We start from the raw sequence: 104,242 nt of genomic DNA on the forward strand, positions 1-104,242 counted from the left end.
CCACAAGCCTTGCAGCGCCTAGCAGATCGAGCGCCGCGCGGGCGGCGCTCGATCTCATAGGCGCTGAATGCCTAACGGCGGACACCTCTCACCGTAAACACAACCTCCAGCCAGACACCTCCAAACACCAACATCCCCTCACCACTATCTATATAGCCATAGCCATTGCATCCCCCACCCCCAATTGCGCACTATATTGCGCACCCCGCCCGCCCAACCACGGACTCCTCCCAAGCATGAACACCCCCCAACGCAGCCTGGTCGCCACGCTGTTCCCCATCGGCCTGCTACTGATCGCCATGGCCTCCATCCAGTCCGGCGCATCGCTGGCCAAAAGCATGTTCCCCATCGTCGGCGCACAAGGCACCACCACCCTGCGCCTGATCTTCGCCAGCATCATCATGGTGCTGTTGCTGCGCCCCTGGCGCGCACGGCTGGATGCCAGCACCCTGCGCAGCGTGATCATCTACGGCATGGCCCTGGGTGGGATGAACTTCCTTTTCTATATGTCCTTGCGCAGCGTCCCACTCGGCATCGCCGTCGCCCTGGAATTCACCGGCCCGCTCACCGTGGCGTTGCTGGCCTCGCGACGAGCATTGGACTTCGTCTGGATCGCCCTGGCCGTCATCGGCCTGTTGCTGCTGATACCCGTCGGCCAGACCGGCAGCGGCATCGACCCGCTTGGTGCCGGCTACGCGCTGGGGGCCGGCGTGTGCTGGGCGCTGTACATTCTATATGGGCAACGCGCCGGAGCCGAAAACGGTATCCAGACCGCGGCTCTGGGGGTGGTGATCGCCGCGCTGTTCGTCGCCCCCATCGGTATTGTCCATGCCGGCAGCGCCCTGCTGACACCCGCCCTGCTCCCGGTGGCCCTGGCCGTGGCGGTACTCTCCACAGCCCTGCCCTACAGCCTGGAAATGGTCGCCCTGACCCGCATGCCTGCCCGCACCTTCGGCACCCTTATGAGCATCGAGCCGGCCTTCGGCGCGCTGTCCGGGCTGCTGTTCCTCGGTGAGCAGCTCACGCTCTGGCAGTGGCTGGCCATTCTTGCGATTATCACCGCGTCAGTAGGGGCGACCCTGTCAATGAAGCGCGAGAGCAACCCACCGGTGGCCGCCGACTGAATTGAGAAATATTTTCATTTGAATGGTTATTCATCCTTGTACCGCTCAGCTTCGCTGATTAAGCTGTCATAAAATCATAATCATGACGCTATCTACTGGGCGGCAAAGGGAAGCCAGGGAACATCAAGGAAGACACGAAGCGCTGACGACTGGCCCGTAAAGTAGTCGGGCCGCATAAGGACAGGAATGAAACGTATTTTGCTCATCCTGGCCATTCTGGCCATGGCCGGATGCGCCGCAACCGCCAACACCGAGGTGAAGCGGGGGAAAAAAGGCCTGCATATCAACTGCTCGGGGCTCTCCTCGTCGTGGGAGAAGTGCTACAACAAGGCGGCCAGCTCCTGCAGCAGCAAAGGCTACAAGGTTATCGCCCGCTCAGGCGACACGGACGAAGAGCCTGGGGACTATGTTTTTGGCATCAACCCCGCTGGCTACACCAGCCGCAGCATGATCGTGATCTGCAAATAACGAAAAGGGCAGCCAAGGGCTGCCCTTTCAGTTTCAGGTTGGTCTCTTTCAGATCGGCGCAGTACGCCGCTCCAACCATGCCAACGCGTCCCCGGCCAGCAACGGGGCCAGTCGTTCGCGCACCCTCTGGTGATAGCGATTCAACCAGGCGATGTCCTCGCCACCAAGCGCCTCGAGCAGCAGGCAGCGCGTGTCGATCGGGCACAGGGTCAGCGTTTCGAACTCGAGGAAGTCACCAAACTCGCTGCTACCCACCTCGCGATTGACCACCAGGTTCTCGATGCGCACGCCCCACTCCCCCGGCCGGTAGGTGCCCGGCTCGATCGAGCTGATCATCCCCGGTTGCATCGCCGTCTGCGGCGCTGGAGCGGCCTGGTAGGCAATCACCTGCGGCCCCTCATGCACATTCATGAAGTAGCCGACACCATGGCCGGTGCCGTGTCCATAGTCGACCCGGTCCGCCCAGATCGGCGCTCGAGCAATGGCATCGAGCAGCGGCGAAAGGATGCCCCGGGGGAAACGCGCCCGCGACAAGGCGATCATGCCCTTGAGTACTCTCGAGCAGTCAGCCTTTTGCGCCTGGCTCGGCTCGCCGACCGGCACCATGCGGGTAATGTCGGTGGTACCACCGAGATATTGGCCACCTGAATCGATCAGCAACAGGCCATTGCCCTCGATCACGGCGTGGGATTCTTCCGTGGCGCGGTAATGCGGCATCGCGCCATTGGCGTTGTAGGCGGCAATCGTGGAGAAGCTCAGCGACACATAGCCAGGGCGACGCGCTCGCGCCGCGCTCAGTTGCTCGTCGATGGTCAGCTCGGTGATCCGCCCCTGCCCTTGATGCGCTTCGAACCAGGCGAAGAACTCGCACAGCGCCGCGCCGTCCTGCTCCATGGCCTGACGGATATGGGCGAGATCCCCTTCCCCCTTGCGCGACTTGCTCAAGGTCGTCGGATTGATGCCCTCGACCAGCCGCACCTGCTCGTGCAGATGGTCCAGCAGCCCACGGGTGACCCGTGCCGGATCCACTAGCAGGCTGGCCGTGGCCGGGATTGCCGCCAGCGCCTCGCCGACCGCTACGTAGTCACGAACCTCGATACCATCGGCCGCCAATACCTGGCGCAGGTGCCCATCGACCTTGTCGCGCCCGACGAACAGGTACGCCTTGTCCTGGCTGAGCAACGCGAAAGAGACGAACACGGGGTTGTAGGAAACATCGCTGCCACGCAGGTTGAACAGCCAGGCGATATCGTCCAGCGTGGCAATGAAATGCCAGTCGGCGCGTTTTTCCTGCAGGGTGCCCCGCAACTCGGCGAGCTTTTGCGCACGATTGACCGTGGCATGGGGTGGCAGGTGCTGGTAGACCGGATTGCCCGGCAACGATGGGCGGTCGCTCCAGACCTCGGCCAGCAGATCGATATCCGTACGCAGCTTTGCGCCCCGCGCCTGCAGACGCTCGCTCAACTGGCGGGCAGCGGCCACTGCCATGACCGCACCATCCACCGCCACGGTACCGTCGACCTGCGCACCCAACCACTCCAACGCGCCTGGCTGCCCGGGCCGCAGCTTCATCAGCTCGATGCCACTGCCGGCCAGCTCCTTGTTCGCCTGCTCCCAATAGCGACTGTCAGCCCAGAGCCCAGCGAAATCAGCCGTGACCACCAGCGTGCCCACCGACCCCTCGAAACCGGACAACCATTGCCGCCCCTGCCAATAGCCAGGCAGGTACTCGGACAGATGCGGGTCGGCCGAGGGCACCAGCAGGGCAGCAACACCCTCCCGGGCCATGGCCTCGCGCACGCGGGCCAGGCGCGCTGGTACGGATTCGTGAAGCGGGGACTGACTGTTCATGCGCACTCCTGCGGATAGGTGTCGACGGGTCCAGGCCGTCGATAATGAAACAGCTGGCGGGCGCCCGCAATCACCACGACCGTAACAAGGCATGCATTGCCCCAAGTGCCCTGCCGACCGTCGATCCTTCCTCCTGAACTAAACAGCCTGCGCGCCTTCAGACCCCTTACACCCCCTGCGAACGCGAGGCTGGCCATGCCCCACTCCCGCGAACCGAAAAGCGCTGTCGTACTGCTCGATACCCGCGAGCACATACCCGGACACGAGCGGGCGACCCAACTGAGGATCGCCGAGTACCTGGCACGCCTGTTGGGCATCGAGCGCGTCGAGCCAGCGCCTATGCCCGACGCCGAAGCATGCTGTTACTACGTGCCGAGCGAAACCTTGGTCGATCCGGCGCGTCAGGCGGTGCTCGGCATCCAGGACGAGAACGACCTTTTTGGCGGAGCCGTCAGTCATCCGCACCTCGCTACCAAGGCCATCTCCCACCCAGTGCCTGCCGACGCCAGCTTTCCGCCCGGCTGGACCGATGCGTTTGCACAGCAAGCCTGCGATGCCCTGCTCCGTGGCTATACGGTGTTTTCCAAGGGCGACACCCGCCGGGCGGCCGAGTTGCTGTTGCGCGAGGGGCCGGTACGCATCAAACCGGTGCTGGCCTGCGCCGGTCGGGGCCAGCAGGTCATCGCTGACGCCCAGGCCCTGGAACCGTTGCTGGAGGGCATGGACGAACAGACGTTGGCACTGTGGGGCCTGGTCCTGGAAGAAGACCTCGACGACGTCGAGACCTTCAGCGTCGGCCAGGTCCGCGTGGCAGGGCTGACCCTCAGCTACCACGGCATCCAGCACCTGACCCGCGATCACGCTGGCAGCGAGGTGTACGGTGGCTCCGATCTGGTGTTCGTGCGTGGCGACTATCAGCAATTGCTGCAATTACCGCTCGCGGATCACCTACGCCTGGCCATCACCCAGGCCATGGCCTACGAACAAGCCGCCGAACGTTACTTCCCCGGATTTATCGCTTCACGCCGTAACTATGACATCGCCCGCGGCCGTGACAGCCACGGCCATCTGCGCAGTGGCGTGCTCGAACAATCCTGGCGCCTGGGTGGCGCCAGCCCGGCCGAGGTCCTGGCATTGACGGCCTTCGCCGAGGATCCGGCGCTGCAGCGGCTATGCGCATCGACCCACGAGGTGTTCGGCCGGGCGCGACTGCCCGCCGACGCCACACTGTTCTATCAGGGGCACGACAGTGAACTCGGACAACTCAGCAAATATGCACGGATACGCGACCATGACCATCGAGAGTGAAACAGTGGAACTGCACGTCGAAGGGGAAACCATCGCCGGCACCCTGGTCAGCCCCGGCAGCCGCATGCCGGGCATCCTTTTCGTCCATGGCTGGGGTGGCAGCCAGCAACGCGACCTTGCCCGCGCCCGGCAGATCACCGGGCTGGGTTGTGTGTGCATGACCTTCGACCTGCGCGGTCACGAAAAAACCGAAAGCCAGCGTCTGACCGTCACCCGCGAACAGAACCTCGACGACTTGCTGGCCGCCTACGACCGCCTGGTCGGTCACCCCGCGGTAGACCCCAGCGCCGTCGCCGTGATCGGCAGCAGCTACGGCGGTTACCTGGCGACACTGCTGAGCACCCGCAGGGCCGTGAAGTGGCTGGCCCTGCGGGTGCCGGCGCTGTATTGGGACGATGAATGGAACACGCCCAAGCAGGGCCTCGACCGCCAACGCCTGAGCGCTTATCGCCTGCGCAGCCTGGGCCCGGCCGACAACCGCGCCCTGGCGGCCTGCGCCGAATTCGGCGGCGACGTGCTGCTGGTGGAGTCGGAGCAGGACGACTACGTGCCACACAGCACACTAATGAGCTACCGCGCGGCTTTCGTCAGCGCCCATTCGATGACTCATCGCCTGGTCGATGGCGCCGACCATGCACTGTCGAGCGAGCAGAGCCAGAAGGCCTACAGCGCGATCCTCACCGCCTGGATCGGCGAGATGGTCATCGGCGCGCGCCTCGACCGCTACCCGCACTACGCGCCTTGGTACGCCTGAGCCACGCCAACTTGGCAATGCAAGCCGCCATCCGCGCCGCGCACCAGGCTGCGCAATGTCTGGTAGGCGGCGAAGTTCACCCCGCGGGCCTGGTACTGGCACAACAGGTCGAGGAACGGCTCCTCGACAAAATAGCCCGCTGCCGCCGCCCAGGCCTGGCGTGACTGCCACTGCAGGTGCTGCAGCACCCGCTGGCCGTCGTCACTGACCTGGATACTGACGTTAAGCAACCCGGCGCAGCGTTGCGCCAACTGCTCGCTACGGGTGACCAGGGCCTCGGCCAGCGCCTCCTGGCGCAGCGCGGGCACGTTGTACTCGATCATCTGGGTGAACCACAGGGAATGGGTGTTGGCCGCCATCGCGGATCTCCTCGTTTCGGACACTTGCAGCAGATGGTCGAGGAGGGTAAAACCTCCAGTTAACTCAAGGTCAAGGATTTTCTTGCCGATGAAATCGCCTTCCTCCCAGGACCGCCTGCTCAGCGTCGGTCAACTAGCGGCACGCAGCGGCGTGGCTGTGACCGCCCTGCACTTCTATGAAACCAAAGGGCTGATCCACAGTACCCGCAATGCCGGCAACCAGCGCCGTTACCCGCGGGCGGTGCTACGCCGGGTGGCGGTGATCAAGATGGCCCAGCGCCTGGGTATTCCCCTGGGCGACATCGCCAGGGCCCTGGATACCCTGCCCTGCGACCACACCCCCACCGCCGGTGACTGGCAGCGCCTGTCGGCGCAATGGCGCGAGGACCTGACCCGGCGCATCGACGAAATGCTCATGCTGCGTGACCAGCTCGATGGCTGTATTGGCTGTGGCTGCATGTCGCTGAAAGAGTGCCCGCTGCGCAATCACCATGACCGCCTGGCCGACGAAGGCCCAGGGCCGCATCCGCCCAGCCAGGCCTGAGGCTCAGCCGCAGATCACCGCGAACCGTCGCCGGTAGTCGCTGGGGGTCATCCCGGTCAGGCGCTGGAACACCTTGCGAAAGGCGCCGGGGTCCTGGTAGCCGACGCCCCAGGCGATCTGTTCGACGCTGCGCCGGGTGAACTCCAGCAAGCGGCAAGCGCGCCCCACCCGGACCTGCTGGGCATACTCGGTGGGGCGCAGGCCGGTGGCGGCGCGAAAACGGCGCAGGAAGGTGCGAGGCTCCAGGCCCGCGCAATGCGCCATGTCCGCCAGGCTGGCAGTTCGGGCTTCATCGCCTTGCAACCAGTGCTGAACCTTCAGCACCGCCTCATCGCCATGCTCCAGCCGGGGCTGGAACAGCGCCCCGGGCAACGGCGCGGGCGCGGGCTCGACCGACAGGTAGCGCGCGGTTTCGCGGGCCAGGCCATGGCCGACGAAACGTTCGATAAGGTGCAAGCCCAGATCAGTCCAGGCCATCAGCCCGGCTGAGGTGATGATATCGCCATCATCGAGCAGCGGCTGACTCCCCTGCACCCGCACCCGGGGGAAGCGCTCGCTCAAGGCCTGCGCGTAGTTCCAGTGAGTGCATGCCGGGCGCCCGTCGAGCAGGCCGCTGCCGGCGATGAGGAATACGCCGATGCACACCGAGGCCAACACCGCGCCCTGGGCATGCAACGCACACAGCGCCGCGCGATGCGCCTGCAGTAACTCGGCCGATGGCGTGGCCGCCAGGCTCGGCGGGATCATCAGCGCGCGCAGGGCATGCCCAGGGCCAGGGTGAGTATCCTCGATCACTTGCAACTGCCCACTGGCATCGAGCTGCCAATGGCTGACCCGAAGCGCCGGCAGGTCGTGATCACCCAACTGCCCGGCCACCCGATTGGCCACCGCGAACAGGTCGGTCATGCCGTGCACGGCCGCACTTTGCGCGCCGGGGTAGCACAGCACGCCGATTTCCAGGCTGTCAGTTTTTGCCGTCATTGTGTCGCTCGCGCCAATCCTCAAACAGATCGGTCAAGCCTATAACTATCGGCAGTTCATCACTACTGCCGCAGGAGGCACCATGAGCAAGCAGGCCCTGATCATCATCGATATCCAGAACGACTACTTCCCCGGTGGCAAATGGACCCTGGACGGTGCCGACGCCGCCGCCGACAACGCAGCGCGCCTGCTGGCCACAGCGCGTGAACGGGGCGATCTGGTGGTGCATGTGCGACATGAGTTCACCAACAGCGATGCGCCATTCTTCGCCCCGGGTTCGGCGGGGGCGCGGATCCACCCCAAGGTGGCGCCGGCGTCGGGTGAGCCGGTGGTACTCAAGCAGCAGGTGAACGCCTTTCGCGACACCGAGCTGAAGGCGGTACTTGATCAGCACGGCGTTACCGCCCTGAGCATCGTTGGCAGCATGAGCCATATGTGTATCGATGCAGCCGTACGCGCCGCGGCGGACTTCGGTTACCCCGTCAAGGTGGCCCACGACGCCTGCGCTACCCTGGCCTTGGACTTCGCTGGCAAGCAGGTAGCCGCAGCGGATGTACAGGCCGCGTCGATGGCGGCGCTGGCGTTTGCCTATGCCGAGGTGGTGAGCACCGACGAGCTGCTGCGCGCCTGAGAGCCTCGCCAGCGCAATACCGGCACGGCCGGTGCCCACAGTTGGCCGTTGGCCAAGCGTTCAGATCACCACGTTGCGGACAAAGCGCACGCTCACCTCGCCGTCATTGCGGTAGGCGTAGCGGCAATCGCTGGGGAAGACAAAGAACTCGCCCCGGGCCAACTGCCGCTCGCCGCCCTCAATGATCAGGGTCAGGCAGCCTTCGGCCACATAGATCTGCTCGCTCCAGCCGGCCGCGTCGGCTTCGCTGGCGTAGCATTCGCCAGGCGCCAGGGTCCACTCCCACAGCTCCACCTCGCGCCGTGCCGGGCTGCTGCCCAGCAATACGGCTCGGCTGGCGGGGTGCTCGCCAGCCCAGGCCAGCTCGTCGATACGGCTGGGATCTCGGTGCTCTGGCGCCTGGATCAACGTACTGAATGCCACCCCCAGCGCTTCGGCGATCAGGTCAAGGGTGGTCAGGCTGACATTCTTCTCGCCCGCCTCGATGGCCACCAGCATTCGCCGGCTGACCCCGGAACGCTCGGCCAGGACGCTCTGGCTCAGACCAGCATCGCTACGCAGGCGGCGAACGTTCTGGCTGACATGCTGCAGCACCGAAGCACGGTGCTCGGAATTTTTGTGCACTATATTGCTCACTGGTAGGGGCTGCGCAGTATACTGCCCACTTTGCGGCGAATTGTGCGCCGCCCCTTCCGAGCACGCAAGACCATGAGCCAGACCGCCCCCAGCACAGCCGCCATCACCTTCCGCCTGAGCAAGGCCGAACTGGTGCTGGTGTTCATCACCATGCTCTGGGGCGGCACCTTCCTCATCGTGCACAACGTCATGACCGTCAGCGGGCCGATGTTCTTCGTCGGCCTGCGCTTCGCCGCCGCCGCCCTGTTCGTCGGGCTGGTTTCGGCGCGCTCGTTGCCGGGGCTGACCTTCACCGAGCTCAAGGCCGGGTTGCTCATCGGCGTGTCGATCATGCTCGGCTACGGCCTGCAGACCATGGGCCTGCAAACCATCAGCAGCAGCCAGTCGGCCTTTATTACCGCGCTGTACGTGCCGTTCGTGCCGCTGCTGCAATGGCTGGTGCTGGGGCGTCGCCCGGGATTGATGCCGAGCATCGGCATCTGCCTGGCGTTCGTCGGCCTGATGCTGCTGGCCGGCCCCGAGGGCGGCTCGCTGCATTTCAGCGAGGGTGAACTGGTGACCCTGGTCAGCGCCGTGGCGATCGCCGGCGAGATCATCCTGATCAGCCGCTACGCCGGCAAGGTGGACGTGCGTCGGGTCACCGTGGTGCAACTGGCCACCGCCTCGGCGCTGGCATTCCTGATGATCGTACCGACCCAGGAGCGCATTGCCGATTTTTCCTGGTTGCTGGTGGCCAGCGCCGTGGGCCTGGGGGCGATGAGCGCGGTGATCCAGGTGGCGATGAATTGGGCGCAGAAGTCGGTTTCGCCGACCCGCGCCACGCTGATCTATGCCGGCGAACCGGTATGGGCCGGGATTGTCGGGCGTATTGCCGGCGAACGCCTGCCTGGCGTGGCCCTGATCGGCGGCCTGCTGATCGTGCTGGCGGTGGTGGTGAGCGAGTTGAAGATTCGCCGTCAGGATCAAGCCGACGCCTTGCAGGACGATGAGCCGCGTCAGCGCGAGGCGGGACTGTAGCCCACACGACGACCCCAGCAGCCTCATGCCTTGAACCAGACCTGTGGCAGCCGGCTTGCTGGCGATGGGCTGCAAAGCAGCCCCACGGGCGCGCGCTCAGCCGCTATGCTCTGTAAAAAACTGTTATAAAAAAACAGCGTGTCACAGCACATTTGTAGGATCCTGCAACCGCTTGCGTGTTGGTGATCAACCGACCGGCACGTATGATCCTTGGCAAACTTCTCCAGAATAAAACGCTATGTCATTGATTGTGCTATTGCTTCTGCCCTTCGTGGGCAGTTGCCTGGCGGCTGTACTGCCGCACAACGCACGTAACGCCGAGTCCATCCTCGCTGGGCTCGTGGCCCTGGTCGGCACCGTCCAGGTAGCGTTGCTGTACCCGCAAGTCGCCCACGGCGGGGTCATTCGCGAGGAGCTGCTGTGGCTGCCCAGCCTGGGCATGAACCTGGTCCTGCGCATGGATGGCTTCGCCTGGCTGTTCAGCCTGCTGGTGCTGGGCATTGGCACCCTGGTGTCGCTGTACGCCCGCTACTACATGTCGCCACAAGACCCGGTGCCGCGGTTCTTCGCGTTCTTCCTGGCGTTCATGGGCGCCATGCTCGGCCTGGTGATCTCCGGCAACCTGATCCAGCTGGTGTTCTTCTGGGAGTTGACCAGCCTGTTCTCGTTCCTGCTGATCGGCTACTGGCACCACCGCGCCGACGCCCGCCGCGGTGCCTACATGGCCCTGATGGTCACCGGGGCCGGCGGCTTGTGCCTGCTGGTCGGAGCCCTGCTGCTCGGCCATGTGGTCGGCAGCTATGACCTGGACAAGGTCCTGGCTGCCGGCGACACCATCCGCCAGCATGCGCTGTACCCGGTGCTGCTGCCCCTGATCCTGCTCGGTGCGTTGAGTAAAAGCGCGCAATTCCCCTTCCAGTTCTGGCTGCCCCATGCCATGGCGGCGCCCACCCCCGTCTCGGCTTACCTGCACTCGGCGACCATGGTCAAGGCCGGGGTGTTCCTGCTCGCGCGCCTGTGGCCGGTGCTCTCGGGCAGCGAGGAATGGTTCTGGATCGTCGGCGGCGCCGGCGCCGCCACCTTGCTGCTCGGTGCCTTCGCCGCGATGTTCCAGAACGACCTCAAGGGTCTTCTGGCCTACTCGACCATCAGCCACCTGGGCCTGATCACCCTGCTGCTGGGCCTGAACAGCCCGCTGGCCGCCGTGGCCGCGGTGTTCCACATCCTCAACCACGCCACCTTCAAGGCCTCGCTGTTCATGGCCGCGGGGATCATCGACCACGAGAGCGGCACCCGCGACATCCGCCGCCTCAGCGGCCTGTTCCGGCTGGTGCCGTTCACCGCCACCCTGGCCATGGTCGCCAGTGCCTCGATGGCCGGCGTGCCATTGATGAACGGCTTCCTGTCCAAGGAGATGTTCTTCGCCGAGACCGTGTTCATCAGCTCCACCGCCTGGGTCGAGGCCGCGCTGCCGGTGATCGCCACCCTGGCCGGGACCTTCAGCGTGGCCTACGCGCTGCGCTTCACGGTCGATGTGTTCTTCGGCCCGCCAGCCCAGGACTTGCCACACACCCCCCACGAACCGCCGCGCTGGATGCGCGCGCCGGTCGAGCTGCTGGTGCTCACCTGCCTGGTGGTCGGCATCTTCCCGGCACAATCGGTCGGCCCGCTGCTGGCCGCCGCCGCGCTGCCGGTGGTCGGCGGTACCCTGCCCGAGTACAGCCTGGCCATCTGGCACGGCTGGAACGCCCCGCTGATCATGAGCCTGATCGCCATGTGCGGCGGCATCGTCCTCTACCTGCTGCTGCGCAAGCAGTTGCAACGCGGCCGCTTCCCCTACCCGCCGCTGATCGAGCGGTTCAACGGCAAGCGCCTGTTCGAACACGGCCTGGTCCGCCTGATGCTGCTGGCCCGCCACCTCGAACGGCTGCTGACCACCCGCCGTCTGCAGACCCAGCTGTTCATGCTGGTGCTGGCGGCCTTCATCGCCGGCCTGGTGCCGCTGCTATACAGTGGCCTGAGCTGGGGCGACCGGCCGAAGATCCCCGGTTCCGGCGTGTTCGTCGCGCTGTGGTTGATCGCCATTGCCTGCGCCATTGGCGCCGCCTACCAGGCCAAGTACCACCGCCTGGCGGCGCTGATCATGGTCGGCGTCTGCGGCCTGATGACCTGCATTACCTTCGTCTGGTTCTCCGCCCCCGACCTGGCCCTGACCCAGTTGGCGGTCGAGGTGGTGACCACCGTGCTGATCCTGCTTGGCCTGCGCTGGCTGCCCCGGCGTATCGAAGGCGTCTCGCCACTGCCCGGCAGCCAGGAGCGCGCGCGCCTGCGGCGCCTGCGCGACCTGGTGCTGGCGGTGCTGGTGGGAGGCGGCATGGCGCTGTTGTCCTACGCCATGCTCACCCGCCCAACGCCAAACGACATCTCCTCGTTCTACCTCAGCCGCGCCCTGCCGCAAGGTGGCGGCACCAATGTGGTGAACGTGATGCTGGTGGACTTCCGCGGCTTCGACACCCTCGGCGAGATCACCGTGCTGGTGGCGGTGGCACTGACCGTGTTCGCCCTGCTGCGCCGCTTCCGCCCACCCAAGGAGAGTATGCAGTTGCCAGCCCAGCAGCGTCAGCTGGCACCGGACGTGGTCACCGACCTGGTCAACCCCCGCCATGCCACCGATACCGCGCTGGGCTTCATGATGGTGCCGGCCGCGCTGGTGCGGCTGCTGCTGCCGATCGCCCTGCTGGTTTCGATGTACCTGTTCATGCGCGGCCACAACCAACCGGGCGGCGGCTTCGTCGCCGGCTTGGTGATGTCGGTGGCGTTCATCCTCCAGTACATGGTCGCCGGCACCCAGTGGGTCGAGGCGCAGATGAGCCTGCGCCCGCTGCGCTGGATGGGTACTGGCCTGCTCTGCGCCACCCTCACTGGCGCCGGGGCGATGCTGCTCGGCTACCCGTTCCTGACCACCCACACCGCCCACCTGCACCTGCCGCTGCTGGGTGACGTGCACGTGGCCAGCGCACTGTTCTTCGACATCGGCGTGTACACCGTGGTGGTCGGTTCGACCCTGCTAATCCTCACCGCCCTGGCGCACCAGTCGGTGCGCGCCTACCGCCCGGGCAATCCCGGCAAATCCAGCCAAGCAGGAGCCGCCTGATGGAAGAAGTCATTGCAGTCGCCATCGGCGTGCTGGCCGCCTCCGGGGTATGGCTGGTACTGCGCCCACGTACCTACCAGGTGATCATGGGCCTGTGCCTGCTGTCCTACGGCGTCAACCTGTTCATCTTCAGCATGGGCAGCCTGTTCATCGGCCGTGAGCCGATCATCAAGGACGGCGTGCCGCAAGATCTGCTGCACTACACCGACCCTTTGCCCCAGGCGTTGGTGCTGACCGCCATCGTCATCAGCTTTGCCATGACCGCGCTGTTCCTGGTGGTGCTGCTGGCATCGCGCGGGCTGACCGGCACCGACCACGTCGACGGCCGGGAGCGTGAAGAATGAGCGGGATGAGCCAACTGATCATTGCCCCGATCCTGCTGCCGCTGATCACCGCGGCGCTAATGCTGCTGATCGGCGAAAAACACCGCTGGCTCAAGGCACGGCTGAACCTGCTGTCCACCTTCGCCGGGCTCGGCATCGCCATCACCCTGCTGACCTGGGTGCGCACCCAGGGCCAGGCCGAGTCCATCGGTGTCTACCTGCCGGGCAACTGGCCGGCGCCGTTCGGCATCGTGCTGGTGGTCGACCACCTTTCAGCGCTGCTGCTGGTGCTGACCGGCATCGTCGGCAGCAGCGCGCTGCTGTTCGCCCGCGCCCGCTGGGATGGTGCCGGGGCCAGCTTCCACGCGCTGTTCCAGATCCAGCTCATGGGCCTGTACGGCGCGTTCCTCACCGCCGACCTGTTCAACCTGTTCGTGTTCTTCGAAGTGCTGCTGGCAGCCTCCTACGGCTTGCTGTTGCACGGCTCGGGGCGCGCACGGGTCAAGGCCGGCCTGCACTACATTGCCATCAACCTGTTCGCCTCATCGCTGTTCCTGGTGGGCGCAGCCATGCTCTATGGCGTGACCGGCACCCTGAACATGGCTGACCTGGCACTGAAGGTGCCACTGGTCCCCGAGGCCGACCGCGGCCTGCTGCACGCCGGCGCGGCGATCCTGGCCATCGCCTTCCTGGCCAAGGCCGGGATCTGGCCGCTGAACTTCTGGTTGGTGCCGGCCTACTCCTCGGCCAGCGCACCGGTGGCCGCGCTGTTCGCGATCATGACCAAGGTTGGCCTGTACGCCGTGCTGCGCCTGTGGAGCTTGCTGTTCTCCAGCCAAGCCGGGGCCTCGGCGCAGTTCGGTGGCGAATGGTTGGTGTACGGTGGCCTGGCGACCCTGGCCGTGGCCGCGGCGTCGATCCTCGCCGCCCAGCGCCTGGAGCGTCTGGCGGCCCTGAGCATCCTGGTCTCGGCCGGCACCCTGATGGCCGCCATCGGCTTCGGCCAAGCGGTACTGACCGGCGCCGCGCTGTTCTACCTGGCCAGCTCCACCCTGGCGCTGTGCGCGCTGTTCCTGCTGGCCGAGCTGGTCGAGCGCTCGCGCTCGGCCAACGAGGCGCCGCTGGATGACGAAGAAGATGTGATGCCCTCACCGCTCGAGTCGCTGCACCCACCCAAGGGCATCAACCTCGACGACGAGCAGAAGGCGGTGATCGGCCAGATCATTCCCTGGACCATGGCCTTCCTCGGCCTGAGCTTCATTGCCTGCGCCCTGTTGATCATCGGCATGCCGCCGCTGTCGGGCTTCATCGGCAAGCTCAACCTGATCAGCGCGCTGTTCAATCCCAACGGCCTGGGTATCGCCCCCGAGCAACCGTTGGGCGCAGCGGGCTGGGCCTTGGTCAGCCTGCTGATTCTCTCGGGCATGGCTTCGCTGATCGCCTTTGGCCGCGTCGGCATCCAACGCTTCTGGAAGCCCGAGGAGCGTCCTTCGCCAGCGTTGCGCCGCTACGAGTGCCTGCCCATCGTCATGCTCCTGGGCCTGTGCATCTTCCTCAGTCTCAAGGCCGAGCCGCTGCTGCGCTATACCCAGGACACCGCCGCCAACCTGCAGGCGCCTGACCGCTACATCGAAGCAGTAATGGCGACCCGGCCGCAGCCCGGCCCGACCACCGCCAGCGCCGAGGTGACGCCATGAACCGCCTGTTCCCCGCGCCGCTGCTGTCGCTGGCGCTGTTCGCCCTGTGGCTGCTACTGAACCTGTCGATGAGCCCGGGCAACCTGCTGTTGGCTGCCGCGCTGGGGGTGCTGGCGCCCATCCTGATGGCGCCACTGCGCCCGCAGCATGCCCACGTCCGCCGGCCACTGACGATCGCCCGGCTGATCTGCCGGGTCGGTACCGATGTGATCCTCTCCAACCTGCAGGTGGCCCGTGGCGTGCTGCGCGCCGGTAGTACGCCGCCGCGCTCGGCGTTCGTGCACATTCCGCTGACGCTGCGCGATGCCCATGGGCTGGCAGCCTTGTCGATGATCACTACAGTGGTACCGGGCACGGTCTGGTCGGAACTGGCGCTGGACCGCAGCGTACTGCTCCTGCATGTGTTCGACCTGGAGGACGAGGCGGCTTTCATCGCGCACTTCAAGCACACCTACGAACGCCCGCTGATGGAGATCTTCGAATGAGCGGCCTGCTTGCCAATGCCGTCCTCGCCAGCCTGTTCATCTTCGCCCTGGCCATGGGCCTGGCGCTAATCCGGCTGTTCCGCGGGCCTTCCGCCCAGGACCGGGTGCTGGCGCTGGACTACCTGTACATCCTGGGCATGTTGATGATGCTGGTGCTGGGCATTCGCTACGCCAGTGATACCTACTTCGAGGGCGCGCTGCTGATCGCCCTGTTCGGCTTTGTCGGCTCGTTCGCCCTGGCCAAGTTCCTGCTGCGTGGCGAGGTGATCGAATGAGTGAAACCGTCGAACTGCCGTTCTGGCTGGAGTTGCTGGTGTCTGCCCTGCTATTGCTGGGCAGCCTGTTCGCCCTGATCGGCGCCATCGGCATGCTACGCCTGAAGGATTTCTTCCAACGCATGCATCCGCCCGCGCTGGCCTCGACCATCGGCGCCTGGTGCGTGGCGCTGGCCTCGATCCTGTACTTTTCGCTGCTCAAGCAAAGCCCGGTGCTGCACGCCTGGCTGATTCCGATCCTGCTGTCGATCACCGTGCCGGTCACCACACTGTTGCTGGCGCGAGCGGCACTGTTTCGCAAGCGCACCTCGGGCGAAGCAGTGCCCGAGGAAGTCAGCAGTGGCCGGGATCGGGGTAATTGACCAGGTGCTCACAGCCTTTGTGGCAGCGCCGAGGCTTGGAGAACAGGCATATCCCGCGTCATTCAGGATGAGCGGGCCTGGCTCAAACGCTGCAGCTCACGCCGCACCATCGCCGCATAGGGCGCAGGCTTGAGCCGATACAACTCACCCGCCACCCAGTCGAGCCAGGCGCCCTGCAGTGCATCACGCCGCGCCAGCAGCCGCTCGGCCTCCTGGTTCGCCTGGGCCTGATACTGTCGGTGAAAGTCCGCCCGGGACTCGCTCACTCGCTGGCCTTAAAGGTGGTCAGCTCGCCTTTGCGCCACTTGGCGACCTTGCCGGTCACCGCCTTGAGCAACTTGCCCAGGCCTTCCTGTACCTGTTGCTGCGCGGCGAATACCAGCATCACGCCGTGACCGTCGCGAAACACGATCCCATCGCCCTCCGGCACCGAGACAAAGGCGTAATCGCCCTGGCCGTAGACGTTCAACTTGATCTCGCGAAAACGCAGCTCCAGCTTGCCGCCTTCGCGGCTGGGCAGCACGGCGGCGCGAAAGTGGTCACCCACTTTCAGCTCCAGGCGTTGCTTGTCATCGACCACCATCGCGTCATCGGTGTCGATCTCGGCCATGTACAGACCTTCCGGGTTCTGCTCGGTGACATAGATGAAACGCCCATGGAACAGCTTGACCAACTTGGCGCGCAAGTCGCCCAAGGCGAACAGGGCATGGGTATCCAGAGTACTGACTGCCAATGAAAGGCTCCTCACATCGATTGCAATCGGCCACGCCACATACGCCTGTCGCGTCAGGTGGCTGCCACTTAAAAGTCAGGCCCGCAGGGCCGTGAAACCAGGCCGCGAAGCATCCACCCGGCAAACCTTGCGAGCAATCGGGAAAGGATTCACCCAGCCACTGCAAGGCGGCGCGAAGTAAGCTTCGGCATGATTCCGTAATAGGAAACGTAATGTCTGACAGTAAAAAGGCCAGAAAGGATGCGACAAACAGTGTCACCGCTTTCGCCAGAAAGGGCCGCTGAGCTTCAGTCGCGCATTACAGGGGAACGAATATGCACGAAAACACTGAAATCCGTCGAGAGGCACGCAACAATTCGTGTCTGGGAATACCTCGTTACATCGTCATTCCCGCCGGTATTGCCTTTTATCATATCGCCGAACGCGACACAGGCCGAGTGAGAGGGTTTCGCCAGCGCCACAAGGATGCCTGCGAGCTGGCTCGCCACTTCGAACGCCGAATTCAGGCCGCCTGACACCTGGCCAGTTGCGCCTGCCAGGCCGCCTGGCACTCCAGCGCCTCGTCGCGGCTGGCGAACGCCGTGCCGCGGCGTTCGCCATCGACCAGCACCACCCAGCACAGCCGCCAGCCCAGCGCCTGGAACGACCGCGGTACACCACTACCGATCATCACCGCCACATCGACTCGGCTATTCATCATCCCCTCCGGAATTTAATTAGCAACCTAACGATGTGCACATGATACGGCCTGCCGGGAGCAAAGAACAGCACCTGCCAGTACAGCTGTATTGCAGCCAAGGCAACAAAGGTACGTCAATCCAGCCCCGGTTCCGGACGATAACCCAGGCGCAGCCCACCCCAGTGCCGCCCCAGGACAAAGATCGGTACCGACAGGTCGTGCATCAGCTCACCCGTATCGCGGGTATAGGTTTGCAACAACAGCCGCTGTTGGTGGCTACCGCAGCGAATGCCAGTGCGATCGTCGAAGGTGCGTTTGCTGCGGTTGTGCGCGGTGTCGTGCTGCGTATCACCGGTCAACGACTGGTTGAACGCATTGTTATGGGTGGGGACATAGCCCTGCTGGGTACAGGCGATGGCATAAACCACCCCCTCATGCTGCAACAGCGGCTCCTGGATCTGCGGCAACACCTTGTCGGTGTACTGATCGAAACGCGTGGTGTAGCGCGGCGGCTGCATACCGGGGATCGGCCGATAGTGGCGATCGAACAAATCGTCGAGACTGATCCGCCCCTGCTCGATATCGGCCTCGAAGCGCTCGCCGATTTGCCGCACGCCCTCCTGGGCCAGCTCGAAAACCCGCTGGTGGTAGGCGTCCAGCCCGACTTCGGCCAGGCGCTCGCTGAGGTTTTCGACCTGCCCCTCCATTTGCACCGCGGCCTTGGCCAGGCGCCGAGTCTGCTGGTCGCTGACTTCAAGGTCGCTGCGCACTTGGGCCACGGCCTGGAACAAGGTATCGAGCTGGGCCTGGTTGGTCTGCGTACCTTCGGCGATCTCACCCACCTGCCCTTCGACACTGGCCGCCAACTCGGCGATCTGCGTCAACTGCCCGCCGGTGTGCTCGACTTGCTCGACGCCAAGGCCAAGGTCATCGGCCAGCCCACGGATCTGCGCCACCACCTGGGCTGTACGCGCCTGGATGTCCGCCACCATCTGCCCGACCTCCTCGGTGGCACTGGCAGTGCGTCCGGCCAGGCCACGCACTTCGTCGGCGACCACCGCGAAGCCACGCCCGTGCTCGCCGGCACGCGCCGCTTCGATGGCAGCGTTAAGGGCCAGCAGGTTGGTCTGGCTGGCAATGGCCTGGATCACTAAGGTGACCCGGGCGATGTCCTCGCTGCGCTGGTGCAATGCTTCTATCAGCTCGCGGCTGGCGCTGGCCCGTGCGCTCAGGTCTCGCATGCTCTGGATCGACTCGGCGAGCACCAGGCTGCCCGCCACACTGCTGCGATGGGCCGAACGCGCGGCATCCAGGGCTTGTTGGCTGAGCTGGGCGGTGGCCTGTTCGGTGCTGATCATGATCTCGGCGCTGCCGACGATCTCTTGGGCGGCGCCCAGTTGCGATTGCACCCGAGCCGCCAATTGCTGCACAGAGTGGGCCACCGCCGCCGCCGACAGGGCGTTGTGGCTGGTACCGCGCGCCAGTTCCTGTAGCAAGTCACTGCTCTTGCCATCCGCAGGGGTTGCCTGCACTGGCGCCGGGCGCCACCCCTGGGGAAGCCATAGCACCAACAGCCCCAGGGGTATGGCCAGGTACAAGGCCAGCCCAGCGTAGGCCATGGCTGTCAGCAACGCGCACACAGCCACCCCCTGCACCAGGGCGATACCGGTAAGGGTTCGCGCAGGCACTGGCTGCACGGGCTCTACCGTCGACAGAGATCCTTCTCGCATCATCTTCGTGGTCCATCCGCATGTCGTTTTTGTGACGTCATTAAACGCCACTATAACGCCATTATCCAAGCGCCCTCAGGCACAAGACAGCCACGCTTGATGCAAGACAAGAAAACACGAAGGCCCCAGGGATCGCTCCGTGGGGCCTTGCGCAAGGCGCTGGATCAGATCTGCCGCTGGTGGCGGTCGAGCTGTTCGTGACGCTCCTGGGCTTCGATGCAGTACTTGGTGGTCGGGCTGATCAGCAGGCGCTTCAAGCCAATCGGCTCGCCGCTGTCGTCACACCAGCCAAAGCTTTCGTCGCTGATGCGGTCCAGGGCCATCTCCAACTGCGGCAGCAGGCGCTGGTCGCGGTCGATGGCGTTTACCAGCCAAGTGCGTTCCTCTTCCACCGACGCCACGTCGGCAGGGTCCGACGGGCTGTCCAGGCTTTCGATGGAAGTACGGCTAAGTTCGATGCGCTCGTGGGTTTCGACTTTCATCGCCTGCAGCAGCGCGGTGAAGAACGCGAGCTGTTCGGCGTTCATGTAGTCATCGGCCGACATGGCCAGCAACTGTTCCTTGGTCATCGATTTCTCTATGAAAAAATGTGCATATGGGCGATTCGGGTGCCGCCGACGCTGCTGCGTCAGCGGCGGAATTCTTCAAGCGCCAAGTGGCACTCTTTTACAGGGGGCGGAAGTCTAAGGTGCCAAGCGGCGGTGGGCAACAGAAATGACTGTCGATTTGAGCGAAACCGCCAGGAATCCGCCCACTGGTGCCGTACTTTCCAGCGACGAAGCACTGGAAAAGCACAACCAGCAATACGCCGCAACAAATGTCGTAATACCCGTAAGGATGCGAGCCGACCTCAACAGCCAAATTCGTGCGGGTAGTAGCCCATTAGTGTCTGCCTGCGCGCCTGACGGGGCTTCATGAACCTTTCCCATCAGGCCCATCACCATGACCGACAACCTGCATCAGCGCCTGGCGCAATTCAGCAACCTCGAGTGCGAAGTCGCCAAACGCTTCATTGACCGCCCCACCCTCATGGAAAGCGCCGACACCCTTTTGCTCGATCAGTGGCGACAGCGCTTGCCACTGAGCCAGCACGACCCACGCCAGCTATATCTGGATAGCCGCCACCCGAGCACCGACCAGGCCTGGATCCGCCCCCTTGGCCAGGTACTGATCGAACGCTATTGCCAACGCGAAACCCTCAACCTCAATGACGATGCTGACTTTCTCACCACCCGCCTGGACAGCGACCCGGCCGCCAGGCTCGCCATCGACCTGCATGAGGTCGAATTGCTGATCAACGAAGCGGGACCGCTGCTACTGAACGCCTATCAACAACAGCTGGTGGGCTACTGGCACCGCTTCGACGACAAGGGCCAAACGCCCTGGCGCTGGTACGCCGACTATCTGAGCAAGCACATGCTGGAGGCCATCGATAACAAGGCCAAGACCGGCGAGTGGCCCAGCTTTGCCTTGGCCGCCGCCAGGTTGGTGCATACCTATCCTGAGGCGGCGACCCGCAGCAAGTGGCAGAATACCCAGGCGCTCAACGTGGCCGGCCTGGCCGCCGACTTTTCCGCCGACGGCGACCTGGATATCGACCTGGCCAGCACCCTGCTGATCGAACACGTCGATACCGATCCCACACGCAACCTGACACTGCTCTATACCCTGAGCGGCAAGTTGCTCAGATTCGAGTCACGACAAACCATCCTGGCGGGGATCCGCGACTACCGTAACAGCCTGCAATTCGACAGCCCCTATCGCGTCGAGATCGACTACCAATTCCCTTCAGTCTTCGAAAACCAGGCGCTGGGGTTACTACGCCAGCAACTGCGGGTTATCGAACAGATCGCCAGCACCTACCAGGGTACGTTCGGCGCCATCACGATGAGTATGGACATGGATCGCCTCACCTCGTTGATCGACATGTGCAGCGAGACCGAGGCCGCCCAGCGCCGGGCGCTCGACGCGCAGTTGCCCGACTGGCTACAGAACGCCAAGAGCCGCCCGTTGATGCGCTACAGCACGCTGCTGGTCAATGTTGCGCAAACCTACCAACAGGCCGACGGCCAATCCTGGCTGAAGGATGTACCGGACGCTGAAACATTCGCCAACCAGCAATTGAACGCGCGCTTCGTCGCGGACCACCCGGGTACGACCTGTACCGCCGAACAGGTTCGAATCACCAATTATCAGGTCATTGCCGCGGCACTCCCCGTCCAAGGCTCTATCGTATCCTCCAACGACGAGCCCCCCGTCACGTTCACCTGCGCTCAGTTGGCCATCGGCAACCTGGGCCAACTCCAAGCTGGGCGCGTCACCCTGACGTCCACCACCGCGACGCCACTGCCGGCCTGGATGAGCGAGCGCTATCTGCGAAAATTGGTCACCGAATTGGATATTGGCACCGCGTATCCCGCCTTGTTGCGCCGCAAGCTGCTGGAGGATACCGAGCAACATGCCGAACGCCAGCGCCTACTGCTGGCACAGTTACGCGCACAACTGCCGGCATTGGCCATGGAGTTGCACCTGCAAGGCCAGATACCCGATCCAGACGTTGCCGAGCGCATCGCCGAGGCGCTTGCCCAGGCCTCGGCGCCCGATAGCACTCGATGGGTGATACGACGCCTGGGCTTCATCAAGGCGCCTGGTCGCGCGGTGGACTCACCGCGCAATACCTGGTTGATCGAGGCGCAGGTGCCCGCCGGCGCGGCGTGCCTGTTGTATCGACCGCTACACAAGGACTCGCTGCTGTACTTCAAGGATCGGCTGGCGCTGTTTGTCGCCATCAGTACGCCAGGCCAATTGCAGGACGACCTGCTGGAGCGCTTGCCTGCCGAGGATCGCAGGCCCTATGCCCATGGTGGTTTCCTCGAGCCTCATCTCTTCCTGCCCATGGATGACACCAGCGCCATACCGTTCGGCAAACCAGCTGCAGTCACCCTCGCCGTCGAGCCACCACCGGCCAATCTGGGCGAGGCGCTCTACCTGGCCTGTGTCAATGAGTCAATCGCACGCTTCGAAGAAGCCTCCGTCAGTAGCGCGCAAGCACGCTGGAACCGATGGGTAAACCTTGGCTGGTTGCTGTTCAATACCTTGCTGCCCCTGGCTGGCAGCACCTTGGGTAAGGTGGCCTGGCTTGCGCAAATGGAAGTTGCGCTCGCCCAGTTCGTGGACACCGACGCCGAGCGCGAGCCGACCCACCATCGATTGGCCATGGTCAACCTGCTGGTGAACATCGCCATGTTGTTATTTTCTCATTCGCTGTTTCGTCGACGGCTGGAGGAGGAAGCCATGCTTCCTGCCTTGACGCCTCCGCTCGCCGATCCTGATCCTGCAGCACCTGAGCTTCCTGTCACCGCTCAATTGGTCACGGCCCTGGAGCCATTGGACTTCAGTTGGTCCACCCCCGACAGAAGCCTCAGCAACAGCCAGCAAGGGCAACTGGACCTGTTGCAGGCCGATGTCAAGGAATCCGGGTTGGGTACACCTACCCCAACCGGCGAACTGCAAGGGCTCTACCTTCACAACAACCGACTCTACACGGTACTCACCCATACCCAGCTCCAGACCCGAGACGGCAAGCCCTACCGCCAACCGATACGTCAGGTGTACGAAGTACAGCGGGACCCGGACCGATTGCAGATGCGGATCGTGGGTCCGGACCTCAAACCTGGCCCCTGGGTGCAGCGCGATGAACTAGGGCGCTGGAGGCTGGATCTCTCCGTGTACTTCAAAGGCAAGGGCGGCATGCCGATTACCGAGCAACTGAACCAGATGCGCCTGGGTACAGAAGATGCGCTGACGGCCGCAGATGCCTTGATCATTGCGGACAAAGCCCTTTACGAGGCGAAAGCGCGGGAGATGGTCACCATCAAAGGACTGATCTCCGCCACCCAGGATGACACCGTACTCAGCTCATGCCAGGCCAAGCTCAGCGCCATTGTCACGTTCTGGGCCGATCACCTGGAGCACATCAAAACACGCAACGCCCTGGAGCCTGTAAAAAACTACAGGATGGCTCACGCCGCCGCGCTGCGTCAGGAAAATTTTTGTCAGTTGGTACTGCATAAGATCCTCGAGCAACGCTTCACGCCCGGTCGCACACAGCTGTTGGCGCTTGTCGAGCAACAACAATGGGGGCAAACGCTTACCGAGGCAGACGTGCGTATTGCCACCCAGCGCTTGAACCAACAGTCCCTGTTGATCGAACAGATGCTCAATAACAATGCGAGCCTGCGTTACGGCCATACGGAGCTCAGTAAACTGGCAGGGCCTCGCTTCGAACAGATCATCACATGGCGCAACCTGGCTGCCAGTGTGCCCGCCAACGCACAAACGGAACTCACGCTGCGTTTCCGGCAGATGGAGAATCATGTCAGTCGCTTGAAGTTACTGCATCCACTGTCCTCCATGGCCGCCTCCTGGCGTGACCGGTTCTGGAACAATCTCCAACTGGGTATCACCCAACTCAAGACCGTCCTTGGTTTGTCCGGCGAAAATGACGAGGCCAAGATCCGGTTGCTGTACAGCATCAAGGAACAGTTGCAGACCGCCAAGCGTCAGTTGGCCAACCTGCGCAAGGAGGTGACAGACGCTGCAACCCTGGAAACGCTCCAACACCTGCAAGGCGGGCTGGAGCACGTCCAACAAGAGACCTCGCGCGAGCTCTCCGAGCTACCCGACTATCCACCGACCAGCACCTTTGAACAGTTGCGTCACCGACTACCTGGGCTGATCGATACCAATGAACATGGCGTGTTGCTGACCCGCCCTCGCCCAGGGCAGGCCACAACAGTGGACCTGGTTGGACCAGACGGTGAGGAGACCAACCGAACCTTTCACCTCGAAGACGACAGGTGGGTGGAGCACCAACCTGTCAGGGCCGCACCAGGTCCATCCCTCCCCAGCCTCAAGCGCTTGCTGAGGCAAGGCGCCACGCTGTTGAACGAAGTGCGGGAACAGGTGGATAAAGTGCGTCGCGCCAGCAGTGCTTACCTGCCGATCGAAATCGAAGAGTCCATACTCCATCAGCGTGACCGACTGACTGCGCAAGCCGATGCCATCGAGACCCGGCTGACCCGAGACAATGCTACCGACGAGGGCATCGAAGGTACGGATGCCGAAGGCACCGCCAAGGCGCTACGCACCCTGGCCGAGGCCGTGCAAGGACAGGCCACGGAGCTGCGCATCGAAACTGCCCTGGCGCAGGCGCCGCGTATGCCCGAAGTACTGTTTCTGCTCGAACAGGGCCAGATACAGTTGGCTCGCGTGGGTGTCCGCGTGCGTCTGAACAGGGTCAAAGGACGCCCCGCCGACTTTCTCGACGAATACAGCATCAGCCATGACGGCAAGGTATTGTGGTACGCCCACTTCCACTATCCGGCCATGGACACCAACAGGGCCGACTTCACCGCAGGCCACTTGAAAACCCGCGCCCAACGTCACGCGGCGGGATCGCGGGTGACCGAGGCCAACGGTAAGGTCACCGAAGTCTATCGCGCGCCGATCACCACCACGGCGGCCAGCGCGCACTTCTTCAACCTTTGACCCCAATGGGCGCTGGCCGGCCAGCGCCCCATCGGCCTCAACGGTCCTTGAACTGCGCCTCGCGCTTGGCGATGAACGCCGCCATGCCTTCCTTCTGGTCTTCGGTGGCGAACGCGGCATGGAACACCCGGCGCTCGAAGCGCACGCCTTCGCTCAAGGTCACTTCGAAGGCACGGTTGACGCTTTCCTTGACCATCATGCTCACCGGGACCGACTTGCCAGCGATGGTCGCGGCCACCTTCAGCGCCTCTTCCAGCAGCTCGGCCTGCGGCACGATCCGCGCCACCAAACCTGCACGCTCTGCCTCCTCGGCGCCCATCAGGCGACCAGTCAGGCACAGTTCCATGGCCTTGGCCTTGCCCACCGCGCGGGTCAAACGTTGGGTACCGCCCATGCCCGGCAGCACGCCGAGGTTGATTTCCGGCTGACCGAACCTGGCATTGTCGGCGGCGAGGATGAAATCGCACATCATAGCCAGCTCGCAACCGCCGCCCAGGGCGAAGCCGGACACTGCGGCGATGATCGGCTTGCGTCGGTTGGCAATGCGGTCGGCGTCGCTGAACAGGTCATCGACGTAGATCTGCGGGTACTGCAGCTCGGCCATTTCCTTGATGTCGGCGCCAGCCGCGAAGGCCTTGGCAGAACCGGTCAGCACCACGCAACCGATGTTCGGGTCCTTTTCCAGTTGATCCAGCGCCTGGTTGATCTCGCCGACGATCTGCGCGTTCAAGGCATTGAGCGCCTGCGGGCGGTTGAGGGTGATCAAGCCGACCTTGCCATGGATGTCCAACAGGATGGTTTCGAATGCCATGCAGACTGCTCCTTCAAAGATTACGCGCAATGACCATGCGCTGAATGTCGCTGGTGCCTTCGTAGATCTGGCAGACCCGCACATCGCGATAGATGCGCTCCAGCGGGAAGTCGCTCAGATAGCCATAACCACCAAGCGTCTGCAAGGCATCCGAACAGACCTTTTCGGCCATTTCCGAGGCGAAAAGCTTGGCCATCGAAGCCTCCACCAGCGCCGGGCGCCCAGCATCGCGCAACGCGGCGGCGTGCAGCACCATCTGCCGGGCCACGGCGATCTTGGTTGCCATGTCGGCCAGGCGGAAAGCCACGGCCTGATGTTCGATCAGCGGTTTGCCGAAGGTCTGGCGTTCGTTGGCGTAGTCACGGGCCACTTCGAAGGCGGCACGGGCCATGCCCACCGACTGCGAGGCGATACCGATCCGTCCGCCTTCGAGGTTGGCCAAGGCGATCTTGTAGCCCTGCCCTTGCTCACCGAGGCGGTTGGCCACCGGCACGCGCACGTTGTCGAAGACGATCTGGCAGGTGTCGGAGGCATGCTGGCCGAGTTTGTCCTCGACCCGCGCCACCTGGTACCCCGGTGAATCGGTGGGCACGATGAAGGCCGTGATGCCGCGCTTGCCGGCGTCCGGGTCGGTGACGGCGAAGACGATCACCACCCCGGCGTTCTGCCCGGAAGTAATGAATTGCTTGCTGCCGTTGAGCACATAGTGGTCGCCATCCAGGCGGGCGCGGGTCTTCAGGCTGCTGGCGTCGGAGCCGGCCTGCGGTTCGGTCAGGGCGAACGCGCCGAGCATCGCGCCGCTGGCCAGCGGCGCGAGGAATTGCTGCTTCTGCGCCTCGCTGCCGAACTTGAGGATCGGCACGCAGCCCACCGAGTTGTGCACGCTCATGATGGTCGAGCAGGCACCGTCGCCGGCGGCGATCTCTTCCAGGGCCATGGCATAGGCAACGTAGCCGGTGTCGCTACCACCGTATTGCTCCGGCACCAGCATGCCGAACAGGCCCAGCCCGGCCATCTCCTCGATGGCCTCCTTAGGGAAGCGGTGTTCCTTGTCCCACTGCTCGGCGAACGGCTTCAGCCGCTCCTGGGCGAACGCCCGCACCGCATCGGCGATCTGTTGTTGCTCGTCAGTTACCAGCATGCTTCACCTCAGTACAGGCATTCGACGGCCATGGCCGTGGCCTCGCCACCGCCAATGCAGATGGCCGCCACGCCACGGCGCAGGTTGTTCTGGCGCAAGGCCGACAGCAGGGTCACCAGGATACGCGCGCCCGAGGCGCCGATCGGGTGGCCCAGGGCGCAGGCGCCGCCATGGATGTTGACCTTGTCATGGGGCAGGTCGAGGTGCTTCATGGCCGCCAGGGTGACCACGGCGAACGCTTCGTTGATCTCGAACAGGTCCACCTCGGCCAGGTTCCAGCCGGTGCGCTTGAGCAGCTTGTCGATGGCGCCAATCGGCGCGGTGGGGAACAGCGCCGGAGTGTCGGCGAAGGCGGCGTGACCATGGATCAACGCCAGCGGCTTGAGGCCGCGCTTCTGGGCCTCGGAGCGGCGCATCAGCACCAGCGCCGCGGCGCCGTCGGAGATGGAGCTGGAATTGGCGGCGGTGACGGTGCCGCCTTCGCGGAAGGCCGGTTTAAGCTGAGGGATCTTGTCCAGGCGCGCCTTGGGCGGCTGCTCGTCATCCTTGATGACGCGCTTCTCCTTGCCCTCGGTGACTTCCACCGGGACGATCTCGGCTGCGAAACGGCCGCTCTTGATCGCATCCTGCGCCCGGGTCAGCGAGGCGATGGCAAAGGCATCCTGGGCTTGGCGGCTGAAATCGCCTTTCTGCGCGCAGTCTTCGGCGAAGGTTCCCATCAGCCGCCCTTTGTCGTAGGCGTCCTCGAGGCCGTCCATGAACATGTGGTCGATGATCTTGCCATGGCCCATGCGATAGCCACCACGGGCTTTATCAAGCAGATACGGGGCGTTGGTCATGCTCTCCATGCCACCGGCGACGATCACCTCGGCGCTGCCGGCCAGCAACTGGTCGTGGGCCAGAATAGCGGCCTGCATGCCCGAGCCGCACATCTTGTTCAGCGTGGTGCAGGTGGTGTGCTTGTCCAGCCCGGCGCCGAGTGCCGCCTGGCGTGCCGGAGCTTGGCCCTGACCCGCAGGCAGCACGCAGCCGAACAATACTTCCTGGACGCTGGCGGCATCGATACCGGCGCGCTCGACGGCGGCACGAATCGCCGCGCTGCCCAGCTGCGCGGCGGTCAGGCTCTTGAGGTCGCCCTGCAGGCCGCCCATGGGCGTGCGCACGGCGCTGACGATAACGATCGGATCATTGGCGAGGGTCATGTGCATTTCTCCTTACTTGGCAGCCATGCGCAGCGCGCCGTCGAGGCGGATCACCTCGCCGTTGAGCATGCTGTTCTCGATGATGTGGCGGGCCAGCGCGGCGTACTCCTGCGGACGGCCCAGGCGTGGTGGGAACGGCACCCCGGCGGCCAGCGAGGCACGCACCTCCTCGGTCATGCCGGCCATCATCGGGGTTTCGAAGATGCCAGGGGCGATGGTCATCACGCGGATGCCAAAGCGTGCCAGCTCGCGGGCGGCTGGCAGCGTGAGGCTGGCGATGGCGCCCTTGGAGGCGGCGTAGGCGGCCTGACCGATCTGGCCATCGTAGGCGGCGATGGAGGCCGTGTTGATGATCACGCCACGCTCACCACCCTCGTCCGCCTGCCCCTCGGCCATGGCCGCGGCAGCCAGGCGCAGCAGATTGAAGCTACCGATCAGGTTGACATTGATGACCTTGGCGAAGCTGCCCAAGGCGTGCGGACCGTTCTTGCCCAGGACCTTCTCGGCACCGACGATGCCAGCGCAGTTGACCAGACCATGCAGGCTGCCGAAGGCGCTGACGGCGGCATCGACGGCCGCCTTGGCCGCCTGTTCGTCGCTGATGTCGGCCACCGCGAATCGGGCATTTGTGCCCAGCTCGGCGGCCTTGGCCTCAACTGCCTCTGCGTTCAGGTCGACCAGCATGACCTTGGCGCCGGCCTCGATGAGCATCTGCGCGGTGGCGGCACCCAGGCCCGAGGCCGCGCCGCTGACGATGAAGTGTCTGTTCTGGATTTGCATGGTGATTTTCCTTCAGGCGCCGGCAGCGATCGGCTGCGCGGCTTGTTGTCGGGCGATTTCCTGGTTGCGCAGGATGAAGCGTTGCAGCTTGCCGCTCGGGGTCTTGGGCAGGTCGCCGACGAATTCGATTTCACGCGGGTAGGCGTGGGCGTACAGGCGCTGGCGCACGTGTTGGCGCAGGGCTTCCTCCAGCTCGGCACTCCCTTGATAGCCCTGGCCGAGCACCACGAAGGCCTTGATCAGTTCGGTGCGCTGCGGGTCAGGCTTGCCGATCACCGCCGCCTCGACCACCGCCGGGTGCTCGATCAGCGCGCTCTCCACGTCGAATGGACCGACGCGATAGCCGGAAGTGGTGATCACATCATCGCTGCGACCGACGAAACTGATACTGCCGTCCGGGTTCAGCTCGACGGTGTCGCCACTGAGGTAGTACTTGCCCTTGAACGCCTTGGTCGGCAGGCCGTGGTACCCCGCGAACCAGCACAGCGGCGACTGTTCACGGTCCACCGCGAGGATCCCCGGCTGGCCGGCAGGCAGTTCGTTGCCCTGCTCGTCCACCACCACGATGCGGTGGCCGGGAATGGCGAAGCCAGCCGAACCCTGCAACACCGGGTGCTGCAGGGCGTGGTGGTTGCACAGCACCATGCCCAGCTCGGTCTGGCCGTAGTGATCGTGGATGGTCACGCCGAGCTCGTCGGCGAACCAGCGAATCACTTCGGGGTTCAGGGGTTCACCGGCGCTGCTGACCACCCGCAAGCGGCCCTTGACCGGTGTCGAGAAGGCATCGCCAGCGGCAATCAGCAGACGATAGGCCGTGGGTGACCCAGCCAGGTTGGTGATGCCCAGCTTGGCGATGACCCGCGCGCAGCTCTCCACGTTGAAGGGGCCGTCGTAAAAGGTGGTGGCATGGCCCAGCGACAGCGGTCCGGTAACCGCGTAATACAAGCCATAGGCCCACCCCGGGTCGGCCAGGTTCCAGAAGTTGTCGTCCGGACGCAGGCCTACCGCATCGCGCAGGTAGCCCTGGAAGGCGACGATGGCCCGCAGCGGCACCTCCAGCGGCTTGGCAGGACCAGTGGTGCCGGAAGTGGACATCAGCAAGAACGGATCGTCACCACGGCGCATGACCGGCGCGCAAACTGCCTGCGCCGCCTCCAGCGCCCGCTGGAAGTCCAGCTCACCAGCGTCGGCGCCGACCGTGACGAGAATGGGGCAGCCAGCCACCTGATCCAGCTTGGGCCGGTTGTTACGGTCGCTGACCACCACCTTGGCCCGAGACTGCTGCAGGCGGTGCTCGATGGCCTTGGGGCCAAAGGCCGTGAACAGTGGCTGATACACCGCACCCAGGCGCCAGGTGGCAAGAATGGTGACCAACAGTTCGGGCGTGCGCGGCATCAGCCCGGCAACCCGATCACCGGCCTGAACACCTTGGTTTTTGAGGACATTGGCAAACCGGGCAGACAGGGCCTGAAGCTGCTCGAAGGTGTAGCGATCACCCTGGCCGTCCTGGCCCTCCCAGATCAAGGCGGGCCGGTTACTGCCGATGTGCCGGTCACAGCACTCGACACAGGCGTTGAGGGACTCGAGGTTGCCATGCAGCGCCGCCGCGGCGGCCTGGGCAGGGTCGAACGCACGAGCGGCCTCGGCGTAATCACGCATCGTCGGACTCCTGGTTTCTTGTTTTTGGAGTGGAACCATCGGTCCGACGATGTTCGCGCCGCGTCTACGTCGCGGCAATGGCCAAAGCTGTCAATCTGGATGACCGGTTTGGCCGCTACCCGCTAGCGCCCCACGCCACGCTCGCTATCGTCTTCGATACGCGCCATGCGCTGCATGAACTCCAGGGTCAGACGCTCGCGCAGGGGCTGGCGATCGGCTGCCGGGGCAAGGGCGGCGAACGCCGCCGAGTCGTATCGCTCGACGAAGCGCTGCCAGAACAGATAGCGGCACAGGTGCGGGGCCAGGACCTGTGGTGTGATCGCGGCCTCCACGGCATTACGAGCCGCGTCCAACTGTGCCTGCTCGACGCTCGGCACGCCGACCTCATAGAGGCGATAAGGCTGAAACGGCAAGGCCAACGCGCGACGCAGCCGGACCCGGTAGCGCAGGGCCAACATCCCCTGCACGTCCTGCGCGAGGTTCACACCACGCGCCTGGATATCTGCCCGCACAAAGGACTCCAGCCGTGCCAGGCGGAACAACCCTTTGCCGAGCGCCAGCAACTGCGCGCCGGACAGCGAGGTATTGGGAGCCTCTGCCTGGCTCTCGGCGTGCCGCTGCAACAACCGGCTGAACTGCTCGATGACGCGGTTGTTACCCACCGGTTCAGGCTGCAGCAAACCATGAACCGTCTGCGCAAACCCGGCGTCCGCGTGCATCAGCGCGAGGATGCGCCAGACATGTTCGTCGAGGAAGGCTTTCGGCCAGCTATGCTCTGCAACCTGCTCCAAGCCTTCGAGCAAGTTGAACACAGGAACATTTCCCGCCTGTGCTTGCAATGCGTCCCAAATTTTCCCGCGAGCCACCCCGCGCGACCCCGTCCCGACCCATCCAGCACGACCTTGCTCGTACTCCGGTGCCTCGCGGATAGGATCGAATGCAGCCAGGTTGGCAAGCTCGGTCATGCTCATGCGGTTGCCCTCGACAAGGAACCCCTCGCGAAACGCCTGAGGCATGTTCAGGATCTCCCGTGGCGCGCCCCGCAATGCGTTATTGCGCAAATCCACCAAGGTAAGCTGATCGCACAGCGCGATATCCTTGGGCCAGGAGCTCAATCCGCAGCGACGCATGCGCAGTTCGATCAAGTGCGACAGGTGCTGAAAAGGCAGGGCGAATGCGCCGACCGCGTGATTGTCGCTCAGGTCGAGATGACTCAACATGGGCAGGCGGCTCAGGGCCTCCACCGCATTGGCATCGAGGTGGATCTGGTTGTTTACCAGCCGCAAGCGGCGCAGATTGATCAGATAGCCCAACCCACCCGGACACCGCAGCAGGTGATTGTGACTCAGGTCAAGCCGCTGTACGTCGGTGAAGGCGCGGATGAACCCCGCGTGCACATGGCTAAGTGGAGCGTCGGTAATCACCAGTGCTTTCACATGGAAGAAATCGACTTGCAGGGGCAGCTCCGGCAAAGTGGCAACCGGTAGGTCGGAGAACGACAGCCGCAAACCCAACCGTTGCTCCACCGCGCCGTGCATGGGCATATCGCCGACGCCTCGCCATGCCCGCAGCAGACGCTCGGCGAACATCTGGCGGGTATGCCGGGAAACGTCATCGAGGGCAAAGCCGACCCAATCATTGACGCTCCGGGTCAACTGCGCCAGGTCATCCTCCAGCGCCCCCAGCACCGCTTCTACCCGCACGCCTCGACGCCACCTGATCTGCAATTCCAGCTCCAGCTGGGCATCGTTGAGCCCAGGGAAATACTGGCGCAGACCATCACGCAATATCGCTCGCTGCGACAATCGCCCCGCCCCCCGCCCACTGAGCGGGTAACCGACACGCCCATCAGCCAAGCGCCGCCCGGGATTGAACCAGGTGTGCTGCCCGGGCCAGCCGAGCAAGCTGGCAACCCCCTGTCGCGTCTCGGGCAACTGCGCCAGGAGCTTGTCACGTAACCGAGCCGCGGCCTGCTCGCCCTCAAGCTGCAGGGTGCTCGACAACTTGCGTGCATCGAGCACGCCCACCAGGGCCTCGAAAATGTCGTCGCTCGCCGCCACCTCGCGCTGTGCCCCCGTGTCGTCGAACACCTTGAACACCCCCTGGTCGCGCACCAACAACCAGTGACCGGCACTCTCGTCCTCGGCCCCAATGGCTGCCAGCGCTGCGGACTGCTCGATATCCTTGCTCAAGGTCAACCGCAGGCCAGCAACCTGCAGCTTGTCGAGCAACGTCATGACCAACACGCCAGTATCATCGGTATAGGCGCTGGGCGCATACAGGCCTGTCATGGCCCGATTGAAACGGGCCATGCGCGCCAGAGCCAGCGCCCGGGTCTGCGTCTTGAGGGATAGACGCTCCTGGGCCAAGGCCTGCTCACGCTGTGAAGCGCTGAGTTCGCCGGCCAATGCCTGGGCATGGGCCTCGGGCAGGCCAGCAATCGTCTTGCGCAACAGCTGGGCCAGTTCATCATCCCCGGCAGGCGCTTGCGTCAAATGCTCGAACAGTGCGCCCCGCAACTCAGACTGCCTGGCCAGGATCTGCGTCGCATCGGCAACCTCGGGGCGCGCCAGGCACTCACGCAGCAGCGCTTGATCACTCACGCTAGCCGGTAGCTGCCGCAAACTCTGGAAGAAGGCCTCGATGCGGGCATCGGCGGCGAAACGCTCCAGCGTGTCGCGCAAGTTGATCGGGGTGCGCCGGTTCTCGACCAGCAGGCCGCGCAACGCGTCTTCATCGACATCCGCCGCGCGCATGATCCAGCGCGCCTGCGCGGCACTGCGCAACTGCGCTTCTGGCCACAAGGTATCGAGCATCCGCGCCGCGCCTGTCTCGGCCTGCGCACGGTGGTACAACAGCTGCCAGCAACGCTCGCCATTGTGCAGCACCACAGGCTCGTAGGCCCCAGGACGTGACGGGTGGCGCAAACGGTACACGCCGTTGGGCTCGGCCTGGTATAGCTCGTGCAGACGCTGACCAACGCGTATCCAATGGCGCTGACCATCGCTGAAACGCCCGTCGGCCTGCAACGTGACATGCTCAGGGGACACGGCGAAGGCTTCCAGGTCGTTCGGCCACAGCCGCAGCGTTTCGCCATCGCTGCTGACCCATTCCATGGCCTCCAGATAGGCACAGCGCACGAAGGCTACCGCCGCGACCGTGCCAGCCGTGGCGACCAGCGTGGCCGCCACCCCGAGCAGATGCTCCAGCGCCTCGTGCTGGTGGCCAAGGGACCACTCCGACACGCCTTCGAATACCGCGCCCAGGGTTTGCGTCACGACGCCGGCCAAGAGCAGCGCGCCAACCGCTGGCAGGAACAGCCCGCTCAGGTTCAGCAGATCCAGGCCGGCCGCTTTCCAGGCATCGCGGCGCGCCTTGGCGGCCACCGCATCGGCATTGGCGGTGGGCACCAGCAGCAGCCGGGCATCGTCCTGCAAGCGTTGTACCTGCTCGGAGGCCATGGCCTGGAACACATCGCCGGTTTGCACCCGGCCCTCCAGTTGCAAGTCCGCAACGTTATCCTGCAAGCGCTTGGCCAAGGTGTCGACGAATTCGGCCCGTCGTTCGAGGCTGATCAGCCGCGTGAAGTGAGCCCGATAGCCTGGCGCTTTCAGCTCGACGGCCAGCGCCGCGTTCATCGCCGCGCTGGAGGCATAGCGCCGCAACGGCTGGATAGGATCGCTGGGCAGGTAGGCCAGCACGCCCCGCTCGGCGCCATGACGGTCACGCAGGTGGATCAGCACGCCATCGACAACCGGTTGCCCGAGCATCTGCATCAAGCCCGGGTACCCCTTGAGCTCGTATTGGGTATGGACCTGCTCGGTATCGAGCAATTCCCGCAGGGCGAGTTGCTCGGCGGCGCTGATCTGGCCATTGAGGGCGGCCATTTCCGTTGCCAGGCGAAGCCCGGAGCGTTTGTCCTGCGCCAACAACTCCTGGGTCGCCGCATCGTAGGTTCGCGCAAGTTCGAGCTGATACAGGCGGCCCACGTCCAGCTGGCGGCATGCCTGAACCAGCTCGTTGCCGGGCTTGGACAGCACCTCGCTCTGGCCCGCCGCTACCAACCCAGAGCCGTCGTAGAAAGTGGTACCGTCCGCGAAGTTGTGCATCAACCGCAGCAGACCGCTTTCGCGCGTTTCGCGCGGCCCATACGCAGGCACGCCCTGGAGCGGGAGATCAGTGAACTCGGGCAGCACCGTCAGCCACTCGAGTTGCTCGAAAGCCACGCCGTCAGGCAAGGGTTTGGCCAACAGCGTGGCGAAGTGCTGTTTGGCGAAGCGCTGCAACGGCGGCAGTTGGAGGGTGCGCCCGCGCAGGCGTGCCTGACTGGCCTGGTGTGCGCTCAACGCTTCGCGCAGGCGCCTGATCTGGTTGCTGGAGGCACGCTTGAGCCAGTCTGGCAAGCGTGTCCCGATGAAATCATCGAGGGCATTGTCCGTTTCAGGGGGCGGTGTTTGCGGGGACGGGGAGTCCAACAGGTGCATGGCATGATCCTTGGCCAATGGTCGGTCCACCATGCTGCTGCTTTTGGACGTGACATATCAGCGGGAAACCCACCAGCCGACACCCTACCTTCAACGCCCGCCATCGCGCGCCTGAATCAGCGCGCGGTAGTGCCCCGGATTACAGCCGAACCACTTGCGAAAGGCCTTGTAGAACGAACTGCTATCGGCAAAGCCCAAGCGCTCGGCGATCTCGCCCATGGCCAGGTGGTCCTGGCTCAGCCAGGCGATTGCCAACTCCCGCCGCACGCTATCCTTAAGGCCCTGGTAATTTTGCCCTTCCTCGGCCAGGCGCCGACGCAGGGTCGAAGGCGACAGGCATAGCTGGCGCGCCAGCTCATCGGCATCCGGCCAACTGCCTGGGTCCAGGCGCAGCAGGTCGGTACGGATGCGCCGGCCCAGGCTGGCGGGGTCGCGGTACTTGACCAGGATGTTACCCGGCGCCTCGGCGAGAAAACGCTGCAGTTCTTCCTCACTGCGACGCAGCGGCAAGTCCAGGCAATCGGCGGCGATGATCATCCGCGTGCGCGGGCGCTCGAACTGCAGGTTTTCCGAAAACATCACCCGGTAGTCGTCGCAGAACGGCGGCTCGGCGCAGCGCAGGTCGATGGCCAGGATCGGGATGCGCCGCCCTGCCAGCCAGCAGGCCACGCCATGCACGATCATCCAGAAGGTGAAGTATGTGAAAGCGCGGCGCGGTTCATCGCGCGGCTCATTGATGACGATCTCGGCCAGCCCCTCCTGGCGCAGCAGGCCAGGCTGCAGGTCGTCGAGCATCAGCGACAGGAACGCCAACGCCGTTTCCAGCCCCGCGCCCAGGGTTGGCTGGGCCATGCTCGCCCGACACAGGAATGCCAGGCTGCCTCCGCGCAGGCCGCGCGGGTCCATGGCGAAGAACTCGTCGTTGCAGCGCCGCGCCAGCAAGCGCCAGAGTCGGGCATAGGACTCGGCGCTGACCCGCGCCGCGGGCAGGTGCAACTGCTCGACGGCAATGCCGGCGCGGGCCAACAAGCCGGCATCGGGCTCGCCGTGCGGGCAGGTCTGCAACAGGGCTTCACGCACCAGCTGCATGGAAATGGTGTCTTTCTCGCTCATCGATGGTCCTGTCGTTGCAGTGCCGGCCATCTTAGGCCAGGCCTTTATAAACAACCATCACAGGCCTGTCGCCAAACCCAGGAAGGCCTGGATCAGCCGCAGCTCCCGACGTCGCTCCAGGCATCCGACCAGGTGCTGGTTGACCAGGCCGGCCCCAGCCAAGGGGCGCGCTACCACCCGCGGGTCATGGGCCACCTCGGTGGACGACACCACCCCGATGCCCAGTTGCGCCGCCACCGCCTCGGTGACGGCTTCGCGGCTGTCCAACTCCAGTAGCACCCGCGGCTGCACGCAGGCATCGGCGCAGGCCTTGTCGAAAGTGCGCCGGGTAGTGGAGCTGGGCTCGCGCAACACCATGATCTGCTTGTCCAGCGCCATCAAGGGTAAGTCGCCAGTGGCGCTGGCCCAAGGGTGCCCCACCGGCAGCAAGGCACACAGGCGCGACTCGCACAGGCTTTGCAAATGCAGGCCCTTGCGCGGCTCGATCTCGGTCAGCACCGCCACGTCGGCATGTTCCGACAATAGTGCGGCAAGGGTTTCCTGGGCGTTGCCCAAACGCAGGTTGACGGTGATACCAGGGTAACGCTCACGCAACTGCGCCAGCATCGGCATGACCCGGTGCGGTCCGTCGGCGGCGACCTCCAGGCGCCCGGTGAGCAACTGGCGGTTGGCCTCGAGCATCGCCTGGGCTTCCTCGGCCAGGCTGAACATCGCCCGGGTGATAGCCGCCAGGCGCGTGCCCTCCGCGGTCAGCTCGACCCGCCGCGCGGTGCGCCGCAGCAGGGTGATCTGGTAGTGCTCCTCCAGTGCCTTGACGTGCCCGGTGACCGCCGGCTGGCTGATGAACAGGCGCTCGGCGGCGCGGGTAAAGCTGCCCTCGCGGGCAACGGCATCGAAGGCACGGAGCTGGAACAGGTTCATATCTATCGGCCCTGCTTATGACTGGCATATCTACAAACAATTTGATTGATGATTCAGCGAATTGCAACCTAGCCCCACTAGTTTCCAGCCCACCGCAAGTGAGGAACCACGGAATGAGCAACGCCCCGATCCTGCTGACCCCCGGTCCATTGACCACTTCTCTGCGCACCCGCCAGGCCATGCTCATGGACTGGGGCTCCTGGGACCGCGACTTCAACCAGTTGACCGCCAGCCTGTGCGAGCAATTGCTGGCAATCGTCGACGGCGCCGCCAGCCATCACTGCGTGCCCCTGCAAGGCAGCGGCACCTTCGCCGTGGAAGCGGCCATCGGCACCCTGGTGCCGCGCGACGGCAAGGTGCTGGTGCTGATCAACGGCGCCTACGGCCAGCGCCTGGCGAAGATCTGCAAGGTCCTGGGCCGCACCTACAGCACCTTCGAGACCGCCGAGGACCAACCAACCACCGCCGAGGATGTCGAGCGTCTGCTAGCCGCCGACCCGACCGTGACCCACGTCGCGCTGATCCACTGCGAAACCAGTACCGGCATCCTCAACCCGCTACCGGCAATTGCCCAGGTGATCAAGGCCCATGGCAAGCGCCTGATCATCGACGCCATGAGTTCGTTCGGCGCACTGCCGATCGATGCCCGCGAGGTGCCATTCGAGGCGCTGATCGCCGCCTCCGGCAAGTGCCTGGAAGGCGTGCCGGGCATGGGTTTTGTCTTCGCCGAGAAAACCGCCCTGGCCGCCGCCGAAGGCAACGCCCACTCGCTGGCCATGGACCTGCACGACCAGCACGCCTACATGGCCAAGACCGGCCAATGGCGCTTCACCCCACCGACCCACGTGGTCGCCGCCCTGCACGAAGCATTGCTGCAGTACAACGAGGAAGGCGGCCTGCCCGCCCGCCACCAACGTTATGCCGACAACTGCAAGACCTTGCTCGACGGCATGGCCAGGATCGGCCTGCGCAGTTTCCTGCCCACCGCGATCCAGGCACCGATCATCGTCACCTTCCATGCCCCGAAAGCCCCCCGCTATCAGTTCAAGGACTTCTACGAGCGGGTCAAGGCCAAGGGCTTCATCCTCTACCCGGGCAAGCTGACCCAAGTCGAGACCTTCCGCGTCGGCTGCATCGGCGTGGTCGGCGCCGCCGGCATGCAAGCCGCCGTGGACGCCGTGGCCGACGTGCTGCGGGAAATGGAAGTGTTGGATATCTGACCCCTGCCTAGCCAATTCAAGGAAACTGCGCCCGTGAACTACAACAACCCCACCCAGCTACAAGCCGCCATCCTCGACTGGGCCGGCACCGTGGTCGACTTCGGCTCATTCGCCCCCACGCAGATCTTCGTCGAGGCCTTCGCCGAGTTCGACGTGCAGGTGTCCATCGAAGAAGCCCGCGGCCCCATGGGCATGGGCAAGTGGGACCACATCCGCACCCTGTGCGACGTGCCGGCAATCGCCGAGCGCTACCGCCAGGTGTTCGGCCGCACGCCGACCGACGACGACGTCACCGCCATCTATGAACGCTTCATGCCACTGCAGATCGAGAAAATCGCCCTGCATTCGGCGCTGATCCCCGGCGCCCTGGAGACCCTGACCGGGCTGCGCCAGGACGGCTTGAAGATCGGCTCGTGCTCGGGCTACCCCAAGGTGGTGATGGACAAGGTGGTGGAACTGGCGGCGCGAAACGGTTATGTGGCCGACCACGTGGTGGCCACCGACGAGACTCCGAACGGCCGCCCATGGCCGGCCCAGGCCCTGGCCAACGTGATTGCCCTGGGGATAGACGATGTGGCGGCCTGCGTGAAGGTCGACGACACCGTGCCGGGTATTCTCGAAGGCCGCCGTGCCGGGATGTGGACCGTGGCCTTGGTGTGCTCGGGCAATGCCCTGGGGCTGACCTGGGAAGGTTACCGCGCCTTGAGCGCGGAAAAGCTGGAGAGCGAGCGCAAGCGTATTCACGCGATGTTTGCAGGGTCGCGCCCGCACTACCTGATTGACACCATCAACGAGCTACCCGAGGTGATCGCCGATATCAACCGGCGGCTGGCCAAGGGGGAGATGCCGCAGGGCGCCTGATCCTGATGTCGAGAATCAGCGCGGGGCAAGTCGCGGCGGCGGTTCGCCGCTGCGACTTGACCCGCGATGCCTGGCGGCTCAGACCGCCCGGTTCAGCTTCACCCACGAGGCAAACTTGTCGATGAACCCCTGCAGGAACGGCCGGGTCTTGTCATTCAGCTTGCCACTGTCATCGAACAGCGTCGCGGCCCCGCCGATATACGCCTCGGGCATTTGCATGCACGGCATGTCGAGAAACACCAGCGATTGGCGCAGCGCATGGTTGGCGCCAAAGCCGCCGATCGCCCCCGGCGAGACGCTGGCCACCGCCGCCGGCTTGCCGCTCCATACGCTCTGGCCATAGGGCCGCGAGCCGACGTCAATGGCGTTCTTCAGCCCGCCCGGCACCGAACGGTTGTATTCCGGAGTCACGAACAACACCGCGTCACTGCGACGGATCTCGTCGCGAAAACGCTTCCACGCCTCGGGGGCGCCCTCGGCCTCGACATCCTCGTTGTACAACGGCAGATCGCCAATCTCGACGATCCTCAGGGCCAGGCTGGACGGCGCCAGCTCGGCCAACGCGCGGGCCACCTTGCGGTTGTAGGAGTCCTTGCGCAGGCTGCCGACGACAACCGCTACCGAATAGACCTGGCTCATGGCGTTTTGCAACCTCTACTGGGGGATTGGGACCTAGTAGTTATAGATGACCGTTCCTCGGCCCCAGGTTTTTTTTCCGCCCGGCGGAAAACTTCCCGGGCGTTTCGCTGGTCTATGGGTACAGACATTTCCTACACGTTTCAGAGGTTTCCACCTAAATGGCAGCAGTAATGGTCGGCCAGTTCCACGCCCGCGACGCCGAAGGCCGCATCTATCCCGTGCATGAGTTTCAGGAGTCGACCCTGCAGGCCGATGGCAGCACCTTGGGCGCGCCGATCACCAGTTACCGGCTGGCCATCGGCGACCGCGTCAACCACTTGGGCGAGGATCGCTTCGAACTGGCCCAGACCGGCGTCGAGATCATTCGTATTCCTTGACGCAGTCCACCGTATACAGCTGCCCCTCGCGTTGCAGGCCGTGCACGTCGGCGACGAAGCCTGGGAAGCCCTGGTCGAAAGCCCGGGCACAGGCCAGGTAGTCGAGAATCGTCCGGCTTGCCTCGGTGAAACGCTCACCCGGCATGATCAGCGCAATGCCCGGTGGATACGGCACCAGCATCACCGCTGAAACACGCCCCAGCAGTTGCTCGATCGGCACCGCCTCCACCTCCCCGCGCACCAGCTGGTCGTAAGCCCTGGCCGGGGTCATCGCCACCTCAGGCAGCGCCGTGAACACAGGCTTGAGCTGCCGGGCCGTGGCATTGCCCTGGTAAAAACCGTGCAACTGCGCGCACAGGTCGCGCAACCCCAGGCCCTGGTAGCGCGCTGGCTGCTGCGCCACCACACTGGGCAGGCTTTCGCTCAATGGGGTATTGCCGTCGTAGTGGCGCTTGAACTCCAACAGTTCGGTGAGCAGGGTGCTCCACTTGCCCTTGGTGATACCCATCGAGAACAGCACAAGGAAGCTGTACAGCCCGGTCTTCTCCACCACCAACCCACGCTCCCAGAGAAACTTGCTGACCACCGCCGCCGGGATGCCATGCTCGCCCTGCGCGGGCATCACCAGGGTGACCTTGAGCGGGTCGAGCAGTACATAGTCGTCGCTGACCTCGGCAAAGCCATGCCACGGCGCGCCCGGATGCAGCAGCCAATCCGCCGCATCCATGCCTTGCATCGCCGGTGGCTGCCAGATACTGAACCACCAGTCATCGCCAGCGAGGTGCTCACGCAGGTTGGCCAGGGCGCGGCGAAAGCTCAGGGCCTCGTCGAACATCTCTTGCAGCAGCGAACGGCCCGCCGGCCCTTCCATCATTGCCGAAGCCACATCCAGCGAAGCAAGGATGCTGTACTGCGGCGAAGTCGAGATATGCATCATGAATGCTTCGTTGAAGCGGTCGCGATCCAGCTGCCGGGCCGCGCCGTCCTGCACATGAATCATCGACGCCTGGCTGAAGGCGGCCAGCAGCTTGTGGGTGGAATGGGTGCTGAACAGCAGTGGGTCGCCTGCCGCCCGTGCCGTGCCCATGGCATAGCGGTCGGCGAAGAATTCGTGAAAGGCGGCGTAGGCGAACCAGGCCTCATCGAAGTGCAGCACTTCGACACTGGCGCCAAGCAGTTGCTTGATCAGCCCGGCGTGGTAGCACAACCCGTCGTAGGTGGAGTTGGTCACCACCGCCAGGCGGATCTTCGCCGTACGTCCTCGAGCCAACGGATGGGCCTGGATTTTCGCCTGGATCGATGCCGGGCTGAACTCGCTGAGCGGGATCGGCCCAATGATGCCCAGTTCGTTGCGCTCAGGACACAGGTAGATCGGAATGGCGCCGGTCATGATGATCGCGTGCACCACCGACTTGTGGCAGTTGCGGTCCACCAGCACCAGCTCGTCGCGGCCGACCATGGCGTGCCAGACGATCTTGTTGGCGGTGGAGGTGCCGTTGATGACGAAAAACGTGTGGTCGGCGCCGAAGTTGCGTGCCGCCCGGGCTTCGGCGGCGGCCAGGGGGCCGGTGTGATCGAGCAGGGAGCCCAGCTCCGGCACCGACACCGAAAGGTCCGAGCGCAGGGTGTTCTCGCCGAAAAACTGGTGAAACGCCTGCCCTACCGGGCTCTTGCGATAGGCCACGCCACCGCCGTGGCCCGGGGTATGCCAGGAATAATTGGACTGCGCGGTATGCTGCACCAGGGCCTTGAAGAACGGCGGCAGCAGGCCGTCGAGGTAGTTGTGCGCAGCCCGCGCCACCTGGCGGGCGAGAAACGGCACGGTGTCTTCGAACAGGTAGAGAATGCCGCGCAACTGGTTGAGCTCGCCCATGGCTTCGGCCGGGGCGTTCTCCAGGGTGACCTGCTCACCAAGGGCGAAGATCGGCAGGTTGGGCGCGCGCAGGCGGGCCAGGCGGATCAGCTCGGCCATGTTCTGCAGCAGGCGGCTGTTGTCGCCGGCGCCCTCGGCGGCGATCAGCATGCAGGCCAGGCCGTGGTGGGTGGCGGCCACCAGGCGCGCTTCGGCCTGGTCGGCGGCGGCGAGGATGGTGAAGCCGTCCTGGGCGAGTTCCTCGGCGATGCCGCGCACTCGCTCGCCAGCAACGCTGTCGGCCTTGATCGCCCGGTGGACTATAAGAATTGGGAACTTGAGGTCCTTGTACATCGGGCGGCTACCTCTGCGGGTAATTTCCCTCAGGGTAGTCGATGCAGTCGCGGGGCAAGTCGCAGCGGCGCACCGCCGCTCCCACAAGCCCTGGACTGTCACCAAGGGCTGGGGGGGGACCCGCGATAAGGCCGGTACTGTTCAGTGCATCAGCTGGCGGCTGGCTCGGTCAGCACCTGCCACATCGCCGGCCCACCGGCCGACTTGGCAATGGCCGCCAAGCGCTCGGCATGGGCTGCGAGCTCTTCCTCGCTGGCCACGATCACCCGCCCCGGCGCACGCCCGCTGATGCGGCGGATCTCGCTGCCGGTACTGCCCTGGCCATCCTCGCCGCCGGCCCCCTCGCCGGCCAGCGACAAGCTGGTCTGGCCACCGGTCATCGCCAGGTAGACGTCGGCCAGCAGTTCCGAGTCGAGCAGCGCGCCGTGCAGTTCACGGCCAGAGTTGTCGATGCCGTAGCGTTTACACAACGCATCGAGGCTGTTGCGCTGCCCTGGGTGGCGCGAGCGCGCCATCATCAGGGTATCGAGAATGGTGCAGTGCTGGGTGATGTCGGCCCGGTCGTGCTGGCCCTGCAGGGCGAACTCGTTGTTGAGGAAGCCGACGTCGAACGCTGCGTTGTGGATGACCAGGGTGGCGCCCTGGATGAATTCGAAGAACTCGTCCGCCACATCGCCGAAGCGCGGCTTGCCAACCAGGAAGGCGTCGGTGATACCGTGAACGCCGATGGCGCCCTCGTCACTTTCGCGATCCGGTTGCAGGTAGACGTGGAAATGCCGCCCAGTCAGGCGCCGGCCCATGACCTCGACGCAGCCGATCTCGACGATGCGGTGGCCTTCGCCCACCGGCATGCCGGTGGTTTCGGTATCGAGGATGACCAGGCGCTGGTCTTGCTGCTGTTCCACGGGTGACTCCAACTGGCGGGGCTTGAATTCGGAGCGGGAGTATAACTCAAGCGGCAAGCTTCAAGCTTCAAGCCACAAGAAAGAGCAGCCGCACATCAGACCCGCTGTTACTTGTGGCTTGAAGCTTGTAACTGCTTTCAGCGCTGGGCCCGAACCTCGTCGACGCCACGGTTGGCCAACTGGTCGGCGCGCTCGTTGCCGGGGTGGCCGATATGCCCGCGCACCCACTTCCAGGTCACCTTGTGCCGGTTGACCTGTTCATCGAGCTGCACCCACAGGTCGGCGTTTTTCACCGGTTCCTTGGCCGCGGTTTTCCAGCCGCGCTTTTTCCAGTTGGCCATCCATTCGTTGATGCCCTTCATGACGTACTGCGAGTCGGTGGTCAGCACCACCTCGCACTCGCGCTTGAGTGCCTTCAGGCCCTCGATCGCCGCCATCAGCTCCATGCGGTTGTTGGTGGTCTCGCGCTCGCCGCCCCACAGCTCCTTCTCGACGCCCTTGAAAACCATCAGCACGCCCCAGCCGCCCGGGCCAGGGTTGCCCTTGCAGGCACCATCGGTGTAGATCTCGACGCTATCGCTCATGTACCACTCGTGTTCAGTGCTTTTCGGAATCGGGATGGGTGGCGCTGCGGTTGACCTTGGCCAGCGGCAGCGGCAGCAGCTTGCCCATCGGTTCACGGCGCTCCGGGCGCAGCGGCCGCAGGCCCACCACCATCTTGCGCGCCACCAGCAGGTAAACCCCGCCACCGGCAGTCTGCCAACCTCCGGCCACGCGCTCCCAGCCAGCCAGGCGCTGCTGCCAGGCCGGCGAGGCAAGCGGCGGACGATAACACCCGAAGCGGCGTTTCTCCAGCGCGAAGCCCAGCAGGTTGAGCCAGTCGCCGACCCGCGACGGCGAGATGCAACGGGCCTTGCGCAAGGCCCCATGGCTGAAGAAATGGCGCACGCCCCAACTGCTCCAGGGGTTGATCCCGATGATCAGCAGATGGCCACCCGGGCGCACGGAACTGGCGGCCTCACGCAACAGCCCGTGGGGGGACAGGCTGAAGTCCAGGCCATGCTGCAGCACCACCACGTCGGCGGCGTGCTCCGACAGCGGCCAGGCCTGCTCCTCGCAGACGATCTCCACCCCCGGCAACGGCGCGCCCAGGCGCACGTTGCGCTGCACCTGCGGGGCGCTGGGCGGGGTTTCGGCGCAGGGTCCGTAGTGCACCAGGTAACCACCGAAGAAGCGTCGCAGTTCTTCTTCGAGCAACTTTTCCTCTTCCTTGAGCATCAACTGCCCAAGAGGCCCCTCGAACCAGTCGCGGGCCAGGCGGATCAGCTCGACCCAGTCGGGGTCGGCCTGGGCGAAGGCTTGGTCGGTCATTGCGTTCTCCCTCGAAGGTTCTCCGCGCGCGCCATCGCGGCTAAGATGCCTTCAATGTCCAGGCTTGGCGATACGGATCCGCACATGATACAGATCGATGCCCTACCCGCTTTCTCCGACAACTACATCTGGTTGTTACAGGATACTGCCAATCGCCGCTGCGCGGTGGTCGATCCCGGTGATGCCGGGCCGGTGCTGAGCTGGCTCGGCCAGCATCGCGACTGGGTGCTGGAGGCTATCCTCGTCACCCACCACCACCATGACCACGTCGGCGGCGTCGAAGCCTTGAAACAGGCCACCGGCGCCCAGGTGTACGGCCCGGCCAGCGAACGTATTCCGGGTCGCGACATCGCCCTGGAAGACGACGCCCGCATCGAGGTGCTGGGCCTGGCCTTCGAGGTCATGGCCATGCCCGGCCACACCCTGGGGCACATCGCCTATTACACTGCGCAATCGACCACGCCGCTACTGTTCAGTGGCGACACCCTGTTCGCCGCCGGTTGCGGGCGCCTGTTCGAAGGCACGCCCGAGCAAATGCACCAATCGCTGCAACGCCTGGCCGCGCTGCCCGCCGCCACCGAAGTGTACTGCGCCCACGAATACACCCTGAGCAACCTGCGCTTCGCCCGCGCCGTGGAACCCGATAGCGAACACGTTCGCCAACGCTTCGAGGACGTTACCCGGTTGCGCGCCGACAATCGCACCACCTTGCCATCAACCATCGGCATGGAGCGCCTGACCAACCCCTTCCTGCGCACTGCCGAAACATCCGTTAAACAAAAAGCAGACGAATGGAAGGGACATTCCAACCCTAGCCAAGCCACTGTTTTTGCTGCCTTGAGGTCTTGGAAAGACGTGTTCTGATAACCTCACGATATATCGCAATGTGACCCTAAAGGTTGACCCGGCCGGGGCCGGTTTCTAGAATCGCCCAACTTTTTTGCCCGGATAACCGTTCCCGCCGATGTCTTCACGTAGCCGCAGAACCGCTCATTCGGTCGCCCTGACGCGACTGGCACAGATCAGTGCATTGGCGCTGGCCGCCACCCTGGTCGGCTGCCAGAGCACCCGTCAGCTCGACGAATCCGACAGCGTTCGCGCGCACAGTTACCAGGCGCGGATCAAGCACAAGCCCGCCCCGCTGGTGGTCAAGGCCAAGGAGCAGGCACCGCCCCAGGACGTCTGGGAGCGCATGCGCCAGGGCTTCGCCCTGCAGGACGGCATGGACGTCAACCCACGTATCGAGCAACAGCGCCTGTGGTTCGCCAGCAACCCGTCGTTCCTCGAGAACGCCGGCGAGCGCGGTAGCCTCTACCTGCACTACATCGTCGAGCGCCTCGAAGAACGCGACATGCCACTGGAGCTGGCCCTGCTGCCGGCCATCGAGAGCGCCTACAACCCCATGGCCTACTCGCGCGCGCATGCCGCCGGCATGTGGCAGTTCATTCCGTCCACCGGGCGCCACTTCAACCTGCGCCAGACCAACTTCTACGACGGTCGGCGCGACGTCACCGCCTCGACCAACGCCGCGCTGGACTACCTGAACCGCCTGCACGACATGTTCAACGGCGACTGGCTGCTGGCCCTGGCGGCCTACAACGCCGGTGAAGGCACGGTCAGCCGGGCCATCGAGCGCAACGAGCGCCTGGGCCTGCCGACCGACTACTGGAACCTGCCGCTGCCACAGGAAACCCGCGACTACGTGCCCAAGCTGCTGGCCCTGTCGCAAGTGGTCAACACCCCCGACGCCTACGGCGTCAACCTCAACCCGATCGCCAACGAACCGTACTTCGAAGCCGTCGCCATCAACGATCGCCTCGACCTGTCCCGCGTGGCCGCCTTCGCCGACATCGACGAAGACGAACTGATCCAGCTCAATCCCGCGTTCAAGAAGCGCATGACCGTGGACGGTCCACAGCAACTGCTGGTGCCCACCGCCAAGGCGCAACTGCTCAGCGACCGCATGTCCAACCTCAAGCCCGAGGAACTGGTCAGCCTGCAACCGAACAAGGCCGTGTTCCAGGCCGCCCTGGCCGAGGCCAAGGCACCGGCGGCGCGCAGCTACCGGGTCAAGCGTGGCGACAACCTGGGCAGCATCGCCAAGGCCAACCGGGTGTCGGTCAAGCAGCTGCAAAGCTGGAACCGCATCCGTGGCAACAACCTCAAGGTCGGCCAGGTGCTGGCGCTGCGCGGCGGCAGCGCGCCGAGCACGGCGGCCAACCGCGTGGCTGACTCGAAGCAGCGCTCCACCCAGTACAAAGTGCGCAAGGGCGACTCGTACTACCTGGTGGCCAAGCGCTTCAACGTCGAGATGAAGCACCTCAAGCGCTGGAACCCGCGCACCGGACATGCGCTCAAGCCAGGCCAGACCCTGACCGTCTACCTGTCGCGTTGATGTGAATCCTGGGGGGCGCTTCGCGCCCCTTTCGCGGCACAAGGCCGCTCCTACAGGGAATCGCTATTCTCTGTAGGAGCGGCCTTGTGTCGCGAAAGGGCTGCAAAGCAGCCCCAATCAGCCAATTCCCTCAGCCTGCCTCACACCCTTTTTCCATTCCAGACAAGCTGTTACTGTACCCCGAACCAAGCCCAACGCCCTCTGGATCGGATGCCGACTTGATACGTCCCCTCCTGCTGTCACTCAGCCTGGCCTTGAGCTTCCCCGCCGTCGCGATGGTGAGCGAAAGCCACGGATACGCGCAGTTCGGCACGCTCAAGTACCCGGCCAGCTTCACCCATTTCGACTGGGTCAACCCGCAAGCCCCCAAAGGCGGCACCTTGCGGGCCATGGCCTTCGGCACCTTCGACACGCTCAACCCTTACACCTTCAAGGGCTCGAGCCCAGTCACCACGCCTAATTTCCTGCAGTACGGCATCAACGAGCTCAACGAGCCGCTGATGGTCGGCACCGGCATGTACGACCCCTCGGGCGACGAACCCACCTCCAGCTACGGCCTGATCGCCCGCTCGGTCGAGTACAGCGAGGACCGCAGCTGGGTGGTGTTCAACCTGCGCCCCGAGGCGCGCTTCCACGACGGCGTGCCGATCACCGCGCAGGATGTGGCGTTTTCCTACCGCACCCTGCTCAAGGACGGCCACCCGATCTACCGCACCAACCTGCAGGAGGTAGCCCGAGTCGATATCCTCGGCCCGCTGCGCATTCGCTTCGTGTTCAAGCGCGCCGGCAACCCGCTGTTGATCCTGCGCCTGGGCGAGATGCCGGTGCTGCCCAAGCACTACTGGGCCAAGCGCGACTTCAAGGCCACCACCTTCGAGCCACCGCTGGGCAGCGGCCCCTACCGCGTCACCGAGGTGCAGCCGGGCCGGCGGCTGGTGTTCGAGCGGGTGAAGAACTACTGGGGCAAGGACTTGGCGGTGAACCGCGGCAAGTACAACTTCAACCGCGTCGAGTACGAGTTCTACCGTGACGCCACCGTGGCCTTCGAGGCGTTCAAGGCCGGTGAATTCGACATCTACATCGAGCACCAGGCCAAGAACTGGGCCAACGGCTACCAGTTCCCCGCCGTGCGTCGGGGCGAGGTGATCAAGGCGCAGATCCCGCACCAGATCCCCACGCAAACCCAAGGCCTGTTCATGAACAGCCGCCGCGCCGCGTTCAGCGACCCACGGGTGCGCCAGGCCCTGGGCCTGATGCTCGACTTCGAGTGGACCAACCGCGCCCTGTTCAACGGCGCCTACCGCCGCGCCACCAGCTACTACCCCAACAGTGAGTTCAGCGCCAGCGGCCTGCCTACCGGCAAGGAGTGGCTGCTGCTCAAGCCGTTTCGCGACCAGTTGCCCGAGAAACTGTTCACCCAGCCCTACCAGGTCAGCCATACCAACGGTAGCGGCATCAGCCGCCAGGCCCTGCGCCAGGCCCTGGACCTGTTCGCCCAAGCCGGCTGGAAGCTCAACGGCCAACGCCTGGCCGACAGCAAGGGCCAATCGTTCAGGATGGAGCTGCTGCTGGTCAACCCGAACCTCGAACGCATCCTGCAACCTTATGTCGAAAATCTGGCCAGCATCGGCATCGATGCGCGCTTGCGCACCGTGGATCGGGCCCAGTACAAACAACGGCTCGACCAGTTCGATTTCGACATGATCCTGATGACCCTCAACCAGACCCTGAGCCCGGGCCTCGAGCAGTGGCTGTATTTCCACTCCAGCCAAGCCGCCACCAAGGGCAGCAAGAACTATGCTGGCGTGAAGGACCCGGTGGTCGACCACCTGCTCGACACCCTGCTCGCCGCCCGCAGCCGCGATGACCAGGTGGCCGCCGCCCGCGCCCTGGACCGCGTGCTCTCATGGCAGTACTACATGATCCCCAACTGGTACCTCGACAATCACCGCCTGGCCTACCGCAACCGGTTCGCCTTCGTCGCCACCCCGCCCTACACGCTGGGGCTGAACAGTTGGTGGATCAAGAAGACTTCGGAGAAAGCCAAATGACGCCCACCCTGCGCCACCTGGCCGCCAGCCTGCTGCTGGCTTGCCTCACGCTCCCGGCCGTGGCCGCCCCGCAACACGCCCTGACCCTGTACGACGAGCCGCCGAAGTACCCGGCCAACTTCAAGCACTTCGAGTATGTGAACCCCGACGCGCCCAAGGGCGGCACCTTCCGCCAGTCCAGCTTCGGCGGTTTCGACAGCCTCAACCCGTTCATCAACAAGGGCGTGCCCGCCGAAAACATCGGCAGCATCTACGACACCCTGATGCGCCAGAGCCTGGACGAGCCGTTCACCGAGTACGGCCTGGTGGCCGGCAAGATCGAAAAGGCCCCGGACAACAGCTGGGTGCGTTTCTACCTGCGCCCCGAGGCCCGCTTCCACGACGGCCACCCCATGCGCGCCGAAGACGTGGTATTCACCTTCAACGCCCTGATCAAGGACGGCGCGCCGCTATACCGCCAGTACTACGGCGATGTCGCCGAAGTGGTCGCCGAAGACCCGCTCAGGGTGCTGTTCAAGTTCAAGCACGGCAACAACCGCGAGCTGCCGCTGATCCTCGGCCAACTGCCGGTACTGCCCAAGCACTGGTACGAAGGCCGCGATTTCAACCGCGGCAACCTGGAAATCCCGCTGGGCAGCGGTCCCTACCAGGTCACCGAAGTGAAGGCCGGTCGCTCGATCCGCTATGAACGGGTCAAGGACTACTGGGCCAAGGACCTGCCGATCAACCGCGGCCTGTTCAACTTCGACGTGATGACCTTCGATTCGTACCGCGACAACACCGTCGCCCTCGAAGCGCTCAAGGCCGGGCAGTTCGACTACGCCCTGGAGGTGAGCGCGAAGAACTGGGCCACCGCCTACGACGTGCCTGCCGTGCGCGACGGCCGCCTGATCAAGGAAGAGATCCCCAATGGCAACCCGGTGGGCATGCAGGGTTTCATCTTCAACCTGCGCAAGCCGCTGTTCCAGGACGTGCGTGTGCGCCACGCCATCAGCCTGCTGATGGACTTCGAATGGACCAACAAGCAGCTGTTCAACGGCGCCTACACCCGCACGGACAGCTACTTCGAGAACTCCGAGATGGCCGCCAGCGGCCTGCCCACCCCGGCCGAGCTGAAGATCCTCGAGCCACTGCGCGGCAAGGTGCCCGACGAGGTGTTCAACGGCGCCTTCCACAACCCGGTCACCGACGGCAGCGGCATGATCCGCGAACAGCAGCGCCAGGCCTACAAGCTGCTGCAGGAGGCCGGCTGGAAGATCGTCGACGACAAGATGGTCGACCAGAACGGCAAGCCGGTAACCATCGAATTCCTGCTTGCCCAGACCCAGTTCGAGCGCGTGCTGCTGCCATTCAAGCGCAACCTCGCCGACCTGGGGATCAACTTCGAGCTCCGCCGGGTGGACGTGTCGCAGTACATCACCCGCCTGCGCTCGCGCGATTACGACATGATCGTCGGCGGTTTCGCCCAGTCCAACTCCCCCGGCAACGAGCAACGCGAGTTCTGGTCCAGCGCCGCCGCCGACAACCCCGGCAGCCGCAACTTCATCGGCCTGCGCGACCCGGCCATCGACCAGTTGGTGGAGCAGTTGATCAACGCCGACTCGCGCCAGAGCCTGATCGACCACTGCCGCGCCCTGGATCGCGTGCTGCTGTGGGGCTACTACGTGATCCCCAACTGGCATATCAAGACCTCCCGCGTGGCCTACTGGAACCACATCGGCCACCCGGCCAAGTCGCCCAAGTACGACGTCGGTATCGACACCTGGTGGATCAAGCCCGATGTCACCCCCGCGGTAAGCGAAGCCGCCGCAGCGGACGAGGCCCACTGACATGCTGGCCTATATCCTGCGGCGCCTGCTGCTGATCATCCCCACCCTGTTCGGCATCCTGATCATCAACTTCATCATCGTCCAGGCCGCCCCCGGCGGCCCGGTGGAGCAGATGATCGCCAAGCTCGAAGGCTTCGACGGCGCCACCAGCCGCATCGCCGGCGGCGGCGCCGAGGTGTCGGTGGCCGGCTCCAACTACCGTGGCGCGCAAGGGCTGGACCCAGCGCTGATCGCCGAGATCGAGCGCATGTACGGCTTCGACAAGTCGGCGCCCGAGCGGCTGTGGATCATGGTCAAGAACTACGCCCAGCTGGACTTTGGCAACAGTTTCTTCCGCGACGCCAAGGTCATCGACCTGATCGCCGAGAAGATGCCCGTGTCCATCTCGCTGGGGCTGTGGAGCACGCTGATCATGTACCTGGTGTCGATCCCCCTGGGGATCGCCAAGGCCGTGCGCCACGGCAGCCACTTCGACGTGTGGACCAGCTCGGCGATCATCGTCGGCTACGCCATCCCCGCGTTCCTGTTCGCCATCCTGCTGATCGTGCTGTTCGCCGGTGGCAGCTACTTCGACTGGTTCCCGCTGCGTGGGCTCACCTCCAACAACTTCGACGAGCTGAGCACCACCGGCAAGGTGCTCGACTACTTCTGGCACCTGGTGCTGCCCATCACCGCCCTGGTGATCGGCAACTTCGCCACCATGACCCTGCTGACCAAGAACAGCTTCCTCGACGAGATCAACAAGCAGTACGTGGTCACCGCCAAGGCCAAGGGCCTGAGCCGCACCCGCGTGCTCTATGGCCATGTGTTCCGCAACGCCATGCTGCTGGTGATTGCCGGCTTCCCCTCGGCGTTCATCGGCATCTTCTTCACCGGCTCCCTGCTGATCGAGGTGATCTTCAGCCTCGACGGCCTGGGCCTGATGAGTTTCGAAGCGGCGATCAACCGCGACTACCCGGTGGTGTTCGGCACCTTGTTCATCTTCACCCTGCTCGGGCTGGTGGTGAAGCTGATCGGCGACCTCACCTACACCCTGGTCGATCCGCGCATCGACTTCGCCAGCCGGGAGCACTGACATGGCCCTCTCTCCCCTCAATCGCCGGCGCTTCGAGCGCTTCAAGGCCAACCGCCGCGGCTGGTGGTCGCTGTGGATCTTCCTGGTGCTGTTCGTGCTCAGCCTGGGCGCCGAGTTCATCGCCAACGACAAACCCATCGCCGTGCGCTACGACGGCGAGTGGTACTTCCCGGCCTTCAAGCGCTACCCCGAGACCACCTTCGGCGGTGAGTTCCCGCTGGAGGCCAACTACAAAAGCCCGTACATCCGCGAATTGCTGGCCAAGAAAGACGCCTTCGTGCTGTGGGCGCCGATCCCCTACAGCTACCAGAGCATCAACTACGACCTGAAGGTGCCCGCCCCCGCGCCGCCCTCCACCGACAACCTGCTGGGCACCGACGACCAGGGCCGCGATGTGCTGGCCCGGGTGATCTACGGCTTCCGTATCTCGGTGCTGTTCGCCCTGACGCTGACCATCGCCAGCTCGATCATCGGCGTGATCGCCGGCGCCTTGCAGGGCTTCTATGGCGGCTGGGTCGACCTGGCCGGGCAGCGCTTCCTGGAGATCTGGTCCGGCCTGCCGGTGCTGTACCTGCTGATCATCCTCGCCAGCTTCGTGCAGCCCAACTTCTGGTGGTTGCTGGGCATCATGCTGCTGTTCTCGTGGATGAGTCTGGTGGACGTGGTGCGCGCCGAGTTCCTCCGTGGGCGCAACCTTGAGTACGTGCGCGCCGCCCGCGCGCTGGGCATGCGCAACGGCCCGATCATGTTCCGGCATATCCTGCCCAACGCCATGATCTCGACCATGACCTTCATGCCATTCATCCTCACCGGCGCCATCGGCACCCTCACCGCCCTGGACTTCCTCGGCTTCGGCCTGCCCGCAGGCTCCCCCTCGCTGGGCGAACTGGTGGCCCAGGGCAAGTCCAACCTGCAAGCCCCGTGGCTGGGCATCAGCGCCTTCGCCGTGCTGGCGGTGATGCTGAGCCTGCTGGTATTCATCGGCGAATCCGCCCGCGACGCCTTCGACCCGAGGAAATGACATGAGCCAAGACACCCTGATCGAAGTCCGCGACCTGGCGGTGGAGTTCGTCACCGGCGAGCAGGTCAACCGCGTGGTCGACGGCATCAGCTTCGACATCCGCAAGGGCGAGACCCTGGCCCTGGTCGGCGAAAGCGGCTCGGGCAAGTCGGTGACCGCCCACTCGATCCTGCGCCTGCTGCCCTACCCGCTGGCGCGGCATCCTTCTGGCACCATTCATTACGAAGGCAAGGACCTGCTGCACCTGGGCGAAAAGCCCATGCAGCGCATTCGCGGCAACCGCATCGCGATGATCTTCCAGGAGCCGATGACCTCGCTGAACCCGCTGCACAGCATCGAGAAGCAGATCAACGAGATCCTCTTGCTGCACAAGGGCCTCACCGGCAAGGCCGCCACGGCGCGCACCCTGGAGCTGCTGGAACTGGTCGGCATTCCCGAGCCGCACAAGCGCCTGAAAGCCCTGCCCCACGAGCTGTCCGGTGGCCAGCGCCAGCGGGTGATGATCGCCATGGCCCTGGCCAACGAACCCGAACTGCTGATCGCCGACGAGCCCACCACGGCGCTCGACGTGACCGTGCAGTTGAAGATCCTCGACCTGCTCAAGGAGCTGCAGGCGCGCCTCGGCATGGCCCTGCTGCTGATCAGCCACGACCTCAACCTGGTACGCCGCATCGCCCACCGCGTGTGCGTGATGCAGTGCGGCAAGATCGTCGAGCAGGCCGATTGCGCCACGCTGTTCAGCAAGCCGCAGCATCCGTATACGCAGATGCTGATCAACGCCGAGCCCAGCGGCGCACCGGCTGCGAATGCCGAAGGCGCGCCGTTGCTGGAGGTGAAGGACCTGAAGGTGTGGTTCCCGATCAAGAAGGGGCTGCTGCGCCGCACCGTGGACCATGTGAAGGCCGTGGACGGGGTGAACTTCAGCCTGCCCCAGGGGCAGACGCTGGGCATCGTTGGCGAGAGTGGCTCGGGCAAGTCCACCTTGGGGCTGGCCATCTTGCGGTTGATATCCAGCCAGGGTGGGATTCGCTTCCATGGGCAGAATCTTGAGGGGCTGAACCAGAAGGAAGTGCGGCCTCTGCGGCGGGAAATGCAGGTGGTGTTCCAGGACCCCTTTGGCAGCCTGAGCCCGCGCATGTGCGTGGCGGATATCGTTGGCGAGGGGTTACGGATTCACAAGATCGGCACGCCGGCCGAGCAGGAAGCGGCGATTATCGCGGCGTTGGAGGAAGTGGGGTTGGATCCGCGGACGCGGCATCGGTATCCCCATGAGTTTTCCGGCGGGCAGCGGCAGCGGATTGCGATTGCGCGGGCGTTGGTATTGAAGCCGGCGTTGATTCTGCTGGATGAGCCGACCTCGGCGCTGGATCGGACGGTGCAGCGGCAGGTGGTTGAGCTGCTGCGGAATTTGCAGGTTAAGTACAACCTGACTTATCTGTTTATCAGCCATGACCTGGCAGTGGTCAAGGCGTTGAGTCATCAGTTGATGGTGATCAAGCATGGGCAGGTCGTTGAGCAGGGGGATGCGCAGGCGATCTTTCATGAGCCGCGGCATGGGTATACGCGGCAATTGCTGGAGGCAGCGTTTTTGGGCACGAGCTCGGTTGCCTGAAGCAGCATGGGCTGCGACCTGCCAGGGAGCGGGCGGTACATCACCGGTTTATAGACATGCACCAAGGCGGACAGTAGAGACCTCACAGGCATAACTGGCCCGAAACAGATGTAGGAGCCGGCTTGCCGGCGAAGCGCCGCGCGGGCGGCGCTCGATCTCAAGAGCGCTGCAAAAACACCGGCAAGCACCTGGTGGCCATCACCCGATATCCCGACATGCACCCGAAGGCCACCGCGTAATTCTGCTTATCCAAATCCAGCGGTGTGGCGCCCAGGAGCCTGTCTTGGGACCGCATGACGGCCACCAAGTGCCTGCCGACAGGTTTGCAGCGCCCATGAGATCGAGCGCCGCCCGCGCGGCGCTTCGCCGGCAAGCCGGCTCCTACGTTAGTTTCGGGCCAGTTATGTCTGCGCCGCCGCGGCTGTGCGCCTTGTTCGCATTACGCGGATCGGCGTTGATTCAGGTGCAGATACCGCCGGTAGAGCCTCGGACGTTGCACTAGGGCTTTAGTCATTTGTTGGCAGGGCTGACGCAATCGCGGGGCAAGCCCCACACCACAGTGGGCAAGACCCGGTTCTACCAGGGCCAAGGGCAGACCAACCCGCTGTTCTGCATCGAGCCCGGCATCCCGTGCCAGCATGCGCGGGACCAGGCCTCGGAATTGATGGGCTGCGTGCGCGACCTGACGATCACCGGGATCATGGAGGAATGACCGTAAATGCTGTGGGCGGCGTATTACCTGAGTGCATTGGCCAAGGCGTTGATGGATGATGCGGAGTTGGGGATGAAGCACTGACTTCACAAGTAACGCGGGTCCTGTGTAGGTGCGGCCTTGTGTCGCGAAAGGGGTGCGAAGCAGCCCCAGCACTCTTCGCAACACACCAGAAACCAGGGGCCGCCTTGCGGCCCTTTCGCGACACAAGGCCGCTCCTACACGGGCTAGGCTTGGCGGCATAAATTCGGGATATCTCCATGGCATGTCATATCCGCCGCGCTCAGCGCGAAGACGCAGAAGCCATCAGTCGCCTCGTGATCGCGGCGCTGCGCGAATCCAACTCGCAGGATTATCCGGCAGAGGTGATAGCCCAGGTAGAACAGAGCTTTTCACCAGCGGCGGTCAGTGTATTGCTCGATAGCCGAGTGGTATTCGTGGCGGTCAAGCAGAACCATCTGCTGGGGACGGCAAGCCTCGATGGCGAGGTTGTCAGGACAGTGTTTGTCGCGCCCACCCACCATGGGACAGGTATCGGCAGACTACTGATGGAGACCATCCATACAGCGGCGATCAAGGCAGGCGTCACGGCGTTGCGCGTGCCTTCGTCCATTACTGCCGAGGGGTTCTACGCACGCTTGGGTTATCAGAAGCTACGCGACGAATTCCACGGTGGGGAGCGCACCATCATCATGGAAAAGCCCGATCTATCCCAGCAGGGCGCACCCACCTAGTACTCCGGGGGCATTACCGTATGCCGCAACCCCCAAATCGCCCGCCTCGATGCAGACCATAGCCCCAAGGCCGTCAACCACAACACAAACACCCCGTCACCAATGGCTGATCCGGATCATTATCGACAAAGGTAACCACCACCCCCATGCCCACCTGCAACTGCGGGGTTGCGCACTGCCAATCGGTCGCCACTGGCAGCCAGCAACTGCTCTTGTCATCGAACCAGCCATCGGGGTCCCAGGGCAACTGCACCTTGACCCTTGCCAGGCCCCTCTCCCTGCGGGCCACTTCATCCTCCAACGCCAGCACCACGGCGGTCTGCCCATCCGGCACCTGGGGCTTGCTGTGCACCACCGGCGGGCGGTAAAGCACGCCCCACGGCAACACCGCCTGGCCATCGGCCAACACCAGCACATGGCCCTGGGGGCTGTGCTGGAAATAAAAACGGATACCTGCTTGCTCGCACAAGCGCTGCATGAAATGCAGATCGGTCTCGTCATACTGGGTGCAGTAGTCCAGCTCGGGGTAGCACGCGCCGAGCTCGAAGCGATAAGCATCACCGACGATACCGTGCTCCTCCAGGATCAAGGCGACGATCTTCGGCACCGACAGCCGTTGATAGATCCTGCGGTTGATACGGTGGCGCAAATAGGACAAGTGCGGCACGAGGGCCAAGTGGTAGCGTGTCGAACGCGCCCCCCGAGGACGTTGCGCGATATGGTAGATCCGTCCGTGAATGCCCTGGCCACGCGGGTCAAAGCTGAAATACGCCGCGCGGTCGACATAGCCTTGCAGCTTCGCCTCTGGCCACTCGCTGGCCAGCTCCAGGTTGAAGAAGTACGGCCTGTTGGCCACCTCTTCCCCGGTGTAGCCAAGCACCTGGAAAGCATGCGCCACACCTTCGATGGTCAAACTCAAGTGGGTCTTATGGGCTGGGCTGAACATCCGCTGTTCTCCTCCTGCATAAGATGGGTGAAGCACGCGAAACCAGCACCCCGCCGCGCAGGACAGCCGGGCGCCGAGGGGCGATGCTTCACGGAATGCTTGAATCAACAGGCCGCGCACGCGCTGCCCGGGCCATACCGGCCTCGAGCAGCTGCTGGCACCTGGGCTCAGCTCAAACGCCGCTCTTGACCTTGGTCCAGACCCGGGTACGGATCCGCTCCAGCTTCAACGGCAGCGGCTCGAGCGGAATCAGCGTGGCGACCGTCTTCTTGTCGGGGTAGATCCACGGGTTGTCCCGCAGCACCTGCTCGACGAACTGGGTGGCGTCCTTGTTGGCGTTGGGGTACAGCGTGTGGTTGGAGGTCTTGGCGATCACTTCCGGGCGCATCATGTAGTTGATGAACGCCATGCCTTCCTTGGGATGCGGCGCATCCTTGAGCAACACCAGGTTTTCCGACCACACCAGCGCGCCTTCGCGCGGCAGGCTGTAGCTGATCCTGCGCCCGGTGTTGTTCTTCTCGTTGAGCGCCTGCGCGGCCAGCGCGCCGTTGGCCCAACCCACCACCGCGCAGATATTGCCGTCGGCCATGTCGGTGTCGATGCGCGATGAGTCGAAATACAGCACGTAGGGGCGGATTTTCAGCAGCAGCGCTTGGGCCTTCTGGTAATCCTCCGGGTTAGTGCTGTTGCTGGGCAGGCCGAGGTAGTTCAGGGCAATCGAGATGATCTCGCTGGGCGAGTCGAGCATGGCCACGCCGCACGACTTCAGCTTGCTGATGTTCTCTTCCTTGAAGATCAGGTCCCAGCTATCCACCGGCGCCTGGTCGCCCAGGGCCGACTTGACCTTGTCGACGTCGTAGCCGATGCCGGTGGTGCCCCACAGGTAAGGCACCGCGTAGCGGTTGCCGGGGTCGTTGACCGCCAGCTGGGCGAGGATATCGGGGTCGATATGCGCGAGGTTGCCCAGTTGCTCGCGGTCCAGCGGTTGCAGCACGCCGGCCTGGATCAGGCTGGGCAGCACATTGGAGGTGGCCACCACCACGTCATAGCCGGTGCGCCCGGCCATCACCTTGCTCTGCATGATGTCGGCACTGTCGAAGGCATCCATGTGCACGCGGGTGCCGGTTTCCTGCTCGAAGGCCTTGGGGGTCTCTGGCGCGAGCAGCCCGAACCAGTTGTACAGGTGCATCGCCGGCTGCGCGGCGGCGGCCGTGGTGCTGATGGCCGTACCGAGCAGCGAAGCCGCAAAAAGGGTTCGCAAACGTGATCTTCTCATGCAACATCCTTATCCAAAGCATGTATCTTCTGGCCCTTCCTGGGCCCAGACAGCGACTATACCGGGCATGCTCGCAGAGTAAATACCCAAGAATACTTAGCCCTGACCCACGACTCCCTAACCCAAAAGGGGTAGAAAATGCCGTTCGACCTACATGGACTGGCCTGGCACCGATCGATCGGCAAACTCATCCTGCAACTGGACCGCCCCGCATTCTGGAGTTCACTGGTGCGGGTCTTGAACGAGTACGTGCAGATCGACAACTGGGTGGTGCTGATCTTCAGCCACCAGCAAGTGGAAGTGGTGAGCTTTCCCGAAGTGGCGGATGCGCAAGAGGTCGATGCGCTCATTCATCGCTACGTGAAGGGGCTGTACCTGCTCGACCCGTTCTACATCGCCAACCGCGAGCAGCCGCAGAGCGGCTTTTTCCACCTGCTGGATATCGCCCCGGAATACTTTCTCGACACCGAGTACTACCACCAGTATTTCGCCCAATATATTTCCACCGACGAAGCGCAGTACAACGTCCAGCTCGACGCGGACAGAACCCTGTGCCTGTCCATTGGCAGCAAGACCCGCTTCAGCCAGGAGCAGATCACCGTGCTCGACCTGATCAAGCCCTGGGTGACCGCGCTCATGCGCCAGCGCATGAACTTTGAAGTCGATGGCGAGAAGAACCTCGGTGAACCGCCGCCCTGGCAAGCAACACTCGCCCAGCTCGGCACCCAGATCACCACCCGCGAAAGCGATGTGTTGCGCTTGTTGCTCAGTGGTTTTTCCAACAAGGAAATCGCCGGCAAGCTGTCATTGTCGACGGAAACCATCAAGGTCCACCGGCGCAACCTCTACGCGAAGTTGAACATCAAGTCGCAGTCGGAGCTGTTTGCCCGCTTCTTCATGGCCAGGCAGGAAACGCACCCGGCCAGTTGACCTCAGCGCTTGCCCAGCAGGGCCTGGCGCTCGCGCCAGATCTCCTGCACGAACGGATCGGTGACGCCGTACAGGCCATGCCCGCGGCGGATGATCAGGTTGGCGGCCAGCAGGTCATTGGCCACCGGCTGCACCTCCTCCACGCGCACCTCGCGCCCGACGAACCTCGAATACTCCGCCGCCGCCTCGCTGGAAAACACCCCGCGGGTCTCGCCATCTACCGAGGCGATGCGGGCGAAGATGGCCTGGGCCAGCACACCCAGCTCCTCGACCTTCATCAGCTCCAGGTCCGCCGCCGCCGAACGCAGGGTGGCCGCGATCACTGGCAGCACCAGATCCGCGCCGGAGCTCAGGCTTGGCGAATGAATCAACTGGCGCAAGGCACGGATGAATTCCTCGGGCCGGCTGCCCAGGGTGGCGAACGCCTCGCTCGCCACCGCCAGCGACGGTAGGTTATCCAGGCCATCGGCCGCAAGCCGTTCGAGCCAGAACGCGACATAGTCCTCGCCCAGCACCGGGTAGGCCACGTTGGTCGCGCCGGCGAACGCCTGGTTACGCCGAGCAGTCAGTTCGTTGACCATCGCCCGGTGCGAGCCGGTGCCGATGAACAGGAAATGCCCCGCCGGGGCTGGCCGCGGGTTGATGGCGTCACGCGCGGCCTTGAGCGCCAGCATCATCTGCTGGCCGTCCTCGGTGGTGATGGCGTGCTGCACTTCGTCGACGATCAACACCACATTGGCCTTGGCCTGGTCCACCACCTCGCCCAACGCCTGGGCCAGCGTCACGCCGCCCGCTTCGCCCAGGGTGTCGAGGTTGAAACCGAACTTGAAGCCGGCCAGTTCCACCTCGGCGCCGCGCAGGGCCCGTAGCCGCTGCATGAACGACGAGGCAGGGGTCTGCAGTTCGTGCAGGGCCTTGCGCACGGCGGCCAGCACCAACTTGACCGGGCTGGTCTGGGTATCGCTCCACAGGTCGACGTAGATCACCAGCGCGCCCCTGGTCTCCAGCGCGGGGATCAGGTCGTTCTTGAGGAAAGTGGTCTTGCCCGTGCGCCGTAGGCCAGACAGGAATAACCCGGAGCGCAGGCCGATATCCAACGCGGACGGCTCGAGCAGCTGTCGCGCCATGTCGGCGGCCAGTTCAGGGCGCAGGAAGATGTCAGCCATTGGATTACCCCAAATTATTCGTTGCCAATAATTATTGGCGTGGAATAATTCCATGTAAAGTCACGGTTGCCACACCTGCACGGTGATCCAACCCGCCAACCCGAGCAACCACCGGGCAACCACGCCATGACTCATGGGTACGCCACCGCTGCCGTTGCGCCAGGCAGGTCGATGCATGCAGCACCCTGGCCAGGGTGAACAGCCCGCCCAACCCTGTAATCAACGCCGCCAGCGTCTCGAGCGACACCAGGCCGGCATAGACCGCCAGGCCCGCGCGCATGCTGTGGACCTTGCAGCTCTTGATCACGATGCACTACAGCCGCCCCATCGACACGAATACCAGCGTGACTTGCGCTAGAGCGCCCGGAGCCAGTACGCCAAGCCTCTGCCTTGCATGGACAGGGCCTGTTCATCAGCGATATTGTTCCCCCGCAACTGCCCTCTCATTGCCGGGCGGAACGTACAGGGAGCAGAACGCATGTGGGTACTGGGCAAAGGACAAAAACCCTTCCTTGAGCTTTTACGAAACCTGTCCATACAGTTCATCATCACCAGTTTCATTGCCTTGCTGGCATACAAAGCCGGACACGCCTTCGATACCCACAGAAGTGCCGATGGATGGGTGTTGATCTTTGTGCTGTCGGTGTTGAGCGCGATCCTGGGGCTGGCCGTCATCGCCAACTTGAAGCCGTTCTTCGCCGCCTTCATCCACGATGAAGCCGCCGGTTTTCACGCGCACAAGGCAAGTTTGCCGGACATGCCGCGCGGAGCACGGTTCAAAAGTTGCGCCCTGTTCCTCGTCAGGCAGTGCAAACTCGCCCTTTTCGAATCTGTACTACTCGTGCTGGGCATTTATCTTGCTTCGATCATTGGGCTTTTTGTTGCCATCAACAGTGCGGCCAGCGCCTTTGGCAAATGACCCCATCCTGATCCGGGCGCTCATGCGCGCAGGCCTGCATGGTTTTACCGTACAGACTAGGTTAACGTGGCGCCCCCTTTGCAGACCACCCAAGGAGAGCCCGTGTCTGACACCTTCTACAACGCGCCGCAAACAGAGCGCACCTTCCCCACGCAAGAAGCCGAACAAGCGCCTTTCTACGTGGTTTCTCGCGGCAAGTTCCTCACCCTGTTCATTCTCACCTTCAGCCTTTACCAGTTGTACTGGGCCTACAAGAACTGGAAGCAGTACAAGCTCAGCAGCGGTGAAAACCTGTGGCCGGTCGCCCGGGCGATCTTCGCCATTTTCTTCACCCATGCGCTGTACCGCGCGGCCGATGCCCGTCTCAAGCGCGATGGCCGCGACATTCACTGGCCGCACCGCAGCCTGGCGACCCTGTTCGTGGTGATGCTGATCATCAGCAATATCATCGACAGCCTGGTGCGCAAGAATATCGGCTACCCGATGCTGGATGCCGTCAGCCTGGCAATGCTTCCGGTCATGGGCTGGATCACCTGGCTCGGCCAGCAGGGCCTGAACGCCGCCGCAGGTGACCCGCAGGGCCAAAGCAACGCCCGTTTCACGGCGCTCAACTATGTATTCATCGTGCTGGGGGCCGCGCTGCTGGCGCTGGCATGCTTTGGCTTGACGCTACCGCCGGAGTGATTGGCGGCTTTCAATCCGCTCGCGGCTGTTCTCAGAACAGCCCGCCCACGGTCAATGTGGCCCCGCCGCCGGCCTGCACCCCAGCGTTGAACCCCAGCGAAAAGATCACGCCCTTGGCCGAGCGCAACAGGCGCGGATAGATTTCCAAGGGCGGGATTGCCCCGCTGGTACCCAGCGCCGCAGTCCCCAGGATCAGCAGCTTGGGGTCGAGGCCGAACAAGACGCCTGAGCCAGCACCACCGCCGACCAGGCCCAAGCCGGCCTCGAAGAACACACAGCCGCCCTTGAAGTCGTCACGCGTCAAGCCTCCGCGCGCAGCGACCGAGTCCGCCACCAGCACCGCACCGATCGCCGGGAAGTCTTCGTTCGCCCCCGCCACGCCAACGCTGCGCCCCCGCACCTGCAAGTTGATCTTGCCGATACGCGGCAGACGCGCGCCAGCGCCCGCGCCAAGGCCAAGCGAGCCGTAGCGGAACTGCTGCTCGACCTTGCTGGGATCGGTCAGGGTCAGCAAACCCGCGGTGCCAGCGGCGCACATCACGGTCAGCCCGCCACCGCTGGCCGTCTTGTATCTCCAGTCGCTGACACTCAAGGGTAATGTGATCTGCATGTGAACCTCCTTGTATTGGCAGCGCTTGCCAGCGCTGGGGCATCCCCGTGCCCAGACCCAATGCAGCATAGCAACCCACCCAGCGCCGCTCCCATAGCCACTATCAGCTATTGCCCGGAGCCAGAAACCGTGCTTTACAGCCCCTGCGAGGCGCTGGATGGGCCGGTGCTAGAACGCGTAGACCAAGGTGGCCGTGGCGCTGCGCGGGGTGCCGTACCAGCCACGCGCGCCGATCGCGGTGTAGTACTTCTCGTCGAACAGGTTGTTGAGGTTCAGCGACACGCTGGTTTGCGGCGTGAACGCATACTGCGCCATCGCATCGACCACGCTGTAGGCGCCCTGGCTGAAGGTTTCGCCATGCGGCCCAGCGTCCTTCTTGTACTCCATGCCCTGCCAGCGCACCCCACCGCCAATTTTCAGTTGCGGCAAGGATTGCAGGCGATAGCTGGTGAACAGCTTGAAGGTATCGCGCGGCACTTCGGTGAGCAGGCGCTTGCCGTCGGAGTCTTCGGCCTGGGCATAGGTGTAGCTGGCGGAGACCTGCCAATCGGGCAGGATCTGCCCGGCCATTTCCATCTCGAAACCACGGGTCGTGGTGCCAGACTCGGCGCGGAAGGCTTGGTTGCCGTCTGGCGCCAGCTTGTCACCGTCAGCCACCGCGAGATTGTCCTGTTGCACTTCGAAGACACTCAGCCCGGTGGTCAGGCGCTTGTCCCAGAACTCGCCCTTGACCCCCAACTCATAGTTCACGCCCTCCAGCGGCTCAAGATAGCCCCCCGTGGCATCCTGCTTGCTTTGTGGCTTGAAGATGGTGGTGTAGCTGGCATAGGCCGACCAGTGCTCGTCGATGTCATAGACCAGCCCCAGGTACGGCGTGACCACCCCGCTCTCGCTACGCGAGGTGCGCGTGGTGGCGCCTGTGGCCAGGGTGGTATGGCTCTCGTCGCGCTTCCAGTCGATCACCCGCGCGCCGGTGATCAGCGACAGGTCGTCGGTCAGGCTCCAGCGCACCGAGGCCACCAGGCCGTCCTGGGTTTCATCCAGGGCATCTTCGGTGGTCTTGTTGTAGATGGCATCCGGGATCGCCAGCGAGCCGTCCCAGGTATGGATATTGTCGATAGCCTGGCTCGTCCACAGGTGGTAACCGGGGTTACGGTAGTACGCCTGATAGTGGCTGGCCCCAAGATAGCCCTGGTGTTCCCGGGAAAACAGCTCGAACGGGCCGGCAGCCGACAGATCGAACGAGGTCTGCCGCGGGTCGCCAGCCCAGCGTCCACTCCAGGTCTTCAGGCCACTGCCGTCGGGGTTGACGGTACCGGCGGCGGCAGTGGCGAAGGTGTCGTCATAGTGGCGGCGACTGTGTTCGGCGTTCAGCTTCAGCTGCCAGCCGTTGTCCAGCTGGTGCTCCAGGGTGGTGAACAGGGTTTTGCTGCGGCGCTTGTGGTAGCTCCAGTCCGCCGCCGAGTTGAACGAGCGCGACGGCTTGAAGTGGCTGCCATCGGTATTGAACAGCGGGAAGCCATGGTTGCCGGCCCCGTCGTTGTCCATCTCGGAATATTCCGCGCCCACGGTCAGCATCGTGCTGTCGCTGAGGTCCCATTCAACCACCCCATAGGCCACCTGCTTTTCCAGCGACTGGCGATCGATGTGGCTCTTGTTGTCGGTGGTCGAGGCGACGAAACGCCCGCGCACATGGCCGCTCTGCGACAACTTGCCAGACACATCCAGTTCGGTGCGGTAGCTGTCCCAGGAGCCGGCCTTGAGGGTCAGCTTGCGCTGGGTGTCGAAGGTCGGTTTCTTGCGGATCAGGTTGATGGTCGCGCCCGGGTCGCCGGTGCCCGACATCAGGCCCGTGGCCCCACGGACGACCTCCACCCGGTCATAGGACACCATGTCGGCCAGGTCGTCGCGAAAGCCGAAGGAGTCGGGACGGTTGAGGCCATCGACCTGGATGCTGCTGACCTCGAAACCGCGCACATAGATGTGGTTGGCATCGCTACCCGCCGGCCCCATACTGTCGACCACCACGCCCGGCGTCTGCTCCAGGACCTGGGTCACATCCGTGAGGTTCTGGTCTTCGATCTGCTGGCGAGTGACCACGCTGACCGACTGCGGCGTTTCGCGGGCAGAGAGGCGCAAGCCGGTGGCGGTGTTGGCAGCGCCGGTGGTGTAGCTGCCAGTGCCTTCACTGGTACTGCCCAGGCCTGTGGCATCGATGCTGGTCGCACCCAGCTCGATGGCATCGCCGCTTTGCACCTTGTCCAGCACATAGCGCTTCTCCCCCACCTGCAGCACGCGCAAGCCACTGCCCCGCAACAAGGCAGCGAAGCCTTGCTCGAGCTCGAAGCTGCCTTGCAACCCGGACGACTGCAACCCGCTGGTTTCGCTGTGGCTGAAGCTGATGGTGACGCCACTGGCGGCGGCGAACTGGCTGACCGCGGCGGCCAGGCTACCGGCCGGAATATCGTAGCGCTGCGCGGCGGCCCAGGCAGTGGTGGTCGCCAGCGCGGTACCGCAAAGGCTCAGCGCGAGGGTCGCCTGGCGAATGCAGCAGGCTAGCGAAGTACGGCGTGCGGACATGAAAAGGGGTTCCTGTACTGGGTGGGCTTGGGCACGGCTGATGCGCGCGCCCTGAAGAGCCGAAGCAGGACAGAAAATCTGCTACCCCAAATGCGAAAAATTCTCGAAAAGTTGAATCAGTGGCGAGCGCGGTTTGCCGTGGCAGCGGGCTTGCCTTCGATGCAATGGCGGTTTCAACCGACCTCGACAGACTCCAACCGCACCCAATAACGGGTCAGCCGCCGCGCACGCACCGGCAAGGCATCTTCCAGGCTGGCCAGGGCAATATCGGTATCGTCAAGGTTGAAGGCGCCAGACAGCCGCAGCCCAGCCACCTCCCGCGCGCAGCCGAGGTAACCGGGGCGGTAACGCGCCAGCGCCTCGACCACATCGCCCAGGCGCCAGTCGACGCTGACCAGCATGCCCTGCGCCCAGGCCTGTGCTCCCGGCGCCAAGGGCAGCAGCGGGCCCACAGCGTCAGCACTGAATTGCAAGCCGTAGCCACTATCGATGCGCACCACCTGCGAGGTGCCACTGGGCCGCACTTGCACGGCATGGGCGGCCACCGCGACCTGGCTCACCCCGGCGCCCTGGCGCACGCTGAAGCGCGTGCCCAGGGCAAGGACCTCGCCTTCGCCAGTGCGCACGCTAAGAGGGCGCGGATCCTTGGCGGTTTCCACCAGGATCTCGCCCCGGCGCAGGTGGATCAGGCGCTGGCTCGCGTCATAGTGGATATCCACACGGCTGTCGGTGTTGAGGTCCAGGCGCGTGCCATCGGCCAGGGTGAGTTGCCGGCGCTCGCCGATACGCGTCGCGTAATCGGCACTCCAGGGCGAAACCCGGTAGCCCTGCCACCCCACCACCCCGACCCCAAGCAACAGGGCCAAGGCCTTGACCGCGTGGCGGCGATCGCGTCGGGCGCTCGCCAATGTGTGCGCGGCGCCACTGGGGGCATTGTCCAGCCGACCCTGCAACTGCTCCAGCCGCGCCCAGGCCGCGGCATGGCGCGGGTCGGCGCCATGCCAGGCCTGCCAGGCGGCGTGGGTAGCGACGTCGACGTGGCTGTCGTGCAAGCGCACGTACCAGTCCACGGCATCGCTGAGAATCGCCTTCATGCGTCCTCGAACAACAGGCAGTGCATCAGCCCGCGCGCCAAGTGCTTGCGCACCGTGCTCACCGACACGCCCAGACGCTCAGCGGCTTTCTCGTAGCTCAGACCATCGAGCTGCACCGCCAGGAAAATCGCTCGCGTACGCGGGCCGAGGCCATCGAGCATGCGGTCGATGGCCATCAAGGTATCGAGAATGGCCGTGCGGGCTTCGGCGGAAGGCGCGTAGTGCTCCGGCTGCAGGGCCAGGGTGTCGAGGTAGGCGGTTTCCAGGCTGCGCCGGCGGTAAAGATCGATAACCAGGCCCCGGGCGATGGTGGCCAGGTAGTGACGGGGTTGGTTGAGGGTGGCGGCAGTGCGGGCCAGCAGTACCCGGATAAAGGTGTCCTGGGCCAGGTCGGCGGCATCGGCAGCGTTGTTCAGGCGTTGCCGCAGCCAGCCATGAAGCCAGCTGTTGTGCTCCCGGTAGAGCGTTTCCAGGCCTTTGTGCGCAGCGCCGTCGGTAGCAACGGTGGACATCGTGCCGCTTCCCCTCGAAAGATTTACAGATGCAAATAAGAATGTATCGCAAGTGTACTCAGAGAGGAGCAAATTGGGAATGCCGCAATTCGTGCGTGAACTGATTTGTAACCCATGTGGGTGAGCCATACCCCTACAGGCCAGGGTTTCGACAATCAGAGGCAGCATGAACACCGCTATCGAGCGCCGCAGCCGCCAGCCTGGCTACCTCAAGCCTGCTGCCCGGCTCGAGGCCATCCTCGATCATCCAGGTTGCCGATAACCCAGCCCATGCCAGCACCCATTGCAAGAGCCTGTGACGATCAAGGTCGGCAGCGTCCGAGATGATCGCTATCCGCCGCGCAAAGCTCCCCGGTACCAGCGCGCTTGCATCGTCCGGGTTGCAGAGGATATTGGCGTAGTCGAAACCTCGCTCGCCGCATAGCCCCTTGGGATCGATGGCAAGCCAACCGCACGCCCCGAAATCCAGGACATTGCCGTGATGCATGTCACCGTGCAACACCACCACATCGCGCGGAGCAGCCAAAAGCGCCCTCGCCGCCCTTGCGCTGTATTCAAGCACCCCACCGTGAGCCGCCGCCGCGCCCCACAGTGCTTCGAACCATTGTGCCAGCGGCACCAGCACCGGCGGCGATGCCGGGCGTGGCGCGTGAAGACGGGCCAGCACCGCGCAGAGGATGCGAGTGGCTTCGTCATCCCGGCCACCTGCGACCTTCTGTGCAAGCGATGCCGAGCCTTGCGCGCGCACCATCAACAACGCTTCGTCATCGTGAGCCAGCACGGGCGCCGCACCCTCGCCTGCCCACCAGGCCATCAACTGGTTACCGGCCCTCTCTTCCGGAGATTGGGCGATTTTCAGCATGGCGGGCGTGTCGCCCTGGCGTACGGGGAGAAGATTGCCGTTCAACGAAACGAACGCTTCCCCATCGACGGTCAGCCGCCATCGTTTCAGGTATTGCTCAAACATGGCTGCTATTACTCACTTATGCCCAACGACTGTTCGCTACCGAAGCATTGCAGCACAGATCGAACCACATGCCGAGCGCAGGACGCCATTCCACGCGGGCCAGTAACCTGGCATTTCGGGGCAGTAGTCGAACGCCGCATGGCAATTGGCCCCTGGTGCCGATGCATGACAACGCCTTATCGTCGATCGGTTCGGACGAATCCTGCCACGCTTGGTAAACTGGCGACCATTCACTCTTCCCATCGCCTGCCAGCGCCCCGCCGCCTGGCTTCGCTGAGTTCGTCCCGCACACTTATGCATTCTCAAGCCGTTACACCCACAGCCCCGCGCCCCGAGCCCTCCCGCCGCTTCTCCGTGGCGCCGATGATGGATGGGATCGACACAATCCTCTAGAGGCCTTGATTTTACTGGGCCACAGCCTTCCTCCACGCTACCTCGTGTGCACTCAGTGTGCAATTTCAGAACCACTCATCGCATCCCTCACGTCCCCCTCACCACTCCCTTTCGCTCCCTCAGCTCAGCATCAGTCCAGTCGCTGGATATGCCAATGCCCCCAAAAGTCTGTCCAATCCCTGGCACTGCCGACTGACACTACCCATATAAGTTACTGCTAAAGCACCAAGCTCCTCTCAGCATGAGTGCAACCCAGCTTTGGGTCACTGCGGTCGACTGCGACACCCAGGTATCTCGCACTCACGATTAGTGACATGAGGGCATTTCGCTCTCCCTGACTGCGACTATTCATGATTTCGCACACTAGCAAAGCGACATCTGACACGCCTCGCACTCACGCACAGTAACAGCCATGATATATCGCATTGACACATCGCGAAGTCAGAAGTATATCGAGCCATTTAAGGCACTTCTGATGCCAGGCCTGGCACTTGAGTTGCCTTTTTAGGCACTTTTAGCGACATTTAAGTCAGATTTTTTTCATAAAACACTTCCAACACCCCCTGCTCCATTTGCATAATAAAACTAGATCTTGTGAGTGGCCAGTTGTGTCTATGATAGACATTTAAGCTGCTCACTCTCCTTCGGAGGTTGCGCTGATGGACAATAACAATAAAAAAGGCAGGCCAACTCTTGATGCTTCAAAACGTCGGGGCAAACCACTCATCATTCGCTTGAGCGAGAAAGAGCGGGCAATTATCAAAGCCAGGTGCGAAGAAGCAGGTTATCAAGCTGCAGGGGCCTTCGTGCGTGACTTCTTGATCAACTCGAAGGTGGCAGGCAAGGTGCGCATTCCACTGTCGCACATCCAGCTCTCACTAGAACTACAGCGTATTGTCGGCCTTATTAACAAAGGCGAAGACAGCGAGATTGTTGTTCAGAGGCTTGTAGATATTAATAACCGCCTAATGGGCATCGGGGAATAATAAGATGATTGGTAAAATCACAGACAAGGGCATTGGCTCATTTCGTAATCGAATCGAGTATATATTCGGCTTGAGAAAACATGAGCACGCACTCACCACAATCCGAACGGTCGGCAGGAACTGCTTTTCTCCCGATCCGCTTCGCAATGGTCATGATAAAGACAAAATTGACGTCGAGGGAATGATTGCAGAGTTCGATGTTGTTGAGAAGCTCCGTAACAACGCCATCGACAGCGATCGAATTGTGAAGCCCGTTTGGCACGCAATCCTGTCACTCCCTCCAGGCGAGGAGCTCACAGATGCCCAGTGGCAGGAAACCGTCGAGATGTACCTCCGTGATCTTGGGTTCGGAGATGACAACAAATGGGTGGCTGTCCTGCACGGCGATACTGACCACCAACATGTGCATATTGTGGCCAACAGGATCTGCATGGATGAAGAGTTCTCAATGGTCAAGGACAGCAACGAGCGCTCCCGCAGCTGCGACAGCACATCCAGGATCGAGGATCACTTCGGCCTTAGCAAAGCCCCAGCGCCCTCAGAGACATGGGGAACAGCCATCTCCCGCAATGCCCTGGAAGCCGCTGAACGCGAAGGCACGATTCCCCTAAAGCACCGGATGATCGCAAAAATCGCTGGTGCCGTAGAAGCCTGCCAGGCCCAGGGCGGCGACATGTTCTTGCTCATCCAGCTCTTGCGCCGGCAAAGGGTCTTCGTCCACTTCACAAAAAATGCCGAGGGCCAACCAACCGGCATCGCCTATGAATACAACGGCACGATCATCAGCGGTCGCAAGCTGAAGCGATCAAGGCTCACTTTCCAAAAACTCACACAACAAGAAGGAATCAGATATGACCCCGAAACCTTTCCAGCTCTTGAGACAGAGGCTGCTCGAAGAGACGCAGAAAGCCAGAAGCGAGTCCGAATTTTCTATCTCGTGCTCAGAGCCCGTAATCGTCGACCCCTGCGTCTCAGCATCAAGGCGCGTCAGCAGCAAGAGCTCGAAGCGACCATCAAGCTGATCATCGCCGCGATCCTGGCCCTGTTCGGCATCCAGGCAAATTGGGAGATTGAAGACAAAAAGCCTGGCGAGCCCTACTACCAACTGCGTTCAGGATGGGCTTCCTTATCCCAGGTCGAGCAGGAACAGGAGTTGATGGAGGCCTGGGAAAACGACCCAGCACTCACCTTGCATCGGTAGCAGTCAACTGGCCATCACCCGGTGTAGAATCGGCTTTCGACACAGGGAGATGTGCCATGCCTACCATATTTTTGAGTCATAACTACCTAGACAAGCCAGTTGTAGAGCCTGTTGCTGTAGAGCTGAAGAGAATCTACGGCCAGGACTCAGTTTTCTATGACGACTGGTCTATCCAGCCGGGCGATAGCATCATCGGCAAGATGAATGAGGGCCTTGCGTTCCCGGACTTCTTTCTTTTCTTCGTGACCGAAAACAGCTTGAAAAGCGGCATGGTCGAGATGGAATGGCAGAGCGCTCTATACCAAGCGGCCAAAGGTAACATCACTTTTGTCCCAGTCCGTGTTGATGACGCGCCCATGCCACCGATCGCTGTACATAGGCTATTCATTGATATGTACACGAATGGAATCGAGTCAACAATTCAGCAGATCAAGGATCGGATCGCAGGCAAGACTGATTTCACACCGAAGCATTCAGACTTTTCAAATCTGACATACACGGTTGCCGGCGATCCGAGCAAAGAACTCAAGGTCACAGTGAAAGCAGCATTACTGCAAGAGTCCAACCCCAAATTCATGTTTTTGGTCAAAAATGAGATGGATGACGCCTTCGTTTGGATTGACGGCGCCGCTGCCATTCACTCGGGCCCACACCAGAATGTTGAGATTGAGGGAATCGGCAGAACCACGGGTTTGATAGCAGCGCCATTCACTGGAACTATTCGCCCAAACTTCCCAATCACATTCATCATCAAACCGAAGCCAGGATGCCCGCCTGTGGAGCTGCTGGATGTCCTTCACGAGACCAAGGCTGCGTTCTTCTCGCCAATACCTCGCACAACCCTCCAGTAAACAAAAATCCCCGCGCTGCGGGGATTCTAATTATTTCTCCTCAACGATAATCAATCCGTCACAGACCTGGTTACGCTGACGACGATCGGATCTGAGCTGACGCCAGCATGGTACGTGCTAACCCTGAACTCCAGTTCGCCGCGCAACACCCCGCCATTGCTACTGGCCTCCCCATCGAACCGCCAGGTATTCCCGACCAGATTATCCACCTGCTCAACCTTCACGCATTCCGAATACACCGCAATCGACACAGTGCCTGCAAACGCCTGGTCTCGATCATCAGTGTAAAAAGCGACCTCCTGCGCAGCCCCACTCCTGAACCTCCAGGACACTTCAGCAACCCCGGAAATCTCACCCCCACCAACCCCATTCACAAGCACTCGCGCAGGCGGGAAAACCTGGTCATTCACGGCTTTGACGACAAAGCTTTTTTCAGCTGCTTCGGGCTCGGTTTGACGTCGAGTTTGAGTTTTGACCAGGGTTTTCAGGTACACCGCACTGCCGGCATTGAACTGGCCGAGGGTGATGCCATGGCCTTCGGAGACGGCCCAGACTTTCGTGCCGGCTGCGGTAGCTTTTGCGGTGCTGCCAAAGAGTGCGCGGCGGACGTTTTTGAGCTGAGCAGTCGTCGCCGTAAGGATTGTGAACGTCTCGTAAGACAGCCACTCGCCGTTGATGCACAGGATGCCCAGAGCTTCGCGATTCTCGTTCTGGCTGTAGTTGTCGAGCAAGCTGATGTCGCCGCTGACGATGGGGCCTGTGGCGAGGGTTTCTGGTGTTGCCGGCAGGGCTTCGGCGAGTTGGAAAACAGGCGTGAATGGATAGACGCCCTGATCACGCCAAGACTCTGTGCCATGGCGGGTAATAAGCTTGTAATCCTGGCCAGCAGCTGGTTGCTCAGCGAGCACCATGACCGTTTTTGTGAGCCCTGCCGTCTCGTTGAAGATTGTCGGGGCCTCAACGATTTGGATGCTCACTGGGTCAGTCGGCTCGAACACTGGCTTTGTCCAGGTGCGCTCTCCGCCATCCGCGTAGACGGTATTTTGAACACCGAAAACGTCCTGTGTGAGGGTCAATTTTATGGAGCTGTCATTGAGACTGCCGACATCGACAGACATCACGCGCATGACCAAACCCTGGACGTTCAGTGGAGGCCAGTCGAGGGTGACAACGTCGAGCATTTCGATGTCGTACATCGAGCGATTGCACTCGACTACGCAACTGGCCAGAGGGACTGACAAAGGCCTGAGTTCTCGCTGCGCGACCTTGGCAGCAAGTGAACCGGTGGAGATGGACATGTAGTCGTAACTCACGCCATCGCTGTCGCCCTTATGAATGCGCAGGCCCAAGTTTTGAGCGGTGGCCGTACGTTCAGTGAATGCGTTTGGTATCAGCGAAGTCACGCTCGATCTCAAGCAAATCAGCTTTGTAGTCCGAGCCGCGAATGCGGAGAAGATCGACCTCCAGCTGATCTTTGATCGCCTGGACTTGAGCCTGCGAGTCGGCCAGGGCCGAAGCACGATCTGCTCGCAAAATGGCTTCCTGGTTAGCCAGAGCAGAGGTGAGATTCAGCTGCTCTTGTCGCTTCAGCGTGATCTGCGCTTCAAGATCAGCAATCGCACCCAGTGCCGTGCCGCGCTCCGAATCAGTAGTCGACTGACCCAACACCTTTTTCTGAGCAGCCAGCTGCGCCTGGAGCACCTTCAGGTCTTCACCAATGCTGGCTTTACGCTGGTCGCTGATTTCCCTGTTTGCTTTCAAATCTATGTTGAGCCTGACGCTGTCGAGGCTTGACGACATGGAGCTTGCAAGGCTGCCGGGGATTTTGTTCAGCAGTGCTTGGATACCTGGCACAAACGAGTTACCGACTAGGCTCAGCACATCCGCAAACGCTTTGCGATAGAACGAGACAAAACTGCTCACGAACTTGCCCAAGTACGTCAGTATCTGGTCGAAGCCCAGGGCGAAGACCCCGGCAGTATCTGAAGCCCCTTTTGCTATAGCGAAAAAGATCGCATACAAGGCATCCCCGACACGCCCAAACGCCGCGAATGCCTGGCCCGCTGCACTCACGATCCCGCGAAACTGTTGACGGCCAGAGGTGCCAAGCTCGTCAACACCAGTCCTAACGTCAGTCGTGCCCTGCAGCATCATCTGGATCAGCGCAGTGAACTCTGGGGCAGCATCCGCCACAGCCTTTTTGAAGCCCGTGGAGACTGAGGTAGAGAGCTCGTTGAACGTGCGGCTGAGCTGCTCGACGTTCTTCGTGTCCAAGCTGTTGAGCGTGTATCCAGCAGCCTTAGCATGTGCCATCAGCTCCTTGAATTTCCCAGATCCGTCTTCCAGGAGCGGAAGAAGATTGCGGAGGTTGTCAGAGCCAATCTGATCCAGGAAAGTAAATTGAGCGCTCGAAGACATGCCCTTCATGACATCCGAGATCTTCTGCAACTGCTCCAGGGGATTCAGCTTCATAAACTCGGCGCTAGATGTCTTCATAATCTGGAAGAAATCAATGGCACCGCCCGATTGGATTGAGTTCATCTCCTCAATTTTGATTCGAACTTCTTCAAGCGCGTCAACGAACTGCTCAGCGCCTACACCAGATGTTTTGAATGCCGCATACTGCGCAGCAGTCAAATCTTCAACACTGACCTGCAGGCGCTTGGCAGCAACATCAAGCTCAGTAAGCTGCCCAACCGTCTCCTTAATCGCGCTAGCGCCCGCAAATGCCGCAATCAGCGCAGTGATCTTGGCAGTAGCACTACCAAGGCCTTTAGACATATCGTCACGGGCTCGCAGAACGAGCTGAATAATTGTGCTTCCAGCCATTGTTATTCTTCTTTTTGGCTAAGTTGGTCGATTAGATTTTTGAACTCTTTGCCATCACCTGTGGCAATAGCGATGCGACTCATGTGGTCAGCAATGATCCTTGTCATCAGCTGATCGCGCAGGCGTTCTTTGTGAATGGACACAAGATGTAAAAGTCGCTTGATCGAATACTGGTAAGGATTGAGGCCAGCATGACCATTCGCAATCAACAGTTCGCAACACTCGATCAGAACTAGCGCAAACTGCTCAGGGTCTTGTTCTTCAGTAGGCTTGGATTTTTTCCTCGCCGCTTCGAACTGAGCTACTTTTTGAGCAGGGGTAAGATCGTCGGAAGCAGCTTTTCCAGACTTTTTTTAGCCCGTCAGGGAATGTCAGCGCAAAGACTGTTGCCAGCAACTCAAGCTGAATGGGGAATGGTAAATTTCGAACATACTCTTCGGCACTACGCTGTTTGCAAGCACATGCAACACAAGCAGCCGCAAACCCCGGAAAGCTCATCAAAATCTCTTTCGACACATCTGGATCAGCAAGCGACTCTTTTACGTTGCGTAAGAAAATCGCAGCCAGGGCGTCCTTATAGCCGTCAACCAGGTAAATGAAATCTTCAGTATTCAGGCCGAAAACATCGATAGTGACTTCCGGCTTGTCAGCGGATGCCTGGGTAATTGTGATAGGCCGCGAGGGAATCACGAGATCTGAGAGTGCCATAGGTTCTTCTTATTATTATGTGGCTTTCCTCCATTATACCCGCCCCAGCAACTCCCGTGGGCCAAACCCAGTTTGACAACAAAGAAAATCGAGGTAGAACTATTTTCGATGTATACCTCAATTGCCGGCGCTGTCTACTAGCGAGATGTGGTACACGCCAGTAATATTGAAGATGTAAGCAATACACAACAAGAGAGAGATTTGAAATGAACGATATCGAATATGACCCTGAGCTGATTGCAACGAAGGATGAGATCCGCGCAGCGGTGCGGAATATTGCCTTGAATTCAGAAGCCTATAATTTCGTCGAATTCCGGAAGGAAGTGGAGTCTATCGGCTCTGACCTGATTATTCCGGCTGAGAACGACTGGATGATTGAAGAGGCTCTTCAGGCGTACAAGTCGCTGGCTCTGGACGAGGAGAATGGCCATGTTTGATGCTCGCACTGATATCCCGCCGCTGCTTACTGATTCGCAAATGATGTCGATGTCTCTGCGGGAAGTCACAGAGTACATGTGCAAGCGCAAGGTCGCTGAGCGCAATGACCCGGCTTACAAGCGGGAAAGGATTGATGAGCTTGCGGAGTTCATCGAAACTCATCTGCTGGATGAGTTAGCTGACCAGGGTTGTGTTGAGGGTTTCTGTCTGAATGCCAGGGCTGGGCTTGCGAGGGAATTCCCCAAATTAGAGGGGTTCAAGGAATCGTGGTGTACTGCAGCAGCCCGCCAGGTCTGGTACAAGTACAACCACTGACACGCAGAAAACCGGATCAGGCATCCGGTTCGGCACCTTGATTGTCGACGCCAATACCGATCACGTTACTGTTGCGATCGTTTCCAACCCTAATTATAGCAAGCGGAGATCTTACAAAGTCGGCACCGAGACTAATGTGAGATTCATCGATTTGTCCTGCTGCGCGCAACTGAGGAATCACCCCTTTAATATTTTCAATCTTTGTGAGAATGTCGTGAAGCTGAGTGGCGTACTTCAACCTACCATCAGCGTTACTTCTGAATGTATCTACAGCATTGCTTTTGTACACTTCAGCACCACCTAGATACTTCTTCTCAATGCAGTGCTCACTGAAACTTTCAAAAAAATCCAAGGCGGTATTGCAACGCGAGTCGTGCTGCACAAGATCGTTTATTATCTTGACATCAACCTTTTCGTCAAGGTAAGCATACGCGTACACAGAGTTTATCAGCGCATTTTCGCCCAATTCCTCCCCTGCCTCCCACTTAATCAGGAGCTGCTGATAGATATGCCTAACACCATTTTCAAGGTGCTCCAGCTTTGAAATACTTGTAGAGTCCTCCGAGAACTTGCAGCCATGTAACCAATATCCACTCATGATATATATAAATAATATATTTGCATATGCATCAACAGTTCGCACAGCCTCATCTGGATTAACCCAAAAGCTTTCTAGGCTCCCGAAGCTTTTCTTACATTGAAATTCGAAGGGCGAAATCGCATCTAGGCTCTTTGAGTTTAGCGGGTCGAGCCTGCTCCCATGATCTCTGTAATAAGCCAAATTATTCAGGATGGAGTCATACTGAATGGTTAAGCCATCAGAGATAGATCTATTTCGATCATTCGCTATAGCACGTACAACGCCATCCAGGTTTACTTCTTGAATGGTTTGATTGTAAATGTTATAGGTCAACACCGATGATGGCACCGGGCTGATTTCCGTTGCTTCAAGATGCCGAACAATAGTTCCATTGTCTCTTACTAGCTCAATCGTCTCTACAGTGTATACACCGTTGTTGACGAGACGACGAACGTCTTCTTCTGTTAAATCTGAATATTTTGAGCTCATGAAGCCTCCCTGAAGCGTCTATCCCGGCCCTGTGAAGCCTTATCCGGTAAAATATCTTCTTCTGAAAGGTAAGTCATGCGAAAAACACCAGCCCGCCTAGGTTGGTGTTTTGAAGCAGGTATGGCTTAAGCGTACTCTTCCCTGAACAGCTTCGACAGACCGCTGCCGCTGACGGCTTTGGACGCAAGCAGTGTACCCTTGATCTCCTGCTCACCGTAGTCGGATGTGATGAGCTGACGCTGAGCTGCCGGGCTCAGGCTCACTTTGTGATACGTCACTTTCACCTCCTTGTCGTCCTCGGCCAGGTTGAAGCCATCGAAAACGATTTGGACGTTAATGCCGCTGTTCACCAGGCCTTCGAGGCGGGTTGTGGCCTTGCTGGCATACCTATGCCAAATCGATGGCGACAGCATGCTTGATTACGGCATTCAGCCTGGCGACGTGGCCGTCATTAGCCGCAAGGAGCCAGCAAGACCGGGCAAGATTGTGGTCATCAGCATCGACGGTCAGAACACGCTTAAGCTGCTGTCTGAAGATGACCAGGGCCCAGTGCTACTCGCCGGCAACAGCGCTTACAAGCCAATCAGGCCAGGTGATGGCGAAGAATGGGTGTTCCACGGAGTGCTGATCGCATGCACGCGCCTGTTCTGAAGCCTGAGTGGTGTTTGAGCGCAAATCAAAAGCGTGTGTACGCCCTGGTCGACTGCAATTCGTTCTACGCAAGCTGTGAGCGGCACCCCCTTTGGCGCCCTGATCTTGCTGGGCTGCCGATCGTGGTGCTGTCGAACTCGGATGGTTGCGTGATTGCTCGCTCAAAAGAGGCCAAGACGCTTGGATACAAGATGGGTGATCCCTACTTCAAGATCCGCGACCAGCTAGCCGACCAGGGCGTACACGTGTTCAGTTCGAACTACACGCTGTATGACGATCTCAGCAACCGCGTGATGCTCACCCTGGCCGATTTCGCGAGCGAGCTGGAGGTGTATTCCATTGACGAAATGTTCCTGGATCTCACGGGCATGCGGGGCTATCAGTCCATGGCTGAAGAAATGAAAGATCGTGTGTTTAGGTGGACGGGCATTCCTGTTGGCGTGGGCATTTCGACGACGAAGACGCTGGCGAAGCTCTCGAACTGGGCTGCGAAAAACTGGAAAGGCCTTCCAGGTGTTGCGGTAGTGCTGGACGATCAGCGGCACGAGCTGCTGCTCAAGCGCGCACCAATTGGAGAGGTTTGGGGTATCGGGAGGCGATGGGCTGAGAAGCTGGAAGCCAAGGGCATCGTCACAGCCTGGCATCTGGCATGCGCAGACAACGAGACTGTCGGTAGAGAGTTCAACGTCGTACTACAGCGGACTGCTCTAGAGCTCCGGGGTATCCCTTGCAATGATCTGGAGCTCCAGGCTCCGAAGAAAAAGCAAATCATTAGCTCACGTGCGTTCGGAAGCCGGCAACAAGGGTGGAAACCAATTGAGCAGTCGATTGCTAGCTACGTTGCCCGCGCAGCTGAGAAACTGAGGGCTCAAGGGTCGGTTTGTCGGAAGATTGATGTTGGACTCATTGTGAGGAAAGCTACGGCGGAGAGCTTCAGTGACGCGTACTCTTCAGCGGCAGCCAGACTTCAGCAGCACACCGACGACACTCTCACGCTTCAAGGGGCGGCTGTTTCTTTGGCTAAGAAAATCTTCGACGACAATGCAGTTTATGCAAAGTCCTCCGTGTCATTGAGCGAGATCTGTCAGCCAGAAAACCTGACTACGGACATGTTCGCTGCTGCCAACTCCCAAAGCCCCAGGGCCAAGGTGCTCGACGAGATTAATGCCAAGTTTGGCAAAGGGTCTCTGCGCTCAGCGATCACAATCGGGGAGATGCCCTGGAGCATGCAGCGAGGACATCTGAGCCCTTACTACACGACTCGCCTGGCCGACCTCCCCAAACTTCGGTAAAGCGTTTCTCTTAACCAAATCACTTGCCCAGATCAGCCCCAGTCAGATAGTCGATCGACTCAAACTTCCCGACATCCATTAGCCGCTGACGAAGAACTTTCATAAACTCTTTATCATTACGCAAGAACTTATCACACTCGGACTCTGTCTTGCATTCGTCAAGAATATTTGCACGCTCCGGATTAACGAGACGATAACGACGAATAAACTCCTCCCGTTTTTTATCATGAAAGCTTTGGATAAGTGACTTCATACTCCCTCCATAAACCATATCTGCAAACTTGCCCATGTACTTCAGTGCAAATTTCATGAGGGCTAGGTCATTCTTAGCCGACAGCCCCCAGTAATACTCATCTGCTGCATTTTCTTTGACAATGAGAATTTTGTCTAGTCTTTCCACAAACCCCTGACACCAGGCAATGCCAGCAATCTCATTCCCCAGCTTATGAAACAGCAGGTCTTCGTCAGCAATCGAGTCAACCAGAGACCATACTTGATCAAACCCTCGCTCGCGATAATAGTTAAGCAACACAATATCAAACCCAGGCTCACGACAATAGCTTTCCGGCAAATCCAAGAAGTTTGAGTACAAAACACTAATCAGATCTCGCTCAGATCTGTATTTCTGGCGACCATATCGAACGTAGCCATCATAAACTCTGAGTGATGCCGGGAATACCCATTGCAAGTATTTAACTACTGAGGGTCTCATTCTCGGCTCCTTTAGCTTGTTGAGCATAAGCAGTCAGGGCACTGCAGGCCGCGTCAACGTTGCTGCTGCTGAGAGACCAGTAAACTTTGGCTATGATTGCATCTAGGGCTTCATTACGACCTAGGTCTTCAAAGAACACTGTGTGTAGCAGATGCCACAGGAATTCAACATCATCAATATTGGTCTGCTCATCTGAAATGCTATGAGCGATGCTACTGAGGCATTCAAACTCCCAGTCCACATGGGTTGTCGTCTCAGAGAACGAGTAGACTTGAGAAACATAATCAAAGAACTCAATGAAAGCACCAAACTCGCATTCATCGAAATAGTATTTGCCACCATTAAACCGGATCGCTGCTGGAGAACAGAATCTGATGATGTTTTGTAGGTACATCATAAGCCTAGCTCCGAGCCAAACATGTATTCCCGCTGCTCAGCGCTCATCATTGCCATTCTGCCGCGAAGAAAACCCATATCCCCGCTTAAGAGTCGACGTAGCTCATCCTCACTTTCACAAATCGAATACAAGTGATAAGCATGGGGCCTGTCCAATTGCAGCTCTTTTAAAATTAGAGGGTGCATCAAATCGAAGATATCGTCGTATGCCTGTTTCTTGTCGATTCCTAGACTTACCAAGTCAGCAGAATATTTCTCGCCGACATCTACTTCTGAGTGTACTGCCGCATAATTACCAGACAGAATACCCGCAATGCACTTGACCTGCGAAAGCCTAGATGCATCGCCATCTCGCTCAGTAGTTAGATATACGAGCCAGAGGCGACGAAGCTTATCTAGCCGTTCTTCTCTCAGCAGCCCTAGGAGTCTCGAAATAAAGTCACTGGGGCTCGTGGCATTAAGCGCTGCTGTAGAAAACGGCGGAGTGAAACTGAGAACAGGCCCTTTCCACACTTTGAACTTGAAACACACAATCACTGCAACTTCTAGCAGCGACGAGCAATAGCGATTTACAATGCCATCCGCTGTTTGCAGCTTAAGCAAACATTGGCCATCTTGGAACTTGAACCCACCAATCATCGAGTAACTGTCGTAGTTCTCGATTTGCTCGTTCATAGCGCGCTCTAGGAACTCGTGACTTTCAGCCGAAATCCCCACTAGCCCCTTGGCCTTCGCAAACCACCTCCAGGCAGCCACTTTTGGCTTCAAAAAACGGAGTAGCAGGCGGTCGCGAGGTGTGATGAAGGTAAGCATGACCAGCTCCGCAATATCATGGCAGTTATTGACAGATTGGCAATTAAGGGTAGGTATGTCAAGGCCCTGCGGGGCTACAGGGCCTGGTGCAGCTAGGGTGCTGTGCGCTCAAGGGCACGATAGAACTCGTTTTCGCAAGCCAGTGCGCAGATGTACTGCCAGAGCGGGAGCTCGTGCAACGATGGGTTCTTGGAGGCCTTCGTCGACCCCAGGCGAAGCGCTTCTTCGACCAGCCTAATGCACTCGGCCTGACAAAACGCCTCGACCTCGGGCTGCATTTTTAGGATTGCGTGGCTGCCAGACTGAATGATGTTGATGGTATTGGCTTCGACGATCGCTGCTCGGATGTCCATGATTGCGCTCTCTTATTGTTCTCATCTCTATAATGCAGATGGAGCAAAAGAGAGCGCAACACTTAGTATGAACCTTGTGCACGCCAATTGAGGAAGCGACAAACCCCTTCGATATCAGGGTAAATGGACTTGGAGGTAACCCCGCAACGCTCCAGCGTCATGAGAAAGTCTACTTTATCCTTGCCAGAAATAACGTACTCAGTCAGACGCTCCTTGACCTCAGGGTTTCTTTCTAGAGCCACGAATTTTCCAGACTTCTCAGAGAAGCGATGAGCAGTGAAATAACCAGACTGCGCAATAATCCTGTCGTTGCTCAGACTGGGATTAATCACCTTGGTTTTCTTTTGGCTGAACGGACTGCCCTTAAGAGAAGCAAGCATGAGCGAGTCCGCTTCCAATGTGTAGACATAGCAATCATCAGTGCCTTTGCTGCTGCAGGCGAACCACATCGCAGCCAGGGCATTTGAAGTCCAATCCAACAGCCGTGTTTTCATGCCGAAATGCTGAGCAAGCACCAGCATATCCCAGTCATTTTCGATATCGACATAGCTGGGAATCATTGTCAGGCCGTGCTTCCTCAAATCTGCCAGCATCGACTTTTCAACATTAGTGGTGTTCGATTTTGGATCTTTCCTAGCAATCCCAGGCAGCAAATTTCCGCGTTTTGACTGCCCCCGAAAAAGAAGCGTCCCTCCCACCAGGTCATAGATGCTGATGCGTTCTAGGAATTCCGGCACATTCTTGATCGGAATAGTGTCCATGATTACGCCTGCAGCCAGCTTTCGACTTCCGAAGCGCCATGCTCGCTCTTCCAGGCCTTCAACGTCGCGTGATTACCACCTTTGGTCTCCACTACTTCCTGAGTGTGCGGGTTCACATAGCGTTTAACAGCACGAGGCGCACGCGGCCCCTTACGCCCGTCGACCTTACCAGCCCCGACAACACCAGAACCCGCAGCAGCCTTAGGATCGAGGATGGCAATGACATTGCGCAGGGACATGTTGTACTCGCCGAGCAGTTTGCGCAGTTTGTCTTCAAATTCGAGCTCCCGCTGCAGGGCTTCGCTGCCTTTCAGGGCTTCCAAGGCTTGGAGTTGCTCTGCGATCTGGCGTTCTAGGGCCCGGTACTCTGCTGCTTTTGACATAGGTGATGCTCCTCTAGTAAGTGCCATGAAATCTAATGGCAGCAAAGTCAAAATGCCAGCTTTATGTAGTCCAGTTGTTGTACGAGTCGAGAATATTTTCTGACAGGGCTTGCGGCACTGGATATGCGTACAGTACATTTTAGGTATGGGGCTGACCCAGAACAATAAGAGAGATTACAAAAATGCTACGCAACTCATTCATGATCAACGATGACTTCAGAGCTGACCCAAAAGAAGAATGGATGGTTAATGGCAAGCTGAAGGACGTATACATCGTTAAGGAGATTCTACCCGAATACGATCAGCAGTACCTTGAGCTTGTAGTGCCTGGTCGCTCAACTCGAAACAGAATCAGAGAGATTTTCTTTGAGCGCAAAGCAAAGATCGACGAATCCAAGCTGTATAACTGACCACACCCGCCATTCGGCCCGTGCTTCGGGCCTTTTGTTTTAAAATCCATCTGCAGCACATAATAATAAGAGAGAAAAGTATGAAAGACGAGCCCACTATCTTAGGCAATGGCCTTGAGATCCACTACATCCAAGATCTTTACGGGAACAACGACGAAATCCTGGACATCTACGAGTTAAGGAAGAACTTTGGGCGTGGCCGGATTAAGACTCTAAAGCGTATTGATGTGCCCCAGGACTCAGATCTTGAAGCAGTGCGAGAGAAGATCCGGATTTCAAAGACTTAAGGGGATACAGTTCATGAATGGCGAGCTCATTTGGAATAAGCCGGCTATAGAATCAGAGCACAAGATACAACTGCTTGAAGACCCACTAATTCAGCAATCCATAGCCGAGTTTAGCGAAGACACAGTTCGAAGTATCTCCTTTGCCCATCGGCCTGCCCGCTACATAGGTCAGATCAAAGATGAATACATGAATGCTCTTAGAGAGTTGCTGGCTAATAGATACCTGGCCAACAGCTCAAAATCCCATCTAAGGGAGTATGTAGATCACAAATTCGGCGCCGACCTCGGACTATGAGCATGCCCCCGCCAGGGGGCTTTTTGTTTACAAGCAGTTTTTCTTAGCCAAGGTATATTGAACCACGGTCTTCTCAATGCAAGAATACAAATAAGGCCCTCTTCATGCCCTTGCAGATGATGGAGATTGGCCTGTTCCTTTGGTTAAGAAGGACTCTTGTATGCAAAAAATCATTGATGCTGACGACGAACTGAAATTAATCGTTGCAGATGATGGCTCGTACAACATCTTCTACATTGGCCCTTGGGGGCGCGAGCAGGTCACTGCTGATATGAGTGATATCGGACTGCAAGGCGCAATCTCGTCTGCAAAGCGCCTGGCGAGATACACAGGCACGATGTCCACGCTCCGCAAGAACCAGCACCTGGCTCGTCTCTTCCACAACCTTGTTCAAAACCTCGGCCTATCTCGTACAATCTGCGAGCTCGCAAGCCTCGGACTTCTCGTACGCGCTACACACGCCGGCAACACAAGCCAAGCCGACCCATCAGACCTGCCATTCCCATACGACCAGCTAGCAGCGCCGCTGAACGAGCTCAAATACTCAGCTGCAGGCAACCGGTACCTCTTTCAGCTCACCACCACCGGCGACGAGATTGCCTTCTTTCACAAGGCATCGATCGGCAGCGGATTCAGGCATCACGACATCGAGCCAGATATCCGTGATTTTGCAGTCAAACGCCTTCTTGAGATCTACCGAGCAGATCAGACCAGGGAGCACCTGGCCTGGGTTTCGGAGCTCGGGCTGGCGGGGGATCTGGGGCTTTAGGATTCCCTGCGGCTGAGGTGCTCCAAGCGAATTCCTTCAAGCTTGTAATGAAAAGCAGGGAATCCGATTTCAAATACGCCAATGCCATTCTGAGACGTGATAGCGCTTGCAAGATAATCGTAGAGCGCGGGGCCTGTGCTGCGACCAGTTGCTACGGCATTAGCAAAGGCATCATTGGCGTCTTGCTCGTGAAGCTTCCTCATGCCAATGACAGCCACTTTTCCTTCTGGTATCTCTTCCATAGCCACAGTTGCACCCTGTGTGGCGCAGGGCAGGATTTCATAGCGGTAAATATGGTACTTCTTGGTGTCAGGGCAGCAGACCCCAAGGATAAATTCTGCCTGGTAAGCTGAGAACATGCTCTCCATGCTTTTATGCTTTTTGGCCTGGATCAGGACTGATTGCACTGAGTGTTCGACGACACTGGCAATAAATTCGGCTGTCAGCAGATAGTTGGAGCCCAGATGACGCTTCTGGAACATATCCATATCATAATCCCCTTGAAGAAACTTCCTTCCTTCGCAGGGCATTGCAAGCTGATACTTACCGGCCAAATAGGTGGGCTTCAGATCCGAAAGGTGGTTTCGAATAGAGTTCATGATGTGCTGGGCGACTAAGGTGCTGCCGGCAAAGGCTATACCGCACCCACCCTCGTAGTTATATCCCAGATACCCATTAAACCACTCATCCAGGAAATTCATGCCAGCGACTCGAATAGGAGTTTCTACAACCTTCTTGAACCCACTTATGAGCAGCTGACCCCTTTGAGTGATACTGCTATCCGCAACGAAGAAAATTCCATCAGTGAATGTACTTTTAGACGCCCCGAAGCTCATATCGATCAGCGAATGCCCAGCAATAACCAATGTCACGGATGCCACCTCCATTTGGGTAAGCACCAATAATATCAGAGCGCTGTTTGACAGCAAACTACTTTCAGGTATATCCGGGCTTGAGGTATTGCACCACCCATTGCTCCAATGCGTTAATATAGATACACCCAATCAGAGATAATAAAAATGAAACTTCTGAGCTTCCTGGCCGGCCTTATCGCATTCATCCTCATCACGCGCTCTTACAGCTATGCACTCAAGAGCGAGTTTGTTTCCGCCAGGCCCTGGCTAAACAAGATAATGAGGAAAACAGGAAAAGCCTTTAAGTTCACTGGCTATGCAGCAATCTCAATTCTATTCGTGAAGTTCCTGCTTGAGCCTTTTTTCAGCATGACCAATGTTGAGTTTGCGGTTCTGGGCGTAGCAGCTTTGCTAACAGCTATCTACTTCGTAAAATCTGAACACAATAAGTTCGTGGAGTCCGATCTCGGAAAGAAGACCGCGAAGGAGATGAAGGAGATGAAGGAGTCTGGTGCAGCTCAGCAATAACCATCACAGACTTGATCAATCTGAAAGCCCCGTAAGGTTCGGGGCTTTTTTCGCTCCAATGCTTTGGATACACGAGTCAGGGCATTACTCGGCAGGTGCGGTTTGGGCGGTCTTCTTCTCTAGGCTGCACAACATGACGATAGCCGAAGCAGTCATGTGCAGAACGTATGCAGCAATCTCTGGCTCGACTTCGGAGACCTCCGAGCCTTGACCGTGCCCACCCTCCTTATTCCTGATGGTTGGAACACTGCTTTCCAACAAGGTTGAGAGAGCATTCAGGTGGTTCTGGTGATACGACGGCAGGAAGTTATTAGCCAGGAGTACAGCCAGAAGCCTTTTCGCTGGCGAGGTCTTATCGTACTCCCACCCTCGCAGCTCCAGCACAACTTTTATGGTGCTTTCAAATGCCTTCAGCCCGTCGTTCAGGGCCTCTTTAAGGTCGCCGTGCCGATAGTGCTCGTATGCACCAAAGAATTCATCCCTTGGGCCAGCGTACTCAGACTGATTCAGGAAGCTTATGGCGGGCTTTACCGCTTCTGCATGCAGAAATTCGGAATCAATACGCAACACCATGCCGCCACTTACTTCATAGCCTTTTCCATGCTCCTTGAAGCGAGTATTTATCTCCGATATACAAGCATCGATCCACGACCCACTGTCCTCTCTTGGATAACCATATGCATATGCTTTTTCACGATAGTTCTCGGAGATTGCAAAGCATAACTCAACAGCATCCAGAACCCGATCAACATCCTTTTCTACTTTTATGAACTGGACTAATTCTTCAACTACCGATGAGCGGTCATAAAGATCCCGCACAAGCCTCTGAACTCCATACTCACGGCGTAATAGCTCACAAATGCCACCGAAATTTCGTTCCTGCTCATTACGATCTTGAATCCCGAGGACGTCACCGATCACATAGCATATCTGAGCACGAAGGTTGGCATTGAAGTCGTCGTAGGTATAGACATCAGGCTCCAGGCCGAGCTCACGCTTCCTACGTTTGGAGTACAAATCGATGACTGGCATAGGCCCTCCCGGCGCTGTGAATGGGCATCATAGCGGGCGGTGGGCCATTTGACATCAACCCGTCAGGCAGCGACGTACTCAGTTGCCAGGCGATCGGCGTTGTCCTCGATCGAGAAGTCATTGCCCATAATGCCCCGGCGCTTCAGCTCGCGCAGATACTCGTACTGACTGAGATCACCGTTGGCTCGGGCCGTGGCCAGTGCAGTCAATTCTTGGGCATTGGCGTTGATGCCGTAGTCAGTGTTGATGTCCACCTGGAAATCAGCGTTCGACACACGACTGAAACGGGCAAGCATGCCGAACACAGCGTTGAGCGCAGATGCAGTAGCTGTGACCATGGACGCGATCTGGTTGTTATTGTCACTGGCATTGAGTGAGCGGCCAGTCGCGGTTTCGACAACACCTGTGTTCTGCAGCATCTCGTTACCGTGGGAGGCCATCAGCACCTCCAAGTCTTGCAGGCTGTCGCGCCCGGCAGTGATCGCAGCGCCCGTATGCTCCACGAACTTCAAATCGGCCCCCTCGGCACTGCACATGATCGCGCTATCGACGCCAATCTTGACGACCGTGCCCTCAGGAATCCCCTTGCCAAACAGAATGGGCACCCGCGCAACGTGCAGGATGTTGTCCTGATCGCTCTGGGACTGCCAGTGCTTGATATTCATGTGTGCCAGATCCTTGAGCGGAGGTTCGCAGAACAAGGTGCCACGGGTATCAGCGGGGTTGCTGTGAATCGGCACCACGGGAATCTCCGCAAGCCCGAAATCCCTCCAGGCCTCGATCTGAACGTAGTCAGAGCCATCCGACTCTTGCCAAATTGACCACATCACCTTGCCATTCACTTTCCTAAACACGCGTACACGGCAGACGGACTTTTCGCCCCATTCGCCGTCCTCAACAGTCGCCTTTTCAGAGATACGGATCTCCCGCAGCTTGTCGTCTTCGTCGAGCTTGTAGCCCAGGATGTCGTCACCGCTAAGCCAGTACGCATAGGGCTGCCCACCGCCGATAGGAGCATCTACGCACAGGAAGGAAGACCCGTTCCACAGAGCATCCTGGAACACCGTAGCCGCTAGGGCGCTGACCGATGTGCCCTTGCCGTCGATGTTGTTGCTGAACAGCTCTGCCAGTTCCGGATGCGACTCCGAAGTGACAGCCACGGGCCGGGAAAAAGGCTTTGCAGACAAACTCTTCACGACGCGAGCCATCCGGTTGTTCAGGTATGTCCTGCAGAGGCGTTTCTTGTACGAGTCACCAAAGCTAAATGCCCCTACAACACCTTCACCTGGGCGAGTGCCAACCTTTTCAAGCACTGCCAGATCAATAGTGAATTCAGAGAGGCGTTTGAACAGAGATCCAGCATCAACTTTGTTTTTGCCGTCGATCTCAATTACTGGCATGCGAAAGCAATCGACAAGATTGAATCTCTCATCGATCACTGCAATACCACCGGAAATGCCGGGATCAATCCCAAGGACATGGCGCATAACGACTGACTTTATTATTGTTATTGTCAGTTTATTGTAGCATGTGCCGTGTGTTGTTTGTGCGCAAACAAAGCCGGATTGACCGATATTGAGTCCTCCAAGACACGAACAGATTTGAACGGCAGTTGAGGTAGGTTTTTGCCATAGTTTGCGACCAGCCATTTTCTACGATCGCTCTCCAGGAAAGCCTTTTCCTCGCCTTCGTAGATGTAGTCGAAGCCTTCCTTCTTGGCCCATTCTTCCTGGGTCATCGTTGAGCCATCTTTGCGAGGCTTGGCCCAAGGGCATTTGATATTGGGGACAGTGAAGATAAAGACGTGGTGAATGCTGTTCTGCTTCGCGGCGCAGATTAAGTCGCGAGCTGATTCAAGATTTGGAATGACGCCTTTTCCTTGATACCAGATGCGGTTATTCAGTTTATCAGTCCAATCCGATCTGTGCTTTTTGGTCACAGTATATTCGACTTCGATCTGTTCGAATGGCATGTCTTGCATTCCCCCGAATACGGTCAGGCGGAATTCAGACCAGCTGTGGAATGGCCTTGGATATGCCGGGAGGCTTGGGGTCTTGATAACAGCTTCGCCTTCGAGAAATTGGCCTGCATGGCGCTGCCTGTTGTAGCTGTTCCACTCGAACTGCAATTCGATCTCTCTGATAGCGTCAGAGCAAATCTTCAGCAGGTTTCGGTCTATTTGCTTGTAACCGTCTTTCTCAAGCAAAAGGGAGTTGTACTGTGGGGCCTTCAAAAGGTCGGCCAGGGCCTGGGGATCGTTCAGCATACCGCACTCTCTTATTCTTATTATGTGCTGCTATGTATGTATTAACGAAAATGAGCAAAACCCTGCGCAACACCTTATTGCGCATTTCTTTTAAATACCTTAATTCTTTCTTGTGTCAGACAACTTGGAGGGAAGTTGGGGCATCCTTGCCCCCAGGTAACCCCTTAAAGCCCTGTGTATTCTTTCATTTGCTCAAGGGACTTCGGATCAATGATGTAGTAGTACCCTGACTTACCGCCATCCTTCCGCTTTGTTTTCAAACCATGCAGGGACATGATTTCGGAGATTGCGCCTTGCTTACTGCGATCGGAGACCGATCCGGTGTTCTTGGGCATTTTGAATCCAGCTAGGATTGCTTCGTGCCTCACAGCGTTGATTCGGTCGTAGAGGGCTACTGAATCAGCTGGAGTCCAGGTGTCATTGAGGAGGCCAGTGTGCAGCTCCTGGACGAGCGCTTCGAAGGTGGTTGATGGCTCGACGAAGAGTTTGCGGTAGTTGTCGAGCTTCACTTGTCCGATGCCTTCACCCCAGAATTGAGCGTCCTGGAAAGTCAGATCCTTTCGTTTGAGGCCTTGCTGGGCCTGGTACCGGATTGCGGCAAAGTGCTCAGCTTCGCTGCTGGAGCCGATCTTCTGTGTGCGTTTGGCCTGGGCTTCGGTTGAAGCGGTAGCGTTAAGAAGGATCAGGGCAGTGTCCTTCTTCACTGCTCTGCGACCAGCGCTGTTCGCTTTGAAGCCTTCGATGCCAAGGTCGTTGTCGTTTGGGATCATTTCCAATTGGAAGCCCTGGCGTTTCAGCTCGTAAGGCAAGGTCAGCTGAATGTTGTCGCGGAGCCAGCCAGTGCGCTTCATGTGATTTTTCCGAGCAGCATCAAAGTCTGATTTGGTGGAGGCATCGAACTCGACGTCAGCGATCTCCTCACGCTTGTTCTGGGGGTTCCTGATGCCAATCACGAACTCGCATGCGGTGCGGTCACGGCGAATCATCTGAATCGCGCTGCGAGGCGTCACGGAGCCCTCAAAAAGACCGAAATGCGCTTGGAAGTGGCCACTGGTTATGCTCAGGGCCGAGGTGATTGCAGGTGAATAAATTACTACTTGGTGGGCAGTGGTATTGGGATTGCTAATGAAAGCTGCCTGAGCTGGCCAGCCTGCAGATTTGCTGGTGATAACCAATGATTCGATGCCGGCTTTTTCCAGGACTTTGCCCAGGGCCTCGGCGTCACGAGCGATGTCGCAGGCGATGAGGGTGTTCTGGCCTGACTGGGCAGCAGATATAGCCATTGCGCGCACTTGATCCAGAGCACCGATCTTGCAGTTGACATCAGTGTGGGCTTGGTCGATCTCGAAGCAGTGAATGAATTCCTTGCCTTTTTTTATCAGAGACAGGCATTCGTCATTGATGTCAGCGTCTGCAAAGACCACTGATTTCGCGTTGTGTACAACCTGCTTGAGGGTGTTCCAGACGACTTCGCGCTGCTGGACAGACCCTTCAAAAACGTGATCGGGCACTTGGGCGGCTTCGTCGATTACCAACAGATCAACGTCTTTAATGAAATCGTCAAATTTTGCGCTGATTAGAGAGTTCACGACGACCTTCAGGCCCTTCGTTTTCTGCATTTGACCTGGCTGTACATCTTCGTAGTCCACGAGACCTGGGATGTCGATGCTTTTGATGATCGACCGACGGTGGGAGATCACCAAAACCTTTTTGTCAGATGTCAGGAAGTCTTGGATGCAGGGGTTGATGACAAGGGAGGACTTACCCCAGCCAGTCGGGCACTTAATCAGAGCGCGGCGGTTCATGCGCAGCAGCACGGATCTGAGCCAGGACGCGGACACTGGCTTGTGGATTACGGGGAAGTCGTGACGATCGCTGCGCGATTCAAAAAATGCCTGCACTCGCAGAGTTTTTGCGGCGATTGCCTTAGCGCATTCCTCCTGGGTCTTACCTGAAGCATCAGCAAGTCGCTTCGATGCCAGATCACAGTCACCGGCAATATGAATGTCTTTAGCAAGCTCGTATGCGGCTTTGGCAAATGTGCTTTCGCTCAATTCACTTTTCAAAGCCAGTAACGCGACGTCTGAACGATTGAGCTGATAAATGTTATCAGTGAGCTTACCGACATTTTGATCGTAGAGACCAGATGCAGTCTTGTAAGCCGCTTCGATTGCGTGGCTAGCAGAGCCGGAGATGTTCACAAGCCTCTTGAGAGATGGGTACTCACTTTTGATGTAAGCGGCGGACTCAGTCAAGTCATCAACAGCGACGGTGCGAAATCCGTGAATCAGAAGATTGGCTCCGATGATTACTGAATTGCCATTGCCTGCGATATTTTGTTCGACCTGATGCATTTTCGTACTCTCTTATTGTTGTTGTGCTCTGTGCACATTTGAATTATCGAACATGAGCAAAAGCCTGCGCAACACCTTTATCGGTTGACACTTGGGCATGTTGAGGTATGCAGGTTACGCTCAGTTAATCGAGGGACACTCAGGTAACGCCCAGTTGATTTCGGTTGCGCAGGAATGCGGTTCGAGAGTGAAGCGTAACGCAGCGTTGTGATTTCAGTTTTTCTTAACCAAAAGACTTGCTAGCGCCTCTCCTCAGGGGTTTCATATCACCAGGCACCCTCAACCACCCCCTTTTCTTTTATAAAAGAAGAGACCCGTTGCAGGTGAGCGGGGAGTTTGGTTAAGAAAAACGGAAGTAGATTTCCTTTCATATACCTCGACTTCCAAAATTGACAAGCGGAAAAGGTGTTGCGCAGGCTTTTGCTCATATTCAACACTATGAATGTGCAAGAGAGAGCACAACATAACAAGAGAGAGATCACCATGAGCACCACGGCCATCAAATTCGCAACTCAGAACACTGCCGAAACTCGCAACGTACAGAATCGCCAAGCCCAGTCATTCCGCCAGTTCTACAGCCATTTTCTTCTCAATCAGCGCATTAGCGATCTAAAGGATGGGCCTACCTTTACGCCATCTTTTTTTCGCGCCCCTGAGAGAAACATGGAGAATGTGATTGCGACAAGCATGGTGATCTTTGATGTTGACCAAAAACCCGCAGACGATCTGGTCAGCCTGGAGGAGCTGGAAGACGCTCTTATCGATCTCAACTGGGAGCATTGCATTTATACGTCGTACAGCAACACAGTTGAGTGCCCGCGCTTCCGCATAGTTCTGCCACTCGATCGACCAGCCCACCCAGAGGAATTTCTCGCTATCTCAGCCGCCGCGCTGGAGCAACTGGACGATTTCTTAGACGGTCGGCTGCTGAAAGTTATTGACGGATGCTGGAGAGAAACCGCTCGCTGCTACTACACCTTCACCACCCACCCTGAGAGAAAAGCAGGGGCGATAAGCTTTTACAACCCTGGCAAGCCACTAGACACTCTTGAGCTCAAGCTAGCCCAGTCCAGCTATGGCCTTGACGCCGAATACACCAAAACCACCAAGCCACGCGCTCCAGGCACAGCAGTCGGCGCAGCAGGCCGAAGCTTCGAGCTCAACCGACGGCTCGGTGGCATGTTCCGATCGTTCAACGAAGATCAAATCGTCCAGAAAATCTTCGCAGCAGACAGCGAAATGAACGCCGGCAACGAATACTTCCGCGACCCTCAGTACGCCCGGAACAAGCCTCGCCCTGGCGAAACCAAAGACGCAGCAGCCCTGCGCGCCTGCAAAGCCTGGGTCAAATCCCACTTAAACTGGCTCCGCCGCAAAGCCAAAGGCATCGACACTACGATCGTCAATCGCAAGGCCCAGAGCAAAGAGCCCATGCCGACCCACGAAGCCATGATTCGCCTCAAAGACTTCAAGCCAGGCAAGACAAAATCAGGCGGCACTACAGCCCTCGCCGAATTCGAAATTGTGAGCGGAGAACACGCTGGACGCCACGTTTGGCACCGTTTTTACGGTCAAGGCAATCATCCAATCGCGATCAAGATCTCCGGCGAGATGCTCGAAAAACTCAAGACCGCCGCCAGCCTCCCCAGCGCAGCCTTCACAGACGTTTTGAAAGCAAAAGGCGTGATCGTCCACGCCCGCATCAAGCTCAAGGCAGGGACAAATGGCTTCGCTGACCAAAACGAAATCGGGACGTTCTTTACCCAGCCGTGAGTCGTGATATGGTCGGCCAGCCCGCAATGCCATCATGCGCTGGCCACCACCTGACGAGACCTCAGAAATGGATATTCGCTTTTTCTTTGAACAGCGCCTGGAATTCATCAAGCAGTTCTATCTAAATGGATCGGCCCCATTCGACGAGCGCAAGCGGAAGATCGAGAACGAGGAAGACCCCTTTATTCCGCCATACTCCGAGGATGGTGAACCACCATTCCAGCTCGAATGGGAGGAAGCTGATGCATCGATCCAGGTGCTGGGCAGCTCTTGCCTTTCGATGATATCCGCATCACTACACATCTACCTTGTAGCTTGGCAGAACCGCCTCGGGCCTGCTCCAGACTGCACAAAATCTGCATTCAAGAATGGATGGCCAGCGGGGTACCAGGCTTTCTACGAGTCACACGGATCAGATAAATTCGGCACTGGCCCATTCGATTACTCGCTTGTTTCTGAAATAGTTTTGGCCCGAAACAGCATTCAGCATGACGATTCCCTGACATCCAATACCTTCCGATATAGGGACAGCGACCTCCCGAAGCTACCAAGCCCTTTCTTCGTCAGTGACCAAGATAAAGAGCTAGCGAAGCAGATCGATGATGGTGAGAGAAGCTGGCTCTACCCACCACGCATTCACATCACCAAGGAAAAATTCCTACACATGATCTCTGAAATTTCGAATTTGGTTCAGTGGTTGGAAAAGCAAGGCGAGCAAATCCAATACCGGCAGTACCTAGAGCGCAAGAAACTGCGTGAGAGCAATCAGAGCTAGGCCATCAAGACTCTCAAGAGCCCCTACCGCCCAGGGGCTTTTTTACACCCTCTCGACTTGACACCCAACTACTTTAAGTTATACAGCACATCACACTATTGCTTTCAAAAAAGCGCATTGAGACAATGATCCTACAAGAATAAGCACGAGAACGATTCAATGCAGCCTGAATCAGCAAATCCTTTAGTCCTGCCAACAAATATGGACATACACACATGCCTAATAGAAACCTACAGGTATCACGAGGCAGAGGCGAATGACTTCGACATACATGACTGGGCTGCTGCATACGTATTCCAGGTCACCACATATGACTACGACATTTCCAAGAAGTTTGTCAGAGATTTCGTAAGAGTGTGCAAGGCTATAACTGAACGCACCACCTTCAACCTCATATCTGACGAAGCCGACTACGTGACGTTCATTACCATTGTGAACATGCCGCTATTTAGTCAGCGCCTCGATTGGGGAACCTCTATCCGGGGATGCTGGTGGACTCACGATGATCACGTGTTCAATGCCTGGCTTAAGATTGATGAACATCCGGAGAATTACAATCTAACTAGAGATCAGTGGATTGACTACATTAAAGCCGTATGCCAAATCTTTGAAATCGACTGAAACCTATTTGCGCGCAAACCCACCAAACTTTGCACTCAAAAAACCCAACAGATTTTGATTTATCCCACATACAGCTTACTGGCAGTGGTAATATAAAGGCGTAGACAGTTCCTCTCTCTTTCTGCCTACGCCTCTATTGTTGTGTGCTGCACCCAAGCCCTGGCCGGGCCTCTCTCTCCTGGCTGGGGCTTTTTTATGTTGCCAATTTGTCAATTTCGTTACCATTCATCAGGAAAGGCAATGAGAGAAAGTTGGGGCAGTGTCAGACAACACCCGGAATTGCTGGGCTTGCTGGGCGTGGTTTTCTGAAGCTGGGTATTAGTACACTTAGTTGATTATTTCCCGACGGTTTACAGGGATATTGATTGCTCTTAGGCTTGTTCATGTCGGTTGACGACACAACAGAAAAGAGAGCGAAACGATGGGCATGTACGAGCGGATTCCAAACGATCTGATCACCGCCAGCGAGGCTGCAGAGGTCTTGGGTGTGAGCCTGAACACGCTGAAGACCTGGCGCACCAGGAATCCGAATTTGGGCTACTTCCGGGGACACAATCGCGACATTCGCTACTCGCTCAAGGAGTGCCAGTAGTACTATCGCCGCTCGTTCCAACGCGTTGTGCCTGGATCTGGGCCACAATGATCCGCTCACCTACTCGACAATTTATTATCAAAAATGATAGTTTTTTGTCGAGTGGAATGAGGGCATGTGGTGAATCGAAAGCTGCTGATGGAGTCGTGCAGAACCCTGGCCGCAGCCGGAGTCTGGTGTGTTCCTGAGTCCACCTTGGTCGGGTTTGCGGGGTATCCGGACAAGGCCTACTTTCGCGTTGCGATGACCAGACATGTTCAGGCCGGGCTGATTGAGCGCCTCGCCCCCAAGCTATATGCCAATCCTTTCTTACGCCCGCCTGCAGTCGGGCTGTTTCGCTTAACCAATTTTCTACGTCCAACCGACCTCTGCTATCTGAGCTGCGAGTCAGTGCTCAGTGAGCATGGATGGATCAGCCAGCTGCCTTTCTGCTTAACATTCGTCACTACAGGCAGGAGCTACAGGTACAGCACAAAGCTTGGTGACATCGACTTCGTACACACTGAAGAAGATCCCAACACCTGGTATGGCCACATCACTAGAAATGACGACAGGCAGATCTGGGAGGCCACTCCCGAAAAAGCCCTGGCTGATCTCAAGCGCTACCGGCGTAACCTCGATCTCGTCCTGCCCGAATCTGAGCGCCCGGAATAGCCTCTCGCGGCGCCATGGCATATTATCCCCGATATTTAGATCTGGGGCCTCGACATGCCAAAACCATCTGACATTGAGCTCAAGCGCAACCAGCTTGCACGACTCAAAGCGAACCTCGATGAGTGCGGCTATCGTCTGGCCGAGCCCTTGGCAGTAGAAGACCCTCACACAGCCATTTTGCGCGCAAACGCGCTGTCTCAGCGCCTGAGCCTGGGCATGTTGATTTCAAAAGGCGGTGAGACGAAATCGGGCCTAATCAAGCAACTGGCTCAGCTTCCCGCAGTGCACGACGTTTTCGCTTTCCAAGAAGCCCCTGAAATCCAGCTTCGAGTTGGAAAGATCGCAAAATCGGATGAGCAAACTTACGTAGAGCTCGTTGCTGAATTCACCGCTGCGCTCGCCGAGCTGAATGCCCTGGAGGTCGAGCAGGGAGAAGAGGTATCGAAGCCAGAGGACATATCGGCTCGAATAGAAGCTGCTCCAAAGATCGGAAGACCACCAAAGTCTCCAATCGAGAACCTGGACAGAGGGCTGGCTGAGAACTACGGCATCGCTCGCCTTGCTTTAGCGAAAGCCATGATCAACGAAGAGGCACCCCGAACCATGGGGCGCCCAGCCCGCACAGTGGCTCAGGTTGAGGCGGACTACAGCAAGCGTAAGCAGGACTTAGACAATTCAATAACTGACCTCGAATCCAAGCTCAATGGCGTTGAGATACATGACCGCGCAGCCAAAATCTATCGAGATGCCCTGGCTCAGTTCAAGCGTCTAGTCAAAGAGCTGGGTGGCGTTGATCAGATCGAAGCCCGCGCTGAAGTGAACAGGCTCGAAGGCCACCTGAAATTCCTCAAGAGCGATCGGAAACGCTACATCGAACTCGGCGAGCCTGACTTGCCCTTGGAGCACCATAACTCCCCACGCCACCACCTATTGTCAGCAAAAGCAGAGCTGGCAGCAGTTCGCGACGTATACGACCAGCTGACGCTTCCGAGAGAGATCAAGCGCCTGAAAGACATCGAGGCCAAGAAAGCCAAGTAGCCTCCCAGCAGCTCCAACCCCAAGCAGCTTTGTTCCCAAACACCCGCTGGGCGGCTCAAGCCGGGGCTCAGCGTTGGTCGCGGCTAGAGCCAAATCGACAGAATGTACAGAACGATCAGCAGATTGAATGCGTTGCGACACAGATTTTTAAACGTACTCATCTCTCGCTCCCGCCTACATATTATGTCAATTATTAACTCACAGGCTCAGGTCTAAATCAAGGCCGATGCCCCGGCTTTGCTGGGGATTTCACGTTTTTCCCTCGTGCCTAGCCGCATTAGTACACCGAGTTTACTTTCTGAAAATTGCCAATTTGTCAATGGTTATCAAGAAATTATCCGACGAACGGTCTTGCCAGAAGCTCGATTTGACAACATATTGATCTCAGACGGGCTGCGCAGTGCGGCCTGACTTGAAGACTGGGCAGAGTGAGATGAATGCGTGCGTAAGGGTCGAAGACATTGAGGTAGCCATTGACGGTGCGGCTGCAGAGCGCGAGCGTGCGAGGCTTGCGGAGTCCCTAGGCTATCTGACAGAAACCCAGGTTGCGATGCTCGCTGGCGTTAAAAAGTCGACGCTGGAATCGTGGAGGAAGCGAGCGAAAGGGCCCGACTCTATCCTCTTTGGAAACGAGCCCCTTTACTCGAAAGCAGACGTTAAAGGCTATTTCGACAGTCTCGCGCAAGCCAAATCAGACCGAACTCACATCCGAGCCGCTTTGTGAGGCATCTTCGCCGGCTCTGCGAAGAGCCTTTCTGCGTTCGATCAGGTGAACTGACTCAGCCTTGATGTGTGTGTAACGACGCAACATTTTCCAGTCTTTGTGCCCTGTAAAAAGGGAGACTGACTCGATGTCGAGCTCTCGTGTGAACAGGTCAGTTGCGGCTGTGTGCCGTAGATCGTGGAATCTCAAGTCTTCAATGCCAGTTGCTTTGCAGGCGCGGGTGAATGAAGCGCTAACTGACCTTGGAGCGTACGGAAACAGTCTTCCAGTCTCCCGACCATTCATAGCCTTGTTAATCGGCTCAACGAAGTCATCTAGCACCGGCACTTCACCGTGATTACCCATTTTCTCGGTCGGATGCTTTCTATCTCGCACGAGCATCACTCTACGCTCCAGATCAATGTCCTCGATTCTGAGCATGCAGATTTCTTCTTGCCTAAGTGAAGTCAGCAGAGCAAATTCGATGACTGCAATCATGTCGATCGTGTTTCTCTTCATCTTTTGATAGTGCTCACAAAGCTTGGTCAGCTCGCTCGGGCTCGCGACTCGTGTGCGCTCGTTGGAACGTACTTTGAGCCCCCGTCTTGCGAGTGAGCGTCGAACGTCAAGGGTGATGTCGGGATCTAAATTGAGGTTTCTGACGTAGCGGGCCCAGCTGAGCACAGCTCTGAGATAGGCGAGGTCAACAGCAATAGTGACCCCTCCCGCTCCCTCCTTGACTCGACGATCAACGAAGTCTCGAACGACAGCTTCGCTCAGAGCCCGCAGTTTGACGTGCCCAATCTTGGTTTTCAGCGACTTCAACACTGCCTTCTTGTTCTTGCCGAACGACTTGACCTTGCCGACCTGCTCTTCATACACGCTCACAAGGTCTTCGAAGTTTGCGTCTTTCGGAGGATCCAGGTAGTCCCCTCCCGTAGACTGCTTGAGCTGCTGCTCGATCTCCTTCGCCCACTTCTTCGCAATTTTTTCAAGATCGAAGGTCTGAGACCTGTAAAATCCCCCGATCCTCACTTGAGCCCTGACCTTGCCAGACGGAAGCTTTGTGAAGGTAGCCATTTTCGTGTGCACCTCATGTGCAATTCGGTAGGTACATATTATAGACACTATTACTACCCATCAGTCACCTCATGTGCACTACGTGTGCACTTGCGCCTCCAAAACGCGTAAAATGGGTCTATCTTGAAAGAAAAAATACGATATGAATCAACAACTTATGTCGCGTAGATTTTCCGTTGCGCCGATGATGGACTGGACCGACCGCCACTGCCGGTTCTTCCTGCGCCTGCTCTCCCAGCACGCCCTGCTCTACACCGAAATGGTCACCACCGGCGCCTTGCTGCACAACGACGCCCAGCGCTTCCTGCGCCATGATCAAGCCGAGCACCCGTTGGCCCTGCAACTGGGCGGCAGCGTGCCGGCGGACCTGGCCGCCTGCGCGCGCCTGGCCGAAGCGGCGGGCTACGACGAGGTCAACCTCAACGTCGGCTGCCCCAGCGACCGGGTGCAGAACAACATGATCGGCGCCTGCCTGATGGGCCACCCGGCGCTGGTGGCCGACTGCGTCAAGGCCATGCAGGACGCCGTGAGCATCCCTGTCACGGTCAAGCACCGCATCGGCATCAACGGCCGCGACAGCTATGCCGAGCTGCGCGACTTCGTCGGCCAGGTGCGCGACGCCGGGTGCCGTAGCTTCACCGTGCATGCGCGCATCGCCATCCTCGAGGGCCTGTCGCCCAAGGAAAACCGCGAAATCCCGCCACTGCGCTATGACGTCGCGGCGCAGTTGAAGGCCGACTTCCCCGAACTGGAACTGGTGCTCAACGGTGGCATCAAGACCCTCGACGAATGCCGCAACCACCTGCAGACCTTCGACGGCGTGATGCTGGGCCGCGAGGCCTACCACAACCCGTACCTGCTGGCCGAGGTGGACCAGCAGCTGTTCGGCAGCATCGCGCCGGTGGTCAGCCGCGCCGAGGCCATGGAGAAACTGCGCCCTTATATCGTCGCGCACATGCAAAGCGGTGGCGCGATGCATCACATTACCCGGCATATCCTCGGCCTGGGCCAGGGCTTCCCGGGGGCGCGGCGCTTCCGCCAGTTGCTGTCGGCGGATATTCACAAGGCCAGCGAGCCACTGCAGGTGCTGGACCAGGCCGCCGAGCTGCTGCAAGGGCGCTGAGGGAACCTGGACCGGGGTTGGCACTCGAAGGGAGAGCCTTCGGCAGGCCCGGCGTTATAGCCGGCCTGCTTTGCAGCCCATCGCGGGGCACGTCCGCTCCTAGCGGGGGGCTTTCCCGATCTGCCTGCGACGGGCCTTGAGTGGTCGTCGGGGCTCGGGTAATGTCGAGTCATTGCACAGGACAGAGCACACCCATGACCTCCAAGCTGGAACAACTCAAGCAATTCACCACCGTGGTCGCCGACACCGGCGACCTCGACGCCATCACCCGCCTCAAGCCGGTCGACGCCACCACCAACCCTTCGCTGCTGCTCAAGGCGGCGGCCATCCCGGGTTACGCCGACCTGCTCAAGCAGGTCAAGGCCGACGCCAAGGGCAATGTCGACCTGGCCTGCGACAAGTTCGCCGTGGCGGTGGGTTCGGGCATTCTCAAGGTCATCCCGGGGCGCATCTCCACCGAGGTGGACGCACGGCTGTCGTTCGACGAGCCGGCGCTGCTGAAAAAGGCCCGCCAGTTGATCGAGCTGTACGACGCCGCAGGTATCAAGCGCGACCGCGTGCTGATCAAGCTGGCCTCCACCTGGGAAGGCATCCGCGCCGCCGAGCAGCTGGAAAAGGAAGGCATCCAGACCAACCTGACCCTGCTGTTCTCCTTCGCCCAGGCCCAGGCCTGTGCCGACGCCGGGGTGTTCCTGATCTCGCCGTTCGTGGGGCGCATCTACGACTGGTACAAGAAGAGCAGCGGCAAGGACTACGTCGGCGCCGAGGATCCGGGCGTGCAGTCGGTCACCCGCATCTACGACTACTACAAGACCAACGGCTACAACACCGTGGTCATGGGCGCAAGCTTCCGCAACATCGGCCAGATCGAACAGCTTGCCGGCTGTGACCGCCTGACCATCAGCCCCGAGCTGTTGCAGCAGCTGGCCGAAGACCAAGGCGCGCTGCCGCGCATCCTCACCCCAGGCAATGCCGGGGAGGCCAAGCAGGTGCTGAGCGAAAGCCAGTTCCGCTGGGCGATGAACGAAGACGCCATGGCCACCGAGAAGCTGGCAGAAGGCATCCGCCAGTTCGCCCGCGACCAGGAGAAGCTGGAAGCGCTGATGGCTGGCTGACAAAACCTGATACATCTTCGGCTTGATCGACGGGCGGTTAATGCAGAGCATTTCCGCCCGTTTTCATTGGGGTGGCCGCTGATGCCATCGCAGGGCAAGCCCGCTGCCACAATGAATTTGCCGCATTCCCCATAACCTGTGGGAGCGGGCTTGCCCCGCGAGGGCGTAATAGCAGACAAAGCCGAGCCTTAGATGATCCCCAGCGCCACCCTCCCCCTTGTCCTTGCCGGCCCGCTGCTGCGCCGTCTGGAGCCACAGCGCCTGGCGATCTGGCTGGTCGGTTCGCAACCGCTGCAAGCCGAATTTGTCCTGGAACAGGCCGGCATCAGCGCCACTGCGCATTGCGAAGTGATTGCGGTCGGTACGCACGCCTTCATCCACCTGCTGGATATCCACTTCGATCAGCCGCTACCCTGCGACGTGGCCCTCAATTACGACCTGCGCCTGGCCAACGGCCAGGGCATCGCCGACTGGGCCTCGCACCTGCTCTACCCCGGCGCCAGCCGCCCCAGCTTCGTGCTGCGCGAGCGCCTCGACCAGGTGCTCCACGGCTCGTGCCGCAAGCCCCATCATCCGGCTGCCGACGGCCTGCTGTGCGCCGACCGCCTGCTGGCCGCCGGCCCGCGCCCCGAGGAGCGCCCCGCCGTGTTGTTGATGAGTGGCGATCAGGTGTATGCCGACGATGTCGCCGGCCCCATGCTGCGCGCCATCCACGGGTTGATCGAGCGTCTGGGCCTGTTCGACGAGGCACTGGACGGCGCCCTGGTCGACAGCGGCGCCGCGCTCTACCAGCATCCGGCCTGCTATTACCACCGCGCCGACCTGCTGCCGGCGCAGCAAAGCAACGAAACCCTGCGCGAGCGCTTCTTCGGCGGCAAACGCAAGCCGATCTTCTCCTCCAGCAACGCCGACAACCACCTGGTGACCTTCGCCGAAGTCATGGCCATGTACCTGTTGGTCTGGTCACCGCTGCCCTGGTCGCTGGTGGGTATGCAGATGCCATCCGGCCTCACCGACAAGCGCCAGGCCCGTTACCGCCACGAACTGCCGCTGATCGAGGCCTTCCGCGACAGCCTCGGCCAGGTGGCGCGAGTCATGGCCCACCTGCCCTGCCTGATGATCTTCGATGACCACGACATCACCGACGACTGGAACCTGTCGGCGCAGTGGGAACAGACCGCCTATGGCCACCCGTTCTCACGGCGCATCATCGGCAACGCCCTGCTCGGCTACCTGCTGTGCCAGGGCTGGGGCAACGACCCGGACGGCTGCGCGGCGCTGGTCGAGCAATGCCTGCAGTTGAGCGATGAGCGGGACGTGCTGATCGGCGAACTGCTGCGTTTTCAAGGCTGGCAATACACTCTACCGAGCAACCCGCCACTGCTGGTGCTGGACACCCGCACTCGCCGCTGGCGCAGCGAGAGCAACCTGGCCAAGCCTTCGGGCCTGCTCGACTGGGAAGCGCTGAGCGAGTTGCAGCAGGCACTGCTGGACCACCCTTCGGCAATCATCGTGTCACCGGCGCCGATCTTTGGGGTCAAGCTGATCGAGACCGTCCAGCGGGTGTTCAGCGCCCTGGGCTATCCACTGCTGGTGGATGCGGAGAACTGGATGGCACACCGCGGCGCGGCACAGGTGATCCTCAACATCTTCCGCCATTCGCGCACGCCGGGGCATTACGTGGTGCTTTCGGGCGATGTGCACTACTCGTTCGTCTATCAGGTGCTGATCCGCCATCGCCAGCGCAGCCCACACCTGTGGCAGGTGACCAGCAGCGGTATCAAGAACGAGTTTCCGCGGCGCCTGCTGGATGTACTCGACCGGCTCAACCGCTGGCTGTATTCGCCGCGCTCGCCGCTGAACTGGTTCACCAAACGCCGGGAGATGGAGGTGGTGCCGCGCATACCGAGCCGCAGCATGGCCGGGGAACGGCTGTGGAACAGCGCCGGGTTGGGGCAGGTGTTCTTCGATGACCAGGGGCGACCGACGCGAGTGTATCAGTTGAATGCCGATGGTTCGCCGGCGACGGCGTTCATCCAGGACTGACGCCAGCGCCGGCCACGATGAGGATCAGGACCGCTCCAGCGCATGCACCAGGTCATGGAAGGCTTCGCGGTTGGAGTCGTTCAAGCCCATGAGGATCTTGTGCGCCTCCAGCACCTTGGAGCGCACCACGCTTTCGTCCTGGTCCTGCGAGGGCAGGTCGGTCAGGCACTCCGGGCATGGCACCGGGCGGTCGACAATGTTGAACACCTGGTCGAAACCCATGGACTGCAGCAGGCGGGAAATGTCGGGGTTGGTGGTCACCACGGTCGGCAGCAGGCCGACCTTCTGCCGGGACAGGATCGACAGCTTGGCCAGCAGGCCCAGGGTAGTGCTGTCGATGCTCTCGGTTTCGGTCAGGTCGATGACGATGGCCGAGAAGTTCAGCGCGGTGAAGATCTTCTCGATCGTCGCATCCAGCGCCGAACACAGGGTCAGGCGCACTTCACCGACAAATTTCAGAACGAAGGTCCCGCTTTGTTCGGCGAACTGGATTCTACCGGTACTCATTCAAGGTTCCTGCTCAACACCAATAGGGCGATATCATCCGGCATCTCCCCAAGCGTAGCCAATTCGAATCGTTGGCGCAGCCCCTCCAGGCTACCCCCCGCTGCCTTGACGATTTCCGGCAAGGTCGCTTCCTTATCTTTGAGTGTGTGCCCCGGCAAAAGGTCCAGAATGCCATCGGACATCAGGGTCAGGCTGAACTGCGGCGGCAGCTCCAGCACCTGGTCCTGGTAGCTGGCCTCGTCGAACAGCCCGACCGGCAAGCCGCGGCCTTCGAGGTAGCGGGCCTGGCCCGGGGTGTACAGCACCGGCAGCGGCAAATGGCCGCCGACGCTGTAGGTGAGCAGGCCGGTGTCCTCGTCGATGACCCCACCGACCATGGTCACATGCTTGCCCAGCTTGCAGTTGATCAGCCCGCGGTTGATGTGGCTGAGCACCTGCGAAGGCTTGAACTCGCGCATCTTGCCGCTGCGCTTGAATTCGAACAGCAGCCGCGTGGTCATGAACTTGAGCAGCACCGTGACGAACGCCGACGAGGCGCCGTGGCCGGATACGTCCGCCAGGTAGAAGGCGATGCGTCGGTCATCCACTCGGAAATAATCGGCGAAGTCACCGGACAGGTACAGCGACGGGATGATCTGGTGCTCGAAGGCGAACTCGCCGGCCACCCAGGGGTTTTCCGGGAGCATGTTCATTTGCACCTGACGCCCTGCGGTCTGGTCTTCCTGCAACAGGTGCAGGCTGGCTTCCAGTTCGCGGTTGGCGGCCTCGAGTTTGTCGCGGTAACGCTGGTTTTCCAGCACCAGGCGCGAACGGTCGAGCGCGCGGCGCACCGAATGCTCGAGCACGGCGAGGTCTTCCAGAGGCTTGATCAGGTAATCCGCCGCGCCCAGGCGCAAGGCCTCGACCGCATCGCTCATCACCCCGGCACCAGATACCACGATCACCGGCAATTGCGGCGCCAGCTCGCTGATCCGACGGATCAGCTCGAGGCCGCCCATTTGCGGCATGCGCAGGTCGCAGATCACGAGGTCGGGCTGGTGTGCTTCGAAGACCTGGAGCCCCTGCTGGCCGTTACCGGCCTGGAGGACGCTGAAACCGCTGTCTTCCAGATAGGCGGCGAGGCTGGCACGGACCACGTCGTCGTCATCGATGATCAGCAGCGTTGCACTGGTTTTCTGCATGTGGGCGAACGGCGCCAGATTTGGGTTGGCGTAGCGGCTGCGGAACGACCGACAGACGGCTACTGGAATGCTCTCTAGCCACTCTCTATCTGAGTTGTAGGACAAGAAAACTGGTCCGGCAAATAGTGAGGTGCCCTGTAAGGCGCTGACGGTACTCCCATCCGCCTGGCGTTTCAAGCATGGGCAGGTAGACTTCCCTGCACTTTACAGGGCAAATCACCCGGCGTTATAAGAAAGCCGACCCGCGCAACCTGAAGAAAGGATGCAAGCATGTCCCAGCACCCCGTGGATTACAGCGAAAAACGCGATTTCATTCGCATGCGTGTCGATGCCGAGGTCCAGCTGCTGCAGGCCGACCAGGTGATCAGCGCCGTGTGCATCGACCTTTCCAGCAGCGGCATGCAGGTGCAGGCACCGCAGCGTTTCCAGGTGGGTGAGCGCCTCGAAGTGCGCATCGACTCCGAGCACGCGGCCCTCGCCGGGCTGCATGCCAGCACCGAAGTGGTGTGGATCGCCGACCAGCCGGGCGGCGCGCAGCGCTTCGGCTTGCGCATCCTGGCGATGCATTAAGCCGTTACACATTCACCCAGAACAAATGGGGCCGCCCTGCGGCCCAGGGGGGGG

At 60.5% G+C, this 104,242-nt stretch carries 98 protein-coding genes and 1 pseudogene; 49 read left to right on the forward strand and 50 right to left on the reverse strand.

Features of this window, described 5'->3' with window-relative positions; all coding sequences use genetic code 11:
- Window positions 1-236: 236 nt before the first annotated feature.
- Both rhtA and ACODS5_RS15825 read left to right on the forward strand, forming a co-directional pair.
- Window positions 237-1,124 (forward strand): threonine/homoserine exporter RhtA, encoded by an 888-nt coding sequence (gene rhtA, locus ACODS5_RS15820; RefSeq protein WP_489109087.1) that lies wholly within the window; start codon window positions 237-239, stop codon window positions 1,122-1,124.
- 186 nt (window positions 1,125-1,310) lie between these two features.
- On the forward strand, window positions 1,311-1,592 hold the full coding sequence (locus ACODS5_RS15825) for a hypothetical protein (protein WP_134692638.1): 282 nt from the start codon (window positions 1,311-1,313) through the stop codon (window positions 1,590-1,592).
- Between the two features lie 48 nt (window positions 1,593-1,640).
- On the opposite strand, the gene ACODS5_RS15830 is transcribed toward ACODS5_RS15825, so the two are convergent.
- The gene (locus tag ACODS5_RS15830) at window positions 1,641-3,443 is read right to left on the reverse strand and encodes an aminopeptidase P family protein (RefSeq protein ID WP_489109088.1); all 1,803 of its coding nucleotides are present in this window, start codon (window positions 3,441-3,443) and stop codon (window positions 1,641-1,643) included.
- 195 nt (window positions 3,444-3,638) lie between these two features.
- Here ACODS5_RS15830 and ACODS5_RS15835 point away from each other — a divergent pair, with 195 nt between their 5' ends.
- Together ACODS5_RS15835 and ACODS5_RS15840 are read left to right on the forward strand one after the other, a co-directional pair.
- A complete protein-coding gene (locus ACODS5_RS15835; protein ID WP_489109089.1) occupies window positions 3,639-4,751 on the forward strand; it encodes a DUF3182 family protein in 1,113 nt (370 codons plus the stop codon).
- On the forward strand, window positions 4,735-5,505 hold the full coding sequence (locus ACODS5_RS15840) for an alpha/beta hydrolase family protein (RefSeq protein WP_134692636.1): 771 nt from the start codon (window positions 4,735-4,737) through the stop codon (window positions 5,503-5,505). Before ACODS5_RS15835 ends, ACODS5_RS15840 begins: the two co-directional genes overlap by 17 nt.
- On the opposite strand, the gene ACODS5_RS15845 is transcribed toward ACODS5_RS15840, so the two are convergent.
- On the reverse strand, window positions 5,484-5,864 hold the full coding sequence (locus ACODS5_RS15845; RefSeq protein WP_134692635.1) for an antibiotic biosynthesis monooxygenase: 381 nt from the start codon (window positions 5,862-5,864) through the stop codon (window positions 5,484-5,486). The genes ACODS5_RS15840 and ACODS5_RS15845 overlap by 22 nt on opposite strands.
- Before the next feature lie 88 nt (window positions 5,865-5,952).
- Here ACODS5_RS15845 and soxR point away from each other — a divergent pair, with 88 nt between their 5' ends.
- A complete protein-coding gene (gene soxR / locus ACODS5_RS15850) occupies window positions 5,953-6,408 on the forward strand; it encodes a redox-sensitive transcriptional activator SoxR (protein ID WP_302467656.1) in 456 nt (151 codons plus the stop codon).
- A 3-nt stretch (window positions 6,409-6,411) separates the two neighbouring features.
- On the opposite strand, the gene ACODS5_RS15855 is transcribed toward soxR, so the two are convergent.
- Window positions 6,412-7,389, reverse strand: coding sequence for a GlxA family transcriptional regulator (locus ACODS5_RS15855; protein WP_489109090.1), 978 nt, complete (start codon window positions 7,387-7,389; stop codon window positions 6,412-6,414).
- Between the two features lie 82 nt (window positions 7,390-7,471).
- Here ACODS5_RS15855 and ACODS5_RS15860 point away from each other — a divergent pair, with 82 nt between their 5' ends.
- A complete protein-coding gene (locus ACODS5_RS15860; RefSeq protein ID WP_489109091.1) occupies window positions 7,472-8,020 on the forward strand; it encodes a cysteine hydrolase family protein in 549 nt (182 codons plus the stop codon).
- A gap of 60 nt (window positions 8,021-8,080) precedes the next feature.
- Here the strand turns inward: ACODS5_RS15860 and ACODS5_RS15865 are convergent, their stop codons facing one another.
- Window positions 8,081-8,644 carry a helix-turn-helix domain-containing protein gene (locus ACODS5_RS15865; protein ID WP_134692631.1) on the reverse strand — a complete coding sequence of 188 codons (564 nt, stop codon included), beginning with the start codon at window positions 8,642-8,644 and terminating at the stop codon, window positions 8,081-8,083.
- A gap of 84 nt (window positions 8,645-8,728) precedes the next feature.
- Between ACODS5_RS15865 and ACODS5_RS15870 the strand changes: the two genes are divergently transcribed.
- From ACODS5_RS15870 to ACODS5_RS15900, 7 genes are all read left to right on the forward strand, one after another.
- Window positions 8,729-9,673 carry a DMT family transporter gene (locus ACODS5_RS15870; RefSeq protein WP_134692630.1) on the forward strand — a complete coding sequence of 315 codons (945 nt, stop codon included), beginning with the start codon at window positions 8,729-8,731 and terminating at the stop codon, window positions 9,671-9,673.
- Window positions 9,674-9,911: 238 nt separating this feature from the next.
- The gene (locus ACODS5_RS15875) at window positions 9,912-12,827 is read left to right on the forward strand and encodes a monovalent cation/H+ antiporter subunit A (RefSeq protein WP_134692629.1); all 2,916 of its coding nucleotides are present in this window, start codon (window positions 9,912-9,914) and stop codon (window positions 12,825-12,827) included.
- Window positions 12,827-13,171, forward strand: a complete 345-nt coding sequence (locus ACODS5_RS15880; protein ID WP_134692628.1) for a Na+/H+ antiporter subunit C — start codon at window positions 12,827-12,829, stop codon at window positions 13,169-13,171. The genes ACODS5_RS15875 and ACODS5_RS15880 overlap by 1 nt, the downstream gene beginning before the upstream one ends.
- Complete coding sequence (locus ACODS5_RS15885) at window positions 13,168-14,847, forward strand: monovalent cation/H+ antiporter subunit D (protein WP_489109092.1); 1,680 nt, start codon at window positions 13,168-13,170, stop codon at window positions 14,845-14,847. The genes ACODS5_RS15880 and ACODS5_RS15885 overlap by 4 nt, the downstream gene beginning before the upstream one ends.
- A complete protein-coding gene (locus ACODS5_RS15890; RefSeq protein ID WP_134692626.1) occupies window positions 14,844-15,332 on the forward strand; it encodes a Na+/H+ antiporter subunit E in 489 nt (162 codons plus the stop codon). Before ACODS5_RS15885 ends, ACODS5_RS15890 begins: the two co-directional genes overlap by 4 nt.
- Window positions 15,329-15,607, forward strand: coding sequence for a K+/H+ antiporter subunit F (locus ACODS5_RS15895; RefSeq protein ID WP_186660462.1), 279 nt, complete (start codon window positions 15,329-15,331; stop codon window positions 15,605-15,607). The genes ACODS5_RS15890 and ACODS5_RS15895 overlap by 4 nt, the downstream gene beginning before the upstream one ends.
- Window positions 15,604-15,969: a Na+/H+ antiporter subunit G gene (locus ACODS5_RS15900; RefSeq protein ID WP_134692624.1), complete on the forward strand. Its 366-nt coding sequence runs from the start codon at window positions 15,604-15,606 to the stop codon at window positions 15,967-15,969. The genes ACODS5_RS15895 and ACODS5_RS15900 overlap by 4 nt, the downstream gene beginning before the upstream one ends.
- A gap of 62 nt (window positions 15,970-16,031) precedes the next feature.
- Here the strand turns inward: ACODS5_RS15900 and ACODS5_RS15905 are convergent, their stop codons facing one another.
- The 5 genes from ACODS5_RS15905 to ACODS5_RS15925 form a co-directional block, all read right to left on the reverse strand.
- Window positions 16,032-16,235, reverse strand: a complete 204-nt coding sequence (locus ACODS5_RS15905) for a hypothetical protein (RefSeq protein WP_134692623.1) — start codon at window positions 16,233-16,235, stop codon at window positions 16,032-16,034.
- Window positions 16,232-16,702: a hypothetical protein gene (locus ACODS5_RS15910; protein WP_134692622.1), complete on the reverse strand. Its 471-nt coding sequence runs from the start codon at window positions 16,700-16,702 to the stop codon at window positions 16,232-16,234. The genes ACODS5_RS15905 and ACODS5_RS15910 overlap by 4 nt, the downstream gene beginning before the upstream one ends.
- Window positions 16,703-17,204: 502 nt before the next feature.
- Window positions 17,205-17,399, reverse strand: coding sequence for a hypothetical protein (locus tag ACODS5_RS15915; protein ID WP_134692620.1), 195 nt, complete (start codon window positions 17,397-17,399; stop codon window positions 17,205-17,207).
- A gap of 116 nt (window positions 17,400-17,515) precedes the next feature.
- Window positions 17,516-19,114 (reverse strand): methyl-accepting chemotaxis protein, encoded by a 1,599-nt coding sequence (locus ACODS5_RS15920; protein ID WP_489109093.1) that lies wholly within the window; start codon window positions 19,112-19,114, stop codon window positions 17,516-17,518.
- Window positions 19,115-19,275: 161 nt separating this feature from the next.
- Window positions 19,276-19,680, reverse strand: a complete 405-nt coding sequence (locus ACODS5_RS15925) for a TraR/DksA family transcriptional regulator (protein ID WP_134692618.1) — start codon at window positions 19,678-19,680, stop codon at window positions 19,276-19,278.
- A gap of 373 nt (window positions 19,681-20,053) precedes the next feature.
- Between ACODS5_RS15925 and ACODS5_RS15930 the strand changes: the two genes are divergently transcribed.
- The gene (locus ACODS5_RS15930) at window positions 20,054-24,661 is read left to right on the forward strand and encodes a hypothetical protein (protein WP_489109094.1); all 4,608 of its coding nucleotides are present in this window, start codon (window positions 20,054-20,056) and stop codon (window positions 24,659-24,661) included.
- Window positions 24,662-24,698: 37 nt separating this feature from the next.
- Here the strand turns inward: ACODS5_RS15930 and ACODS5_RS15935 are convergent, their stop codons facing one another.
- The 8 genes from ACODS5_RS15935 to ACODS5_RS15970 form a co-directional block, all read right to left on the reverse strand.
- Complete coding sequence (locus ACODS5_RS15935; RefSeq protein WP_489109095.1) at window positions 24,699-25,472, reverse strand: enoyl-CoA hydratase; 774 nt, start codon at window positions 25,470-25,472, stop codon at window positions 24,699-24,701.
- A 13-nt stretch (window positions 25,473-25,485) separates the two neighbouring features.
- On the reverse strand, window positions 25,486-26,613 hold the full coding sequence (locus ACODS5_RS15940) for an acyl-CoA dehydrogenase (protein WP_134692614.1): 1,128 nt from the start codon (window positions 26,611-26,613) through the stop codon (window positions 25,486-25,488).
- An 8-nt stretch (window positions 26,614-26,621) separates the two neighbouring features.
- Window positions 26,622-27,815: an acetyl-CoA C-acyltransferase gene (locus ACODS5_RS15945; RefSeq protein ID WP_489109096.1), complete on the reverse strand. Its 1,194-nt coding sequence runs from the start codon at window positions 27,813-27,815 to the stop codon at window positions 26,622-26,624.
- A 12-nt stretch (window positions 27,816-27,827) separates the two neighbouring features.
- The gene (locus ACODS5_RS15950; RefSeq protein WP_489109097.1) at window positions 27,828-28,595 is read right to left on the reverse strand and encodes an SDR family NAD(P)-dependent oxidoreductase; all 768 of its coding nucleotides are present in this window, start codon (window positions 28,593-28,595) and stop codon (window positions 27,828-27,830) included.
- A gap of 12 nt (window positions 28,596-28,607) precedes the next feature.
- The gene (locus ACODS5_RS15955) at window positions 28,608-30,254 is read right to left on the reverse strand and encodes an AMP-binding protein (RefSeq protein WP_489109098.1); all 1,647 of its coding nucleotides are present in this window, start codon (window positions 30,252-30,254) and stop codon (window positions 28,608-28,610) included.
- A gap of 122 nt (window positions 30,255-30,376) precedes the next feature.
- Window positions 30,377-34,738 carry a dermonecrotic toxin domain-containing protein gene (locus tag ACODS5_RS15960; RefSeq protein WP_489109099.1) on the reverse strand — a complete coding sequence of 1,454 codons (4,362 nt, stop codon included), beginning with the start codon at window positions 34,736-34,738 and terminating at the stop codon, window positions 30,377-30,379.
- A gap of 90 nt (window positions 34,739-34,828) precedes the next feature.
- The gene (locus ACODS5_RS15965) at window positions 34,829-35,851 is read right to left on the reverse strand and encodes an AraC family transcriptional regulator (RefSeq protein ID WP_134692609.1); all 1,023 of its coding nucleotides are present in this window, start codon (window positions 35,849-35,851) and stop codon (window positions 34,829-34,831) included.
- A gap of 57 nt (window positions 35,852-35,908) precedes the next feature.
- Entirely contained in the window at window positions 35,909-36,772 is an 864-nt protein-coding gene (locus tag ACODS5_RS15970) for a LysR substrate-binding domain-containing protein (RefSeq protein ID WP_134692608.1), read from the reverse strand.
- 113 nt (window positions 36,773-36,885) lie between these two features.
- On the opposite strand from ACODS5_RS15970, the gene ACODS5_RS15975 reads away from it, so the two are divergent.
- The gene (locus ACODS5_RS15975; RefSeq protein WP_489109100.1) at window positions 36,886-37,992 is read left to right on the forward strand and encodes a 2-aminoethylphosphonate--pyruvate transaminase; all 1,107 of its coding nucleotides are present in this window, start codon (window positions 36,886-36,888) and stop codon (window positions 37,990-37,992) included.
- Between the two features lie 33 nt (window positions 37,993-38,025).
- A complete protein-coding gene (gene phnX, locus ACODS5_RS15980) occupies window positions 38,026-38,853 on the forward strand; it encodes a phosphonoacetaldehyde hydrolase (protein WP_134692606.1) in 828 nt (275 codons plus the stop codon).
- Between the two features lie 78 nt (window positions 38,854-38,931).
- Here phnX and ACODS5_RS15985 read toward each other — a convergent pair whose 3' ends face one another.
- Window positions 38,932-39,492 carry an NADPH-dependent FMN reductase gene (locus ACODS5_RS15985; RefSeq protein WP_134692605.1) on the reverse strand — a complete coding sequence of 187 codons (561 nt, stop codon included), beginning with the start codon at window positions 39,490-39,492 and terminating at the stop codon, window positions 38,932-38,934.
- A gap of 158 nt (window positions 39,493-39,650) precedes the next feature.
- On the opposite strand from ACODS5_RS15985, the gene ACODS5_RS15990 reads away from it, so the two are divergent.
- Window positions 39,651-39,869 carry a hypothetical protein gene (locus ACODS5_RS15990; RefSeq protein ID WP_134692604.1) on the forward strand — a complete coding sequence of 73 codons (219 nt, stop codon included), beginning with the start codon at window positions 39,651-39,653 and terminating at the stop codon, window positions 39,867-39,869.
- On the opposite strand, the gene ACODS5_RS15995 is transcribed toward ACODS5_RS15990, so the two are convergent.
- From ACODS5_RS15995 to ACODS5_RS16010, 4 genes are all read right to left on the reverse strand, one after another.
- Entirely contained in the window at window positions 39,853-42,075 is a 2,223-nt protein-coding gene (locus tag ACODS5_RS15995; RefSeq protein WP_489109101.1) for an Orn/Lys/Arg family decarboxylase, read from the reverse strand. The genes ACODS5_RS15990 and ACODS5_RS15995 overlap by 17 nt on opposite strands.
- Window positions 42,076-42,224: 149 nt before the next feature.
- Window positions 42,225-42,980 carry a DNA polymerase III subunit epsilon gene (gene dnaQ / locus ACODS5_RS16000; RefSeq protein ID WP_134692602.1) on the reverse strand — a complete coding sequence of 252 codons (756 nt, stop codon included), beginning with the start codon at window positions 42,978-42,980 and terminating at the stop codon, window positions 42,225-42,227.
- Between the two features lie 137 nt (window positions 42,981-43,117).
- Window positions 43,118-43,564, reverse strand: coding sequence for a ribonuclease HI (gene rnhA / locus ACODS5_RS16005; RefSeq protein ID WP_134692601.1), 447 nt, complete (start codon window positions 43,562-43,564; stop codon window positions 43,118-43,120).
- A gap of 13 nt (window positions 43,565-43,577) precedes the next feature.
- A complete protein-coding gene (locus ACODS5_RS16010) occupies window positions 43,578-44,351 on the reverse strand; it encodes a methyltransferase domain-containing protein (protein WP_489109102.1) in 774 nt (257 codons plus the stop codon).
- Between the two features lie 84 nt (window positions 44,352-44,435).
- Between ACODS5_RS16010 and gloB the strand changes: the two genes are divergently transcribed.
- The 9 genes and pseudogenes from gloB (at window position 44,436) to ACODS5_RS16055 (ending at window position 55,780) form a co-directional block, all read left to right on the forward strand.
- Window positions 44,436-45,215, forward strand: a complete 780-nt coding sequence (gene gloB / locus ACODS5_RS16015) for a hydroxyacylglutathione hydrolase (protein ID WP_489109103.1) — start codon at window positions 44,436-44,438, stop codon at window positions 45,213-45,215.
- 100 nt (window positions 45,216-45,315) lie between these two features.
- Window positions 45,316-46,746, forward strand: coding sequence for a lytic transglycosylase domain-containing protein (locus ACODS5_RS16020; protein WP_134692598.1), 1,431 nt, complete (start codon window positions 45,316-45,318; stop codon window positions 46,744-46,746).
- A 218-nt stretch (window positions 46,747-46,964) separates the two neighbouring features.
- Window positions 46,965-48,797: an extracellular solute-binding protein gene (locus tag ACODS5_RS16025; RefSeq protein WP_489109104.1), complete on the forward strand. Its 1,833-nt coding sequence runs from the start codon at window positions 46,965-46,967 to the stop codon at window positions 48,795-48,797.
- Complete coding sequence (locus tag ACODS5_RS16030) at window positions 48,794-50,626, forward strand: extracellular solute-binding protein (protein ID WP_134692597.1); 1,833 nt, start codon at window positions 48,794-48,796, stop codon at window positions 50,624-50,626. The genes ACODS5_RS16025 and ACODS5_RS16030 overlap by 4 nt, the downstream gene beginning before the upstream one ends.
- Window position 50,627: 1 nt before the next feature.
- Window positions 50,628-51,701, forward strand: coding sequence for a microcin C ABC transporter permease YejB (locus tag ACODS5_RS16035; protein ID WP_038706480.1), 1,074 nt, complete (start codon window positions 50,628-50,630; stop codon window positions 51,699-51,701).
- A 1-nt stretch (window position 51,702) separates the two neighbouring features.
- Window positions 51,703-52,722, forward strand: a complete 1,020-nt coding sequence (locus ACODS5_RS16040; protein ID WP_489109105.1) for an ABC transporter permease — start codon at window positions 51,703-51,705, stop codon at window positions 52,720-52,722.
- A gap of 1 nt (window position 52,723) precedes the next feature.
- Window positions 52,724-54,334, forward strand: coding sequence for an ABC transporter ATP-binding protein (locus ACODS5_RS16045; protein WP_489109106.1), 1,611 nt, complete (start codon window positions 52,724-52,726; stop codon window positions 54,332-54,334).
- Window positions 54,335-54,860: 526 nt separating this feature from the next.
- Window positions 54,861-55,130: pseudogene (locus ACODS5_RS16050) on the forward strand (DUF3077 domain-containing protein).
- Between the two features lie 176 nt (window positions 55,131-55,306).
- Window positions 55,307-55,780 (forward strand): GNAT family N-acetyltransferase, encoded by a 474-nt coding sequence (locus tag ACODS5_RS16055; protein ID WP_134692593.1) that lies wholly within the window; start codon window positions 55,307-55,309, stop codon window positions 55,778-55,780.
- A gap of 73 nt (window positions 55,781-55,853) precedes the next feature.
- Here the strand turns inward: ACODS5_RS16055 and ACODS5_RS16060 are convergent, their stop codons facing one another.
- Window positions 55,854-56,726: a contractile injection system protein, VgrG/Pvc8 family gene (locus tag ACODS5_RS16060; RefSeq protein WP_134692592.1), complete on the reverse strand. Its 873-nt coding sequence runs from the start codon at window positions 56,724-56,726 to the stop codon at window positions 55,854-55,856.
- 172 nt (window positions 56,727-56,898) lie between these two features.
- Complete coding sequence (locus tag ACODS5_RS16065; RefSeq protein WP_134692591.1) at window positions 56,899-58,002, reverse strand: polyamine ABC transporter substrate-binding protein; 1,104 nt, start codon at window positions 58,000-58,002, stop codon at window positions 56,899-56,901.
- Window positions 58,003-58,140: 138 nt separating this feature from the next.
- Here ACODS5_RS16065 and ACODS5_RS16070 point away from each other — a divergent pair, with 138 nt between their 5' ends.
- Window positions 58,141-58,932 carry a response regulator transcription factor gene (locus ACODS5_RS16070; protein ID WP_134692590.1) on the forward strand — a complete coding sequence of 264 codons (792 nt, stop codon included), beginning with the start codon at window positions 58,141-58,143 and terminating at the stop codon, window positions 58,930-58,932.
- 2 nt (window positions 58,933-58,934) lie between these two features.
- On the opposite strand, the gene ACODS5_RS16075 is transcribed toward ACODS5_RS16070, so the two are convergent.
- Both ACODS5_RS16075 and ACODS5_RS16080 read right to left on the reverse strand, forming a co-directional pair.
- The gene (locus tag ACODS5_RS16075) at window positions 58,935-60,098 is read right to left on the reverse strand and encodes an AAA family ATPase (RefSeq protein WP_134692589.1); all 1,164 of its coding nucleotides are present in this window, start codon (window positions 60,096-60,098) and stop codon (window positions 58,935-58,937) included.
- Between the two features lie 31 nt (window positions 60,099-60,129).
- Window positions 60,130-60,405: a hypothetical protein gene (locus tag ACODS5_RS16080; RefSeq protein ID WP_489109107.1), complete on the reverse strand. Its 276-nt coding sequence runs from the start codon at window positions 60,403-60,405 to the stop codon at window positions 60,130-60,132.
- A 171-nt stretch (window positions 60,406-60,576) separates the two neighbouring features.
- On the opposite strand from ACODS5_RS16080, the gene ACODS5_RS16085 reads away from it, so the two are divergent.
- Window positions 60,577-61,017, forward strand: a complete 441-nt coding sequence (locus ACODS5_RS16085) for a hypothetical protein (protein ID WP_489109108.1) — start codon at window positions 60,577-60,579, stop codon at window positions 61,015-61,017.
- 102 nt (window positions 61,018-61,119) lie between these two features.
- Window positions 61,120-61,701, forward strand: coding sequence for a hypothetical protein (locus tag ACODS5_RS16090; RefSeq protein ID WP_489109109.1), 582 nt, complete (start codon window positions 61,120-61,122; stop codon window positions 61,699-61,701).
- 31 nt (window positions 61,702-61,732) lie between these two features.
- Here the strand turns inward: ACODS5_RS16090 and ACODS5_RS16095 are convergent, their stop codons facing one another.
- The 5 genes from ACODS5_RS16095 to ACODS5_RS16115 all read right to left on the reverse strand — a co-directional run bounded on the left by ACODS5_RS16095 (window position 61,733) and on the right by ACODS5_RS16115 (window position 67,464).
- On the reverse strand, window positions 61,733-62,311 hold the full coding sequence (locus ACODS5_RS16095; protein WP_489109110.1) for a hypothetical protein: 579 nt from the start codon (window positions 62,309-62,311) through the stop codon (window positions 61,733-61,735).
- A gap of 168 nt (window positions 62,312-62,479) precedes the next feature.
- Entirely contained in the window at window positions 62,480-64,891 is a 2,412-nt protein-coding gene (locus ACODS5_RS16100; protein WP_134692584.1) for a TonB-dependent siderophore receptor, read from the reverse strand.
- A gap of 173 nt (window positions 64,892-65,064) precedes the next feature.
- Window positions 65,065-65,985 (reverse strand): FecR domain-containing protein, encoded by a 921-nt coding sequence (locus ACODS5_RS16105; RefSeq protein ID WP_489109111.1) that lies wholly within the window; start codon window positions 65,983-65,985, stop codon window positions 65,065-65,067.
- Window positions 65,982-66,497, reverse strand: a complete 516-nt coding sequence (locus ACODS5_RS16110) for a sigma-70 family RNA polymerase sigma factor (RefSeq protein WP_489109112.1) — start codon at window positions 66,495-66,497, stop codon at window positions 65,982-65,984. The genes ACODS5_RS16105 and ACODS5_RS16110 overlap by 4 nt, the downstream gene beginning before the upstream one ends.
- Before the next feature lie 133 nt (window positions 66,498-66,630).
- On the reverse strand, window positions 66,631-67,464 hold the full coding sequence (locus ACODS5_RS16115) for an aminoglycoside phosphotransferase family protein (protein ID WP_489109113.1): 834 nt from the start codon (window positions 67,462-67,464) through the stop codon (window positions 66,631-66,633).
- A 1,052-nt stretch (window positions 67,465-68,516) separates the two neighbouring features.
- Here ACODS5_RS16115 and ACODS5_RS16120 point away from each other — a divergent pair.
- Genes ACODS5_RS16120 through ACODS5_RS16130 form a run of 3 tightly spaced genes read left to right on the forward strand, consistent with a single transcriptional unit; the run spans window position 68,517 to window position 70,895 of the window.
- Window positions 68,517-68,843: a plasmid mobilization protein gene (locus ACODS5_RS16120; RefSeq protein WP_489109114.1), complete on the forward strand. Its 327-nt coding sequence runs from the start codon at window positions 68,517-68,519 to the stop codon at window positions 68,841-68,843.
- A 4-nt stretch (window positions 68,844-68,847) separates the two neighbouring features.
- A complete protein-coding gene (locus ACODS5_RS16125; protein WP_489109115.1) occupies window positions 68,848-70,044 on the forward strand; it encodes a relaxase/mobilization nuclease domain-containing protein in 1,197 nt (398 codons plus the stop codon).
- Between the two features lie 56 nt (window positions 70,045-70,100).
- Window positions 70,101-70,895: a toll/interleukin-1 receptor domain-containing protein gene (locus ACODS5_RS16130; protein ID WP_489109116.1), complete on the forward strand. Its 795-nt coding sequence runs from the start codon at window positions 70,101-70,103 to the stop codon at window positions 70,893-70,895.
- 50 nt (window positions 70,896-70,945) lie between these two features.
- Here ACODS5_RS16130 and ACODS5_RS16135 read toward each other — a convergent pair whose 3' ends face one another.
- The 3 genes from ACODS5_RS16135 to ACODS5_RS16145 form a co-directional block, all read right to left on the reverse strand.
- Window positions 70,946-72,298 carry a hypothetical protein gene (locus ACODS5_RS16135; protein WP_489109117.1) on the reverse strand — a complete coding sequence of 451 codons (1,353 nt, stop codon included), beginning with the start codon at window positions 72,296-72,298 and terminating at the stop codon, window positions 70,946-70,948.
- Window positions 72,267-73,724, reverse strand: coding sequence for a hypothetical protein (locus tag ACODS5_RS16140; RefSeq protein ID WP_489109118.1), 1,458 nt, complete (start codon window positions 73,722-73,724; stop codon window positions 72,267-72,269). Before ACODS5_RS16140 ends, ACODS5_RS16135 begins: the two co-directional genes overlap by 32 nt.
- Before the next feature lie 261 nt (window positions 73,725-73,985).
- Window positions 73,986-74,432, reverse strand: a complete 447-nt coding sequence (locus ACODS5_RS16145; protein WP_489109119.1) for a phage pre-tape measure protein — start codon at window positions 74,430-74,432, stop codon at window positions 73,986-73,988.
- A 206-nt stretch (window positions 74,433-74,638) separates the two neighbouring features.
- Between ACODS5_RS16145 and ACODS5_RS16150 the strand changes: the two genes are divergently transcribed.
- Together ACODS5_RS16150 and ACODS5_RS16155 are read left to right on the forward strand one after the other, a co-directional pair.
- Window positions 74,639-74,869 (forward strand): hypothetical protein, encoded by a 231-nt coding sequence (locus tag ACODS5_RS16150; protein ID WP_489109120.1) that lies wholly within the window; start codon window positions 74,639-74,641, stop codon window positions 74,867-74,869.
- A complete protein-coding gene (locus tag ACODS5_RS16155) occupies window positions 74,862-75,185 on the forward strand; it encodes a hypothetical protein (protein WP_489109121.1) in 324 nt (107 codons plus the stop codon). The genes ACODS5_RS16150 and ACODS5_RS16155 overlap by 8 nt, the downstream gene beginning before the upstream one ends.
- A 16-nt stretch (window positions 75,186-75,201) precedes the next feature.
- Here ACODS5_RS16155 and ACODS5_RS16160 read toward each other — a convergent pair whose 3' ends face one another.
- A complete protein-coding gene (locus ACODS5_RS16160; protein ID WP_489109122.1) occupies window positions 75,202-76,254 on the reverse strand; it encodes a hypothetical protein in 1,053 nt (350 codons plus the stop codon).
- A gap of 125 nt (window positions 76,255-76,379) precedes the next feature.
- The gene (locus ACODS5_RS16165) at window positions 76,380-76,667 is read right to left on the reverse strand and encodes a hypothetical protein (protein WP_489109123.1); all 288 of its coding nucleotides are present in this window, start codon (window positions 76,665-76,667) and stop codon (window positions 76,380-76,382) included.
- On the opposite strand from ACODS5_RS16165, the gene ACODS5_RS16170 reads away from it, so the two are divergent.
- Together ACODS5_RS16170 and ACODS5_RS16175 are read left to right on the forward strand one after the other, a co-directional pair.
- Window positions 76,666-76,905, forward strand: coding sequence for a LexA family protein (locus ACODS5_RS16170; RefSeq protein WP_489109124.1), 240 nt, complete (start codon window positions 76,666-76,668; stop codon window positions 76,903-76,905). The two genes, ACODS5_RS16165 and ACODS5_RS16170, sit on opposite strands and share 2 nt — an antisense overlap.
- Window positions 76,887-78,197 carry a Y-family DNA polymerase gene (locus ACODS5_RS16175; RefSeq protein WP_489109125.1) on the forward strand — a complete coding sequence of 437 codons (1,311 nt, stop codon included), beginning with the start codon at window positions 76,887-76,889 and terminating at the stop codon, window positions 78,195-78,197. The genes ACODS5_RS16170 and ACODS5_RS16175 overlap by 19 nt, the downstream gene beginning before the upstream one ends.
- Window positions 78,198-78,216: 19 nt before the next feature.
- On the opposite strand, the gene ACODS5_RS16180 is transcribed toward ACODS5_RS16175, so the two are convergent.
- The 6 genes from ACODS5_RS16180 to ACODS5_RS16205 form a co-directional block, all read right to left on the reverse strand.
- Entirely contained in the window at window positions 78,217-78,909 is a 693-nt protein-coding gene (locus ACODS5_RS16180; protein WP_489109126.1) for a hypothetical protein, read from the reverse strand.
- Window positions 78,890-79,306 carry a hypothetical protein gene (locus ACODS5_RS16185; RefSeq protein WP_489109127.1) on the reverse strand — a complete coding sequence of 139 codons (417 nt, stop codon included), beginning with the start codon at window positions 79,304-79,306 and terminating at the stop codon, window positions 78,890-78,892. The genes ACODS5_RS16180 and ACODS5_RS16185 overlap by 20 nt, the downstream gene beginning before the upstream one ends.
- Window positions 79,303-80,118 carry a hypothetical protein gene (locus tag ACODS5_RS16190; protein WP_489109128.1) on the reverse strand — a complete coding sequence of 272 codons (816 nt, stop codon included), beginning with the start codon at window positions 80,116-80,118 and terminating at the stop codon, window positions 79,303-79,305. Before ACODS5_RS16190 ends, ACODS5_RS16185 begins: the two co-directional genes overlap by 4 nt.
- Before the next feature lie 92 nt (window positions 80,119-80,210).
- Window positions 80,211-80,471 carry a hypothetical protein gene (locus ACODS5_RS16195; protein WP_489109129.1) on the reverse strand — a complete coding sequence of 87 codons (261 nt, stop codon included), beginning with the start codon at window positions 80,469-80,471 and terminating at the stop codon, window positions 80,211-80,213.
- A gap of 62 nt (window positions 80,472-80,533) precedes the next feature.
- Window positions 80,534-81,232, reverse strand: coding sequence for an FRG domain-containing protein (locus ACODS5_RS16200; RefSeq protein ID WP_489109130.1), 699 nt, complete (start codon window positions 81,230-81,232; stop codon window positions 80,534-80,536).
- 2 nt (window positions 81,233-81,234) lie between these two features.
- Entirely contained in the window at window positions 81,235-81,615 is a 381-nt protein-coding gene (locus tag ACODS5_RS16205; RefSeq protein WP_489109131.1) for a histone-like nucleoid-structuring protein, MvaT/MvaU family, read from the reverse strand.
- A gap of 200 nt (window positions 81,616-81,815) precedes the next feature.
- Between ACODS5_RS16205 and ACODS5_RS16210 the strand changes: the two genes are divergently transcribed.
- Both ACODS5_RS16210 and ACODS5_RS16215 read left to right on the forward strand, forming a co-directional pair.
- A complete protein-coding gene (locus ACODS5_RS16210; RefSeq protein WP_489109132.1) occupies window positions 81,816-82,025 on the forward strand; it encodes a hypothetical protein in 210 nt (69 codons plus the stop codon).
- 742 nt (window positions 82,026-82,767) lie between these two features.
- Window positions 82,768-83,376, forward strand: coding sequence for a hypothetical protein (locus ACODS5_RS16215; RefSeq protein WP_489109133.1), 609 nt, complete (start codon window positions 82,768-82,770; stop codon window positions 83,374-83,376).
- Here ACODS5_RS16215 and ACODS5_RS16220 read toward each other — a convergent pair.
- Entirely contained in the window at window positions 83,373-84,248 is an 876-nt protein-coding gene (locus tag ACODS5_RS16220; RefSeq protein WP_489109134.1) for a hypothetical protein, read from the reverse strand. The two genes, ACODS5_RS16215 and ACODS5_RS16220, sit on opposite strands and share 4 nt — an antisense overlap.
- 147 nt (window positions 84,249-84,395) lie before the next feature.
- On the opposite strand from ACODS5_RS16220, the gene ACODS5_RS16225 reads away from it, so the two are divergent.
- Window positions 84,396-84,758: a hypothetical protein gene (locus ACODS5_RS16225; RefSeq protein WP_489109135.1), complete on the forward strand. Its 363-nt coding sequence runs from the start codon at window positions 84,396-84,398 to the stop codon at window positions 84,756-84,758.
- Between the two features lie 84 nt (window positions 84,759-84,842).
- Here ACODS5_RS16225 and ACODS5_RS16230 read toward each other — a convergent pair whose 3' ends face one another.
- From ACODS5_RS16230 to ACODS5_RS16245, 4 genes are all read right to left on the reverse strand, one after another.
- The gene (locus ACODS5_RS16230) at window positions 84,843-85,790 is read right to left on the reverse strand and encodes an abortive infection family protein (RefSeq protein ID WP_489109136.1); all 948 of its coding nucleotides are present in this window, start codon (window positions 85,788-85,790) and stop codon (window positions 84,843-84,845) included.
- A gap of 62 nt (window positions 85,791-85,852) precedes the next feature.
- Window positions 85,853-87,277: a DUF4055 domain-containing protein gene (locus ACODS5_RS16235; RefSeq protein WP_489109137.1), complete on the reverse strand. Its 1,425-nt coding sequence runs from the start codon at window positions 87,275-87,277 to the stop codon at window positions 85,853-85,855.
- A gap of 26 nt (window positions 87,278-87,303) precedes the next feature.
- Window positions 87,304-88,056 (reverse strand): PDDEXK family nuclease, encoded by a 753-nt coding sequence (locus ACODS5_RS16240; protein ID WP_489109138.1) that lies wholly within the window; start codon window positions 88,054-88,056, stop codon window positions 87,304-87,306.
- A gap of 164 nt (window positions 88,057-88,220) precedes the next feature.
- Entirely contained in the window at window positions 88,221-90,410 is a 2,190-nt protein-coding gene (locus ACODS5_RS16245) for a hypothetical protein (RefSeq protein ID WP_489109139.1), read from the reverse strand.
- Window positions 90,411-90,893: 483 nt separating this feature from the next.
- Between ACODS5_RS16245 and ACODS5_RS16250 the strand changes: the two genes are divergently transcribed.
- From ACODS5_RS16250 to ACODS5_RS16275, 6 genes are all read left to right on the forward strand, one after another.
- On the forward strand, window positions 90,894-92,183 hold the full coding sequence (locus ACODS5_RS16250) for a hypothetical protein (RefSeq protein WP_489109140.1): 1,290 nt from the start codon (window positions 90,894-90,896) through the stop codon (window positions 92,181-92,183).
- Window positions 92,184-92,250: 67 nt separating this feature from the next.
- Entirely contained in the window at window positions 92,251-92,958 is a 708-nt protein-coding gene (locus ACODS5_RS16255) for a hypothetical protein (protein WP_489109141.1), read from the forward strand.
- A gap of 159 nt (window positions 92,959-93,117) precedes the next feature.
- A complete protein-coding gene (locus tag ACODS5_RS16260; protein WP_489109142.1) occupies window positions 93,118-93,579 on the forward strand; it encodes a hypothetical protein in 462 nt (153 codons plus the stop codon).
- A 421-nt stretch (window positions 93,580-94,000) separates the two neighbouring features.
- A complete protein-coding gene (locus tag ACODS5_RS16265; RefSeq protein ID WP_489109143.1) occupies window positions 94,001-94,171 on the forward strand; it encodes a helix-turn-helix domain-containing protein in 171 nt (56 codons plus the stop codon).
- A gap of 120 nt (window positions 94,172-94,291) precedes the next feature.
- Complete coding sequence (gene abiEi / locus ACODS5_RS16270) at window positions 94,292-94,825, forward strand: type IV toxin-antitoxin system AbiEi family antitoxin (protein ID WP_489109144.1); 534 nt, start codon at window positions 94,292-94,294, stop codon at window positions 94,823-94,825.
- A gap of 54 nt (window positions 94,826-94,879) precedes the next feature.
- On the forward strand, window positions 94,880-95,863 hold the full coding sequence (locus ACODS5_RS16275) for a hypothetical protein (RefSeq protein ID WP_489109145.1): 984 nt from the start codon (window positions 94,880-94,882) through the stop codon (window positions 95,861-95,863).
- A gap of 691 nt (window positions 95,864-96,554) precedes the next feature.
- On the opposite strand, the gene ACODS5_RS16280 is transcribed toward ACODS5_RS16275, so the two are convergent.
- Entirely contained in the window at window positions 96,555-97,646 is a 1,092-nt protein-coding gene (locus ACODS5_RS16280; RefSeq protein WP_489109146.1) for a tyrosine-type recombinase/integrase, read from the reverse strand.
- Between the two features lie 142 nt (window positions 97,647-97,788).
- Here ACODS5_RS16280 and dusA point away from each other — a divergent pair, with 142 nt between their 5' ends.
- The 3 genes from dusA (at window position 97,789) to ACODS5_RS16295 (ending at window position 101,930) form a co-directional block, all read left to right on the forward strand.
- The gene (gene dusA, locus ACODS5_RS16285) at window positions 97,789-98,769 is read left to right on the forward strand and encodes a tRNA dihydrouridine(20/20a) synthase DusA (protein ID WP_489109147.1); all 981 of its coding nucleotides are present in this window, start codon (window positions 97,789-97,791) and stop codon (window positions 98,767-98,769) included.
- 194 nt (window positions 98,770-98,963) lie between these two features.
- Window positions 98,964-99,884 (forward strand): transaldolase, encoded by a 921-nt coding sequence (gene tal / locus ACODS5_RS16290; RefSeq protein ID WP_489109148.1) that lies wholly within the window; start codon window positions 98,964-98,966, stop codon window positions 99,882-99,884.
- A gap of 192 nt (window positions 99,885-100,076) precedes the next feature.
- Entirely contained in the window at window positions 100,077-101,930 is a 1,854-nt protein-coding gene (locus tag ACODS5_RS16295; RefSeq protein WP_489109149.1) for an alkaline phosphatase D family protein, read from the forward strand.
- A 24-nt stretch (window positions 101,931-101,954) separates the two neighbouring features.
- Here ACODS5_RS16295 and rssC read toward each other — a convergent pair whose 3' ends face one another.
- Together rssC and rssB are read right to left on the reverse strand one after the other, a co-directional pair.
- Complete coding sequence (gene rssC / locus ACODS5_RS16300; protein ID WP_134691725.1) at window positions 101,955-102,437, reverse strand: anti-sigma factor antagonist RssC; 483 nt, start codon at window positions 102,435-102,437, stop codon at window positions 101,955-101,957.
- Window positions 102,434-103,618, reverse strand: coding sequence for a two-component system response regulator RssB (rssB, locus tag ACODS5_RS16305; protein WP_134691726.1), 1,185 nt, complete (start codon window positions 103,616-103,618; stop codon window positions 102,434-102,436). The genes rssC and rssB overlap by 4 nt, the downstream gene beginning before the upstream one ends.
- A 270-nt stretch (window positions 103,619-103,888) precedes the next feature.
- Here rssB and ACODS5_RS16310 point away from each other — a divergent pair, with 270 nt between their 5' ends.
- On the forward strand, window positions 103,889-104,188 hold the full coding sequence (locus tag ACODS5_RS16310) for a PilZ domain-containing protein (protein WP_134691727.1): 300 nt from the start codon (window positions 103,889-103,891) through the stop codon (window positions 104,186-104,188).
- Window positions 104,189-104,242 lie beyond the last annotated feature (54 nt).

Source organism: Pseudomonas sp. FG47, assembly GCF_057809115.1.

Coding starts and splice junctions, on each gene's coding strand:
- rhtA (WP_489109087.1), top strand. CDS start 237: ATGAACACCCCCCAACGCAGCCTGGTCGCCACGCTGTTCCCCATCGGC.
- ACODS5_RS15825 (WP_134692638.1), top strand. CDS start 1,311: ATGAAACGTATTTTGCTCATCCTGGCCATTCTGGCCATGGCCGGATGC.
- ACODS5_RS15830 (WP_489109088.1), bottom strand. CDS start 3,443: ATGAACAGTCAGTCCCCGCTTCACGAATCCGTACCAGCGCGCCTGGCC.
- ACODS5_RS15835 (WP_489109089.1), top strand. CDS start 3,639: ATGCCCCACTCCCGCGAACCGAAAAGCGCTGTCGTACTGCTCGATACC.
- ACODS5_RS15840 (WP_134692636.1), top strand. CDS start 4,735: ATGACCATCGAGAGTGAAACAGTGGAACTGCACGTCGAAGGGGAAACC.
- ACODS5_RS15845 (WP_134692635.1), bottom strand. CDS start 5,864: ATGGCGGCCAACACCCATTCCCTGTGGTTCACCCAGATGATCGAGTAC.
- soxR (WP_302467656.1), top strand. CDS start 5,953: ATGAAATCGCCTTCCTCCCAGGACCGCCTGCTCAGCGTCGGTCAACTA.
- ACODS5_RS15855 (WP_489109090.1), bottom strand. CDS start 7,389: ATGACGGCAAAAACTGACAGCCTGGAAATCGGCGTGCTGTGCTACCCC.
- ACODS5_RS15860 (WP_489109091.1), top strand. CDS start 7,472: ATGAGCAAGCAGGCCCTGATCATCATCGATATCCAGAACGACTACTTC.
- ACODS5_RS15870 (WP_134692630.1), top strand. CDS start 8,729: ATGAGCCAGACCGCCCCCAGCACAGCCGCCATCACCTTCCGCCTGAGC.
- ACODS5_RS15875 (WP_134692629.1), top strand. CDS start 9,912: ATGTCATTGATTGTGCTATTGCTTCTGCCCTTCGTGGGCAGTTGCCTG.
- ACODS5_RS15880 (WP_134692628.1), top strand. CDS start 12,827: ATGGAAGAAGTCATTGCAGTCGCCATCGGCGTGCTGGCCGCCTCCGGG.
- ACODS5_RS15885 (WP_489109092.1), top strand. CDS start 13,168: ATGAGCGGGATGAGCCAACTGATCATTGCCCCGATCCTGCTGCCGCTG.
- ACODS5_RS15890 (WP_134692626.1), top strand. CDS start 14,844: ATGAACCGCCTGTTCCCCGCGCCGCTGCTGTCGCTGGCGCTGTTCGCC.
- ACODS5_RS15895 (WP_186660462.1), top strand. CDS start 15,329: ATGAGCGGCCTGCTTGCCAATGCCGTCCTCGCCAGCCTGTTCATCTTC.
- ACODS5_RS15900 (WP_134692624.1), top strand. CDS start 15,604: ATGAGTGAAACCGTCGAACTGCCGTTCTGGCTGGAGTTGCTGGTGTCT.
- ACODS5_RS15915 (WP_134692620.1), bottom strand. CDS start 17,399: ATGAATAGCCGAGTCGATGTGGCGGTGATGATCGGTAGTGGTGTACCG.
- ACODS5_RS15920 (WP_489109093.1), bottom strand. CDS start 19,114: ATGATGCGAGAAGGATCTCTGTCGACGGTAGAGCCCGTGCAGCCAGTG.
- ACODS5_RS15925 (WP_134692618.1), bottom strand. CDS start 19,680: ATGACCAAGGAACAGTTGCTGGCCATGTCGGCCGATGACTACATGAAC.
- ACODS5_RS15930 (WP_489109094.1), top strand. CDS start 20,054: ATGACCGACAACCTGCATCAGCGCCTGGCGCAATTCAGCAACCTCGAG.
- ACODS5_RS15935 (WP_489109095.1), bottom strand. CDS start 25,472: ATGGCATTCGAAACCATCCTGTTGGACATCCATGGCAAGGTCGGCTTG.
- ACODS5_RS15940 (WP_134692614.1), bottom strand. CDS start 26,613: ATGCTGGTAACTGACGAGCAACAACAGATCGCCGATGCGGTGCGGGCG.
- ACODS5_RS15945 (WP_489109096.1), bottom strand. CDS start 27,815: ATGACCCTCGCCAATGATCCGATCGTTATCGTCAGCGCCGTGCGCACG.
- ACODS5_RS15950 (WP_489109097.1), bottom strand. CDS start 28,595: ATGCAAATCCAGAACAGACACTTCATCGTCAGCGGCGCGGCCTCGGGC.
- ACODS5_RS15955 (WP_489109098.1), bottom strand. CDS start 30,254: ATGCGTGATTACGCCGAGGCCGCTCGTGCGTTCGACCCTGCCCAGGCC.
- ACODS5_RS15960 (WP_489109099.1), bottom strand. CDS start 34,738: ATGCACCTGTTGGACTCCCCGTCCCCGCAAACACCGCCCCCTGAAACG.
- ACODS5_RS15965 (WP_134692609.1), bottom strand. CDS start 35,851: ATGAGCGAGAAAGACACCATTTCCATGCAGCTGGTGCGTGAAGCCCTG.
- ACODS5_RS15970 (WP_134692608.1), bottom strand. CDS start 36,772: ATGAACCTGTTCCAGCTCCGTGCCTTCGATGCCGTTGCCCGCGAGGGC.
- ACODS5_RS15975 (WP_489109100.1), top strand. CDS start 36,886: ATGAGCAACGCCCCGATCCTGCTGACCCCCGGTCCATTGACCACTTCT.
- ACODS5_RS15985 (WP_134692605.1), bottom strand. CDS start 39,492: ATGAGCCAGGTCTATTCGGTAGCGGTTGTCGTCGGCAGCCTGCGCAAG.
- ACODS5_RS15990 (WP_134692604.1), top strand. CDS start 39,651: ATGGCAGCAGTAATGGTCGGCCAGTTCCACGCCCGCGACGCCGAAGGC.
- ACODS5_RS15995 (WP_489109101.1), bottom strand. CDS start 42,075: ATGTACAAGGACCTCAAGTTCCCAATTCTTATAGTCCACCGGGCGATC.
- rnhA (WP_134692601.1), bottom strand. CDS start 43,564: ATGAGCGATAGCGTCGAGATCTACACCGATGGTGCCTGCAAGGGCAAC.
- ACODS5_RS16010 (WP_489109102.1), bottom strand. CDS start 44,351: ATGACCGACCAAGCCTTCGCCCAGGCCGACCCCGACTGGGTCGAGCTG.
- gloB (WP_489109103.1), top strand. CDS start 44,436: ATGATACAGATCGATGCCCTACCCGCTTTCTCCGACAACTACATCTGG.
- ACODS5_RS16020 (WP_134692598.1), top strand. CDS start 45,316: ATGTCTTCACGTAGCCGCAGAACCGCTCATTCGGTCGCCCTGACGCGA.
- ACODS5_RS16030 (WP_134692597.1), top strand. CDS start 48,794: ATGACGCCCACCCTGCGCCACCTGGCCGCCAGCCTGCTGCTGGCTTGC.
- ACODS5_RS16035 (WP_038706480.1), top strand. CDS start 50,628: ATGCTGGCCTATATCCTGCGGCGCCTGCTGCTGATCATCCCCACCCTG.
- ACODS5_RS16040 (WP_489109105.1), top strand. CDS start 51,703: ATGGCCCTCTCTCCCCTCAATCGCCGGCGCTTCGAGCGCTTCAAGGCC.
- ACODS5_RS16045 (WP_489109106.1), top strand. CDS start 52,724: ATGAGCCAAGACACCCTGATCGAAGTCCGCGACCTGGCGGTGGAGTTC.
- ACODS5_RS16055 (WP_134692593.1), top strand. CDS start 55,307: ATGGCATGTCATATCCGCCGCGCTCAGCGCGAAGACGCAGAAGCCATC.
- ACODS5_RS16060 (WP_134692592.1), bottom strand. CDS start 56,726: ATGTTCAGCCCAGCCCATAAGACCCACTTGAGTTTGACCATCGAAGGT.
- ACODS5_RS16065 (WP_134692591.1), bottom strand. CDS start 58,002: ATGAGAAGATCACGTTTGCGAACCCTTTTTGCGGCTTCGCTGCTCGGT.
- ACODS5_RS16070 (WP_134692590.1), top strand. CDS start 58,141: ATGCCGTTCGACCTACATGGACTGGCCTGGCACCGATCGATCGGCAAA.
- ACODS5_RS16075 (WP_134692589.1), bottom strand. CDS start 60,098: ATGGCTGACATCTTCCTGCGCCCTGAACTGGCCGCCGACATGGCGCGA.
- ACODS5_RS16085 (WP_489109108.1), top strand. CDS start 60,577: ATGTGGGTACTGGGCAAAGGACAAAAACCCTTCCTTGAGCTTTTACGA.
- ACODS5_RS16095 (WP_489109110.1), bottom strand. CDS start 62,311: ATGCAGATCACATTACCCTTGAGTGTCAGCGACTGGAGATACAAGACG.
- ACODS5_RS16100 (WP_134692584.1), bottom strand. CDS start 64,891: ATGTCCGCACGCCGTACTTCGCTAGCCTGCTGCATTCGCCAGGCGACC.
- ACODS5_RS16105 (WP_489109111.1), bottom strand. CDS start 65,985: ATGAAGGCGATTCTCAGCGATGCCGTGGACTGGTACGTGCGCTTGCAC.
- ACODS5_RS16110 (WP_489109112.1), bottom strand. CDS start 66,497: ATGTCCACCGTTGCTACCGACGGCGCTGCGCACAAAGGCCTGGAAACG.
- ACODS5_RS16115 (WP_489109113.1), bottom strand. CDS start 67,464: ATGTTTGAGCAATACCTGAAACGATGGCGGCTGACCGTCGATGGGGAA.
- ACODS5_RS16120 (WP_489109114.1), top strand. CDS start 68,517: ATGGACAATAACAATAAAAAAGGCAGGCCAACTCTTGATGCTTCAAAA.
- ACODS5_RS16125 (WP_489109115.1), top strand. CDS start 68,848: ATGATTGGTAAAATCACAGACAAGGGCATTGGCTCATTTCGTAATCGA.
- ACODS5_RS16130 (WP_489109116.1), top strand. CDS start 70,101: ATGCCTACCATATTTTTGAGTCATAACTACCTAGACAAGCCAGTTGTA.
- ACODS5_RS16140 (WP_489109118.1), bottom strand. CDS start 73,724: ATGGCTGGAAGCACAATTATTCAGCTCGTTCTGCGAGCCCGTGACGAT.
- ACODS5_RS16145 (WP_489109119.1), bottom strand. CDS start 74,432: ATGGCACTCTCAGATCTCGTGATTCCCTCGCGGCCTATCACAATTACC.
- ACODS5_RS16150 (WP_489109120.1), top strand. CDS start 74,639: ATGAACGATATCGAATATGACCCTGAGCTGATTGCAACGAAGGATGAG.
- ACODS5_RS16155 (WP_489109121.1), top strand. CDS start 74,862: ATGTTTGATGCTCGCACTGATATCCCGCCGCTGCTTACTGATTCGCAA.
- ACODS5_RS16160 (WP_489109122.1), bottom strand. CDS start 76,254: ATGAGCTCAAAATATTCAGATTTAACAGAAGAAGACGTTCGTCGTCTC.
- ACODS5_RS16170 (WP_489109124.1), top strand. CDS start 76,666: ATGCTTGATTACGGCATTCAGCCTGGCGACGTGGCCGTCATTAGCCGC.
- ACODS5_RS16165 (WP_489109123.1), bottom strand. CDS start 76,667: ATGCTGTCGCCATCGATTTGGCATAGGTATGCCAGCAAGGCCACAACC.
- ACODS5_RS16175 (WP_489109125.1), top strand. CDS start 76,887: ATGCACGCGCCTGTTCTGAAGCCTGAGTGGTGTTTGAGCGCAAATCAA.
- ACODS5_RS16180 (WP_489109126.1), bottom strand. CDS start 78,909: ATGAGACCCTCAGTAGTTAAATACTTGCAATGGGTATTCCCGGCATCA.
- ACODS5_RS16185 (WP_489109127.1), bottom strand. CDS start 79,306: ATGATGTACCTACAAAACATCATCAGATTCTGTTCTCCAGCAGCGATC.
- ACODS5_RS16190 (WP_489109128.1), bottom strand. CDS start 80,118: ATGCTTACCTTCATCACACCTCGCGACCGCCTGCTACTCCGTTTTTTG.
- ACODS5_RS16195 (WP_489109129.1), bottom strand. CDS start 80,471: ATGGACATCCGAGCAGCGATCGTCGAAGCCAATACCATCAACATCATT.
- ACODS5_RS16200 (WP_489109130.1), bottom strand. CDS start 81,232: ATGGACACTATTCCGATCAAGAATGTGCCGGAATTCCTAGAACGCATC.
- ACODS5_RS16205 (WP_489109131.1), bottom strand. CDS start 81,615: ATGTCAAAAGCAGCAGAGTACCGGGCCCTAGAACGCCAGATCGCAGAG.
- ACODS5_RS16210 (WP_489109132.1), top strand. CDS start 81,816: ATGATCAACGATGACTTCAGAGCTGACCCAAAAGAAGAATGGATGGTT.
- ACODS5_RS16215 (WP_489109133.1), top strand. CDS start 82,768: ATGCAAAAAATCATTGATGCTGACGACGAACTGAAATTAATCGTTGCA.
- ACODS5_RS16225 (WP_489109135.1), top strand. CDS start 84,396: ATGAAACTTCTGAGCTTCCTGGCCGGCCTTATCGCATTCATCCTCATC.
- ACODS5_RS16230 (WP_489109136.1), bottom strand. CDS start 85,790: ATGCCAGTCATCGATTTGTACTCCAAACGTAGGAAGCGTGAGCTCGGC.
- ACODS5_RS16235 (WP_489109137.1), bottom strand. CDS start 87,277: ATGCGCCATGTCCTTGGGATTGATCCCGGCATTTCCGGTGGTATTGCA.
- ACODS5_RS16240 (WP_489109138.1), bottom strand. CDS start 88,056: ATGCTGAACGATCCCCAGGCCCTGGCCGACCTTTTGAAGGCCCCACAG.
- ACODS5_RS16245 (WP_489109139.1), bottom strand. CDS start 90,410: ATGCATCAGGTCGAACAAAATATCGCAGGCAATGGCAATTCAGTAATC.
- ACODS5_RS16250 (WP_489109140.1), top strand. CDS start 90,894: ATGAGCACCACGGCCATCAAATTCGCAACTCAGAACACTGCCGAAACT.
- ACODS5_RS16255 (WP_489109141.1), top strand. CDS start 92,251: ATGGATATTCGCTTTTTCTTTGAACAGCGCCTGGAATTCATCAAGCAG.
- ACODS5_RS16260 (WP_489109142.1), top strand. CDS start 93,118: ATGCAGCCTGAATCAGCAAATCCTTTAGTCCTGCCAACAAATATGGAC.
- ACODS5_RS16265 (WP_489109143.1), top strand. CDS start 94,001: ATGGGCATGTACGAGCGGATTCCAAACGATCTGATCACCGCCAGCGAG.
- ACODS5_RS16275 (WP_489109145.1), top strand. CDS start 94,880: ATGCCAAAACCATCTGACATTGAGCTCAAGCGCAACCAGCTTGCACGA.
- ACODS5_RS16280 (WP_489109146.1), bottom strand. CDS start 97,646: ATGGCTACCTTCACAAAGCTTCCGTCTGGCAAGGTCAGGGCTCAAGTG.
- dusA (WP_489109147.1), top strand. CDS start 97,789: ATGAATCAACAACTTATGTCGCGTAGATTTTCCGTTGCGCCGATGATG.
- tal (WP_489109148.1), top strand. CDS start 98,964: ATGACCTCCAAGCTGGAACAACTCAAGCAATTCACCACCGTGGTCGCC.
- ACODS5_RS16295 (WP_489109149.1), top strand. CDS start 100,077: ATGATCCCCAGCGCCACCCTCCCCCTTGTCCTTGCCGGCCCGCTGCTG.
- rssC (WP_134691725.1), bottom strand. CDS start 102,437: ATGAGTACCGGTAGAATCCAGTTCGCCGAACAAAGCGGGACCTTCGTT.
- rssB (WP_134691726.1), bottom strand. CDS start 103,618: ATGCAGAAAACCAGTGCAACGCTGCTGATCATCGATGACGACGACGTG.
- ACODS5_RS16310 (WP_134691727.1), top strand. CDS start 103,889: ATGTCCCAGCACCCCGTGGATTACAGCGAAAAACGCGATTTCATTCGC.